Consider the following 113226-nt stretch of genomic DNA (forward strand, 5'->3'; position numbering starts at 1 on the left):
CGTCCGCGAACCGGTCCGGCAACGGCCGCGGATCATCCAACCGCCGCGTCGCCCCACCCGACACAAACGGCTCCGAGTCATCGAAATAGATCAGCTCACGCCCATCCGCCAGGCGCGTGACCGTCTTACGGATGGTGGGGAGGACGGTGTCGGTGGTTGTCATCTCTTCGGCTCTCTCGTGTACGCGTTCGTCGGTGCGGGTTGGGACCGCGGCGCCGCTGTCGGGGTGCGTCGGGCTGGCTCCGTGGGAGCGCCGCCCGCCCGTCGGCTCCAGCGCCGGTATCGGACAGTGTGCCAATTCGATCAGAATCGAACAAGCGCCGACGCGCAGGGACGCGCCCCCGCACATCAGCCGGCGAACCCGAGATTGCGCCACCACACCAATTGGCTTGTACCCGAGGACCAAAGTCCTTCACCTCCGGGCGCGCGGTCAGCATGATTGGTTCTGGTTGATCCATCCGAAGCGTTTGTGCTTTTTTGATCGACCTTTGAGGACTGCTGCAGAGCAGCGAGACATCGCCGCCACGAGGACCGGGCGGTGCACAGAGCCGTGCACACGGAGATAGGCAGGAGAGATGGCCAAGATGTGGGAGGACTTCACCGTCCTGGAGGAGAACCGGCTGGCGGCTCGCGCCTACTTCATCGGCTACCAGGACGCGGCCGCCGCGCAGACGATGCAGCGCGGGCTGAGCCACCAGTTCGTCCCGCTCAGCGGCCGGTGGCGCTTCCGGTTCTTCGACCACCCCGATGACGTCCCAACCGCGTTCGCGCGTGAGGAGCAGACGGACTGGGACCTCATCGACGTGCCCTCCCTCTGGCAGACGCGCGGGTACGGCAGGTTGCAGTACACCGACGAGGGCTACCCGTTCCCGATCGACCCGCCGTTCACCGTCTCGGCCAACCCCACCGGCGCCTACCAGCGGATGCTCACGCTCTCGGAGGCGGATCTCGTGGGGCAGGTCATCCTGCGGTTCGACGGCGTGGAGTCCTATGCGGAGGTCTACCTCAACGGGGCTCGCGTCGGCATGACGAAGGGCAGCCGCCTGGCCGCGGAGTTCGACGTGACCGCGCACGCCCGCCCCGGCGCGAACCTCCTCGCCGTGAAGGTGCTGCAGTTCAGCGACGCCAGCTACATCGAGGACCAGGACATGTGGTGGGCGTCGGGCATCTTCCGCGACGTCTACCTGCTCGTCCGTCCGCGGGCCCGGATCCGCGACCTCACCGTCCGCACGGCCTTCGCGGACGACGACCTGTCCGCCGCCACGGTGAGCGTCGACCTGGACCGCACCGCCGGGCAGGTCACGTACGTCCTGCTCGACGCGGCCGGCGCCGAGGTGGCGGCCGGCGAGCTCGAGTCGGTGCCCGGCGCCCTGGCCGGTCACGCGCAGATCGTCCTCGAGCGCCCGCGCCCCTGGACCCCGGAGGAGCCCTACCTCTACACCCTGCTCCTCACCGTGCACGACGGCGAGGAGGTCACCGAGGTCGTCCCCCAGCGCGTGGGCGTGCGCGAGGTCACCATCCGGGACGGCCGCCTCCTGGTCAACGGCCGCTACGTCGTCCTCCACGGCGTCAACCGTCACGACCATGACGACCACGACGGCCGCGCCGTCGGGATGGACCGTGCTGAGCGCGACATCGTCCTGATGAAGCAGCACAACATCAACGCCGTACGCACCTCGCACTACCCCAACGACCCGCGCTTCTACGAGCTGTGCGACCGCTACGGCCTGTTCGTCCTCGCCGAGACCGACCTGGAGTCGCACGGCTTCGCCAACGTCGGCGACCTCTCCCGGATCACCGACGACCCGGCCTGGGAACGCGCCTACGTCGACCGCATCGAGCGCCACGTCCTCGCCCAGCGCAACCACCCCTCGATCATCATGTGGTCGCTGGGCAACGAGTCCGGCTACGGCCGCAACATCGCCGCGATGTACCACCGGTGCAAGGAGCTCGACCCGACCCGGCCGGTCCACTACGAGGAGGACCGCGACGCCACGGTCGTCGACGTCGTCTCGACCATGTACTCGCGGGTCTCGCAGATGAACGACTTCGGCGAGCACCCGCACCCCAAGCCGCGGATCCTGTGCGAGTACGGGCACTCGATGGGCAACGGCCCCGGCGGGCTCGCGGAGTACCAGCAGGTCATCGACCGGTGGGAGTCCATCCAGGGCCACTTCATCTGGGAGTGGTGCGACCACGGCCTGCTCACCACCGACGCGCAGGGCCGCGAGGTTCACGCCTACGGCGGCGACTTCGGCGACTACCCCAACAACGCGAACTTCTGCATCGACGGGATGATCCTGCCCGAGCAGCGGCCGAGCCCCGGCCTGGCCGAGTACAAGCAGGTCATCGCCCCGGTCAAGGTGACCATGCCGCGCCCCGGCGCGCTGACGGTCACCAACGCCTACTACTTCACCGGCCTGGGCGGCCTGGCCGTGACCGTCGAGACCGCCGTCGAGGGTGAGCTCATCACCGCGTGCACCCTCCCGCTGCCGCCCGTCGGCCCCGGCGAGTCCGCGGAGGTCCCCTTCGAGGTGCCGACGCTGCCCGGCGAGGCGTTCTGCACGGTCCGCGTGGTCCGGCCCGAGCCGACCGCCTGGTCCGCCGCCGGGCACGAGCTCGCCGTCTACCAGTTCCCCCTCGCAGCCCGCGGGCCCCGCCCCGCCTGGCAGCCCCGCCGTCGGCCCCTCGCCCTGGACGAGGACACCCGGTCCGTCCGGGTCACCACCGACGACGGCGCGGTGACCGTGGACAAGCGCACCGGTCGGCTCGCCAGCTGGGTCAGCGGCGGCCGTGAGCTCGTCGCCCGGCCGCTGCGGGTGCACCTGCACAAGCCGCTCATCGACAACCACCAGCAGGAGCACGACGAGCTCTGGGCGCCGCGGCACCTCGACATCATGCAGGAGCACCTGCGCGACCTGAGGGTGACGACGACGGACGGCGCCGTCGTCGTGGAGGCCGACACCACCCTCGCCCCGCCGGTCCTGGACCTGGGCATGCGGTGCCGGTACCGGTACGTCATCACCCCCGCCGGGACGGTCCAGGTGACGATCTCCGGCGAGCCCTACGGCGACTACCGCGACATCGTCCCGGTGCTCGGCGCCGAGCTCGGTGTCGACCCCGAGCTGCGCCACGTCACCTACTACGGCCGTGGTCCCGGCGAGAACTACCCGGACTCCCGCGCGTCGACGACGATCGGCCGGTACGCCGCCACGGTCGACGACATGGCCTTCCCCTACGTCGTCCCGCAGGACACCGGCAACCACGAGGACGTCCGCTGGTTCGTCCTGACTGACCGGCAGGGCCGCGGGCTGTTCGTCCAGGCAGCGGCACCGCTGAGCTTCAGCGCCTGGCCGTACTCCGCGGAGGCCATCACCGCCGCGACGCACCGCACCGACCTCGCGGCGGACCCGGACGCGGTGACCGTCAACATCGACCACCGCGTGCTCGGGCTCGGCTCGAACTCGTGGGGCTCCGAGGTCCTGGACTCCTACCGGGTGCGCTTCGAGGGCTTCTCGTACTCCTTCGCCATGGCGCCCATCGCCACCGGGGACTGCGACCCCGCCCAGCTTGACCGCTTCGACCTCTCCCGGAAGGTGGCCCCGTGCTGACCTACGACTCACTCGCCCAGTTCCGCGCCGCGCACGGCGGCACGAAGAAGTGGGACCGCACCCTCGAGGCGATCGCCAACGCGGACGCCGTCGCGACAGACGTGACCTACTCGGTCGGCGACTCCCTCACCTACCGGGTCGTCACCGGCCCCGACGCCGCCGCGCTCACCGGCCACCGCCGCTACCTGGCGGTGCGCCACGTGCTCGACGGCGAGGCTCGGGTGGCCGTGGCGCCGGTGGCCGAGCTCACCGCCACCGACGCCTACAGCGACCTGACCGACCGGCAGCACTTCACCGGCCCGGCCGAGGAGGTCACCCTGCCCGCCGGCGCGGTGCTCGTCGCCGAGATCGACGAGGCGCTGCGCGACGTCCGCGTCGACGGCCGCGTGGTCACCCTCCGCGTCTCCGTCGAGGGCGCGTTCTTCGCCAACAAGTAGTCCCCACCATCAACGCACCGGCACCGTTGCCGGTGCGCTCCACCAAAGGAACCCGTCATGAGCAACCGCCGGACGATCGGGACGTTCATCCTCTTCACGATGATCGTCTCCGCCGTCTTCAACTTCCGAAACGTCATCAACAACTACGTCTCGATCGGGACGCTGGCCGCGCCGTCGTTCTTCGTCGCGACCCTCGTCTACTTCATCCCGTTCACGCTGGTCATCGCCGAGTTCGTCAGCCTCAACCGGAACTCGGAGTCCGGCGTGTACCAGTGGGTGAAGTCGTCCCTGGGTGGCCGGTGGGCGTTCTTCTCGGCCTTCTGCTACTGGTTCGTCAACCTCTTCTACTTCATCTCGCTGCTGCCGCTGATCCTCGTCTACGCCGGTTACATGATCACGGGCGAGGGCGTGGAGATCCAGCCCTGGGTCATCGCAGTGCTGTCCGTGACGATCTTCCTCATCGCCACCTGGGTCTCCACCCACGGCGCCCGGTGGATCGGCTCGGTGACGTCCTTCGGGTCCACGCTGATGATCAGCATGGCGGTGCTGTTCATCGTCGCCGCCGTCGCGGCTCTCCTCGGGGGCATCCAGCCGGCCAACGACCTGTCCGTGGGCGGCATGCGCCTCGACCCGAGCTCCGGCGTGACCACCTGGGCATTCCTCGGCACCCTGGCCTGGATCATCCAGGGCGTGGGCGGCGCGGAGTCCATCGGCGTCTACCTCAACGACCTCAAGGGCGGCACCCGCGCCTTCGTGCGCACCATCGTCATTGCCGGCATCGCCATCGGGCTCGTCTACTCCGTCGGCACCTGGCTCATGGCTGTCTTCGTCGAGAAGGAGTCCGTTTCCTACGGCAACGGGGTCTTCGTCACCATGGCCGCCGCCGCCGAGCACTTCGGCTTCTCGGGCGAGGTGATGATCCGCCTCGTCGGCGTCATCATGCTCGCCGCCACCCTGGGCGGCCTCCTCATCTGGACCTCCGCCCCCGTGAAGGTGTTCTTCTCCGAGATTCCCTCCGGCATCTTCGGCCCGAAGATCGTGGCCCTGAACTCGGCCGGCGTCCCGGCCCGCGCGGCCTGGGTGCAGTTCGCCATCGTCGTGCCGCTGCTCGTCATCCCGACGATCGGCGCGGGCAGCTCGATCGACAACCTCCTCAAGATCGTCATCAATATGACCGCGGCGACGGCGCTGCTGCCCCCGGCCCTCATCCTCATCGCCTACCTCATGCTGCGGCTGCGCCACGACGACGCCGTCCGTGCGTTCCGCATGGGCAGCCGGCGCTTCGGGCTCGGCATCTCGGTGTTCCTGGTGGCGCTGTTCGCCGTGTGCTTCGTGGCGGCGACCTTCCCCGAGGGCCAGGCCCTGTGGCTCACGCTCGTCTACAACGTCGGCGGCGTGGTCATCTTCCTCGGCGCCGCACTGCTCTGGTACGAGCGCTACATCCGCCGCCTGCGCGTCACCGACCCGGCGGCCGCCGCCGCCGAGCTGCTCCCCAGCGCCCCGGAGCGGTCCGCCGAGAACATCGCGGTCGGCGGCGAGGCCGCCGGGGTGGGCGCTCGGGCCTGACACCGCTCGCCGCGCACCCAACCGACAGGCCCGCCCACCCCGTTCGGGGCGGGCGGGCCTCGTTCTTGTCACCCATCCCGAGGGCATCCAAGACTCCGACGGTCACCGCCGACACCCGACGACGCTGCGCCCGTCGGGTGATCCGACAGCCGTCAGGCGAGCTCGACCTCGAGCACCGGGAGCCTGCCCAGGGCCATCATCATGTTGTTCTGGTGCCGCTCCCCCTGCCCGACGGTGATCCGGCGCACCCGGCGGGCGAGCGCGGCGATGACGCCGTACGCCTCGAGGCGGGCCAGCCCCTGGCCGGCGCAGCCGTGCACGCCGTACCCGAAGGAGAGGTGGTCGATCGGGTTGCGCCGGACCTGGAACGCGTCGGGGTCCTCGTAGTGGCGGTGGTCGCGGTTGCCGGATCCGTACAGGATCGCGATCCGGTCCCCGGCGGGGATCAGCGTCCCGTCGACGACGACGTCCTCCTTGACCAGCCGGGCGAAGGTGTGGACCGGGGACTCGTAGCGCAGCACCTCGTTGAAGGCGGAGGGGATCAGCGACGGGTCCTCGCGGACGAGGTCGAACTGGTCCGGGTGGGCGGCGAACTGGGCGATGGCGTTACCGATCGCCGCGATGGTCGAGTCCATTCCTGCCGCGACGTACTGGTGGATGATGTGCCCGCAGCTGTCGCGCGGGATATCGCCGCGCTCCCCCGCCTCGAAGATGGCGCGACCCATGCTGCCCTCGGTGAGGTCCGATGCCTTGACCTGCAGCGACCACTCGAAGAGCTCGCCCGCGATGGGGAAGCTCTCGATGGTGCGCTGGTTCATGGGGCCGAGCACGTTGAACGCCGCCTCGCCCCACCCCAGGATCTTGGCCCGGATCTCGTCCTGCACGCCGATGAGGTCCGCGACGACTCGCAGCGGCAGCGCCCGGGCGAGGTCGTCGATCGCGTCGAAGGACCCCTGCTCGACGAGCCGCGCGACCATGGCGTCGGCCTTCGCGTCGATGTCGGCCTTCATGCCGCGCAGCGCCCGCGGGGTGAGGTTCTCGGTGAGGGCCGCGCGCAGCGCCGTGTGCTCCGGCGGGTCGGTCGTCAGCGACGTCCCCTGGAGCGCCTGGTTCATGTCGTCGTTGAAGGCGACCACGTTCGAGGAGAACACGGACCAGTTGGCCAGCGCGTCCCGGATCTGGTCGTAGCGGGTCAGCGCCCAGACCCCGTTCTTCTCGAGCCGGACCACGGAGGCCTGCTCGCGGAGCTGGGCGAAGTAGGGGTACGGGTCGGCCAGGACCTCGTCGGAGAAGAGGTCAATGTCGGACGTAGCGATGGTTTCCACGGTCATCAGGCACCTCGGGGGTTGGCTAGGGGGGTGAAGGTGGGACGACGGCGCGCCGTCGGTGGTGCGTCGTCGGGGATCGTCGGGCCGTGCGGGCGCGTCGTCGAGGATCGGGGGGTCAGGCCGCGGACGCGGCGACGGCGGGCGCGGCGGCGCTCAGGCGGCGCAGCTTGGGGACGGGGATCCGGTAGTTGATGGCGACGGCGGTGCCCGACCCGTCCTCCTGGGCCCAGCGCAGGAGCGCCGCGCCGTCGTACGGGTCGCCGTCGACGAGCTCGGGGGTTCCGGCCAGCGGCAGGAAGCCGCACGCCTTGAGGTTGAGGCCGAACTGCTCGGTCCAGAAGTACTGCTGGAAGTTCAGCTCCGGGGCGTCGTCCCCGTGGACCAGGGCGAGCGCGGCGATCTTGCTCTGCTCGATGGCGCTGGTCCACAGCGGGACCCGGCGGGGGCCCCGCGCGGTGGCGAAGGTCGCCACGTCGCCCGCGGCCACGACGTCGGGCCGGACCCGCCCGCGGGTGTCGACCTCGAGCCGACCGTCGGTGAGGAGCCCGCTCGTCGCGAGCCACTCGAGGTTCGGCACGTCGCCGATCGCGGTGACCACGAGCTCGGCCTCGAGGAGCGAGCCGTCGGCGAGCACCACCGCGGGATGCCCGCCCGCGTCGCGGACGTCGACCGCCTGGAACGGCGCGATCGTGAGCCCGCGCCCGACGGCGGCGGCGGCGAAGACCTCCGACAGGTAGGGCCCCAGCTGGTGGACGAGGGGGCGGTCCGGCGTCGCCAGGGTGACCTCGCACCCCGCGGCCAGGCACCCGGAGGCGATCTCCATCCCGAGCGCCCCGCCGCCGACGACGACGACCGACGGCCTGGTCGCGATCCGGCGCCGCAGCTCGAGGGCGTCGTCGAGGCTGCGCAGCGTCAGCTCGTGGGCGCCGGCACCGTCGCTGCCGAGGCGGCGTGCCCGCGAGCCCGTGGCGATGACGACGGAGTCGTACGGCAGGTCGGTTCCGTCGTCGAGCACCACGGCCTTCCGGGCGGCCTCGAGGCGGGACGCGCCCACCCCGAGGATCTCGGTGGCCCCGTGGGTCGGCTCGGGCAGGTGGTGGGAGGACATCTCTTCGCCGAGGTCGAGCAGCGCGGCCTTCGACAGGGCCGGGCGGCTGTACGGGGTGTGGCGCTCGTCGCCGACGACGGTGAGCTCGCCGTCGAACCCGGCGGCCCGCAGGGAGTCGCTCGCGGTAAGACCGGCGATACCGTTGCCGACGACGACGACGCGCCGGGGGGCCGTCATGCCGTCCTCAGCGCCGCGACCGGGCAGACCCGCACGGCGGCCTTCGCGGCGTCGACGTCCGAGGCCTCCTCGACGTCCTCGACATCCAGGACGAGCTCGCCGTCGTCGTCCAGGTGCATCAGCCGCGGGGCGGCCTCTTCACACAGGCCGTGGCCCTCGCAGCGCGGGCGGTCAAGGATGATCTTCATGGTGTCTCTCCGCTGAGGTAGGCGTGGTGGCGGCATTGCCGACCTTGCTTTACACAGAAGTGTGTGGCTTGACACAGTGTCAGGCAAATAACTCCTCGACATGGAGTTCATGCAGATGGTGAATACCCCCCGGTTTGGCGGCACGAGACAGCCGTTGAGCATGCACCCCCCGAATGTGGGTGACCCGGCGAGATTCGCTTGACGCACGTCGTCGCCGATAGGAGAGTGCTCGCGGGTCCGGGGCCCCGGAACCGTGGACAACCAGCTTGGGAGCGCACGTGGCGACGACGCCGGGACTGACCTGGGCGGTCAAGGACAGCCTGCTGTCCTACATCGAGGCGCTCGACGACGGGACGGTCGAGGCCCTCGCGCCCGCGTCACGATCCGGGGCCGGCTTCCTCTTCCCGTGGGACGAGGGGGGCAGCGGCGACCTCGGGAGCGGCCACCACCTCGGCGCCCCCGACGGCGACCTCGCGTTTCTCGGCGCCGTCCGGCTCACGGGGCACTGGGGCATGCTCGACGTCGAGCTGCGCGAGCCACGGGTCACCCTCAGCGACGGGACGGGGGCGCTGCTCGTCCGGGAGCGCGGGTCCCGGGACCCGGGGAAGTGGCTGCCGTTCGCGGATCTCGCCGTCGAGGAGCCGCAGGTGGACGCCGGCGGGGCCACGTTTCTCGCCGCCGCGGCGTCGCTGACCGGCCACGGGCGCCTGCTCCTCGGCGGGCAGTACGACGCGGGGACGCCCCTCAGCCGGCTGCACATCACGTTCCCCCCGCGCCATGGGTAGCACCCTGGACGATGCCGCGCCGGACGCCGAGCTCGCCAGGCTGGCCTCGGTCAACCTCAACCTGCTGGTGCCGCTCCTGGCCCTGCTCGAGGAACGCTCGGTGACGCGGGCGGCGGCCACGGTCGGCCTCTCGCAGCCCGCCATGAGCCACGCGCTGCGCCGCATGCGGCGCCTGCTCGGCGACGAGCTCATCGTCCGGAACGGGGCCGGGATGACCCTCACGCCGCGCGCCGTCGAGCTCGTTCCGCCGCTGCGGCGCGTCCTCAACCAGGCCGCGCAGATCGTGAGCCCCTCCCCCTTCGATCCCACCGTGGACCGCCGGGACATCACCGTGGCGATGACGACCAGCAAGGCGCTTGTCATCGGCAGCGCCATCGCGCGGCTGATCGCGCACCGCGCACCGCACGCCACGCTGCGGCTGCGCACCACGACCATGGGGTCGAGCGCGCAGTTCACCGACGACCGGGCCGACGTGCTGCTGCTCTCCGAGGAGGCCGCGTCGCCGTACCCGCGTGAGCACCTGTACGACGACCGGTGGGTCGTGATCACCAACTCGGGCGCCCCCCGGGACGCGAGCGCCCTCGAGCTGCTCGCGACGCTGCCCCACGTCGTCTTCGACGAGCCCGGCCGCTCACGTCCGTACGAGGCGCTGGACGAGCAGAACGTGTCGTACACGGTGCGCGACCGCGTCTCGGACAACCTCCTGATCCCCCATCTGGTCTCGGACGCGGGCGGGGTCGCGGTGCACCGATACCGGATCACCACCGTCATGAGCAGCTACCTCGACCTGCGGATCGAGGAGTTCCCGTTCCCCGTCCCCAGCCTGGGCATCGACATGGTGTGGAACCCGTGGCTCGCCGACGAGGTGTTAAAGGCCTGGCTGCGCGGGATCCTCATCGAGGCGGCGGCGTCGCTGCAGGGCCGCCGTCAGGCAGGGGGCTCGAAGTGGCGCCGGCACCGGGCCTGGTAGGCCTCGATCCCGCCGACGTGCTCGGCGGCCGGGGCGCGGGCGTCGCCGCCGTCGCCGCGGCGGGTCCGCTGGTGGAACGCGGCGTCCTCCCCGCAGACGGCGCACACCGCCGTCAGCTTGGTCACGTCCTCCGCGAGCGCCATCAGCGAGGGCAGCGGCTCGAACGGGCGGCCGTCGAACGTCACGCACAGCCCGGCGACGACGACGGTCGTGCCCGCGAGCACGAGCTCGCCGACCGCCGGGATGAGCTCCGCGCCGAAGAACTGCGCCTCGTCGATCGCCAGCAGGTCCAGCCCGCGGCCCCGAGCCAGCTCCACCAGCGACCGGACGTCCGGCGCCGTCCGGGACGGCACGCTCAGCCCCGAGTGCGAGGCCACCTGGCCCGCGCCGTGCCGCTCGTCGAGCGCGTGGTTGACCACCTCGACGGCGAGCCCGGCGAGCTGCGCGCGGCGCACCCGCCGCACCAGCTCCTCGGACTTACCGGCGAACATGGGGCCGCACACCACCTGCAGCCGACCCCGCCCGTTCCTGCGCATAGGTCGCAGCCTAGGGCGACGGCGCAGCCTCCTCGCGGCCGGGTGACCACGGCGCGGCCTCCTCGCGGCCGGGTGACCACGGCGCGGCCTCCTCGCGGCCGGGTGACCACGGCGCGGCCTCCTCGCGGCCGGGTGACCACGGCGCGGCCTCCTCGCGGGGGGTGGCGCGGCGCACCTCCGCCACGGGTGCGCCACGTCGGTGGTCGGTGGTTCAGTGGGGGCATGAGCTGGGAGACGCATCCCGTGACCCCCGAGCGCTTCGAGGACTTCGCCGACGTCATCAACCCCAACCGGCGCGCCACCCACTGCTGGTGCCTCTCCCACCGCCTCCGCCCCAAGGACATCGAGGAGCTCGGCGGGGGCGACCGCGAGCGGGCCATGCGCACCCTGTGCGCGCGGGAGAACCCGCCCGGCGTCGTGACGTACCTCGACGGCGTGCCCGTCGGCTGGTGCAACATCGGCCCGCGCGCCGAGATCCCGCGGCTCGCCGGGTCAAAGCTCATCCGCCCGGTCGACGACGTCCCGGTGTGGGCCGTCGTGTGCGTCGTCGTCCGGGGCGGCCACCGCAGGAGGGGCGTCACGGGCCCGCTCATCGAGGGCGCGGTCGCCTATGCCGTGTCACGGGGAGCGCCGGCCGTCGAGGCGCACCCCGTGGACCCGGCCGGTCGCATGGACACGACGATGGCGTTCGTCGGTACGCGCGCGATGTTCGAGAGGGCCGGGTTCCGGGTAGTCGGGACGACCGACGCGGTGGCGAGCAAGATGCCCCGGCTGGTCATGCGCCGGGACCTCGCCTGATTGCCGGGGACCGGCGGAGCCGCCGCGCGCTCCGGGACACGGCGCCTCAGTCGGTCGAGCCGGTGCACCGGAACGCGCAGATGACGCCGGGTTCGCGAGCTTGCTGGTGAGCGGCTGGCAAGATCGACCGGACCACCGCACCGAGCAGGGGAGCACCATGGGGACGTCGGACGACCTCCACCTCGACAAGGCCGACCCGGCCATCTGGAAGGCGCTCAACGCCGTCGCGCTCAAGGTGCGCGCGGCCACGGACGCCGCGGGCCTCCCCCGCACCCTCGTCGAGCTCGTGAACGTCCGGGCCTCCCAGATCAACGGGTGCGCCTACTGCCTCGACCAGCACGTGCGGCAGGCGCTGGAGGCCGGCGAGACACCTCAGCGACTCGCCGTCCTGGCGGCCTGGCGCGACACCTCGCTCTTCTCCGAGCAGGAGAAGGCCGCGCTCACGGTGGCGGAGACCGTCACGACCCTGCCCGGCGAGGAGGCCCGGACCGCCGAGCTCGCCCGCGCGCGCCGGGTGCTGACCGACGAGCAGTACTCGGCGCTCACCTGGGCGGCCATCGCGATCAACGCCTACAACCGGGTGTCCATCCTGAGCCGGCACACGGTGCGACCGCGCCGCTGACCTGGACCGGTTCCATCCGGCGGCCACGACGTCCCCCGATCCCAGCCGCCCCAGGAGCGCGCGCCCCGCGCGCCCGTGCAATCTCGATGAGGAGAACCATGGACACCAGCACCACGATCACGATTCGCCACAACTCCGCCGCCCATCGCTTCGAGCTCCTCGACGAGGGTCGCGTCATCGGGGAGGCCGACTACCTGCCCTTCGACGGCGCCGCCGGCGGGCAGCGAATCTTCTTCCACACCGTGGTCGACGAGGAGTACGGGGGTCAGGGCTGGGGCTCGCGGCTCGCCACCGTCGCCCTGGAGGACACCGTGGCAGCCGGAATGACCATCGTGCCCGTGTGCCCGTACATCCACGCCTTCCTCGGCCGGCACCCCGAGTTCGCTCGCCACGCCGTCGCGGTCCGGACGGAGCACCTCGTCGCCCTGCGTCAGGGCTGAACGGGAGCCCAGGGCTGCCGTTCCCCGGTACGGCCGTCGGGGTGGTGCCAAGATCCGTCGACCTGGCCTCGGCCTGTGACCTCACCCGTGGGGGCTTCCATCCTCAGATGGCGCGGCCGAGCTCGTCGCCCGCGACGGCGGCTCGGTCCAGGGTGTGCGGCTCGAAGCTCGCAAGCAGCTCGCGCATCTTCTCGAGGCCGTCCTGGAAGGTCACCGAGGCACGCCACGCCTCGACCTGGCCCGTGGACTCCCAAGGGCCCGAGCTGAGAGGTCTCGCCCAGGCGGCGCCCCGCCCACGGCAGGACGGGCCGCCGTCATGGGACCAGCGGGAGCGGCTCGCCGGCCGTGGGAGCGACCGTTGCGGTCACGGTGGTGCGACGGCCCTGGATCAGCAGCCAGAGCATGAGCGCGACCTCACCCACGAACGTCACGTTGGCGACGGTGATCGAGTAGCCCGGCACGAGCGCCGTACCTAGGAGGTCAGTCAGGTAGCCGAGCCCGTTGATCGCCACCAGCACGGCGACGACCCTGGGCACGAAGCCCGATCGGTACGCCAGATAGCCGATCAGCAGCAGGTGGGCACCGAAGAAGAGGAAGCTGACGCCCCAGATGCTTCGGAAGGCCTCGACCTGCGCCAGGGTCCGGTCGGCGTCGCCGGAGAGGGGCGGGACGGCGCTGAGGTGGCTGATCGCCACCAGAAGCACCACTGCGTAGGCCCCGCGGAACCCGGCGGCGAGCACGGAGACCCGCGGGCTGACCGCCGCGAAGACCTCGCCCAGCGCGACCGCGACGACGACGTCGAGCACGGCCACCACGTACAGGCTGGCGACGCCCGCACGGAACAGGCCCTCGGAGCTCGTGATCGCCTCGGCGGTGGCGGTGGCGTCTCCCGGCGTGACGAGCCCCTCGAGGACGACGAAGTTGGCGAACGCGGCCAGGACGGCGAGCGCCAGGAGCCCGGCCCCGGCGACGAGGCTGGCCGAGCGGATGGACCGGTCCGGATGGATGGTGATCATCATCGGTTCCTCCATCGTGCGGTGGGAGTGTGTGCGAGCGCGCGGCGGCTCAGACGGTGACGGCGACCTTGCCCCGCACCTTGCCGGCGACGAGGTGCCGCATGGCCTCCGGTGCCCGGTCCAGCGGGTAGGTCGCCTCGAGCGCCGGCGTGACCGAGCCGGCCTCGATGAGGGCGGTGAGCCGCTCGAGGTCGGCGGATTTCACGTTGGCGATGAACATCGTCAGGTGCTGGCGCACGAACACCGACAGCGCCAGGGCCCGCAGCTGCCTGTTCATGCCGCCGGTGAGGTTGCCGCCGTCCTCCCCGCCGGTGATGACCACGGTCCCGGTGGGTGTGAGGGCGCGGCGGAGCCGCGACAGTGTCGGGTTGCCCGCGATGTCGAGGATGAGGTCGTAGCGGCGGGCGCCGTCGGCGAAGTCCTCGCGGGTGTAGTCGATGACGTGGTCGGCGCCGAGGGAGCGCACCAGGTCCAGCTTCGCGGTGCTGGCGACGCCGGTGACCTCCGCGCCGAGCGCCTTCGCGAGCTGGACGGCGTAGCTGCCCACGCCGCCGGAGGCGCCGATGACCAGCACCTTCTGGCCGCTGGCGGCGCGGCCGGCGTCCAGGGCGTGGAGGGCGGTGCACGCGGACACGGGCACCACCGCGGCCTGCTCGAAGGACAGGTTCGCGGGCTTGGCCGCCAGCTGGTCCTCGCGGGCGACGGCGTACTCGGCGAAGGTCCCCCTGCCGGCGCCGTAGACCTCGTCCCCCACGGCGAACCGCGTCACCGCGGAACCGACGGCGACGACGGTGCCCGCCGCGTCGAGGCCGAGCACGGGGTTCTTGGGCCGGCGGATCCCGAAGGCGAGGCGGCCCAGGTAGGGCAGCCCGGTCATCAGGTGCCACGCGCCGCGATCGAGTCCCGCGGCGTGCACACGCAGGAGCACCTCGTTCTCGGCGACCTCCGGTCGCGGGAGGAGGGCGAGGTGCAGGACGTCGGCGGAGCCGTACTCCTCCCGCACGACCGCCCGCATCGTGTTGTCCGCCGGAACGCCGGCGCCTGTTGACTCTTCCTGCCGCTGCGGGGTCATGAGCTGCTCCGTCTGGGAAAGGTGGTGCGCTGTCGCCCCACCGTACTTAGTACGGGAAGGTATCGTACTAAGTACGGATTGCCTAGAGGGGGTTGTTGTGAGCGCCGATGTCCAGGGGGAACGGGGGCCCCTCAGCCGCGAGCGGGTGCTGCGCTGCGCCGTCGGGATCGCCGACTCGTCGGGACTCGCGGCGCTGACGATGCGCTCGCTCGCCCGCGAGGTCGGCGTCAAGCCGATGTCGCTCTACCACTACGTGGCGAACAAGAACGAGATCCTGGACGGGATCGTCGACATGGTCTTCGCCGAGATGGCGCTCCCGAGGGTCGGCGGCGACTGGCGTGCGGAGATCACCCGGCGTTCGGAATCGGCCCGGCTGGTGCTGCGGCGCCACCCGTGGGCGATCGTGCTCCTCGAGTCACGTTCCTCCCCCGGCCCCGCGACGCTGCGCCACCACGACGCGATGGTCGGGACGCTGCGGCGCGGGGGTTTCTCGGTCCCGCTCGCGGCCCACGCCTACGCCCTGGTCGACAGCTATGTCTACGGGTTCGCGGTGCAGGAGGCCGCCCTCCCCTTCGACAGGGACACCTCCCCGGAGGTCACGAACGCGATCGTGCAGCAGTTCTCCCCGGAGGAGTACCCCCACCTCGTCGAGCTGGCGGTCGAGCACGCCCTCCAGCCCGGGTACGACTTCGGCGACGAGTTCGAGTTCGGGCTCGGCGTCATCCTCGACGCGCTCGAGAAGGCGCTCGCCCGCGAGCGTCAGCCGGCACGGGGCTGAGCGGCAGCAGCCCGGCTGGGAGCCGGGAGGCCGGGAACCCCGAGCCCGGGCGACCGGCAGGGAGCCCGGCGGCCCGTGCTTAGATGGTTTCAGCTCGACCGGTGCCCGAAAGACGAGGGGAAGAACGCATGTGCGACGACGCAGATGCGCCGTGCCGGCCGGCCGACCCCAGGCCCGGCAGCCGATCGAGGCGCCTCGTCCGCACCGAAGGTAGGAACGCATGAGCAGGACGAGGGGCGAGTCCGTCACCGCGCGGTCCGTCGCTCGCGAGGCCGGCGTGTCCGTCGCCACGGTCAGCCGCGCGATGACCGGCAGCGACAAGGTCACCCCCGAGCGCCGGGCGCAGGTGCTCGCTGTCGCCGAACGGCTCGGGTACCGGCCGGACCTCATGGCCAGGAGCCTGGCGACCGGCAGCTCCCGCTCGGTGGGCGTGGTCGTGCCGAACCTGTCGAACCCGTACTTCTACGACATCATCCGCGGGATCGGCCGGGCGAGCACCGAGGCCGGCTACCGCATGGTCGTCTCGGACTCCATGGAGGACGCGGCCGCCGAGCGGGACCTCGTCGAGGACCTCCTCCGGTTCGTCGACGCCCTGGTGCTTGTGGCTCCCCGCGAGGACCACCAGCACCTCGACGACCTGGCGGCGAACGCCAAGCCGGTCATCATGCTCATCGGCCCCCGCCCGGTCACCGCCCTGGCGGACGCCACCGTGGACAACCGCGGCGGGATGTTCGCGCTCTACCGGCACCTGGCCGAGCTCGGGCACCGCCGCGTCGTCTACCTCTCTGGGCCACCGGCCGCGTGGCAGAACTCCGTGCGCCTCGAGGCCGCCCGGGACGCCGCGGAGCTGGGCATGGAGATCATCGTGGTGCCGGCCGGGGGCACGATCGAGGCCGGGCGGGACGCGACGGACGCGGCGCTCGAGCACGCGCCCACGGCCATCGCCGGCTTCAACGACCTCGTGGCCCTCGGCGCGCTGCACCGGCTCGAGCAGCGGGGCATCCGGGTGCCGGAGGACGTCTCGCTCACCGGCTTCGACGACATCATCTTCAGCGCCTACTCCTCGCCCGGGCTGACGACCGTGCGGACGCCGCGCGAGGAGCTGGGGCGGGCCGGCTGGGAGCTGCTGCACCGGAAGATGACCGGCGAGCCGATCGCCTCCCCGCCGCCGCTGGCCGCCGAGCTCGTCGTCCGGGACTCGACGGCGCCCCCGCGCCCGTAGGCGGGGGGACGCCCATGGCCGCGGGGACATCCGGAGGCGCGGGGGCGTCCGGACGCGGCCCCCGCTAAGGGGCCACCGGGGCCAGCGTCGACCAGCGCTCGACCACGACGTCGACGACGTCCCGGGGGTCCTCGGCCCACCACCGGTCGGAGAGCACCTCGATCTCGAACAGGCCCGCGTAGCCGTGGCGCCGGGCGAGGTCGATGGTGCCGACCAGGTCGATGCACCCGTCGCCGATCATGCCGCGGCTGGACAGCTGCCCGGTGATGGGCAGCACCCAGTCGGAGAGGTGCACCCCCAGCACCCGCTTGCCGGCGCGGGCGAACTCGCGCTCGAGGGCGTGGTCGTGCCAGCAGTGGTAGACGTCGACGATGAGCCCGAGGGCGTCGTCGTCGAGCTCCTCGATGAGGTCGTTGGCCTCGCCGAGGGAGCACAGGACGCTGCGGTCGGCGGCCATCATGGGGTGCAGCGGCTCGAGGCCGAGGCGCACGCCCGCCTCGCGGGCGTGGTCCAGGCAGGCGGCGAGCCCGTCGGCCACCTGGCGGCGCGCCTCGCCGAGCTCGACGAAGTCGCCGGCCGAGCGCACGGGGGACGGCAGCCCACCGGGCAGGACGACGAGGGTTGGGGCGCCGACGGCGGCGGCGACGTCGATCGCGCGGCGGGTCTCGTCCACCGCCCGGCGGCGGCCATCTGCGGTGGCGGCGGGGAAGAACCCGCCGCGGCAGACGCTGCTGACGGCGAGCCCGGACTCCGCGATCATCCGTCCGGCGGTCTCGGCGCCGACGGGCGCGATGGTCTCGAGCCACGGGGCGATGCCGCCGAAGCCGCGGACGCGCGCCTCGTCGACCAGCGCCGCGAGCGGCAGGTCCTTGACGGTCCACGCGTTGAGGCTCGCCTGCGCCAGCTCCATCAGGCCACCCCGATCCCGGCCAGCCAGCGGCGCACGGTGTGGGCGGTGCGCTCCGGGTCGATGAGGATGCGCGCCTGCCCGGCGAGCTCGACCAGGCGGCTCAGGTGCAGCACCGACCGGCCGGACTCCAGCCCCCCGAGCATCCTCGGGTGGCTCTGGTAGCCCTGCAGGTAGGAGACGAACGCGACCCCGGTCTTGTAGTAGCTCGTCGGGGCGGCGAACACGTGCCTGGACAGCTCGACGGTCGGGCCGAGAAGCTCGCGGTAGCCGGCGGTGTCGCCCGCGTCGAGGCGGCGCAGGGCCGCGGCGGCGGTGGGGGCGCACAGGGCGAACGCGCCGAGCAGGGCGTCGCTGTGGCCGGCGTCGTCGCCCTGGATGAGGTCGAGGTAGTTGTAGTCGTCGCCGGTGAGCAGGCGCACGCCGTCGGGCAGGGCGCGGCGCATCTCGATCTCGCGGCCGGCGTCGAGCAGGGACATCTTGATCCCCGCCACGTGGGCGGCGTTGTCCGTGATGATGTCGCGGACCACCGCCGTCGCGGCGTCGAGGGAACCGCCGCCCCAGTACCCCGCGAGCTGCGGGTCGAAGGCCTCGCCGAGCCAGTGCAGGACGACGGGCCGGCTCGCCGCGCGGAGCACGGTGGAGTACACCTCGGCGTAGTCCTCGGGGGTGCGGGCGGCCCGGGCGAGCTCGCGGCTGCACATGAGCACCGCCGTCCCGCCGCGAGACTCCACGAACTCGAGCTGCTCGAGGTAGGCGTCGGTCACCGCGGCGAGGTCTGCGGGCCCGGTGAGCTGGTCGGTGGCCACGCCGACGACGACGCGCCCGTCCGGGCTGCCGTAGAGCTCGGCGCACCGGGCGAGGGAGGCCTCGACAAGGGTCTGCACGTCGGGCCAGGTGAGGCCCATGCCGCGCTGCGCGGTGTCCATCGCCTCGGCGACGCCGAGCCCGGTGGCCCACACGCGCTCGCGCACCGCGAGGGTTGCGGCCCAGTCGACCTGGCCGGGCGCGGACGGGGTGGCGCTGGTGAGCGGGTCGGCGACGACGTGCGCGGCCGCGTAGGCAACGCGGGAGGTAGGCCGCTCGCCCCGGTCGGCTCCCTGCGGGGCGGGGAGGAGCTCGACGTCGGCGAGGGTGCCGTCCGGTCGGGGCAGGGCCACGGTCGTGGCGCTGCGGAGGCTGGTGGTGGTCACGGCGTCTCCCTAGACGAGGGCGTAGCCGCCGTCGACGGGCAGCGTGTGCCCGGTGACGAAGCCGGCGGCGTCGGACAGGAGGAACAGGGCGGGGCCGGTGACGTCGACCGGCTGGCCGAGGCGGCCCATGGGTGTGCGCGCCACGATCCGGTCGTGGTTCTCCGGCCGGGCGAGCATCTCGGCGGTCATCTCCGTGACGATGTACCCGGGGGCGATCGCGTTGATGCGCGGCCCGGTCGCGCCCAGCTCGGCGGCGAGCCCGCGGACCAGGTGCGAGAGGGCGGCCTTGACCGAGCCGTAGGGGACGATGCCGGGGACGGCCCGGTCGGCGGACATCGAGGAGATGGCGAGCACGCTGCCCGGAGCGCCGCCGGTGCCGCGCCGCAGGGCGCCGACCAGCGCGCGGACCGTGCGGTAGAAGGAGGAGAGGTTGACGTCGAGGAGCCGCGCCCAGTCGGCCTCGGCGATGTCCACGGCCGCGGTGCGGACCTGGATCCCGGCGGCCGTGACGAGGTGGTCCAGGCCGCGGCCGTCGAGCCAGGCCAGGAGCTGGGCGGGGAAGTCGGGGGCGGCGACGTCGGCCTGGAGGGCCGTGCCGGGCGCCGCGGCGGCGACGTCGGCCACCGCGGGGCTGCGGTCGACGAAGAGGACGTCGGCGCCCGCGGCGGCGAGCGCGGTGGCGATGTCCCGGCCGATGCCGCTCGCGGCCCCGGTGACGATGGCCGTGCGGCCGGCGAACCCGCTCATCGCACGCCCGCCTTCATGGCGGCGCGGGCGGCCTTCGCGGCGAGGAAGTCGGCCATGCGGCCGGCGAACTCCGCACCGGGCAGGGTGCGCTCGCTGAGCTCGGTGAGCGCGGCGGCGGAGGCGTCGACGCCGTCGGCGAGCAGCTCGCGGTTGAGCCAGCGCTTGGAGCGGGCGACGGCGTCCGGCGCGCCCGCCGCGATCCCGGCGAGGACGCGGGCGAGCGTGGGCTCGACGTCGTCGGCCGCGACGGCGTAGGTGGCCAGGCCGAGCTCCTTGGCCTCGGTGTGGCCGATGACGTCGCCGGCGAGCGCGAGGCGGGCGCCGAGCCGCCGGCTCGACGCCGCGGGCATCGCGCCGAAGTAGACGGTGGCCCACACGCCGATCTTGGCCTCGGGCAGCCCGAACGTGGCGCCGGGTCCGGCGATGACGATGTCGCTCCAGGTGACGAGCTCGACGCCGCCGCCCAGGGCGGAGCCCTCGACCACGGTGACGACCGGCAGGGGCGAGGCGGCGATGGCCCGGAAGGTCGGGAGCATGCCGGTGACGAAGTAGTCCTTGGCGGCCTGGGGTCCGTCGAGGGCGCGCATGGCGTCGATGTCGTTGCCGGCGCAGAAGGACCGCTGGTCCCCGCGCACGACGATCGCCCGGTTGGCGGGGTCCTCGGCGGCCGCCTCCACGGCCTCGCGCAGCTCGGTCCAGGCGGCGAGGTCCATGGAGTTGCGCTTGGCGGCGCGGTCGAAGGTGACGACCACGTGGTTGCTGTGCTGGGTGGTGATCATGGGGTCCTCCTCCTCACGCTACGGGCGCGAGCTGGTCGGTGGTGAGCGGGGCGAAGCAGGCGGCGGGCATCTCGGCGACGTCCCGGATGATGGGCCGGAAGTCGAGGTGGGCGAGGATGTCCCGCTCGATGTCGATGCCGGGGGCGACCTCGATGAGCTCCAAGCCCTCCGCGGTGAGCTGGAAGACGCACCGCTCGGTGACGTACAGCGCCCGGCGGCCCTGGGCGGCGGCGTAGGGGCCGGCGTAGGTGACCTCCTCCACCTCGTTGACGAACTTGGGCACCTGGCCCTCCTGGTCGATGACGAGCCGCCCGTCCTCGAGGTGGACCCGCAGGCCCTTGGCGGTGAAGGCGCCGCAGAAGATGGCCGTCCGGGCGTTCTGGCTGATGTCGACGAAGCCGCCCGGGCCCATGACCTTCCCGCCGAACGCGGAGACGTTGACGTTGCCCCGCCGGTCGGTCTGGGCCATGCCCAGGCAGGTGACGTCGATGAGCCCGCCAGCGAAGATGTCGAACTGGACGGCGGAGCTGATCCGGGCGCTGGGCCCGGTGGCCATGCCGAACAGGTCGCCGAGCTCGGGCTCGCCGTTGTAGAGGCCCTGCTCGACGGCGAGCTGGACGCTGGCGAGGCGGCCCTCCTCGCGGAGGATCTTGCCGACGTCGGCGCTCATGCCGAAGCCGAGGTTGAGCACGTCGCCCGCCTTGATCTCCTGCGCGGCGCGGCGGCAGACGACGGCGCGGATCGGGTCGGTCAGGCCGGACGGGCCCGTAAGGCTCGTCGGGTCGATCGGGTCGAAGAGCGCGGGGTCCTCCTCGGCGAGGTAGGTCTGGGTCTGCTCGGGCACGACGACGACGTAGTCGACGAGGGCGGCGGGCAGGAACACCTTCCGCGGGTCGAGCTGGCCCTCCACCTGCCGCTTGACCTGCACGATGACGATCCCGCCGTTGCCGCGGGCGGCCTGGGCGCACTCGAGGGCGTCGAGGATCGCGGGCTCGGCGTCGGCGCCGATGTTGCCCCGGGAGTCCACCTCGGTGCCGCGCACGAGGGCGACGTCGACCTGGAACGGCCGGTAGCGCAGGTACTCCTCGCCGTCGAGCTCGAGCACCTCCACCAGCTCCTCGGTGGCGGAGGCGTTGGCGCGGCCGCCCTTGTGGCGCGGGTCGGCGAATGTGTGCAGGCCGGTGCGGGTGACGTAGCCGGGCCGACGGGCGCCGGACTCCCGGTACAGGTGGGTGATGACGCCGGCGGGCATGACGTAGGCGGCGATCTTCTCCTCGGCCGCCAGTCGCATCATCGCGGGCGACCAGGTCCAGTGCCCGCCCACGACCTTGCGGACCATGCCCTCGTGGGCGAAGCCGTTGACGCCCCGCGAGCCGCGGTCGCCGACGCCCAGGGCGTGGATGAGCGTGAGGTCCCGCGGCGAGGCCGTCTGCCGGAACCGCCGCTCGACCGCGGCGATGAGCGCCGTGGGCTCGAGCATGCCGCCGCCGTTGGCCGCGAGCCCGATCGTGGCGCCGTCGCGCACGTGCGCCGCTGCCTCGTCAGCGCTCAGGATCTGCACCGTCATCATTGACCTCCGTGTAGGTGATGCTGCGAATGTAACCGCATACATTTGGCGCGGTCAACCACGTCAGGGCCGTCACGGTCGCGTCGGCCGGCCCCCTCCCAGGCTTGCTATCGGCGCAAACGGTGACGTTCGTGCCCGCGTTCGCGGGCTCGCGAGACCGGTGTGGTTGTCATCCGTTGCCGCGTCTAGTACCGCAATCCGGTGGCGGCCGCCCGCGAAGTCCGAGCACCGCACGAGGCATGGCGAAACGCTGTGCAGGGCGCACGTGCGTTCCCGCCACGGCGCTCACCGCCGCAACCCACCCAGCGCGGTCGGCGCGACCACAAAAAGCGCCCAGTCCGCTCGGCCGATGGCCACCCGGCCGCCAGGTGGTCCACCGCTTGAGCGTGAGCCCGCACCACCCCAGCACCTGCGCAGCAGACGGGCGCCACTACGGCGGCGCGGGGCGGTCGGAAGATGTGCGGGATCCGCTCGCGGACGATTTGCCGAGGAACACCAGGCCGGCCGCGCACCCGAAGCCCTACCGGAGCCAGGCTCGGCAGGCCGGTGCCGGGGAGATCGCGGCTAAGGTCGGGGCAGGCGCTGGAGACCGCCTCTATAGACCGTCGGCCAATTCCAGCACTCGCCTAGCAGACGCATTCATTCCAACCGTTGGATTGATGTCGCCTCGAACCTGCTCTGGCAGATTGAGCCGATAGCGCACCGAGTCGGTGTCGACGTTCGGCTTTGCCCGGACATCGTCGCCTCTGAGCACGTGGATTTGGTCATCCGCCATGTCGTAGCACCGAACGAATGCGCTCCTGAACGGCCGCTGGAAAACGGCACTGTCGGCCATCGTCGTGTGGTCGTAGCCGATCTCTGCCGATGAGCCGTACTCGGCGATGCGTCGCAACAGCTCGGCGATGACCGGCTCGGCGCTGACCTCCAGGGCCTGTCTTGTTCGGTCGACTATCGCAGCGACGAGTCGCGGAAGACTCGTCGTGTTCGAGGGGTCTGCTCCTACCCCGGCCCACTGGATGCCGACGCTCAGTAGGAGAAGCGTTGACTCGGGGGCGCCGTCGACACCGTGACCGACCTCAACTTGATGCACACCCTGAATCAAGTGTGACGACGCACTGCGAGTGGTCGTCTTAACCTCGACCCCCACACCGCCAAACTGGAGATCACGCGCAGTCTCGCGGTACCCCTTCCACGCATCAATAATCGCTGCGACCTTGTTCGGCGGCGCCGCACGCACGAGGGCTTCGAGCAGGAGCAGCTCGCCAATCAGGCCGAGGATGGCGCGGTCAGCGATCCGAAGCCGCTGGATCGCGAGCTCAATGACCGGCTCGGCCTTCCAGAACGCCCGGCCAGGGTTTTCCGAGGCGCCGTTCCGAAGCAGTTCAGTGCACAGGAACGCTGCGACCTGATCGAAGTGCCCTGCAGCGGGTAGCAGCAACCGGCTCGCGGAGAGTGCGTCCTCCTTACCCTCTCGCCACCACAACTGATGCTCGAGGTTCTCGCGAACGATCTTGGACCTCGGCTCGATGGGTGGCCCCGCGAGGAAGATTTCGATCCGTCCCTCCGGACTCCTCGCAATCCCGAGCGCCCCATCCCCGTCGCACCAGGTGATAATTCGGTCGTTCGCTGACCGCGGCCGCTCGAGGCGGGCTATGAGCTCTAGGTGCGCTTCATACGAGCCTAGATCGGGCGTCATGGTCGGGCTGGCCTTCATCGCGGTCCTCGTGCAGCAAACTGGTCAGGGCCTCCGAGTGGGACGGCGAGGCCAAGGGCAGTGGTGGGATGGAGGCCCTCACCTCGCTCGATGACGTGGAAGAGGATGAGTCCAGGGGCGCCGGCAGGGCGCCAGGGAGCCTCTCCGGCGGTGAATTTCGGGGGCACCTGCTCGTGGGCGTGGTAATCGAAGAATGAATCTCCGAGGTAGGGGTCACTACCTGAGCCGGGGTTACGGCTGCCCCAGGTAGCAGCGAGCTGTCCGTCTACCACATCGCGCATCATCGGTCGCACGTCGAACGGCAGCTCACCGAGGAGCCCCTCCGTGATCGTCGAGCCAGAGCCGTAGCGAATACCGATGTAGAACTTCGGCTGCTCGCTTTGCTTCTTGGATAGATCCACCATCGACCACGGGGTCCGAGGGTCGTCCGTCGCCACAAGGCCCCGGGCGTGCCGGGACAGGCTTGCGTGCCACAGGCGGAGATAAGCACCGAGACCGTATGGGCAGTCACTCCGTACTTCGGACGCGGGCTCACCTTCGTCAGGCTCCGGCGGCCGATAGAGCGGCAGCAGTCTCTCGCCGTCTGACGCAGCGTCGAGGCCGATGTGAGCTTCGAGGGCGGCCCATCGCGAAGCCTGCCAACCCTCGCGACCCGGCCGGTAATTGTCATACCGCAGGCCATCGAGGAGCTCAGCAGCCTCGGAGAGGGAGAGCGGCTCGTCGAGGATGCGCCCACGAGGGCGGTCGTTGACCACCACGTCGTGGGACGCGCGGTTGGCAAACGCGACGGCGAGAAGCCGCGTATTCGGGTCTTCGTTCTTGCCGTCGTTCATGAGCCGCACGAACGGCGCCGCCCCGGGAGAGAGGGGCACGTTGCTGACGTTCGTCAACTTGCCGGTAGCAATGAAATCGCGGCCTTGAAGCACCCTCGGATCAGGCGCCTCTCCGAGTTGCTCGTTCATGAGCTTTACAACGTCGCGCCGCAGGGCTTCGTCGGACTCGTGGTACGCACGGAACAGGTCGAGCTGCTCACTTGGTAAGAAAACTCGACAGAGCTCAAGGTGTGGTCCGCGGTACCCGAACCAGCGCTGCATCTGCATCTGGGTGTCGGCGTACGGGTCGTCGCTGTGGCGGAGGAACAGCGTGGTCGTGAGTCCTTCGAGCGTCAGGCCGCGGGACATCACGTTTCCCGAGATGAAGATTGTCGACAGGTCGCACGGAGCAAGCCAAGTACCGTCGTCCTCCTGCGGCTCAAACGCAGGGCGGTCGTCCGCCCGAGGATCGCTGTTCACGATCGAGAGGCGCGTCGCGGGGATCACCTCGTGGAGGAGCAGGTCCCTTACGGCCGGCCACATGGACCGATCGGGGACAACAGGTTCGTGCGGCAGGTCGAACGCTCCGCGCACGGCCTGCGCCGACCGGCGGTAGTGATCAAGCCACGCCGCCCACGGCTCCTCGTCCTGGAGCACCATCGCGCTCAGCGCGTCGACTGGCAAAGACCGATCGCCCGCGTCCAGGCGGGCGACCGCTTGGTCTCGATCGAGACCTCCCGCCCACGCAAGAATTCCCGCAGCCGCATCGAAGTGGTCTTGGATAGCGGCTGAGGGGTGGAAGAGCATGGAATGAGGTAGCGGTGAACGCGCGGCCGCTTCTTGCCTTGAGGCGAAGTAGGTTGACCGCGCTACGGAGGGTAAGAGCCGGCCGTCATCCCTCCAGAGGCGGATGGCCCCGGCCACCAGGAATGCGCGCACCGACTCCGCGATGCCCACGTCAGGCTGACCGTCCGTTGCGAGGCACAATGGCGCCTCCTTGACTCGCCGGTAGAACACCTCACCTCCCGTGTAGAAGGACCGAAGTCCTCCTGGCTCACGGAACGTCGTCGAGCGAGGCTCCACACCCCCTTGGTCGAAAGGCGTGCGCAGCGAAACCACGAAATCCTTCGGTGCGAGTGGGTTGTAGTCCGCCTGGAGGAAGTTGGCCTGCGGTGTCGCGGTGTACGCGATGTAGGTGACGTAAAGATTGGGTGAGGCCGATGTGCCGTCGTGCGGGCGCGTCTCCCAAAGGTCGACGATCGACCGAGGAACTTGCTTGAGGTCCGCGAACGCCGGGTCGAGACCACTCTCTGCCCGCGCATCGAGGATCGATCCGTCGTCGGCCTCGTCATCGAGCACAACAAGGTGGAACGGCCGTGCTGCGCTGTTGATGGCAGGGATGAGCTGCCGGTGCAGCGTTTCGGCCAGGGCCTGGAGGTGGTGGACGTTCTTCATTACGACGGCGATTAGCGGCCGCCGTTGCCTGAGAGCGCGCCGTGCCTGTTGACCGTTGAACGCATAGAGGCGAGAGAGCGGCACGTCGTCGCCGCCGTCGTCGAGCACGGCTGACGGGCTCGGCAGCAACAGCCGCCGCCGCTCTCGATCGAGGTCGGCACCGTGGCTGTCGAGCTGGGTGCGCAGCCGCTCAAATGTCTGCTTCCACAGAGAAACCCGCGTACCGGCGAGGACCACGACGGCATCGACGCCCTCGTCGAGGCTAAGCGCGGACACGCCCAGCATCGAGGCCGTCTTCCCGGACTGGATCGACCCCATAACGAGGCCGCGCCGAACCCGCGAGGCTGGCCAGGACGCGTCGCCCGCAGGCCCCGTCCCGAGCACCCCCATGCGCAAGATGTACTTGCTATCCGTCTGGATAACGGTCTTGGAAGTCTCAGACATCGACGAGGCGTCGAGGGCTTCCCGGTAGCCGTCCCACCATGAGCCCACATTGGCACCGACGCCATCGACCGGAGCGAGGTGCACCCTCTCTGTGCGAGGCGCGCTCACGAAGTGGCCTTCACTCAGCTCGGACATTTCCATTTACCGCCCTGAGCGTCTCTACGCCGGAGTAGCCGAAACGCTCCGTCATCGCGGCGGACGCCGCATCACGGTCTACTCCGAGCTCATCGGCGATGAGCAGGGCGATCTTGGCGATGTACTCCCACTGTGTCGCTGTCTGCGTCTTTGCCGGGCGCCGCCACTCCTTGGTGGCGGTCTTCTTTCGCAGGGCTGGCGCCGCGGCCTCTAGGCGGTCCTCGGTCTCCTCGCCAAGCACGCTAGCGCCGATCACAACGCCGAGAAGGCTGCCGACCAGCTGCAGCTCCTGCCACTTCGCACCCTGTTTGGTGTCCTTGAACTTCGGGTCCCACGCCTCGTCGACGGCCGCATGTGCGCGCATGCCTTGGAGCATCAGGAGGAAGGCGTCCCTGATTGTCGCTTCATCACGCAAGGGGTCCTTGGGATCGTTCTCGATGCGTTGAAGGAGCGAGTCGATCTGCCGGGCCGTCGACTGGTGCTTCGGTTGGCCCTTGTTGTCGAGCGAGTCGAGCAGGAGGAGCGAGGAGAGCCACGAGAGCACCTTCGTCCTCCTGTATCGGCTCGTGCCGAAGCCGTACTCGGTCAGGATCTCACTGATCTCCCCGAGGTCGGGCCATGCGCGGACGAGGAAGGGTGCGACGTCGTTCAGCGCGGCACTGTCGCCTGCGGTTACAAGAAGGCCCCGCATGAAGTCGATGTTGTGGTACAGGGCGTTGCGGATCTCCTCCGCGTTCAGGTGCTTGCCCTGCTTGTTGTAGAGGTTGAAGACTTCGTGGATCTGGCGTCGCGACGCCTTGGAGTACTCGATGACGGGAATCTTGTACTCGGAAACGCGCTCGAAAACCTGGCGGATTTCTACGCGATCGTCCGCGATCTCGATCGGACGCCGCCGAATCTCGGTGTAGTACCTGCCCTGGAGATCCGCCAGGTCACCCTCGAGCGGCTTAGCGTTCGTCCGAAGCTTGAACGGGAAGTAGTACTCCCGCTCCTTCGACGCCGTGAGTTGCTCACCACGGAGGTTCCTCCACGCCTTGCGGAAGGCTGGATAGTCCGACCTGAAGAGGGAGACAAGGTCCGTCCCCTCGTGCTCAGCATTCGCTTCCTTGACGACCTCGAGAGCGCGCGGGTGCCGGCCGATGAACCGCAGGATCGCCGTGAGCCGCTGCTTACCGTCAACCACCTCGAAAGGCGCCTCGAACTGATCTTGGGGCTTCAAGACGATGACGGACGGCAAGGGGATCCCGCGAAGGATCGACTCGATCAGCATCTGCGAGTCCTTGGTGGGCCAGACGTCGCCGCGCTGGTAGGACGGGCTGAGGTTTAGCTTTCCCTCTTCCGCCTTGTCACTGAATTCTTGGATTGGCCAGATCTGCGCCTTAGCGGTGACAGGACCACTGCTTTCCTCCTCCTCCTCGGGCGCCTCCTCCCATGCCTCGACCCATCGACCTGTGGCTGCCCCGATAGCGCCCCCCTCAGCCTCGAGGTCCTCGACGAACACCTTCTGCAGCTCCACCGCGCGCTCAGCACGCTCCCGCAGCCGCTCGAGGCCGGCGTCCGACAGGTGCACGTGCCCATCGACCGAATCGACCGCCTCATCCGGCTGCTCAAAGCCCAGTCCTCGGGCCAGCGCCCTCAGGAAATCTTCGGATTTGGTCAACTCAAGGGGCTCGCGGAGCCGGAGCCATCCCTGCACGGTGGCGACCGAGCTCATCCAAGCCGGCGAGGCGAAGTCGACGTCCTCGGGGCGGAAGCCGCTGCCCAGAGGCTCGAACTCGGATGGCACCTCAACCGGTTCTGAGAGCAGCGCAAGCTGCTCGGCGACCGCCATCTCGAGATCCGCCCGCTCGCTGTCTTGTGCTTCATCCACCGTGGACTCAATCAAGTCGTCGCTCCTCATCAGCCCGGATGGTCACTGGGTGCAGCCATCTTCGTGCAAGCGCGGGCCAGTCTATGCGTTCGGACGACATGTGACGTTAAGTGGCTGGTGCACTCCTCGCTGGAAGTTCAGTGTTGGTGTCCACGGAGCGCGCTTGCAGCTTACTAAGCGGCGCAAGTCCCGCCGCCGGGTCCTCGGCACCCCCAGTGGAGCTTCTTGGGCGCGGAGCACGTCAGCCATGTCGCAATGTATGACCACTCGCTCCATGCGCCCAGTTGCCGGCGAGCTCGGGTGCGCAGGCGGCGCCCTAGTCAAGCCACATCCGAGCGGGAACTTGTCACGGAGGGCAACATTCCGCGCCCGGTCGGTCCCGCCAATGCGCGGCCTTGCGCAAGTTCCGGCTAGAGCGTTTGTGCATCACAGACGGAACCGGATAAATCGCACAGCGTTCTGCAGCCCCTTACGCCTCATTCGCCGCCAGACCGGATCGACACAGTGGCGTAGCCTGGTCACGTGACTCAGGACACTCTTTTCAGCAATGGTTGTGTTGGATCTGTTCCGACCAGCAGCCCCGCAGGCCTCGCGGACGTCCCACCGGGCCACTTACAACCCGCCCGAACATTCGCGCGCGAGTTCTTCGCTGCCCTAAAAAGCAACTCGTCCATCCAAGCCGAACTTACCGCAGCCATCCAAGAGTGTTTCCGCCGCTACGACACCGGCCCCTTTGAGAACCGATTTATTGTCGGCGCCGTAGTGGAACAAATTCTCGGAGCTACAGCACGTTCGTTGGGATTTGATGTCGAGAATTCTGGCGCACGCCGCCAAGCGTACGATCTCGAACTTTCGCCAGGGTACGGAATTAGCATTAAGTACACGTCATCAGTCGGTCGGAGCGCACGGGTACGTTTAACCAACAGCCAAGGTGCCGTAGGAGAATGGAACACCGGCACCATCTTCGTACTTGCTGGCATAGGCATCGGGTACGCGGACGTCTATCTGACGCCCGGAGCAACCATTCCTGCGGGCGATGAGAAAAGTCTTGACGTCGCCCTTCGGCCCTTGCTTCATTTTTGGGGCGTCGAGCCCATAAAATCAAAAGCGCCGGAGCCGGAATGGCTTGCAGTCGTCCCCAACACCGAGCCCCGCATGGGTTACTTCCTGCCAATCGCGGTCCCTGCACGGGCAACTGTCCGTTCGCCACGTCTTGCCGGTGATCCCATCGCTCTGGATATTCTCCAGAGCGGGAGGTCTCAGACTCTTCTCGCGCACTTCAAGTGGTCGATCTAGTAGGAGGGACGGTCGGCTTCAGTCACGAACGGCACTTCGACTAATCGGCGGGGCTCCGCACTGCATGGGGGTCGCCGCCGAACAAGCGGCCAATCGTGGCCCTCCAGACGGGGAAGACGAGACCTCACTGACGTTGCACGACGGCGCCTACAATCTTTCCAACGAGCCGCCAGGCACCGCCGGACCGCCCCTTGGCCACACTGACGTGGCGGTGGCCGCGGCTTGCTCGCCGTGAAGCCAGGGATGTGCACCGGTCCACGCCGGTGTGGTGTGGTGAGTGAACCCACCCACGTCCACACCCGGCGCGTGGCGGTCCTTCCCGCGATCTGCTGACTACGTGGTTGGCCAGACTCTGTAGCTGGCTACGGCACGCCTACCTTCGGTGATCTGGGCGCGGGTGATGATGTTGACAACGTAGTCCTTGGGGGAGAGCACGCTCGTCACTGCGATGACGATGAACGTCTCGTCCGTCTGCGCACGCCACCACTCTTTGGGAGTGATGTTAAATACCGTCTGCCCACCCTGGATGCCCTTGACCTCGACATGCAGGACGCGGCCGTCCTTCTCGTACTCGAGGTCATAGCCCACGCCGTCCCGTTGCCTGTCGGCCCGGAAGTCCCATCCACCCTTCTTCATGAAGGCCTGCGCGATCTCGACGGCGCGCTTCTCTGCGAGACTGTCGGCGCGCGGGTCTCGCGTTGGGCGAGGTTCATCGGCCACGTTGCGGGCGTTCTCCAGCCGCCCGTCTTCGTCCTCGGCGTACTCCGGCAGCTCAAGCTCCGTGCCTCCAAGGCGGCCGAGCGGAAGGGCGTCTGGGAGGGCAGCGTCAAAGTCAACGTCCACGACGCCGGTTTCGGTGACAGGGTTCTCGGAGATGACGCGCTGAACCGCGACCAGCGCGCCTGGGTCGGCCGCAGCGAGCGGATGGTCTGGTGGCGTGCTCCCGGTCCCGGCGGTGACGATGGCCGCGTAAGTCTCCCAGGCGATCTCGGTGATGGTGTGCTGGGGGTTTTGCCCGTCGATGTGGACGTCTTCCCGGGGGACGGGGACTTCGAAGGGCACGTAGTCGGCGAGCTGGGCGTCCCATGGGCCCTCCCAGCCAGGTGCGATGTACTCGACCGTGGCATGCGCAACGAGCGCGTCGGGGTTCTCTGTCTTGGAGGTGCTGCAGATGATGACTCGCGAGCCTGGCCCTGCGTCGTTTAGTGCCTGCCGGCCGGTGCCTTCGTTGTCATAGCGATAGTGCCTCTCGTCGGCCTCGTGCCCAGTTCCCACAGGGCCATCTGTGCGGTTGAGGATGAAGCATCGGGGGACGCCTGTCAGGGCGCACCAGATCCGTGAGTAGGCCCGCGCGGTGACGGTTCCTCCGCCCTTGGGGGCGGCTTCGCTCGTGTCCCAGAAGGGGTCGTAGGTCAGCCCGAGTGTCTCGAGCACTTGCTCTGCCTTTCGGTACGTGTCGCGGCCGCCTGTCGGCGCACCGGTGCGAGCCTGTTGGATGGCGTCGAGGAACGCGCCTTCGACAGACCCGCCCGTAGACACCTTCGGCATGTCTATGTCGAGGGTGTCGGTGATGCGCTTTGGAAGGTCCGTCTTCTTCGTGGGACGGTTCACCTTGTGCCCACGGATCATCGGCGTGTGCTGCACGGACATGCGTTCCTGCCTACTTGCTCGTATGGACGAGGCTGCTGGCTGCCTGTCGGTGATGGGGTATGACGTGCCGCATGCTCAGCATGTCGGTGCCAGGTGCGAGAGTTGCGGACTGAAGCAACCGCACGTGCGCGTCTGCGCTGGACCTTGGGCTGGGAGCCATGGCTAGAACTACCGGTACGGAATCGAAGACGTCAACACGCTTGGAGATAGCTGAGAGCTCAGCTAAGCTCGTGAGCATGACCACCGCCTCGGCGCCCTTCACATTTGTTGACCTGTTCGCAGGTATCGGCGGCTTCCACTCGGTGCTGAGCCATGCGGGGGGCCGGTGCGTCTACGTCTCGGAAATTGACGACGCGGCCCGCAGCACCTACGTCCATAACTGGGTGACGCCGCTACCGGAGAAGATGCGTCCGACTATCAACACAGACATCAACCTGGCTACCCCGGATGAGGGTCTTGACCCCGACTTTCCTGAAAATTTTGGCGTCCTTGCGGCAGGTTTTCCCTGTCAGCCGTTCTCGAAGTCAGGCCACCAGCACGGGATGGAGGAGGCTCGCGGAACCCTGTTCTGGAACATCGCCCGGATCCTCGAGGAGCGCCACCCACCGGTAATCCTGCTTGAGAACGTGCGCAACCTGGTAGGGCCGCGGCACAGGCACGAGTGGGACGTGATCATCGATACGCTGCGCGAGCTCGGGTACCGCGTGTCCTCTAAGCCGACGGTCTTCTCCCCACACTTCCTGCCGCCATCGATGGGCGGGACACCACAGGTCCGCGAGCGTGTCTTCATCCTGGGCACCTACATCGGACCAGAGCGCGTCAAGGAGGAGATCAAGACACGGGGCGACGTCCCCCCGACCCTCACCCGCGGGCCGGTCAACGGCTGGGACCCCCGGAACTGGGACGTTGAGTGGGTCCTCGACGACGACGCGGACATCGAGAACATCGACCGATACAGGCTCACCACCGCCGAGACCAAGCCCGAGACCGAGTGGATCAACGTCTGGGACGACCTCGTCCAAAGGATGTGGGCGTACCGAGGTGAGCGGCTGCCTGGGTTCCCGCTGTGGGCCGACGCCTGGGTCCCGGAGAGCTCGCTCAACCCGAACGAACTCGACCTCCTTCCCCCGTGGAAGGCCGACTTCCTGATCAAGAACGCCCGGTTCTACGACCAGCACCGCGACATCATCACGGCCTGGCGTACCGCCAACCCCAACTTCAACCAGTTCCCTCCCTCACGACGCAAGCTCGAGTGGCAGGCGCAGGACGCCACGTCGTTATGGGAGACCGTGATGCACTTCCGGCCTTCAGGTATCCGCGCCAAGGCGCCCACGTACGTGCCCGCCCTCGTGGCCATCACCCAGACATCAATCGTCGGAAAGCGGCGGCGGAAGATCACCCCACACGAGGCGGCCAGGCTCCAGGGCCTCCCGCGGTGGTTCGACTTCGCGAACGCCCGCGAGGCGCTGTCCTACAAACAGGTAGGCAATGGTGTCGCCGCCGGCGCCGCCTGGTACGTCTTCCGCGCCCACGTGGAGCGCGACCAAGACGACCTCCCCAGAGCCCTCGTCCGGGCGGTCCTGGACGCCCCGCTGAACCCAACGGGTGATGCTTTGTCGCCTGAGGCGTTCGCCTTCGAGGCCGAGTTGGACCGGGAGAGCCAGGAGCTGCTGGTGGGATGATTTCGTTGTGGCCGGCGAGAGGTGGGTCAGCACCACGGAGGGGCACCACCTCGCCGGCCGCCGGAAGGCCGGCACTGCGCCGGAGCTCAAGCTCAGGCGGGCGATCCATGCGGCCGGGGGTAGATTCCGCGTCCAGCGGCGCCTCGCACCCGGCTGCACCCCTGACATCGTCCTGCCCAGGCGCCGGCTAGCAGTTTTCGTCGACGGGTGCTTCTGGCACGGCTGTCCTGAGCATGGGCGCAAGAAGGCCTGGACCGGTCCCAACGCGGATCTGTGGGCCCAGAAGATGCGACGGAACCAGGAGCGCGATGCCCACTCGACAGCCATCGCCGAGGCGCTGGGCTGGACCGTGATGCGGTTCTGGGAATGCCAGATCAATTCCGACCCAGCTATAGTCGCGGGCCAAATTCTGGCCGCCGAACCCTTTAGACACTAAGGGGCGGCCGCCTTCGACCCATTTGACTCGACATCAGGGTACCCGCCGAAGTGGCAGCTCGTGTTAGCTGGTGGTGTCAGCGCACCCGGCACTTGCTGCGGGGCCGCCTCGAGGTCATCTTGGTGCCCGGCGTATGCACTGCCTGCCAGCCAGACCCGGATCCCCTGCCTGCTTCAGCGGCAGATCGACGCCGCCGCCGAGGTCATCAACATGGCCCCGGCCATCCTCGGAGTCTCGGGCAGGCGGCACCAATCGGTATGGAAGCAAATGACGCGCTACTTTCCGGGACCTGCGCCGCCGCCCTTGCCCGGACCCTTGTTGGTCTTGTGCTGTCCCTTCCCGGTCGCGCTCTTGCCGGCTTCCTTGTTTGCTCCTGGTGCGTCCTTCGAAGCGCCGGAACCGCGATTGGAGGGGTCGTTGGGGAGCGGCTGCTCGGCGGTGGGAACCGGGTCCATCTCCGCCGGTGTCGTCGCGGGTGCGGCCGGAGCCGGGGCCACTTCCGCCGGTGTCAGCGCGGGCGCGGCCGGGGCCGGTGTCTCGCTCGGCGCGGGGGGCGGGGCGACAGAAATCGGTGTGGCTCCGGGTGAGGACTCGGTCGGAGCCGGTTCCTGGGTCACCGCCTGCTTCGGGACCACGCTCGTGACGGCCCTCTCCGCAGGCCCGTGATCGCTCATGGCATTGACGGAGACCAGGGTCACTGCGACGGCGGCGAGCCCGGCCACCACGACCGGCACTCGCCTCTTCGAGCGCCGGGCGTCCGTGGGCGGCACCCACGCGGGCACCCCGGGATCATCCGGCTCCTCGGCCGGCAAAATGCTTGGGGTGGCCGCCGTCGTGGTCGTGGCGGTCGGCGGGAGCACGAAGGTGGCAGCCGTCGGGGCAGGTCCGAGCCCCGACCCGGGGGCGTCGGTCGTCGCTGTGCCCGCCGTCGGCAGGCCCGGATAGGCGGTCGCGGCCGTCATCGGTGAGACGGCATGCGGGGCCGCTGTGATGGGCGAGAGGGCGTGGGACGCGGCCGTCATCGGCGAGACGGGGTGCCGGGCCGCAGTCGGCGCCCCCGAAACCGCGTCAGGAATCACGGTCACCGAGCCGACGAACCCGGTTGCCGCGCCGGTCCCGGCCGTCGCGGCGGCCATGGCACCGACCGCGGCCGGCAGCCCGGCCCCGAAGCGCTCCGTTAGCTCACCGAGCACCTCCTGGACCTCGGTCGCGGACGGCCGCGCGTCCGGGTCCTTGGCGAGCAGCCCGGCCACGAGCCGGTCGAGCTCGTCGGGCGCGTCCGGGCAAAACTTCTTCAGCCGCGGCGCCTCGATGTACGCGTGCTGATGGAGGATCGCGACGGGCACCTCGCCGGTGAACGGCGGCTGGCCGGCGACCAGCGTGGTAAGCAGGCAGCCGAAGGCGTACATGTCCGTGCTGCGCGTAACGCTCTCGGCGCGCGCCTGCTCCGGCGCCATGTACTCCGCGGTGCCGAGCGTGGTCCCGGGGGCGGTCAGCGACGACGCGGACTGGTACTCGAAGGCGGCGATCCCGAAGTCGACGACGGTGACCTTGTCGCCGTCGACCAGGATGTTCGCCGGCTTGACGTCCCGGTGCACGATGCCCGCGGCGTGGGCGGCCGTGAGCGCGCCGGCGACCCGGCCCGCGATCCGGAGCGCCTCGTCCACCCGCAGCGGGCCGTCCTGCAGCACCGCGGCGAGATCCCGGCCGCGGAGCCGCTCCATGACGATGTAGGCGATATCCCCGTCGACTCCGGCGTCGTGCACGGTGACGATGTCGGGATGCTCGAGGGCCGCGGTCGCCACGGCCTCGCGGCGCAGCCGGTCCCCGAGCGTCGGGTCGCTGACTGCGCCGACGTCGACGACCTTGACGGCCACCCGCCGCCCCAGGACCAGGTCGATCCCCCGCCACACCTCGGCCATCCCGCCGCGGCCGAGCCGGCGGTCCAGCTCGTAGCGGTCGGCGAGAATGGTGGGGGGCACGCTGGCGAGTATGTCCGAGGCCAGACATAACGGCACGCCGGGGCGGGAATAGTCCCCCTACACCGCCAGCAGCTCCCGGATGTCCCCGGCGCTCAGCGGCGCGGCCAGCGCTCCGCCCTCGTCGATGACCTTGTCGAAGAGGTCACGCTTGCGGGCCTGCATGGCGAGCACCTTCTCCTCGATGGTGTTCTCGGCGACGAGCCGGTAGACCATGACGTTCTTGTCCTGCCCGATGCGGTGCGCGCGGTCCACGGCCTGCGCCTCCGCGGCGGGGTTCCACCAGGGGTCGAGGACGAAGCAGTAGTCGGCCTCGGTGAGGTTGAGGCCGGTGCCGCCGGCCTTGAGGCTGATGAGGAACACCGGGGCGTCGCCGGTTTTGAACCCGGCGACCCGGCTCGCGCGGTCGCGGGTGCGGCCGTCGAGGTAGCAGTACTCGATGCCCGCGGCGTCGAGCCGGCCCCGCACGGTGGCAAGGAAGCGGGTGAACTGGCTGAACACCAACGCCCGGTGCCCGCCGGCGACGACCTCCTCGAGCTGCTCGAGGAACACGTCCGCCTTGCTCGAGCGCACCTCGGCGTACTCCTCGTCCACGAGCGACGGGTCGAGGCTCAGCTGCCGCAGCAGGGTGAGCGACCTCAGGATGGTGAACCGGTTCTTCTCGACGTCGTCCAGGAGGCTGAGGATCTTGCGCCGCTCGCGCTGGAGGTGGGTGTCGTAGATCTTACGGTGCCGGGGGTTGAGCTGGACGCGCAGGACCTGCTCCTGCTTGGGCGGCAGGTCGGTGGCCACCTGCTCCTTGGTGCGGCGGCGGATGAACGGCCTGATCCGCCGGCGCAGCGTGGCGAGCTTTTCTGCGTTCCCGCGCTCGATTGGCTTGCGGTAGAGCTCGGCGAACGTCCCGGGGTCGGGGAACATCCCGGGCGCCACGATGGAGAGCAGCGCCCACAGGTCCATGAGGCTGTTCTCCAGCGGGGTCCCGGTGATCGCGAGCTTGAACGGCGCCCTGAGCCGGCGGGCGCACTGGTACGTCTTGGCCTGGTGGTTCTTGACGAACTGGGCCTCGTCGAGGATGAGGCCACCCCACGCCAGGGCCCGGTAGGCGGCCTCGTCGATGCGGAAGAGCGCGTAGGAGGTGACGACCAGGTCGGCGCCCGCGACGTCGTCAGCGAGGGCCCGTCCGGCCTTCTTCTGCGTCTGGGTGACGACCACGACGCGCAGGTCGGGCGCGAACCGCCGCGCCTCGTCCGCCCAGCCGGCCACCACCGAGGTGGGCGCGACGACGAGCGCGGGCGCGGTGAGGCTGCCGCTCTCCTTGGCCCGCAGCAGGGCGGCGAGGGTCTGCACGGTCTTGCCCAGGCCCATGTCGTCGGCGAGGATCCCGCCGAGGCCGGCGTCCCACAGGTGGCTCAGCCACGCGAACCCCTCGGCCTGGTACGGGCGCAGCGTGGCGCGGAGCCCGGCGGGCACGACAGCCGGGTCCGCGCCGCCCTCGTCGGCCAGGAGCCGGGCGACCGCGCCGCTCCACCGGGCGCTCTGCTCCTCGACCACGCCGAGCGCGGCGAGCTCCGACCACAGGGCCGCCTGGTACGCGGTCACCCGCAGCTTCTCGGAGTGCTTGTCCGTGAGGAAGCCGGCCTCCTCGATGAGCCGGCGTAGCTCGTCGAGCTCGGGACGGTCGATGCGGAAGTAGGTGCCCGAGAGGAGGACCAGGTGGTTATCCCGGCGGGCGAGCGCGGTGAAGAGCTTCTCGAACGGGATCCGCTCGCCCTCGATCTCCACGGTGACGCCGAGGTCGAACCAGTCGTCGTCGGCGGAGTCGGTGGCGGAGACGCGGATGACCGGCGCCGCGTCCGAGCGGCGGTACTCCGCGGGCGTGCCGACGACGTCGACGGCGACGCCCTGCTCGCGCAGGCCGGGCAGCACCTCCTCGGTGAAGATGGCGGCGTCGACACCCTGCAGCCGGTGCGTCGGCGCCGGCCCGGTGCGTCCGGGGCCCGCGCCGAGGTCCGCCGGGATCGTGAGCGCGCGCAGCAGGCGCTGCTCGGCGCCGCGGTCGCGTCCCGGCCCGCCCGCCGCGTCGAGCGGCACGCGGCGGACCATGTCGCCGACGTCGTAGCGGAACTCCCACGCGAGCGTGAGCTCATGGTCGTCGGCGTAGGTCAGCGTCAGGCCGAGGACCGGCGCGGCAACCGTGGGCAGGTCCACGGAGCCGTCGGTGGAGCGGACGGGCAGGAGCCGGCGCACGGTGGGGTAGTACTCGGCGAGGAACCGCTCGACGTCGGCCGCCGGGACGTCCAGCTCGCCGGCCACCACCAGGCCCGCGGCCTTCGGGGTCAGCGGTCGCGCGAGCGGCGCCAGGACGAGCCCGACGGCCGGGTCGCCCGAGTCGAGGACGACGCCGTGGGCGGGCCGGCCCACGAGCGACGCGCCACCGCCCCCGACGTGGACGGGGGCCAGCCCGGGCAGGTCCGCCACGGGTACGACGGTCAGGTCTCCGTCGTCGTCCCGGGTGAGCTCCAGGGCGACGGTGGCCGGGGCGTCCGCGACCACCACGGGGCCCGCCGCCCCCCGCGCCGGGACCAGCGGGACGCCGGCGTCGGCCACGGCGCGCAGCAGCGGCCACAGGGCCGTCCCGAACTCGTCGAGGAACACGGGGTTGTCGGAGTACGCCGACGCGGAGGGCCGGTGCGCCTGGTGGAGGGCGTGCAGCGCCTCGCGGTGCCGCTCGACCCGGTTGTGCAGCGCCCAGCGGAACGCGAGGTCGCGCCAGCTGACACCGCTGCGCACCCAGGCGCTCTTCCTCCCCGGGACCACCGGGCGCAGGCGGATGCGCACGCGGTCGGGCGCACCGCGCCAGCCGGGCTCGACGACGGTCTCGAGCTGCAGCCCGATGGGCACCTCGCCGCCGTCGACCTGGTCGTCCTCGACGACGTCGGCGAGCATGCGCTCCCAGGCGGGCGCCGTCCGGCGCAGCGACGAGAGGTCGTCGCGGGCGGCGGCGAGGACCGCCGCGACATGCTTGCAGTCCACCGCCATCGGGCAGGTGCACCGCCCGGTGCTGAGCCGGGTCCCCGCGGCGTCGCCGACCTGGACGATGGTCTGGTACGGCACGGTGGCCGTGCCGTCGACGGCGGCGAACAGCACCCGGCGTCCCGGGTCGGACGTGAGCCAGCTAACCCGGCCAGCGCGGGCGTACGCGAGGCCCCGCGCGTACACGGGGTCCCCGACGGCGGCGCGGATCTGGTCCTCGCCGGGCAGGTCCGGCCAGGTGCGCAGGTCCGCGAGCGCGGGGCGGGTGGTCATGCCTCTCAGGGTAGGTGCCGCCACCGACACGTCCTCCCGGGTACTCACCGGGCCGCCGTCGGGCCGGCGCGCGGCCCACGGGCGGGCGCCCCGCCGGCGAGGTCGCGGCAATCCCGGGGGCGGCGAGCCGGCGCGGCAATCTGGCGGCCGGTGAGCCGGCGCGGCCTAGTGTGGCCGCATGAGCGACGCACGCCCGGAACCCACGACGGCGACGACCCTGCGCATCGGCGCGCACGTGCGCCACGACGACCCCGTGGCCGCGGCCCAGGCGCGCGGCGCCACGCTGAGCCAGTTCTTCATCGGTGACCCGCAGGGCTGGAAGAAGCCCGTGGTGGAGTACGACGGCGGCGCCCCCGCCCTCCGGGCCGCCGCGCAGGAGGCGGGCGTCGACCTCTACGTCCACGCGCCCTACGTCCTCAACGTCGCGACGCTGAACAACCGAATCCGGATCCCCAGCCGCAAGCTGCTGCAGCAGCAGATGGACGCCGCCGCGGAGGTCGGCGCGGCCGGGCTGATCATCCACGGCGGCCACGTCTCGTCGGACGCCGAGCTCGAGAACGGCTTCGACAACTGGCACAAGGCGGTGGACCGGACCGACCTCAAGGTCCCGCTCCTCATCGAGAACACCGCGGGCGGCAACCACGCGATGGCGCGCCAGCTCGACCGCATCGCCCGGCTCTGGGACGCGATCTCCTCGGCGGACGGCTTCGACCGGGTCGGGTTCTGCCTCGACACCTGCCACGCGCACGCCGGCGGCAACGACCTGACCACGGTCGTGGACCAGGTCCGCGCGATCACCGGGCGCATCGACCTCGTGCACCTCAACGACAGCCGCGACGCCTTCAACTCCGGCGCCGACCGCCACACGAGCCTCGGCGAGGGCAGCATCGACCCGGACGAGCTGGCCGGGGTGGTTCGCGACGCCGGCGCCCCGGTCGTGTGCGAGACCCCGGGCGGCCCCGAGGAGCACCAGGCCGACTTCGCCTGGCTGCGCGCCCGGCTCTGAGCCGAGAGGTCGCACCCCGCCGCTACGGTGGTGAGCGGCCCGCCGCACGGCGCGACCGCCGTCGACCCGCAGGAGGCACCATGTCGCAGGACCCGCAGCCCACGGACCCGGCCGCCCCGCGGCCGACCGGCACGCTCACCCAGGCGCCGGCGGGCCGGGTCCTCTCGCTCCGCCGCACGCTCGCCGACCCGCCCGAGACCGTGTGGGCCACGCTCACCGAGTCCGACCGGACGGCTCGATGGTTCGGCAGCTGGACGGGCACGCCCGGTGCGGGGAACACGATCCAGGTCGCGATGTCGTTCGAGGAGGGATCGGACCCGGTCGACGTCCGGATCGTGGCGTGCGAGGCGCCGCGCCACCTGGAGATGACCGTGGACAACCCGGCCGGAGGGTGGCACCTGGAGGTCTGGCTCACCGGGTCGGACGGCGGCACCAGCGTCGAGCTCGTCCACCACCTCCCGGAGGACGCGCCCGTCGCCGAGATCGGGCCCGGCTGGGAGTACTACCTCGACAACTTCGTCGCCGCGCACACCGGCGGCCCGGCCGTCAGCTTCGACGACTACTACCCCGCGCAGCGCGACTACTACGCCGGGCTCTGACGACGTCGACCCGGGGTCGGTGCCTACGCCCGCTCCAGCAGCACCACCACCTCGTAGTGGGCGGTGTGCGGGAACATGTCGAGGACCCGCGCGCGCCGCGGCCTGAGCGAGGGCATGGCGTCGAGGTCGCGCGCCAGCGAGACGGCGTTGCAGCTGGAGTAGATGACCTGTCGGGCGGCGGAGGACTCCAGCCAGCCGGCCAGCTCCGCGCCGATGCCGCGCCGCGGCGGGTTGACGATGACCAGGTCGGGGGCGTCGTCGGCGGCGAGCGCGAACGCGGTGGCGTCGTCGGCCTCGAAGCGCACGCGGCGCAGGCCGGCGTCCCGGCGCGTCAGCTCCGCGGAGGCGATGGCCTCCGGGCTGACCTCGATGCCGGTGACGTCGCGCGCCGGGTCGGCGACGTGCAGGGCGAAGCCGCCGACGCCGCAGTACAGGTCCCACACCGACGCCGGCGCCGCCTCGTCCACCCAGTCCCGCGCCTGGCGGTACAGCGCCGCGGCGACGTCGGTGTTGGTCTGGAAGAAGCTCTGCGGGCGCAGGTGCAGGTCGATGCCGTTGAGGCCCATGCGCAGCGTCTCCTGCTCGGTGAGCACGATCTCCCGCTCGCCCTCCAGGACCGCCTTGTGCTCGGGGTGGAGGTTGACGGAGACCACCCGCAGCTGGGGCAGCGCCGCCAGCAGCGCGGGCAGGTGCTTGCGGATCCGGCCGACCGGCTCCTCGGAGCGCAGCACGAACCGGAGCATGAGCTCGCCGTCGGGCGACTCGGTGACGAGCAGGTACTTCAGCTCGCCGCGGCGGCGGGGCACGTCGTAGGGCGTGAGCCCGGCCCTCGTGATGAAGTCGGCGAGCGCGGGGAAGCACCCCTGCAGGCGGGCCGAATACAGCCCGCACTCGCTCAGGTCCACGCCGCGGCCCTCGGCGTCGAGGATGCCCAGCGTGGGCCGCTGAACCGTGCCGCCCACGACCATCTTGGCCTTGTTGCGGTAGGCCGACTCGCGGCTGGCCACGGGCGGCAGCCACTGCACGCCCGGGTGGGCGGCCAGCAGGTGCCGGCAGTGGCGCTCCTTGCCGCCCAGCTGGGCGGCGTACGGCTGCTCGAGGAGGGCGCAGGACCGGCACCGGCCGGCGTCGAAGTAGGAGCACTGCATAGACCAGCCAGCGTAGGCGCCGCGCGGGCGCCGGTCCGCGATCGTGAGCCGTTCCACAGGCGGACGACGGCGGGCGACAGCGCCCGCCGTCGTCCTCGCCGGGCCGCGCCGCCCGCCCGCCGGCCCGGACCTACCGGGCGGCTCAGCCGGGCAGGACCACCACGCCGTCGTCGTCGCTGACCAGGTGCGCGCCCGGGGTGAACGTCGCCCCGCCGAACGTCACGACGACGTCGCGCTCCCCCGCGCCAATCTTGCTGCTCTTGCGGGGGTTCGAGCCGAGGGCCTTGATGCCCAGGTCGAGGCCGCCGAGGAGGGCGACGTCGCGCACGGCGCCGTTGATGACCACGCCGGCCCAGCCGTTGCGCACCGCGCTGGCGCCGATCATGTCGCCCATGAGCGCGGTGTGCACGGAGCCGCCGCCGTCGACGACGAGCACCCGGCCCTCCCCCGGTTCGGCGAGCACGGCCTTGACCATGGCGTTGTCCTCGTGGCACCGGATGGTGACGACGGTGCCGGCGAAGCTCGCCCGGGCCCCGTACTGGCGCAGCTGCGTGTCGCAGGACTGCAGGGACTCCTCGTGCTCGTCGTACAGGTCGGCGGTGCCGGGCCCGGTCACGACGGCTCCCCCTGCTTGACCGCCAGGACGGGGCAGCTGGCCTCGAGGAGGATGCGCTGGGAGTTGCTGCCCAGCAGCAGCTTGCCGACGGGGCTGCGGTGGCGCAGGCCGATGACGATGAGGTCGGCGCGGTGCTCCTGGGCGGCGCCCAGGACCTCGTCCGCGGCGGAGCGCCCGCGCACCGGCTGCAGCAGCAGGTGCTCGACGCCCGCCTCCCGCAGGTGTCGGTCCGCCGAGTCGAGGTCCGCGTCGGAGACGATCCGCGGGTCGGCCGCCGCCTCGCCGCGCGAGGAGTTCACGACGATGAGCAGCGCCTCCTCCTTGCGGGCGAGGTCGGTGGCGTGCCGGAAGGCGGCCTGGCCTTCGGGGGTGGGGATGTAGCCGACGACGATCTTCATCTCTGCTCCGTGGGGGTGGTCGGGGTGGACTCGAGGGACTCGTCCGTGAGTTCCACGCGGGCGGCCGTGCCGCCGTCCGCCTGGGCGCCGATACCGGCCGTGCCGCCGTCCGCCCGGGCGCCGATACCGGCCGGGGCGACGCCCGTCTCCCGGTCAGTGGCGGGGGGCACGCCCGGGGACGTCGTGCCGCGGGCGCGGCGGACGCCGGCGGCGAGGAACGGCCAGGCCAGGATGATCGCGATGATCCCGTAGACGACGAGGGCGAGCGGCTCGTCGAACAGCCCGGACGGGCTCCCGGCGGACAGCTGCAGCGCCTGCCGCAGCTTGCCCTCGGCGAGCGGGCCGATGATCACGCCGATGATGAGCGGCAGCACCGGCAGCCCGTACCGGCGCATCAGCAGCCCCAGCAGCCCGAAGACCAGCAGCAGCAACAGGTCGAACCACTGCATGTTCACCGAGTACGCGCCCAGGGTGGCGAAGAAGAGGATGCCCGCGTACAGGTACGGCCGCGGGATCTGCAGCAGCTTGGCCCACGCGGGCGCGAGCGGCAGGTTGATCAGCATCAGCAGCGCGTTGCCGATGAACAGCGAGGCGATCAGGCCCCACACCAGCTCGGGCTCACGCTCGAACAGCAGGGGCCCGGGCTGGATATTGAACTGGATGAACGCGGCAAGCATGACGGCGGCGGTGGCGTTCGTCGGCAGGCCGAGGGCGAGCATCGGCACGAGGGTGCCCGCGGCGGAGGCATTGTTCGCCGCCTCCGGCCCGGCGACGCCCTCAATGGCGCCGTGCCCGAACTCCTCCGGGTGCTTGGACAGCCGCTTCTCGGTGACGTAGGACAGGAATGTCGGGATCTCCGCACCGCCGGCGGGCAGCGCCCCGAACGGGAACCCGAGGGCGGTGCCGCGCAGCCACGGCTTCCACGAGCGCCCCCAGTCCTTCTTCGACATCCACGGCCGCCCCACGGGGATGACCGCGGCGGAGGACCGGCGCAGGTGCGCGGCCACCCACAGGGCCTCGCCGACGGCGAAGATCGCCACGACCATGACCACGATGTCGATGCCGTCGGCCAGCTGCGGCTCGCCGAAGGTCAGGCGCGCCTGCCCGGTGACCGGGTCGAGCCCGACGAGCCCGATGCCCAGGCCGAGCGCGAGGGAGGAGAACCCGCGCACCCGGGAGGAACCGAGCACCGCGGTGACGGCCACGAGGGCGAGCAGCATGATCGCCAGGTAGCTGGGCGCCCCGAGGGCGATGGCGAAGCGCACCACCACGGGCGCGAAGAACGCCAGCAGCGCGGTGCCGATGGTGCCGGCCACGAAGGAGCCGATGGCCGCCGTCGCCAGCGCCTGGGCGGCCCGGCCGGCCTTGGCCATCTTGTGGCCCTCGATGGCCGTGACCACCGTGGCGGACTCCCCGGGGGTGTTGAGCAGGATCGAGGTGGTCGACCCGCCGTACATGCCGCCGTAGTAGATGCCGGCGAACATGATGAAGGCGCTGGTCGGCTCGAGCGCGAAGGTGACCGGCAGCAGCAGCGCGATGGTCATGGCCGGGCCGAGGCCCGGGAGCACGCCGACGGCGGTGCCGAGCAGCACGCCGATGACGGCGTACAGCAGGTTGATCGGGGTCGCGGCGGTCACGAAGCCGTCCGCGAGCGCGTTGAGGACGTCCATCTAGAGCACCCCCTCGAGGATCCCGGCGGGCAGGTGGATGCCCAGGCCGAGGTAGAAGCCGTAGAAGGTGACCAGGGCCATCGCCAGGGAGATGAGCAGGTCGCGGACGTAGTGTCGGCCGCCCAGGGCGACAACGGACCCGAAGAACAGCAGGGTGCCGGAGAGCACCCAGCCGAGGGTGTCCACGAGCAGGATGTTCGCGGCGAACACCGCGATCAGGGGCACGACCGTGCGCCAGTCGGTGGGGTGGGTCAGGTCCACGTCCTCACCACCCTCGGCCTCGCCGCGGCCGCCGCGCAGGACGTCGATCGTCAGCACGACCGCGCAGACGAACAGCAGCCCAGCGACGACGTAGGGCACGACCTTCGGCCCGATGGGGTCGGACTGGGAGTACGGGGCGTGCAGCCCCAGCGCGTCCACGAGGACGACGGCGCCGACCACCCCGAGCAGGGCGGCGACACCCAGCTCGGAGCGGCCGGTCGCACGCCGCGTCGCCGTAGTCGGGGCGGTCATGCCAGCCCGAGCTCCGTGAGGACGTCGGCGACGCGCTTGTCCTGCTCGGTCAGGAAGGCGCCGAACTCGTCGCCGGTGATGAACGCGTCGGTCCAGCCGTTCTTCTCCAGCGCCTGCTCCCACTCCGGCGTGTCGTGCATGGTCTCCAGCGCCGCGATCCAGGCGTCGCGGTCGGCGTCCTCGATCTCCGGCGGGGCGACGATGCCGCGCCAGTTGGTGAAGACCAGGTCGATGCCCGAGTCGGTGAGGGTGGGGGCGTCGATCCCCTCGACCGCCTCCTCGCTGGAGACGGCGAGGACACGGATCTCCCCGGTCTCGATCTGGTCCTTGAACTCGCCCGCGCCGGAGGTGGCGAAGTCGAGCTTGCTCCCCAGGATGGCGGGCAGGAGGTCACCACCGCCGTCGTAGGAGACGAAGTTGACCTGGGTCGCGTCGATCCCGACCGCCTGGGCCAGCTGCATGGGCAGGAGGTGGTCGGGCCCACCCGGGGAGGAGCCGCCGCCGACGCTGAGTCCGGCCGGGTCCGCCTTCCAGGCGGTGACCAGGTCGTCGATGGTCTGGAACGGGGAGCCGGCCGGCACCATGATCGCGCCGGGCTCCTCGATGAGCTTGGCCAGCGGGGTGGTCTCGGTCAGGGTGGCCTCGGACTTGTTGGTGTAGCTCGCGCCGACCACGCCCAGGCCCATGAGCATGGCCAGGTCGCCGTTGCCGGCCTCGGAGACGGTCCGGGCGAGGCCGACGGTGCCACCGGCGCCCTCGAGGTTGAAGACCTCCAGGCCGGAGGAGATCTTGGCCGCCTCCATGACCTGCGCGGCGGTGCGGGCGGTCTGGTCGTAGCCGCCGCCGGGCGAGTTGGGGACCATGATCCGCTTGTCGGTGAGGACCTCCGTGGCCGTGGCGGAGGCGGTGCCGGGCTCGGCTCCCGCGTCGTCCTGGCCGCCGGTGACGCCGCAGGCCGTCAGGGCGAGGGCGGCTCCGGCGAGGAGGGCGGGGATCTGGAGCACGCTGCGTCGTCGCATCGTCGAGCCTCTTCTCTGAGGTGGTGAAGGGAACGCCGCAATCCTGACCCGGCGCCCCGGCCGGGTCACCATTGCGGTCGCAAAGGACGTTGAGTTCTTTGTGGTCGCGGGCCGGGCCGTCCCGGGAGACCGGAACCCGCCCACGGAGGTGGCACCATAACGGGGTCGGTCCCCCGTCCGGCGCGGGACGGGTGCGCACGAGGAGGTGGCATGGGCAGGCGGATGACGCTCGCCGGGCAGCTCCTCGCCCTCCAGCTCCTCGTCGTGCTGCTGGTGGTGGCGGTGGTCGGCGGCCTGTCCTTCTCCCAGACCGGTCGGCAGGTGGAGCGGACGGAGAGCCGCCGCGCCCTGTCCGCGGCGGAGAACCTCGCCGGCAACGCCACCGTCCGCGGCCTGCTGCCCTCCGCGCTGCCCGGCGGCAGCGCCGCGCTCGCGGCGGTCGGCGAGACGGTCCGCACCGTCTCGGGCTCGACGTCGGTGACGCTGCTCGGTCCGGACCGGACGGTCCTCGAGTCCTCGCGCCCCGACGACGTCGGCACGGTGCTCCCCCACGACGCCCCCGGCCGGGTCGAGGGCCGGTCCTGGTCCGGGCCCGTGGCGGGCCGTTCCGCCGTCGCCGCCGAGGTCCCCGTGCTGGCCGACGACGGGCGCCTCATCGGCACCGCCCGGGTGGGCCGCGACCTTCCCTCGGTCGGCGAGCGGCTCGCCCTCGCAGGCCCCGACCTGCTGGCCTACGTGGGGCTCGCGACGACCATCGGCGTCATCGGCTCCACGATGCTCTCGCGGCGGATCAAGCGCCAGACGCTCGGGCTGGAGCCCACGGAGATCGCGGGGCTCGTCGAGCACCGCGAGGCGCTGCTGCACGGCATCAAGGAGGGCGTGCTCGCCCTGGACCAGGCCGGGCGGGTGACCCTCCTCAACGACTCGGCGCGTCAGCTGCTGGCCCTCCCGGCGGACGCCGTCGGCCGTCCGCTGGACGAGCTGACGGGGGACCCCGAGCTGCGCGAGGCCCTGACCCAGGACGTGGCGGCCCCGGACCGGCTCATCCTGGTGGGGCCGCGCCTGCTCGTGCTCAACCGGATGCCCGTGCGCTCGCACGGCGCGTTGCTGGGTTCGGTCACGACGATGCGGGACCGCACGGAGGTGCAGGCCATGGAGCGGGCGCTGGACACCTCACGCCGCGCGACCGGCACGCTCCGGGCCCAGACGCACGAGTTCTCCAACCAGCTGCACACCATCTGGGGTCTGCTCCAGCTCGGCGAGTACGGCGAGGCCGTGCGGTTCGTCGAGGGCGTGAGCCACCACCGGGAGAGCCTGTACGCGCAGGTCACCGAGCGGGTGTCGGACCCGCCCATCGCGGCGCTGCTCATCGCCAAGGACTCCCTGGCGGCCGAGCGGGGGGCGAAGCTGCAGCTCGCGGCCGGTTCGCGCGTGGACAGGGTCGACGAACCCCTCTCCCGCGACCTGGTCACCGTGGTCGGGAACCTCGTCGACAACGCCCTCGACGCCGTCGCGGGGACGGCGGAGCCGCGCGTGGAGGTCTCCCTGGTCGAGGACGAGGAGGCCGTCACCGTCCGTGTCCACGACTCGGGGCCCGGTGTGGACGACGCCGCCTCGGACCAGCTCTTCCGCAGCGGCTACTCCACCAAGGAGTCCCAGGACGCCGGCGGGCGCGGCTACGGCCTGGCGCTCGTGCGGCTCGTGTGCCGACGGCGCGGGGGCGACGTCACGGCGCACAACGACGACGGGGCGGTCTTCACCGCCCGGCTGCTGAAGACACAGGTGGAGGCGCAGGCGTGATCGGGGTACTCATCGTCGACGACGACTACATGGTCGCGAAGATCCACGAGGGCTTCGTCAGCCGGTGCGAGGGGTTCGAGGTGGTCGGCGTCGCGCACGACCCGGCGGCCGCGGTGGCGGCCGCCGGGCGGCTCCGGCCGGACCTGGTGCTGCTCGACGTCTACCTGCCGGGCGCGACGGGCCTCGACATCCTCGGGCCGCTGCGCGAGGCGGCGCCGGACATGGACGTCATCGTCGTCACCGCGGCGCGGGAGGCGGAGACCGTCAAGCGGGCGGTGCGCGGCGGGGCGGTGCAGTACCTCATGAAGCCCTTCGCCTTCACCGACCTCCAGCAGCGGCTCCAGCACTACCGCGACACCCACCGCGCGCTCGCGCCCGGCGCCGAGCCGGCGCAGACCGACGTCGACCGCCTCTTCGCGACCCCGGTCGGCGCCACCCCGAGTGGCTCGGCCCCGCTGCCGAAGGGCCTGAGCCCGGAGACGCTGCAGCTCGTCGAGCAGGTGCTCGCCGCGTCGGAGGGCGATCTCTCGGCGGCCGAGGCCGCCGAGCTCGCGGGCATCTCCCGGGTGAGCGCGCGGCGCTACCTCGAGCACCTGGCGGCGGCCGGCAGCGCGGAGGTGCGGCTGCGCTACGGCGAGGTGGGCCGGCCGGAGCGGCGGTACGCCGCGCGCTGACGCGGCGGCGGGCGGCGCCGCGTGGGCGAGGAGCACCTCGCCGACCGCGGAGACGTGCAGGGGCAGCCGGCCACCGACGCGCGCCGCGCGGGGGACCCGCTTGGAGCTGTAGATGCGGTCCACGAACAGCACGTCCGGGCCGGACCGGATCGCCAGGTGCGTGGTCTCCTGGGTGAAGCCGAAGAGGTCCTGGAGGATCGGGCGGGCGCGGTCACGCATCTGCCGGCTTCGTTCGGCGCCTTCACGCGGGAAGGCCGACCGCGGCCAACGACATCGTCGTCGTGCCGGTCCCAGGCCGTTCACGGCTGAGGGCCCGGTCCAGGCGGGTCGTGCAGGCCCGATGTCAGTGGGGTGGTCCATCGTGGACGTGACAGCAGGAGTCAGGCAGAAGGGGGAACGACATGACCGCCATCACGCTCGAGGCCGAGGCCAGGCTCGAGACCGAGGCCCTGTGGGCGGTGGCAGAGAGCGCGCGCACGGGCTCCATCGATGCGCTGGCCGACTGCGCCCGCGTCTGGTGCACGTCCTCGCCCGGGCCCGCTCGCGTCGTCGGCGGCTTCTGCGAGCACTGCGGCGCGCGGGACCACGACGACCTCTGAGCGCCGGCGCCGCCACCGTTCCGGGTCTCCGGCGCGCCCGGTGACGACCGTCGCGGCAGACCGCTGCGACGACGGACGTGGCGGGCCCCAGCGCGCCGGGGCCCGCCACACTCAGCGGTCCGCGTACATGAGGGAGCCCGGCGTGGTCAGGGTCTCGCCGGTCTCCAGCCAGGTCTTCAGGCCGGAGAGGATCATCGGCCAGCCGCCGTAGAGCTGGTCGTTGGCGCCCTCGCGCAGCTGGTCGTGGGTGACGGTGAGCCGGCAGGAGTCGGCCACCTTCTCGATCTCCCAGGTCACGCGCGAGAAGCCCTCCTCCTTCACGTCGTCGCCCCACAGGGCACGCAGGGTGTGCACGAGCCGGCGGGGCGGGTCGATCTCGAGGACCTCGCCGTCGCCGAGGAGGCCGCGCTCGGATGCGGGGTGAACCATCTCCACCCGCGAGCCCACCGTCCAGTCGGAGCGCACCCGGGCGCCGAAGTTGTACTTCGCCCGGATCTCGCCGTCGGTGATCGCCTCCCACAGCCGCTCGGGCGTGGTGCGGATGTAGATCTCGAAGACCTTCTCCATCGGAGTCTCCAGCGTGCTCTTGAGCCCGCTCAGCGTCGCCGCCCAGGGCTCGGCGTACTTGCTCACCCACCGGTCGTGGATGAGACGGATGGGAACAGGGTTGAGGAAGTGCAGCTTCTCGCGGCCCCGGCGCCGGACGACGACCAGGCCGGCCTCCTCCAACAGCTTCAGGTGCTTCGCCACACCGAAGCGGCTCATCTCGAAGTGCTGCTCGAGGGCGGTCATGGACTGACCGTCCTCACGGAAGAGCTCGTCGAGGAGCTGCCGACGCGTCGGGTCGGCGAGCGCCTTGAACACCTCGTCCACAGGCACCATTATGTGACCGTTTGGTCACATGTCAAGGCTCGTCGTGCCCGCGAGCGCGTCAGTGGCGCGGGGGCGTGCGGCTCGGCGCGGCCCGTCCCGGCGCGGTCGCCGTGGCCACCTCGATCGGCCCAACGTCCCGCACAGGCAGCCCCTGTGCTGCAATCCTTCAGACATCCAGAACGTTCGTACTCGAGATGACGATGAAGTGGTGAGCGGCCATGACCAACCTGCCCTCCGACCCTCCGCAGGACCCGAACTCGGAAGACACGCCCCGGACGCCCGGCCCGACACCCCCGTCAGGCGACGCCAACCTGGGCGCCGACAGCCCGCAACCGCCGTATGGTCCGCCGTCCGGATCCGGGCCGCAGCACGAACCCGGCCAGCCGTACGGGCCCGGCCAGCCGTACGCGCCGGGCCAGGCGTACGGGCCCGGCCAGGCGTACGGGCCGGGCCAGCCGTACGGGCCGGGCCAGCCGTACGGGCCCGGCCAGCCGTACGGGCCCGGCCAGCCGTACGGGGCGGGCCAACCCGGATACCCGCCCGGTTATCCCGGTCAGCCCGGCTACCCCCAGGGCTACCAGCCGACGCTCATGAGTCCCGCTGACGAGCGGCTCTGGGCCAGCCTCACGCACCTGAGCGGGCTGGTCTTCTCGTTGTTCGGCCCCCTCGTCGTCTGGCTGGTCGTGAAGGACCGGGGCGTGTTCGTCGAGGACCAGACCAAGGAGGCGCTCAACTTCCAGATCACGGTCGCGATCTTCGGCGCCGCCATCACGCTGATCGCGGTGCTCACGCTCGGGCTGGGCTCGATCCTGTACCTGCTGGCCATCCCCGCCGTCGTGTTCATGATCCTCGCGGCCGTCGCCGCCAGCCGCGGCGAGTGGTACCGCTACCCGGTCAACATCCGCCTGGTGCACTGACCACCGATCCCGAGCGGAACCCTCACCGGACCGCGCCCTGGTGAGCCGGGGCCGACGAGCGCGCCAGCCGCCGAGTCGAACACGCCGACGCGGGAACGGCGTGTCCTAGAGTCGGCCCGTGACCGCGCCGACTCCGGACCCCGCGCCCGACGCGCTGCTCCGGCCGGGGTCCCCCGCCCACCGCCGGGCCCTCGTGGCGCTCTTCGGCACGGGCATGGCCACGTTCGCCCTGCTGTGGTCCGCCCAGCCCCTCCTCGTCCTCATCGGCGAGGAGTTCGCGCTCCCCGCGACGTCCGCCAGCCTGCTGCTCTCGGTCGCCACCGCGGCGCTCGCCCTCGCCGTCCTGCCGCTGGCGCGGCTGTCGGAACGGTGGGGCCGGGCGCGGGTGATCGCCGGCGGCCTGACGGTCGCCGTCCTCGCCGGCATCGCCCTCGCCGGCGCCGGGTCCTGGCCGCTGGTGCTGGGGCTGCGCACGCTGCAGGGCGCGGCGCTGGCGGCGGTGCCCGCCGCCGCCCTGGCGTGGGTCGCCGAGGAGGTCGCCCCCGCGGCCGTGACGCAGATGGGCGGGCTGTACATCGCCGGCACGTCGCTCGGCGGCATGGGCGGTCGGCTGCTCGCCGGGGGCGCGGCCGAGCTGTGGGGCTGGCGCGGCGCGCTCCTGGCGGTCGCCTGCCTCTCCGCCGTCGTCGCGGTCGCGGCCCTGGCGCTCCTGCCGCCCTCCCGGCACGCCGGCGGGCGGCGGCCCGCGCCGCCGCCGTCTCGCGCGGCGCCCCGGCGCGACGGCGAGCCGGCCGCCACCCCCGCACGCGCCGATCCCTACCGGGCGGCGCGGGTGCGCCTGTACGCCGTCGGGGGGCTCGGGATGGCGATGTTCGTCGGCATGTACAACGTGGTCGTCTACCGCACGAGCGCGGAGCCCTACCAGCTCGGCGTCGGGCTCGGGTCGATGTTCTTCCTCACCTACGCCGCCGGCACGCTCACGTCGGCGCAGGCCGGCCGGCTGACCGCCCGGGTCGGCGTCCGCGTCGCCGTGCTGGTCGGCCTGGCCACCTGCGCCGCCGGCGTCCTGGTCACCCTGGCGGCGCCGCTGTGGGCGATCTGGCTGGGCCTGCTGCTCCTCGCCGCGGGCTTCTTCGTCACCCACGCGACCGCGAACTCCACCGTGGCACGCATCGCCCCGCGCCCCTCCGCGGCTGCCGGGCGCTACACGTTCGCCTACTACCTCGGCTCGTCCGTCGGCGGCGTGCTGCTCGGCCAGGCGTGGGACGTGGGCGCCTGGGGTGGCACGGCGCTGGCGGCCCTGGCCGTCCTCGCCATCGCCGCCCTGGTGGCCGCGGGTCTCCCCCACCGACCGGGAGCACGGGCCCCCGCCCCCCAGCGGTGAGAGGTCAAGTTCTCGCATGCGAGGACTTGACCTCTCACGGGCGGGGGGAGGGCGGTCCAGCGTGCACGGCCTGCTCGGCCTGTCCGGCGGCCCCGAGCTCCTCGGCCGCCACCGGCTCGTCGGCCGCCTGCTCCGCCGCCGCGCGCTCGGCCTCGGCCTGCTCGCCGGTCACGGCCTCCCCGCGCGCCACCATGCCGGCGACATCGGACAGCGCGATCTCGCGGATGAAGAAGGCGAGCACGAAGCCGATGGCGAGCAGCGGCACGAGGTACCAGAACGCCGGGGCGAGCGCGCCGGCGTAGGCGTCCACGACCCCCGACTTGATGGGCTCGGGCAGCGTCTGGACGATCTGCGGGGTCAGCGACGTCGGAGCCGCGTCGGCGCCCGTCCCGCCCTGCGGGGCCCCGGCGAAGACGCCCTCGAGCCCGTCGACGAGCCGCGTGGTGAAGATCGAGCTGAACAGCGCGGTGCCGACGGCGGCGCCGATCTCACGGAAGAAGTTGTTGGCGCTGGTGGCCGTGCCGAGCTCGTGGGGGTCGACGGCGTTCTGGACGGCCAGGACGACGGTCTGCATGACCAGGCCCAGTCCGGCGCCGAGCACGAAGATCATCGCGGAGTACTGGACCATGGTGATGTCGGCGGTGATGGTGGTCATCCAGATCAGCGCCGCGGTGGCGATGCCCATGCCGACGATCGTGTAGATCTTGTACCGGCCGGTCCTGGTGATGGCGATGCCGGAGCCGATCGCGGTGGCCATCATCCCGACCATCATCGGGATCATGAGGAACCCGGACTGCGTGACGCCGGAGCCGGTGGCCATCTGCAGGAACGTGGGCAGGAAGCCCAGCGCCGCGAACATGCCCATGCCGATGACCAGGCCGATGAGCGTGGACAGCGTGAACACGGAGTTCCGGAACAGCCGCATGGGCAGGATCGGGTCCGCCGCGCGCAGCTCGACGGCGACGAAGGCGCCCCAGGCGAGCACGGTGCCGACGACGAGCGCGACGAGGCGGCCGTCGTCGAGGCTGTAGCTCCCGCCCAGGCTCTCCCAGGTCGCGAGGACGATGACGGCGGAGGTGGCGACCGCCATCAGCGCGGCGCCGAGGACGTCGACGCGCCGGTCCGACCGGTGGCTCGGCAGCTTGAGCGTGACCCAGGCGATGGCGAAGGCGAGGACGCCGAACGGCAGGTTGATCCAGAAGGCCCAGCGCCAGTCGTGGGAGTCGGTGAAGTAGCCGCCGAGCAGCGGTCCGGCCACGGCGGCGACGCCGAACAGGGCGCCCATGGGGCCCATGTACTTCCCGCGCTCCTTGGCCGGCACGATGTCCGCGATGATGGCCTGGGACAGGATCATCAGGCCGCCGCCGCCCAGTCCCTGCACCCCGCGCCAGATCACGAGCTCGTTGAAGCTCCCCGCGAAGCCGGCCCCCGCCGACGCCACGGTGAACAGGCTGATGGCCAGGAGGAACGGGTACCGGCGCCCCCAGGAGTCGCCGGCCTTGCCGTACAGCGGCATAACGACGGCGACGGCGAGGATGTAGATGGTGATGAGCCAGCCCTGGTGCTCCACGCCGTTGAGCTCGCCGACGATCGTGGGCATCGCGGTGCTGATGATCGACTGGTCCAGCGAGGAGAGGAACATGCTCGCCATCAGGGCGGCGAAGATGAGCCACACCGTCCGGCGGTCCAGGACCACGAGTGGTCGGTCGGTCGCGGCGGTGGGTGTGGCGGTCACAGCGGTCTCCTGGGCGGGGCGCGTTCGTCGGATGGGGGCGGTGCAGCGGTCACGCCGTCGGGGCGGCGGCGCAGCCCCCTGCGGACCGACGGGGACCTCTGACCTCACGACCAGCATGAAAGGTAGCCGACGGGGGATGGCCGGATCGTCCCTATTGTTCGATGAGGCCCGTCACATCGTGAGAACACCGCCACGCGGCGCCGTCGGCGGCCGCCCGTCGACGCCGGCCGACCGTGCCTGCCCCACCTGCCAGACCGCTCAGAGGGACCGGTCCAGGATGTACTTCTGCACCGAGATGGAATCATGGTCGCCGAGGCCGCCCTCGACCATGGCGTCGAAGACCTCGTGCAGCACCGGCAGGACCTGGGCGGCCACGCCGGAGCGCTCCGCCTCGGCCGCGGCGAAGCCGAGGTCCTTGCGCAGGAACCGCGCCCGGCCGGCGGGCGGGTACTCGTGGGCGATGAGCTTGGCCTTCTTGACCTCGAGGATGCGGGAGCCGGCGTACCCCCCGCCCAGGAGGTCGAGCAGCTTGGCCAGGTCGAGCCCGGCGCGCTCGGCGATGACGCTGGCCTCGCCCAGCGCCACCGTCGTGGCCGCCACGATGAGCTGGTTGCAGGCCTTGGCGACCTCTCCCGCGCCGACCGGCCCGAGGTGGACGGCAGTGCCCATGGCGCCCAGCCACGGCATGACCCGGTCCACGTCGGCCCGGCCGCCGCCGACCATGATCGACAGTGTGCCCGCGGCTGCCCCCTCGACCCCGCCGGAGACGGGTGCGTCGACCACGGTGAGGAGCCCGTCCGTGCGCCGGGTGAGATCGTCCGCGAGCTCGCGCACGCCGGTCGGTGCGCTGGTGGAGGAGATGACGAGCACCGTCGGCCCGGCGAGGCCCGCGAGCAGGCCGTCGTCGCCGTCGAGGAGCTCGGCCACCTCGGGAAGGTCGGGGAGCATGGAGATGACGACGTCGCAGCGGCCGGCCAGCTCGCGCGGGGTGTCGGCCCAGTGCGCCCCGGAGTCGACCAGGTCGGCGGCGCTGGACTGGCGGCGGCTGTGCACCCAGAGCTCGCCGCCGTGTTTCGCCGCCGCGCGCAGCAGGTGGTGCGCCATCGGCTGGCCCATCAGGCCGAGGCCGATGAAGCCGACCCGCCCAGGCCCCCCGCCGCGCTCCGCCTCGTCCGGCATGCGAGCCTCCTCGTTACGGACACCGATGGATCTCGGGCGCACTCTGCCACGTCATCAGCGAAGTGCCCCATAGGTGGGGCGGGAGTGAACCGCGCGGGGTCGAGGAGGCACCTCATCTCCCCCTCCAGCACCGTTCATGGGGCATCGAGGTCCCGCTGGCGCCGCCCGCGTGCCGGCGAAGCCACCTTCCGACGGCCGGCCCCGCACATTTACTATTCCAGCAGGCGAACGTCCGTTTTACTCCGTAAACTCGTACCACCAGGAGCGTGGCCGGTCTGGCCGGCAGGAGACTGCGATCGCCGTCTCCTCGACGCCCCGGCGGAGAGGACTATTGGATGGGACACGACACCCCGGCACCGATCAGGACTGCGCACGAGGTGGGATGGGTCTCGGTCCTCGGGTCGGAGGCACGCACCCGCCTCGTGCTCAGCGGCGAGCTGGACGAGAGCGTGTTCCCAGACCTCGCCGCGGCCGTCGACCTTGCCGTCACCCGTGGCGTGCCGGTCGACATCGACGCGCGGAGCACGACGTTCATGGACTCCTCGACCGTGGTGACGCTGGCCCGGCTGGCGGCGCGCCTGACGCACCCGCCGCGCCTCATCCAGCCGCCCGAGATCCTCCGGTTCCTCCTGGACGTGACGAACCTGCACGAGACCATGGAGATCCTCGAGGAGGACCCCGACTTCGACGGGACACCGCTGACGCCCGGCCGGCGCGCCATGGAGGCCGCCGCACCCCAGGGCTGAGGCGCTACCGCTGAGGCCCCCGGACCTGAGGCGCCGGGGTCGAGGGGCCGCTAGGCGGACGCCGACTCGATCACCTCGCACGCCGTCCGCGCCGCCGCGTCGAAGTCGACCCGCGCGGCGAGGCCCGCGCACCGGCCTCGGACCCGCGCGTCGCCAAGGAGCCCGTCGAGCGCCGCCGCGACCCGCGTCCCGGTGACCTTCGCCGGGTCCAGGCGCGCGGCCACGCCCAGCCTGACGAGCCGGTCCGCGTTGTCGGGCTGGTCATGGGCGTAGGGGACCACGAGCTGGGGCACCCCCGCCGCCAGCGCCTGCGCCGCCGTCCCGATCCCGCCGTGGTGGACCAGCGCGGCGGCACGGGAGAGCAGCAGTCCCAGCGGCGCCCAGTCTGCATGCAGCATGCCCGCCGGCAGGCGCGTCGGGAGCTGGTCGTGGAAGCGTGTGAGCAGGATGGCGCGCCGGCCGAGCGCCTGGGCGGCGTCGATGGCGGCCGAGTAGAGCCGCTCGCCGTGCCGCATCGCCGAGCCGGCGGTTACGACCACCGGCGCGTCGCCACGGACGAGGAAGTCCTCGACCTCGGGCTCCAGCACCGCGCCGGCGGGCCGGTGGCTCACGAACCCGGCCAGGACGAGGTTCTGCGGCCAGTCCGGCCGGGGCGCGGCGAACCAGCTGGGGAAGAGGCCCAGCACCCGCACGGGCGAGTGGAGCCACCGGCCGAGGGCCCGTGACACGGGCGGCAGGCCGAGCTCGGCGCGGTACGCGTTGAGCGGGGGCGTGACGACGGGGTCGACGAACCGGCGCTCGACGACCCGCAGCCGCCACGCCTGGACCGCCACGGGCAGCCAGTCCGGCGCCTTCACACCGCCCAGGTCGGCGTTGTCATAGGCGCTGAGGAACAGGGTGGGCTGCAGGTCGACGGTCACCAGCGGGAACCCGAGCCGCTCCTGCGCCAGCCGCGCCCCGAACGTCAGGCTCGACGCAGCCACCACGGTGTCCCGCGGGTCGAGACCGGCGAGGTACTCGTACGTCGGGCGCATCGCCGGGGCGATGCCCTCACGGGTGACGGTCCGCAGCGCCCGCTGCGGGTGCCACAGGTCGGGGTTCTCCATGGTGCGCTCGAAGTGCGCCGCCGTGCCCAGGGGCACCATCTCGAGGCCGGCCTCCTCGACGGTCGACCGGAAGTAGTCGCTGACCATCACCGTGACCTGGTGCCCGCGGGCCAGCAGCGCCGTGCCGACCTCCACCATCGGGAGCACGTCCCCGGCGCTGCCCACGGTCGGCAGGACGACGTGCACGGCGCCCCCAGGTGTCCCGCCGCGCCCGGGCCGGCGCGCGTCCAGGCACGAGTATGGGCGGGGCGGGACCGGTCCACACCTGGGCGCGCTTCACACCTGGGCGGGGCTCCACACCCGAGTGCGGTTCCACACCTGGGCGCGGCGCGACCACCCATGCGCGCCGCGCGTCCACGCATGACCGGCCACGTGCGCCGCGCGTCCACGCATGACCGAGCGTGGTCGCCATGCCGGCCGCCGGCCCGGCGAGCCTGGTCGCCAGGCCGGCCGTCGGGCGCGGGTGACGCGCGGTTCCGTTGGCCCGGCGCCGGGCCGCTGCGCACAATGGAGGCACCCACGACCCAGGAGCCCTCCTTGCGCACCTTCCGGACCACCACAGCCACCGCCCTCGCCGCGGCGCTCGCCCTCTCGGTCGCCGGCTGCTCCAGCGACGGCCAGACGCCCGACCTCGGCGAGGTCAAGGCGTCGGTCTCCTCCGCCGTCGAGGGCGCCCGGGCGAGCGTGGAGGAGGCCCGGTCCGCGATCGACGACGTCAAGGCCCGGCTCGACGACATCGCGCCCGAGGCGCGGCCCAAGGTGGAGGAGGCGATCAGCTCCTCCAGCACCGCGATCGAGGACGCCAAGGCGGCCCTGGACGAGGCCAAGGCCTCCGCCGGGCCGTCCGCGAGCGCCGCCAGGGCCGAGGCCGAGGCGGCGCTGGAGGCGGCGCGGGCCAAGCTCGACGAGGCGAAGGCGTCGGTGGACGAGGACTCGCGGTCGGCGCTGGACTCGCTCTCGGCCAAGGTCGACGAGCTCCGGGCAGACCTGGAGTCGCAGGGCTGAGGCCTCCCGGGTCGCCGCCCGCGCCGGCGTGACGTTCACTGTGCGCATGGCCAGCTACAGCACCACCCTCGGCACGCGCACGCTCGGCGGCGCGGCGCCGCTGACGGTCTCCACGATCGGCCTGGGCTGCATGGGGATGTCGGAGTTCTACGGCACCGCCGACGAGGCGGAGGCGAGGGCCACCATCCACCGCGCGCTCGATCTGGGGGTCACGCTCCTGGACACCGCGGACATGTACGGGCCCTTCACCAACGAGCGGCTCGTCGGCGGCGCGATCGCCGGCCGGCGCGACGAGGTGCAGCTGGCCACGAAGTTCGGCAACGAGCGCCGCGCCGACGGCACCCGGCTGGGCGTCAACGGCACGCCGGAGTACGTCCATCGGGCGTGTGACGCGAGCCTGGAGCGCCTCGGCGTCGACCACATCGACCTGTACTACAAGCACCGGGTCGACAAGACCGTGCCGATCGAGGACACCGTGGGCGCCATGGGCGAGCTCGTCGCGGCCGGCAAGGTGCGCCACCTCGGCCTCTCGGAGGCCTCCGCGGAGACGATCCGCCGCGCGCACGCGACCCATCCCATCACCGCGCTGCAGACCGAGTACTCCCTGTTCACCCGGGACATCGAGGACGAGATCCTGCCGACCCTGCGCGAGCTCGGCATCGGCCTGGTGCCGTACTCGCCGCTCGGGCGCGGCATCCTCACCGGGGCGATCTCCTCCACGGAGCACCTCGCCCAGGACGACTTCCGCGCCCGCCTCCCGCGCTACCAGGGCGCCGCGATGGAGAGCAACCTCGCGCTCGTCGCGGGGGTCCGCGCGCTCGCCGAGGGCAAGGGCGTCACCCCGGCGCAGCTGGCGCTGGCGTGGGTGCTCGCGCAGGGCGACGACGTCGTGCCGATCCCGGGCACGAAGCGGGTGACCTACCTGGAGGAGAACGTCGGCGCCGTCGCCGTCCGCCTGGGTGACGCGGACCTCGCGGCGATCGCCGACGCCGTCCCGCGCGGAGCGGTCGTCGGGGAGCGCTATGCCGACATGTCCACCATCGACGACTGAGACGGCGCCGCCATGCCGGCCGGGTCAGCAGGGATCGGGGTACGCCGGACGGGCCAGCTGGGTCAGCGCGGACCGGGTCGGCGCGGGTCGATGCCCTTGCGGGCCTTGAGCCGGGCGAGCTCGTCCTCGACGGCGGGGCCCGTCTCCAGCTCCTCGAACGCCGCCCGCACGCGCGCGGAGTCGGGATCCGTCCAGGCCAGCTCCTCGCGGGCGGCGGCGTGCGCCTGCAGCTGCCGCACCTGCCGCTCGGCCTCCAGCGCCGCGGCGCGCGCGACGGCCGCCCCCCGGGCGGAGGCGTCCAGGCCCTGCTCCAGCTGCAGCGACGCGCGGGCGACGGCGTGGTCGGCCCGCAGCGCCCGGTAGCGCGCCTCGGACTCCCGCGCCCGGTCCTCGAGGTGCGCCGCGGCGCGCTCGAGCCGGTGGACCGTGGCGTCGAGCGCGCGCCACTGCGCGTCCAGCGCCTGGAGCCGGTCGCGGACGGTGAGGCCGCGCCGCAGGTGCTCGCGGGCGCCGTCGTCGTCCCCGGCGGCCACCGCGGCCTCCGCCTGGCGGCCCAGGTGCGCGACCTCCGCCGTCGCCCGTTCGCCGAGCAGCTCCACCCGCCGCCGCTCGACGACGAGGTCCGCCACGGCACGGCGCGCCTCATCGAGGCGCGCCAGCTGCTGGAGGCGGGCGGCCTCGAACGTCGCGATCGGGTCCGTCGGCGTCTGCCTGGCCGCCTTGTTGGCGCGCAGGATGCGGGGGAGGCGTCGTCCGATCGGCATGGGCGGTCCTTCGTCCTGGTCGGCGACGTCAGGCGGTCTTGCGGCTGCCGTACCAGCCGTGCCACGCCTGCAGCGCGTCGACCTCGAGGGACAGGTGCGATCCCGCGTCCCCCAGCTGGGCACCGCCGACGGTGAACCCGCTCTGCAGCACGGACTCGCGCAGCTGCGCCGTCAGGCGCCCGTGCTGCTCGACCTGCGCGTCGAGGCCGGCGGCGAGGGAGCGCTTGAGGGCGAGGTCCGGCTCGCGCTCCGCGAGCCGGAGCTGCTCGTCGAGCAGGCTCGCCGTCCGGGCCAGGCGCTCGGCGACGAACGGCATGTCGCCGACGGGCCGGCCCTGCTCCCGGGCCGCCGCGAGGGACCTGCCGGTGGCCTCCACCGAGCGTCGCAGCTCGAGCCTCATCCGGGCCAGCCGGCGCCCGGGCGCGTCGCCCGCCACCGCGCGGACCGCGAGCCCTCCCCGGTCCACGTTGCGGCGCACGACGCCGGAGCGGCGGATCCGCCGGACCACGAGCCACGTGGTCAGCGCGACCGCCGTCATGCCCAGCACCAGGATCGTCCCGCCCACCAGGGCGACCTGTGCGAGGACGTCGACCAGCCCGGCGGTGGGATCCGCCCCAGGTGCAGCACTCACGCGTCTCACTCCCCGCCGTCGTCGCGTGTGGGCAACGGGCCCACGTCCTCACCATACGGGCCGTCGGCTCGCCGGTAGAAGCATCGGGCCACCTCGGTTTGCCTCAGCGCCCGGCGAGGTACTCCCGGTACGCCGGCAGCGTCCCGTCCAGGACCGGGACCTGGACGTCCTGCGCACCGGCGGCCGGGCTGGAGACCGTGGCCGGCACGGTCGCGCCCGGCTCCGCGTCCACCGGGGGCGTGGTGACGCGGGCGTCGGAGAAGTTCGTCCCGGTGGCGGCCGGGGCCGGGAAACGCTTGGTGAACCCCATCCCGGGGATGTCGATGGTGACGGAGGTGTCCTGGCTGGTGTTGTTCGCGACCGCGCCCAGCAGGTACCCGTCCTGGCCCTTGCCGGGCGTGAGGATCAGGAGGTTCTCGACGGACACGCCGTCCGTGAGGCGCACCAGGATCCCGTCGCTGGGGGCGTAGTCCAGCTGGGTGGTGATGGGGTTGGCGGACGAGCAGCCGCCGAGCGTCAGGGCGCCGCCCAGCGCCGCGATCACGGCGCGCCGGGCCAGGCGGAGGGCCACGGTGAGCTCCTTCCACGGGGTGCGCACCACGCTAGGTGCCCCGGTGGCGCCGTGCACGCCGGCCGCCGTGGCGGCTCAGCGCCGCAGCCGGCGCGCCGCCAGGGCGGCGCCCGCGAGCACGCCCGCGCCGACGATCCGGCGCCGCGCGGTCCGCCGCCGGCCGCCGTAGCCGCCGGAGACCTCGGCGTCGCGGGGCGCGGCGGACGGCTCGTAGAGGTTGCCCGGCGTGCGGGGCGCCGTCCGCGTCCGGGAAAGGTGGGTCCGGCGGACCAGGACGGCCATGAGGGTCTCCGTCGTCCGCGGCATGACCTTGTGCTGGAGCGCGAACGCCTTCCCCAGGGGGCCGACCGCGACCTCGCGCCGCGGGAACCGGGCCACGTCGACGATCGTGCGAGCCACCCGCTCGGCGGCGTACACGGGCGGCACCGGCGCGAGCTCCCGGCCGGTGTAGTTGGCGGCCTGGCGGTAGTACGGGGTGTCGATGCTCGCCGGCAGCACCGTGCTCACCTTGATGGTGGAGAGCCCGTCCAGGAAGAGCTCGGAGCGCAGGCTGACGCCCAGCGCCTTCACCGCGGCCTTCGACATCGAGTATGCCGCCGTGTACGGCTGGGGCACCTCCCCCACGATGGACGAGACGTTGACGAGCACCCCGGAGCCCTGGCGGCGCATCTGCCGCAGCGCGGCCCGCGACCCGTGGAAGTACCCCATCACGTTGACGTCGATCACCCGCCGGAAGTCCTCGATTGGGACGTCGAGGAAGGGCGCGACGAACCCGACGGCGGCGTTGTTGACCCACACGTCGATGCGGCCGAACTCCGCCACCGTGCGGGCGGCCAGGCGCTTGACGGCCTCGGCGTCGCTCATGTCGGTGGGCACCGCAAGGGCCCGGGCGCCGCGCCGCTGGCACCGTTCCACGAGGGAGCGCAGCGCCTCCTCCCGGCGTGCCGCCACCACCACGACGGCGCCCTTGCGCGCGAACCGCAGGGCGGTCGCGCGCCCGATGCCGCTCGAGGCGCCCGTAACGACGACGACGGAGTCCCTGATGCGCATGGCGCCCCCTTGCTCGTCGTCCGACCATACGGTCGACCCGGATCGGACGCATGGGGGCCGGAAACAGCCGTGCGGGGTGCCCGGCCGCGTGTCCTCAGCCCATCGCCGGCTGCCGGCTCGCGAGGTACCCGTGGACCACGCTGACCGCGAGCGCGCCCTCGCCGACGGCGGAGGCGACCCGCTTGACGGACCCGTGCCGCACATCCCCGACGGCGAAGACTCCCGGCATGGAGGTCTCCAGCAGGAGCGGGGCGCGGCCCTGGGGCCAGGCGTGCCCGTCGCCGGCGGGTCCGCCGTCGCCCGGGCCGGCGACGCCTGAGCCGGCAACGCCCGGACCGCCACGGCGCGCTCCGCCGTCGCCCGCTCTGCCATCGCCCGGGCCCGCAGCATCGGGCGCCCCGAGCACGTCCGCCCCCGTCAGGACGAAGCCCGCCCCGTCCCGGGCGACCGCGCCGAGCCAGTCCGAGCGCGGCGTCGCGCCGATGAGGACGAACAGGACGCCGGAGACGGTCTCCTCGACCGCGGTGTCGAGGTCGCGCAGGACGAGCGCGGTGAGGAAGTCCTCCCCGGCCCCGCCCACGATCTCGCAGCGGTAGCGCACGTCGATGTTCGGCGCGGACTCGATCTCGCGGATGAGGTACTCCGACATCGTGTCGGTGAGTGTGGCCCGGCGCACGAGCACCGTGACCTGCGCCGCGTAGCGGGCCAGGTGCACGGCCGCCTGGCCCGCGGAGTTGCCCCCGCCGGCGACGAAGACCTGCCGGCCCGTCATGGCGGAGGCCTCGCTGACGGTGGAGCCGTAGAAGACGCCACGGCCCTGCAGCGCCTCGAGCGCCGGCACGCCGAGCCGCCGGTAGGCCGCCCCGGTGGCGGCGATCACCGCGCGCGTGCGCACCACGGCGGAGTCGCTGAGCCTGACCAGGCACAGGTCGCCGTCGCGGCGCACGGCCGTCGCGGCGCGCATGAAGTGGAACCGGGCCCCGAAGGTCCACGCCTGCTCGTAGGCGCTGTAGGCGAGCCGGCCGCCGGACACCCCGTCGGGGAACCCCAGGTAGTTCCGGATGAGGGAGGAGGTCCCGGCCTGGCCGCCCACCGCGTCCACCTCGAGCACCAGCGTGCGCAGCCCCTCCGACGCGGCGTACACCGCGGCGCCCAGCCCGGCGGGCCCCGCCCCGACGATGACCACGTCGAACAGCTCGTCGGCGCCCACCGGCTCGAAGATCCCGAACGCGTCGGCGATCTCGATGTCCGTGGGGTTCTGCAGCACAGGGGTCCCGGGCCGGAAGCGCAGCATGACGACGGGCAGCGCCGGCGAGGCGAGGCCGACGCTCTCGAGCACGGCCCGCCCGGCGTCGGAGCCGGCGTCGTAGAAGCCGGTGGGGATGCGGTTGCGGGCGAACAGGTCGCGGAGCTGTTGCGCGCGCGGCGACCACCGCTCCCCCACCAGGCGCACCGCCTCGAAGCGGGGCGTGCCGCGGCGGCTGGCCGCCTCCTCGAGGAACTCGGTGACCGAGCGGTGGAACTCCTCGTCCGCGGGCACCTCGGGGCGCGCGATCCACCGGTCCACGGTTCCCAGGCCGATCGCCTCGAAGATCGGCCGGGTGGTGGACCAGTCGCCCCAGCGCACGAGCGCGACGCGCAGCGCCGAGCGGTCCAGGGGCGCGAGCGAGACCAGCTCGGCGAGCCCGTCTGGGTCCCGGCCGCCGTAGCCCACCAGCACGAGGGCCACCGGGACGTCGTCGGCGGCGAAGGTGGCGAGCGCCTCGCTGGCCGTCTCGGGGGTGGCGAGGTCGACGACGGCGTAGTCGGCGCCGTAGCGGCGGCGCAGCTCCGCGCCGACCGACCCGCGCACGCCGTCGTCCCGACTGACCAGGACGATCGCCGGGCGGGCCGGCGGCCCCTCGTCCCCGGCGCCTGGTGCCGGCTGGTCCGGGCTTGCGGGATCGACCACGGCGGGGTCCTCCTCCAGGGTGGCCGGCGTCAGGCGCCGGCGTCGGGTACGGACGGTGTCAGGGGTGCGCGGGCCGTCCCCGGCGCAGGCGGCGGGTGGTGGCGAGGGCGGCCAGGCCGGTCAGGGCGACGGCGACCGCGAGGACCACGTACGCCGTCGCCGCCGGCTCGGCCCAGGCCACGTCGTCGGGGAACCGCACCGGCACGCTGAGGGTCAGCAGCCCGAAGACCGCGTAGGCGATCGCGGGGACGCGCAGCCGGCCCAGGTCGTTGTCGCGCACCACCAGGGCGGCGGCGAAGCCGTAGGCCAGGAGCCACGCGGCGACCGTCCGCGCGGTCAGCGGCGTGAGCGGCCACGGCCACAGCGCCGCCGCCGACGCCGGCGCGAGGAACAGCGCGGCGCCGACGACGAGCATGACCGCCCCCTCGGCTGCGATCAGCAGACGCAGCCACAGCGGCATCGCACGGCGGCGCCGGCCCACGGCGTCGCCCAGACGTTCCTGCAGCGCCGTGACGACCACCATCCCGACCGGCACGACGAGATAGACGATGAGCCACAGGTACCCCGCGAACCGGGCCACCGGATCGGGGGCCGCGAGGTGGAGGCGCGAGAGGTGGACCAGCGTCGCGACCAGGCTGAGCGTGGCGAACACGAGGATCGTGACCATCGGCGCCCGGGTGGTCACCCAGCTGCCTGACCTGAGCGCGAGGAGCACCAGGACCGTGCCGGAGGCGTACCCGGCGCCCATGAAGGCGGCGGTGGCGGGCACGTCGATCGTCCAGGCGAACGTGCGCTCGGTCTGGCCCGAGAGCACGAACAGGGCGACGAACGCGAGGACCGTGAGCGCGGCGAAGGCGAGGAGCAGCACCCGGGTCGAGCGCAGCAGCGGGCGTGGATACCGTGCATCGGGCTCGTTCATCCAGGGCTCCGCCATCGTTGCCGTGCCTGCCGTCGGCGCGCCGTGGCCTGCGCCATGGGCGCGCGTGGCGCCCGCTCCGCCCCGACGGCCTCGACACCGCCGGCGTTGCGTCGAGGGTACGCCGGGCGCCGCGAGACTCGCCCGCGCCACCCGGCGCTCCGGCGCGTCGGCTCAGCCGGGCTGCCGGGTCGCCGCCGCGGTCACCGCCGCGGCCGGCGCGGCGGTCACCGCGGTCACCGCCGCGGTCACCGCCGGGGCCACCGCCGCGGTCACAGGCCTGCCGAGCCGACAGCGAGGCCGAGGACGTACGTCACGGCGGCGGCCCCGTAGCCGATGCCGAGCTGGCGCAGCGCGCGCCGGAGCGGCGGTGCCCCGGAGATGACGCCGACGATGGCGCCGGTGCCCAGCAGCGCGACCCCGACCAGGACGGCGGCGAGGATGACCGCGGACAGTCCGGACAGGCCCAGGAGGTAGGGCAGGATCGGGACGAGGGCGCCGGAGGCGAAGAAGCAGAAGCTCGAGAGCGCGGCGGACCAGCCGTTGCCGATCTCCTCGTACTCCTGGACGGCGCGGGCGGGCATCTCGTGCCCGGCGGCGACCCGGGTGATGACGTCCGCGGCGTGCGTGCGCGCCTCGCCGATCTCCATGCCCCGCGCCCGGTAGACCAGCGCGAGCTCGTTCGCGTCGACGTCGAGGTCCGGGATGACCACGTGGGCGTCCGGGTCCGGCCGCGAGGCCTCGAGCAGCTCGCGCTGCGAGCGCACGGAGACGTACTCGCCGGCCCCCATGGACAGGGCGCCGGAGAGCAGGCCGGCGATGCCGGTGAACAGCACCGTGCCGGCGGAGACCCCCGTGGCGCCGATGCCGAGGACCAGCGCGAGGTTGGACACCAGCCCGTCGTTGGCGCCGAAGACGGCGGCGCGGAAGGTCCCGGACATGCGCTCGCGCCCGCGGGTGGCCAGAGCGCGGACGACCTCGCCGTGCACGCGTTCGTCGGCGGCCATGGCGCTCGTGGCGTCGGCGTCCGCGCCGTAGGCGGAGCGCTGCTCGGCCTGCTGGGCGAGCGCCAGGACGAAGACGGAGCCGAAGGCGCGGGCGAGGAAGCCGAGCAGGCGGGTGCGTAGCGCCCCCTTGCCGACCCGGCCGACGTGGTCGCCGAGCAGGTCGCGCCAGTGCTGCTCGTGGCGGCCCTCGGCGTCGGCCAGCGCCAGGAGGATGTCCCGCTCCTCCCCGGAGCGACGCGCCGCGAGGTGGCGGTACACGGCGCCCTCGGCGCGCTCGTCCGCGAGGTACCGGCGCCAGCGCCGCTCCTGGGCCGGGGTGGGCCGCGGGCGCGTCTGGTCGGGGAGGGAAGTAGACATAAGGACCATCGTGACAGCGCCCATAGCGGCGGCCCAAGTCCCTGCGGGGTGGCATCGCGCACTGTTCGCCGGACCGAAAAAATGGCGGCAGGGCGCCGGAAACCGGCTGGGCCCGGGGCGTGGGGCGCGCGCGTGGGCGGCTCGCTGGGGTGCCTCGCTGGGTGGCTCGCTGGCCGCCTCTTTCAACTGTCCGAAGAAAACGTACGGACTATCCGTACGAAGTTTTCGGGCTCGCGCCGTGCGCTCAGACCGCGCGGTCCCCGACGGCGTCGAGGGTCACGGCGCCACGGCCGAGGCGCCCCTCGAGGCGGCTCCTCACGGCCGGCCACTCGTCGCGGAGGATCGAGTACATGACGGAGTCGCGCCAGGTCCCGTCCGCGCGGCGCCGGTGCCGGCGCGCCACGCCCTCCCGCGCGGCCCCGAGCCTGGCGACGGCGGCCTGGGAGCGGGCGTTGAGGATGTCGACCTGGAGCCTGACCCGGCCGAGGCCACAGTCCTCGAAGGCGTGCGCAAGCACGGCGAGCTTGGCGGCGGGGTTCACGCTGGTTCCCCACACGGCCGGGCTGTACGCCGTCCAGCCGAGGTGCGCCGTCTCGTTGGGCAGGTCGATGTCGCCGAGCGTGGTGGTCCCGACCAGGTCGCCGGTGCGGGCGTGCCGCACCGCATACGCGACGCCGCCGCCGGTGCCGCCGGTGAGGTAGGTGCCCATCAGCCGCCGCATGGCCCCGACGTCGGCCGGTCTCCCCGCCGGACCGCCGCCGTAGCCGGTGGCCCAGACCTCGGGGGCGTCGAGCGCCGCGAAGAGGGCGGGGGCGTCGTCGGGCGTCAGGGGCCGCAGGGTGACGACCGCGTTGGTCAGAGTCCGGCCGTCCGGGCCGCTGAGGGTGGGCACGTCGTCAGGGTAGCCGCGGCCCGGTGCGCCCTTGCCCAGGCGCACCAACGGCGGCGTACCCACGGTGGGGTGCGCCGCCGCCGCGTGCCGGGTCTGGACGTGACCGGTAGCCGGGCCTGGGTCGTCAGGACTTGACCGGTCACCGGACTGGGTCGTCAGGACCGCGATGGGGTGGTCAGGAGTGCGGGAGGTTCGGGTCCTGCGGCGTCGGGGAGCCGGTGTCGCCCGTGCCGTAGGCGGTCCCGGCGCCGCCCGACTGGTACGTCCCTCCGCCGGACTGGAAGCCCGCGCCCCCGGACTGGGAGCCGTTGCTGCCGGGCTTGCCGCCGCGGCTGGTGATCCTGTCCTTGACCGTGGCGGCCACCTTGTCGGTGACGGCGGCGGTGCGCTCGCGCGCCATGTCGCTCACCTTGGTCTCGACTTTCTGGACGCTCTCCTTGACCCGCGGGTTCTCCCACACGGTGTTGCCGACCTTCTTGATCTTCTCGTACTGACCGCGCCCGGACCGGGTGCCGAGCAGGTAGCCGAGCCCGGCGCCGACGACGAAAGAGAACTTGCCCATGGGGAACCTCCAGATAGCGCACGTGTGTGGTCTAGGACACGAGCCTAGGGGGCTTCACCTCGTGGTGCGCGTCCGGCGGGACTACCCTGCCGCCATGGCCTCCGCGAAGAAGCGTGCCGGCGCCTCCGGCGACGGCGCCGTCACTGACGAGAACGGGCGCTCGCCCGACGGCACGACGGCGCCGAGCGGCAACGGGATGTCAGAGGTGTCCGGGTTCCGGACCACCAAGATCCCCAACAAGGTCTACGAGGCCGAGCTCTACCGCCTCCAAGGGGAGCTGGGAAAGCTCCAGGTGTGGCTCAAGACGACCGGCGCGCGCGTCGTCGTCGTCTTCGAGGGCCGCGACGCCGCCGGCAAGGGCGGCACGATCAAGCGCGTCAGCGAGTACCTCTCCCCCCGGGTCGCCCGGATCGCGGCGCTGCCGGCGCCGACCGAGCGCGAGAAGACGCAGTGGTACTTCCAGCGCTACGTCGAGCACCTGCCCGCCGCCGGGGAGATGGTCCTGTTCGACCGGTCCTGGTACAACCGTGCCGGGGTGGAGAAGGTCATGGGCTTCTGCACCCCCGAGGAGCACAAGCGGTTCATGCGCCAGTGCCCGATCTTCGAGCAGATGCTCGTCGAGGACGGCATCTTCCTGCGCAAGTACTGGTTCTCGGTCTCCGACGACGTCCAGCTCGAGCGGTTCCGCAAGCGGCTGCACGACCCGCTGCGCCAGTGGAAGCTCTCCCCGATCGACCTGGAGTCGATCACCCGGTGGGAGGACTTCTCCCGCGCCAAGGACGAGATGATGGTGCACACCGACACCCAGACAGCGCCGTGGCACCACGTGGCGTCGGACTCGAAGAAGCAGGCGCGCCTGAACATGATCCACCACCTGCTCGACTCGCTCCCGTACCAAGAGGTGCCGGAGCGGGAGAAGGTGACCCTGCCGGAGCGGCCGCCCGGCACCGGGTACCAGCGCCCCCCGATCGAAATCTCCAAGTACGTGCCGGACTGGGCGTCGTCGCTGGTGGAAGACCCCTCCCGTAAGTAGGCCGCGCAATCGGCGCGGGCCTCGCACGTGGCGGGGCGCGCTGCGAGGACTTGACCGCTCACCGGGCGCGCGCGCTGCGAGAACTTGACTGGTCACCGGGCGCGCGCGCTGCGAGGACTTGACCGGTCACCGGGTGGGGGTGTGGGAGGCTCCTCGCATGCAGGTCCACCTGGTCGACGGCACCTACGAGCTGTTCCGGCAGCACTTCTCACCGGCGAACAAGGACCCCGACCTCGGGGCCACCCGCGGCGTCGTCGCCTCGTGCCTCGCGCTGCTCGAGCAGGGCGCTACCCATGTCGCGGTCGCCACCGACCACGTCATCGAGTCCTTCCGCAACGACCTGTGGCCCACCTACAAGGACGGCGCCGCGGTCGACCCCCACCTCAAGGCCCAGTTCACCGTCGTGGAGGACGCGCTGCGCGCCTTCGGCTTCACGGTCTGGCCGATGGTCGAGCAGGAGGCCGACGACGCCCTCGCCGCGGGTGCCCTCGTCGCGGCGGCCGACGACCGCGTCGAGCGCGCGGTCATCTGCACGCCGGACAAGGACCTCGCGCAGTGCGTCGGGGGCAAGGTCTGGCAGTGGGACCGCCGCCAGGACAAGTGGTTCGACGCCGACGGGGTGCACGGGCGGCTTGGCGTCCCCCCGGCTTCGGTCCCCGACCTCCTCGCCCTCGTCGGCGACGCCGCCGACGGCTTCCCCGGGCTGCCCGGCTGGGGCGCGAAGTCCGCGGCCGCCGTCCTCGACCGCTGGGGCCACCTGGAGGACATCCCGGAGGACCCGCTCGCCTGGGACGCCGGCGTCCGGTCGACGGCGAAGCTCAACGCCACCCTGCGCGAGCAGTTCGACCTCGCCCTGCTGTTCCGCCGCATCGCCACCGCCCGGACCGACGCCGACGTCGGCGTGGTCGACGACTGGCGCTGGGCCGGCCCCGGCACCGCCGCACCGGACGTCGCCCGGGCCCTCAAGGCGCCGCGGCTGCTGGAGCGGGCGGAGCGGCTGGCGGTGCGGCCAGCGGTCTGAGTCCTGTCAGGCGCCTAACCCGGGCCGCCCCCTGCTGCGGCCCGGGTTGGGATGGCGGTGTCAGCCGACCGAGACGGAGGTGACCCCCACCTTCTCGCTGCCGTTGTAGAGCTCGACCTGGCCGAAGTACGGCGTCACGCCGTCGGTGGCCAGGGCGCCCGCGAACGTGACCTGGTCCCCCGGCGCGACCCGCCGCGTCGGCCGGTCGAGCACGAGGGTGCCGGCGTCGGCGTCGGGCACCTGGAACAGGCGCACGTCCAGCGTCGTCGACGGCGCCGCGTCCGCGACCGCCCAGGCCTGCACGTGGATCGTGTACTCGCCCGGGGGCAGGTCCCCGACCTGCAGCACCTCGTCGGCCGAGCCGGTCGCCGCCGAGGCGATCGGTGTCGTACTGCCCTTCGCGGTGACGTACAGGTCGAGGTCGTCGCCCGGGTGGGCGGACCTCAGCTCGATGCGCACCAGCGGGGCGCCGTCGCCGACCGTGAAGTCCTGGGTGTAGTTGCGCGGGTCGGCGGCGTCGAAGCCGGTACCACCGGCGTTCCGCGCGGTCGCCGCGGTGACCAGGCCGGGCACGAGCCCGAACACCCGCGCGGACAGGGTGCCCGCGAAGCCCACCTCGACGGGGATCTCGACCCCGGCGGCGTCCACCGGCGCGCTGACCTGCGCCGGCGCGGCGAGCGCGACGGGCTTGACCACGATCGGGCTGCGCGCCGCGGTGCCGTTGGAGCCGGTCCAGGTCAGGTGGCCCGTGGCGTACTCGCCGAGGGTGGCCGTCGTCGTGGTGAACGTGATCGTCACGTCCGCGGACCGGCCGTTCTTCAGCGTCACCTTGCTGGGCGAGACCTTGACGCCGACGCCCGCCAGGCCGTCGACCCTGGCGGTGAAGGTCGCCTGCTTGTTGGTGGCGTTCGTCAGCGTGCGGGTGACGGTCTGCTCACCGACCAGGGCGCCGACCGCGATGGAGGGGGTGTTGAGGTTCGAGGCGTCGATGGGGTTCCTGGAGACGGGGGTGCCGTCGGCGTAGGTCACGCCCTGGCCGGCGAGGAAGTCCCACCAGTCGGCCTGGTCGGAGTCGTAGACCACGCCGGGGTTGAGGAACTCGTCCGGGTCCACGAAGCCGGCGCCGCTGGCGAAGGGGTCGCTGCTGGCCGCGGAGGCGTGGTCGTCGGCGGTGGTCATCATGGCCGACTTGATCGCCATGGGCGACCACCTCGGGTGCGCCTGCTTCAGGAGCGCCGCCAGGCCCGCGATGTGCGGGGAGGACATCGACGTGCCGGAGAGGTAGTCGAAGTCCCGGCCGCCCTGGGTGGGGCTGTAGGCGGCGAGCACGCCGACGCCGGGGGCCGAGACGTCGGGCTTGAGGAGGTCGCCGTCCCCGGCGAGCGAGGGCCCGCGGGAGGAGAAGCCGGCGACCTCGGGGACCAGCGTCGTCGAGCCCTCGTTGGTCTCGAGGATCCGGCCCGTGGGCGCCGGGTGCGTCGAGACGTAGGCGCGCAGCGCGGGGCGGGACGTCTCGGCCAGGTGCACGGTGGGCACGGCGTGCACGTCGGTATCGAGCGAGTTCGGCGTCGTGTTGACCAACACCATCCCGACGCCGCCGGCGGCCGCCACGACCTGGCTCTTCTCCCCGCGGGGGTTCTCGCCGCGGTCGCAGACCACGATCTTGCCGGCCGCGCGGGCCGGGTCGATGGAGCCGGGCAGGCACAGGGCCGCGGCGGCCGTCGCGCCGGTGGCGATCGAGTCGGCGAGCACCAGCGGGGTGTCCGTGGCGATCCCGCCGGTGACGGAGGAGCCGATGTAGCGGGCGCCGTCGCCGGTGACGAGGGTGTGCTCGAGGATGGCGTGCGTCGAGGCCGCGACCGTGGTCAGCCACGGGGAGGGGTGCGCGGTGGTCGAGACACCAGGCCCGGAGTTGCCCGAGGACGCCGCGACGAACACGCCCCCGTCGGCCGCGAACATGAACGCCAGCTCGACGGCGTCGAGGTAGTTCGTCGAGGTCCCGGAGATCGAGTAGTTGATGACGTCGACGCCGTCGGCGACGGCCTGGTCGATCGCGGCGATCGAGTCGCTGTTGGCACAGCCCCCCTCCCCGGCGCCCGCCTTGTCCTCCCAGCAGACCTTGTACGCGGCCACGTGCGCGGCCGGGGCCATGCCGGAGATCCGGCCGGCCGGGGCGCCGTCGATCGTGGCGGCCACGCCGTGGTTGCCGGCGGCGGTGCTCGCCGTGTGCGTGCCGTGGCCGTCGACGTCCAGCGGGGAGAGGCTCTCGAAGTCGGCAATGTTGTCCGCGCCGAAGCCGTCGACGTAGTACCGGGCCCCGACAAGCTTGTTCGTGCAGTCGTCGGCCGAGAAGTCCGCGGGCTCGCCGGTCTCGCAGGCGCCCGAGAACCCCTTGACCTTCGGCATGCCGTTGTCCGCGAAGGAGGGGCTCTCCGGGCGGATGCCCGTGTCGATGACGCCGACGACGACGCCGCTGCCGGCGCCCTTGCGCAGGTTCTTCGTCCCGCCGAGCTCGTCCCACACCCCGCGCTTGCCGGTCAGGCCGAGGACGTCGGGCGAGGTCGCGGTGTCCGGCTGCCGCAGCTCGTCCGGCGCGACCGCCAGCACGCCCGGCTGCTTCGCCAGCGCCGTCGCCTGCCTGGCGGTGAGCTCGGCGGCGAACCCGCTGACGGCGTCGGTGTAGCTGTAGGTCGGCGTTGCCCCGACGGAACGGGCGGCCTTCTTCTGCTTGTCCTTGAGGTGCCCGCGGTAGCGGCCGGCCTCCGGGGTGCCCGGGGCGAATTTCTCCCCCTTGGCGGGCTTCGTCTTCGCGTACCCGGGCGTGCCGCCCTCGTAGCCGATGACCGGCTGGTCCTTCATGACGACGACGTACCTGCCGTCCTCGAACGCGGGCGGGGCGCCGCCGGGGGCCGGCTCGGTCGTGGTGACGGGGGCCGGCGGCGCGGCCGGGTCGGCGGGTGCGGCCGCCGCCGGGAGGGCTCCGGCGACGACGACACCGACGGCGGCCGTCGCGGCAAGGCCGCGTCGGCGCAGCCTCGACCAGGGGGAAGACGACATGGCGTAGCGCTCCTCGGATGACATGAATATCCGTACACGGCGTGTGGAAACACGTCGTGTGGGCATCCGAGCGGTATTTGGCCCCGCCGTCAACTATGTGTCGCGGCGCGTTGGCGGGGCGAATGCGGTCGTGACCTCATCTCCGCGGCGCGGCGGCCGGGCGGCACGGCCCTCGCGGCGGGCGGCGGTCCCGCGACGGCCGGGCGGCGGTACGCCTCAGCGGCGGGCGCCCGCGAGCTCGCCGCCGGCGGGCCGGGCGGGCACGGGCCGGGCGCCCCGGGCCGCGGCGACGCTGGCCTCGGGGCTGAGGTCGAGGCGGCGCAGGAGCTGGGCGTTGAGGGCGACGACGACGGTGGAGAGCGACATGAGCAGGGCGCCGACCTCCATGGGTAGGACGAACCCGACCGGCGCGAGCACGCCCGCGGCCAGCGGGACGGACACGAGGTTGTACCCGGCCGCCCACCACAGGTTCTGCTTCATCTTCCGGTAGCCCGCCCGGGAGAGCTCGATGACGGAGAGGACCGAGCGCGGGTCGTCGCTGGCGAGGATGACGCCGGCCGAGGCGATGGCGACGTCGGTGCCCGCGCCGATCGCGATGCCGACGTCGGCATGCGCCAGGGCGGGGGCGTCGTTGACGCCGTCGCCGACCATGGCCACCGTGCGGCCCTCGTGCTGCAGCGCGGCCACCTTCTCGCTCTTGTTCTCGGGCCGGACACCGGCGAAGACCTGGTCGATGCCCAGCTCGGCGGCCACGGAGCGGGCCACGGGCTCGGCGTCGCCGGTGATCATGACGACGCGGACCCCGAGGGCGTGGAGGGTGCCCGTCGCCTCGCGCGACTCGGGCCGGACCTCGTCGACCAGGCCGACGGCGCCCGCGACGCGGCCGTCGACGAGGACGTGGAGCACGATCGCGCCGGCGTCGGACCACGGCCCGGTCGCCGGCAGCGCCTCCAGGCGGTGCTCGGCGAGCAGGGCCGGGCCGCCGACGCTGACGGCGTGGCCGTCCACGGTGGCGGTGACGCCGACGGCGGTGGTGGACCGGAAGTCGCTCGCGCGGGGGACGTCCAGGCCACGGTCGTGCGCGGCGGCGACGATGGCGCGGGCGAGTGGGTGCTCGCTGTCGGCCTCGACGGCGGCGGCCAGGGCCAGCAGCGCGTCGGACGAGCCGGCGCCCGCGGCGATGTGGTTCAGGACGGGCTGGCCCCTGGTCAGGGTGCCGGTCTTGTCGAAGAGCACGGTGTCGACGCCGCGCATCCGCTCCAGGGCCGCCCGGTCCTTGACCAGCACGCCGCCCTTGGCGGCGCGCTCGGTCGAGATCGAGACCACCAGCGGGATCGCCAGCCCGAGTGCGTGGGGGCAGGCGATGACGAGGACGGTGATCGCTCGGACCAGGGCGCTCTCCGGCGTCCCGAGGGCCGACCACACGACGACGGTGATCGCCCCGGCCACCAGCGCGTACCAGAACAACCACCCGGCGGCCTTGTCGGCCAGGAGCTGCGCGCGGGTGGAGGAGGACTGCGCCTCGGCGACCAGGCGCTGGATCCCCGCCAGGGCGGTGTCCTCACCGATGGCGGTGACGCGCACCCGGAGGGCGTCGTCGGTGGCCACCGTGCCGGCGACGACGCGGTCGCCGACGCCGCGCGGCACCGGCCGGGACTCGCCGGTGATCATGGACTCGTCCACGTCCGCGGCGCCCTCGACCACCTCGCCGTCGGCGGGGACCCGCCCGCCGGGCCGGACGATGACGACGTCACCGAGCGTCAGGTCGGCCGGGGCCACCCGGACGACCTGGTCGCCGTCGATCTTCTCGGCCTCGTCGGGCAGCAGCGCGGCCAGGGAGTCCAGCGCGGAGGAGGTCTGCGCGAGGGAGCGCATCTCGAGCCAGTGGCCCAGCAGCATGATCACGACGAGGAGCGCGAGCTCCCACCAGAAGTCCATCTCGTGGGAGAACAGGCCCAGGCTCGCGCCCCAGGACGCCACGAACGCGACGCTGATCGCCATGCCGATCAGCAGCATCATCCCGGGCTTGCGCGACCTGATCTCGCTCACCGCACCGGTGAGGAACGGCCGCCCGCCCCAGACGTAGATCACGGTGCCCAGCACGGGCGAGACCGCGCCGAGCCCGGGCACGTCGGGCAGGGCGTAGCCGACGATCGAGGCGAACATGCCGCTGAGCAGCACGGTCGGGACCGACAGCGCCAGCGTGATCCAGAAGAGGCGGCGGAACATCGCGACGTGGTCGCCGTGACCGCCGTGACCGCCGTGACCGCCGTGGCCCGTGTGGGCCATGTCGTGGCCGCCGCCGGGCATCGTCGCCATGTCGTGACCGGCGTGCGCCTCAGGCGTGGTGCGCCCCACGCCGTCGCCGTCGTGGCTGTGCTGCGGAGCGGTCATGACAACCTCTCGAGCTTGGTGACATCGGTTCTTCACCATACCCCCAGGGGGTATTCGCTGGCGTGAACGCCACGGCGGCGACGGGATATTCCACCCCGCCGTCCCCTCAGCACGCCATCCCCCCGGCCGATGGGATGTCCGGGACCAGGAGGGGGGAACATGGACGGCATCGTCGCGATCTCACAGCGCATCGCCAGCATTCAGGCGACCCTGAGCTCGCTCTCGCCCGCGCAGCCGAGCGCCCCCGCCGGCTCGGCCGACGCGTTCGGCCACGTCCTCGATCGGGCCCTCACCGACTTCACCCCCGCTGTCGGCGGCTCCGCCCTGACGGCCGACGGCGTGCCCGCCGACCTCGCGGCCTACGGCAACGGGCGCGTGCCCGCCACGGCGCTGACCCCCGTGGGGAGCACGGGCCACAAGCTGTGGGCCCCCGCCGCGGCGGCGTTCGAGCAGGTGCTGTCGGCCGCGGCCGCCGACGGGGTCACGATCGGCATCACGGACTCCTACCGGACCTACGACGTCCAGGTCGACGTCGTGCGCCGCAAGGGCCTGTACTCCGAGGGCGGCCTCGGCGCGAAGCCGGGGACGAGCCCGCACGGGTGGGGCAAGGCCGTGGACCTGGACCTCGACGCCACGGCCCAGGCGTGGATGCGCGTCAACGCCGGCCGGTTCGGCTTCGTCGAGGACACCCCGCGCGAGCCCTGGCACTGGGCCTACAAGCCCGCGTAGCGCGGGCCCCGACCGGGCGCCGACCCCGGGCGCGCCAGCCCCGAACGGCGCCGGGGCCGCGCGGGCCGCCCTACCGTGCGGCGTCGACCAGGTCCACCGCGCGGGCGGCACGCGGCGCGGGCTCGACCGAGACGGCGCGGAACCCGCGCAGGCGCAGGCTGTTGGTCACCACGAAGACCGAGGAGAAGGCCATGGCCGCCCCCGCGATGAGCGGGTTGAGCAGGCCGGCAACGGCCAGGGGGATGGCGGCGACGTTATAGGCGAAGGCCCAGAACAGGTTGCCCTTGATCGTCGCCAGGGTGCGGCGGGAGAGCCGGACGGCGTCGACGGCGGCGCGCAGGTCCCCGCGCACCAGGGTCAGGTCGGAGGCCTCGATGGCCACGTCGGTGCCGGTGCCCATGGCGATGCCGAGGTCGGACTGGGCCAGGGCGGCGGCGTCGTTGACGCCGTCGCCGACCATCGCGACCACGCGGCCGGAGTCCTGGAGCTCGCGCACGACCCGGACCTTGTCGGCGGGCATCACCTCGGCGACGACCTCCTCGATCCCGACCTCGGCCGCGATCGTGCGGGCCGCCCGGGCGTTGTCCCCGGTGAGCAGGACGGGGCGCAGGCCGAGGGCCCTCAGCTCGGCGACGGCCTGGGCGGAGGTGGGCTTGAGGGTGTCGGCGACGACGACGATGCCGCGGGCGCGCCCGTCCCAGCCCACCGCGACGGCGGTGCGCCCGGCGGACTCGGCCACGTCCAGCGCGTCGCGCAGGTCCGCGCCGAGCTCCTGCGCCCACTGCTCGCGCATCCAGGCCACGCGCCCGGCGGCGACGGCATGGCCGGCCACCACGCCGGAGACGCCGAGGCCCTGGCTGCTGGTGAAGGACTCGACCGGGGGCAGGGCGCCGAGCCGGTCGCGGGCGCCGGCGGCGATGGCCCGGGCGATGGGGTGCTCGGAGGCGCGCTCCAGCGCCCCGGCCAGGCGCAGCACCTCCGCGGCGTCGGTGCCGGCGGCGGGGACGACGTCGACCAGGCGCATCGCGCCGGTGGTGACGGTGCCGGTCTTGTCGAGCACGATCGTGTCGACCCGGCGGGTGGACTCCAGGACCTGCGGGCCCTTGATGAGGATGCCGAGCTGCGCCCCGCGGCCGGTGCCCACCATGAGAGCGGTGGGTGTGGCCAGACCGAGCGCGCACGGGCAGGCGATGATGAGCACCGCGACGGCGGCCGTGAACGCCGACTCGCCGCCCGCTCCCGTGCCGAGCCAGAAGCCCAGCGTCGCCACCGACAGCGTGATGACGACGGGCACGAACACCGCGGAGATGCGGTCCGCGAGGCGCTGGACGGGGGCCTTGCCGGTCTGGGCCTCCTCGACCAGGCGCGCCATCTGCGCGAGCTGGGTGTCACCGCCGACGCGGGTGGCCCGGACCAGCAGTCGCCCGCCGGCGTTGACCGTGGCGCCGGCGACGGCGTCGCCGGGGCCGACCTCGACGGGCACGGGCTCGCCGGTGAGCATGGAGGCGTCCACCGCCGAGGCGCCGTCGACGACGACGCCGTCGGTCGCGATCTTCTCGCCGGGGCGGACGACGAACTGGTCCCCCACGCCGAGCTGGTCCACGGGGATGCGCACCTCGGCGCCGGCGCGCAGCACGGCGACGTCCTTGGCGCCCATCTCCATCAGGGCGCGCAAGGCGGCGCCGGACGCCTTCTTGGCGCGGGCCTCGAGGTAGCGGCCGAGGAGGATGAAGACGGTGACGGCCGCGGCGACCTCGAGGTAGATCTCGTGCGAGCCGCCGCGCTCGGGGACGAGGTCGAAGGACATGCGCATGCCCGGGCTGCCGGCGTCGCCCAGGAACAGCGCGTACAGCGACCACCCGAAGGCGGCCAGGACGCCGACGCTGACGAGGGTGTCCATGGTGGCCGCGGCGTGCCGGGCGTTGACCCACGCGGCCCGGTGGAACGGCCAGGCCCCCCAGACCACCACGGGCGCGGCGAGGGTCAGGGCCAGCCACTGCCAGTTGTCGAACTGCAGCGGCCGGATCATCGACAGCGCCACCACCGGGACCGCGAGGACGGCGGAGACGACCAGCCGGTGGCGCAGCGCCGCGGCCTCGTCCGGCGCGGCCGGCCCCTCGGCGGGCGCCGCCGCCGGGACGCGCTCACGCAGCCGGGCGGTGTACCCGGTGGCCTCGATCGTGGCGACCGCGTCCTCGACCGTGGTGCCCTCGGGCAGCGCCACCTTCGCCTTCTCGGTGGCGTAGTTCACGCTCGCCTCGACGCCGGGCATCCGGTTGAGCTTCTTCTCGATCCGCGCGGCGCACGACGAGCACGTCATGCCGCCGATCTCGAGCTCGATGGCCTGCTGGCTCACCGGATCATCTCCGTCTCACAACTCACTCGTGGTCGGCGGGCATGTCGACGAGGCGCCGCTCACGCAGGGGCGCCGGCGAGCTCGTAGCCCGCCTCGTCCACGGCCGCGCGCACGTCGTCCACGGCCAGGTCGGCGTCGCTGGTGACCCGCACCTGGGACGCCCCGCCCGTGACGAGGGTGATCTCGACGTCCTTGACCCCGGAGATCTTCTTGACCTCCTCGGTCACGGCGTGGACGCAGTGGCTGCAGGTCATGCCGGTCACATCGTAGGTGGTGGTGCTCATCCTGGCTCCTCGAGATGGTGGTGAGGCGTCCTCGCGAATCGGGCGTCCCCCATTTATACCCCCGTGGGGTATGTCGAGCCAGTCCGAAAGTCCTAGGGCGCCGAGGACTGGGCGTGCCCCGCCGGCCGCGGTGACCTCATAGCTGAGCGGGGCGCTGGGCGCCGTAGAGGCGAGGCCTGACATATCGCTGGTTGAACCACCGGTCCACGAGCAGCATTCCCCAGGTCACCAGCACGAACGGCCAGGTGTAGACGGGGATGCCGGTGCGGGCCAGCAGCACCCGGACGGGCACCGTCAGGGCGATGCCGACGATCGCGACGGGGAACCGCCGCCGCCCGGTCAGGAACACCGTTCCGAGGGCCAGGGCCACGAGCACCCCGGAGTATCCGTCCAGGCCGTTGACGACGACGCCGGCGTCGTGGCCCAGCGCCCACCCCGTGGCCGACGCGACCACCGCCCCGGCGAGCGCCCAGACTCCGGTGTTCCACCCGGCCAGGAACAGCCCGAGCAGGATCAGGGCCCCGCTCCACACGTTGTCCAGCAGCACGACCTGGGAGAAGCTGGTCAGCACCGAGAGCACGGGATCCATGAGGGAGCCGGTGGGGGCGTACACCGGCGGGGCCGGGGTGGTCTGCAGGGACCGGGTCGCCAGCATCCCGATCCCGCTGACGACGCAGAAGGGTGCGGTCATCGCCGGCAGCCCCCAGCGGGCGACGGGACGACTGCCCGCCAGCAGCACGAGGGCCACGCACCCAGCGGAGCCGATGACCGCCCACGCCAGGGCGGGGAGCGAGGGGCCCAGGGCCGCGCAGGCGGCGGCCCCGGTGAGCGCGCCGCAGAACCCGTGCAGGCCCGCCACGACGTCTCGGCGGTCAATGCGCGGGACCGCCCACGACAGCAGTGACTGGACCGCGGCACCGAGCACCGCGAAGGCCGCCATGCTCGGGTCGGCCACCGCGAAGGCCAGGAGGACCAGGAGGCCGGTGATCCACCGGCCCTGGAAGAACACCTGGGACTGGCTGCGCAGCACCGCCAGCGCCGGACGGGTGAACATCAGGAACGCCTCCCTGACAGGCGGTGACCCGACTTCCACACCACGGCGGCCAGACCCCACACCCCGAACATGGTGGCGATCAGCAGCAGGCCGGCCTGGCCGAGGTCGATGGCCGCCAGCCGGGTGGTCAGGGGGTCGCGCAGCCCGAGCCCGTGGTGGAGCACGCCTCCGATCGTGATGGCGGAGATGAACAGCGCGGAGAAGGCGGAGATGCCGGTGATCACGGCATTGAACCCCAGCTTGCGGACCGGTTCCTGCCAGGCGGAGCGGTACATCCGCAGGACGGCGAACCCGTTGAGGGAGTCACACAGGCACATGCCGGCGGCGAAGAAGAACGGCAGGGACAGCAGCGTCCACGCGGACACCCCGGCGACGGCCGCCGAGGCGGTGACGATGAGCAGGGAGACCGTGCTGGCGGTGTCGAAGCCGAGCCCGAACAGGAAGCCGACGGCGTACATGTCGCGGGGTCTGCTCACCCGGGACAGCGGCCTGGCCAGCAGCCGCGAGATGAGGCCCTGGGACTCCAGGTCCCCGGCGGAGGCCCCTTCCCCGCGACGCGCCCGTCGCCGCAGCGACCAGGAGCGGCGGGACGCGGCGGCGTTGTAGCAGCCCATGACGAGCAGGAAGAGCCCGGAGACCGTTCCCCCGACGAGTCCCAGGAGGGTGTTGGCCCGGGTCCCCTCCTGGACGAGGGCCGAGAGGAAGGTCGCGCCGGCCACGGCCAGGGCCCCGGCGGCGATCACCACGCTGCTGTGGCCCAGGCTGAAGGCCAGGCCCACGCTGGCCGGCTCCCGGCCCTGGGCGACGAAGCGCCGGGTGGAGTTGTCGATGGTGGCGATGTGGTCCCAGTCGTAGCTGTGCCGCACACCGGTCAGGTAGGCCGTGGCCACCAGCCCGGCCGCCAGCGGGACGGTGCTCGCCACGGCCCCGAGGCCCAGCAGGCCCACGGCGGTCGCGTGCAGCACCACGACGACCCCCATGGTGGCCGCGGCACGGGCGCAGAAGGACCGCTCGGCGCCTGAGCCGAGGGCCGGCATCCTGCCCGCTGATGGGGAGCTCATGCGCGACGATCCCTTCAGTACTTGCGCAGATCTGCCGGCGGCTGCCCGAACCAGCGGACGCGCAGCTCGTTGACGACCGCCATGATCAGCCCGTTCACCTCCTGGGTGGCGGTGCCCAGCACCCGCAGCGCCAGCCCGGGCACGGACGGGGCGCTGACGCCGGCAACGAGGTGTCCCGCGCGGGTGGCCACGCGCTCACGGACCATCTGCAGGGCCGCCTCGTCCGCCCTCGGGTCGACGACCAGCAGGGACCCCACGTGCGTGTGGCCCTCGAGGAGTCCCATCCCGCTCATGCCGGCCGCCCCACCCCGGGGGGCCAGCACGAGGTTGTCGACGGCCACGGGGCGGCCACCCATGGTGACGACGCTGCGCAGGCGCAGCTCGGTGTAGAGGAAGGGCGTGCCGCTGGGGGACCATCCGGGGGTGACGACCTCGGACATCATCAAGGAAGCCGTGGGGGCCATCTCGATGCGGGTGTCCTGGCGGTAGCGCGCGCCGCGGTAGGCGATCAGCTGGTCGGGCAGGTACTCCAGCCGGCTGCCGGGCCCCAGGCAGATCGTGACCTGCTGGACGGCACGGTCCTCCGGGGTGCGGTAGACCTTCGTGGCCGACTGGGTGGTCAGCATGAGGTCGCCGCCGTCGCCCACCGCCACGTCGATCCGGTACCTGTCCCGGTCCAGGTAGGCGCCGCCGGGGTTGACGACCACGTAGGTCACCTGCCCGGTGGTGTCCAGGTACATGGGGCGCAGCACCCGGAGCGCGCCCCGGTGGAACTGGTGGACCGCGACCGATCGCCCGCCTCGCGGGCGGACCGTCAGCGCCAGCTCACCGCGCCAGGACTCCTGGCCGGCGGCCGGCACCGGGGCCGGGGGCGTTGGGGCCGCGGGCTCGGGCGCCGGGACCGCGGCGTCCGCCGCCGCGACCGCCGCGCCGGCCGCGCCGGCCGCCGGCACCAGGGTGGTCACACCAGGTCCTGCATGAGCACGTCGTGGCGCAGCCACCGGATCACGCCGTCCAGGCCCTCGTCCGTCTTGAGGTTGGTGAAGCAGAAGGCCTTGTCCCCGCGGAAGCTCTTCGAGTCCGCCTCCATCACCGTCAGGTCCGCTCCCACGTAGGGGGCGAGGTCGGTCTTGTTGATGATGAACAGGTCGGACTTGATCATGCCCTGCCCCGCCTTGCGCGGGATCTTCTCGCCCTGGGCGACGTCGATGATGTAGATGGAGAAGTCGACGAGCTCGGGACTGAACGTGGCGGAGAGGTTGTCCCCGCCGGACTCGACGAAGATCACCTCCAGGTCCGGGTGGGTGGCCTCGAGCCTGTCGATCGCGGCCTGGTTCATCGAGGTGTCCTCGCGGATGGCGGTGTGCGGGCAGCCGCCGGTCTCGAGGCCCACGATGCGGTCCAGGGGCAGCACGCTGTTCCGGGCGAGGATCTTGGCGTCCTCGATGGTGTAGATGTCGTTGGTGATCGCCGCCATGGAGATCTCGTCGCTCAGGGCCCGGGTCAGGCGTTCGATCAGCTGGGTCTTGCCCGCCCCGACCGGTCCGCCGATGCCGATCTTTACCGGCTTCATGCTCCTCGCCTCTCGTCGTCCGTCTCGCTCAGCTCATGAACATGCGGGCCCGCTGGGTCTCGTGCTGCATCTGCGCGATCTCCAGCCCGGGGGGCACCGCCCCGAGGTCCTCGATCCCCAGGCCCCTGATGCGGAGCTCGGCGGTGGCGACCCGGGCCCGCATCGCCGCGAGCACCCGTTGCCCTGCGTTCTGGCCGATGGGGATGCCCCGCACCGCGTTCTGGGTCAGCGACGTGATCGTGGAGAAGAGATAGGCGCGGACCAGCACCGGGGACGGCGCCGCGTGGTCGACGCCGATCAGGGCGAAGGCGATGGACTGGTGGGCGTGGCACCGTCCCCGGTCCACCAGCTCCCCGTACCGCTCCAGGCGCGGGCCCGGCAGGGACTGGCGGCCGATGTCGATCAGCCGCCGGCCCATGGTGACCCCGGCCTGACGGACCTGGGCCGGGAGCGCCTGGGCATGCATGAGCGCGTCCAGATCCTCCAGCTGCCGGGCGTCCACCGGGTCCGGACCGGTGCACGCCTCGGCGGCCAGCCGCACGGCGAGCCCGTCGGCGTGGACGAGCTGGTGGTCCAGGAACTGCTCGAGCCACTGCTGGAAGGTCGCCTCGTCGTGGACCGTGTCCCGGTGGAGGTAGGTCTCCATGCCGAAGGTGTGGGCGAAGGCCCCGGTGGGCAGCGCCGAGTCGCAGAGCTGCAGCAGGGGCAGCAGGGAGTCCCACGGCAGCCGGGTGTCGTCGTCGGCCGCCACTAGTGGTGGTGCTCCGCGTGCCGGAACGGCACGGGCATGACCCGGTCCTGCCGTTCGTAGGGCACCTGGTGGTGGTCGAGGTAGTCCTGGACCGTGTGGTCGTACTGGACCACCATGACCTCGGCCCCGTACTCGGAGTCGGCGTCGAAGAACTGGGCCTGCAGGTGCCGGTTGCCGAGGCTGTGGGCGGTGACGCCCATCTGGGTGATCGTGCGCGGCGCGATGACCAGCACGTCGCTGGGCAGCACGGTCACGGCCACGACGCCGGCGGCGTCCCGGAGCAGGATGTCGCCGTCCTTCAGGTCGCCGTCGCGCCCGGGCGCGGCCGCCAGCCGCAGCCCGATCTCCCGGCCGTGGTCCGTCGTCACCCGCTGGATGCGCTTGACCAGGTCGGCGCTGGGCAGCACCACCTTCTCCATGTGCAGGCGGTCCCGCTCCTCCCGCGGGAGGTCGGCCAGGTTGCCCACGGTCTTCTCGACGATCACGGGCCCCTCCCCTCCTGGGTGCTCGATCCGGGTGTGCTCGCGCCAGTCAGAACAGGAAGTACCGCTGGGCCATGGGCAGCACGTCCACGGGCTCGCAGGTGACCCTCTCGCCGTCGACGCGGACCTCGTACGTCTCCGGGTCGACCTCCAGCTCCGGCGTCTCCCCGTTAAACTTCAGGTCCGACTTCTTCAGGGAGCGGATCCCGTGCACGGCGCGCACGTGCTTGCGCAGCCCCAGCTGTTCGGGGACGCCCGCCTCAATGGCGGCCTGGGACATGAAGGTGATGGAGGAGGTGTGCACCGCCGCGCCCATGGCCCCGAAGGACTCGCGCATCGTCAGGGGCTGCGGCGTGGGGATGGAGCCGTTGGAGTCACCGACCAGGGAGCTGACGGGCTGTCCCCCCTTGAGGACCAGGTACGGCTTGACGCCGAAGAACGCCGGGACCCACAGCACCAGGTCGGCGACCTTGCCGGTCTCCACGCTGCCGACGTAGTCCGCCACGCCGTGGGCCAGGGCCGGGTTGATCGTGTACTTGGAGATGTAGCGCTTGATCCGGAAGTTGTCCCCGCGCTCGGTGTCTCCCTCGAGCTTGCCGCGCTGCTTCTTCATCTTGTCGGCCAGCTGCCAGGTGCGCAGCACGACCTCACCCACCCGGCCCATCGCCTGGGAGTCGGAGGACATGATCGAGAAGATGCCCATGTCCTGGAGGACGTCCTCGGCGGCGATCGTCTCCGGGCGGATCCGCGAGTCGGCGAACGCGACGTCCTCGGGGATGTCGGGGTGGAGGTGATGACACACCATGAGCATGTCCAAGTGCTCTTCCTCGGTGTTGCGGGTGTACGGGATGGTCGGGTTGGTCGACGCCGGCAGGACGTTGGGCAGTCCGGCGATCTTGATGATGTCCGGGGCGTGCCCCCCGCCGGCGCCCTCGGTGTGGAACGTGTGGATCACCCGCCCGCCGATGGCGCGGATTGTGTCCTCCACGAACCCGCCCTCGTTGAGGGTGTCGGTGTGGATCGCCACCTGGACGTCGTAGTGGTCGGCCACGCGCAGGGAGTTGTCGATCGCCGCGTACGTGGCGCCCCAGTCCTCGTGCACCTTGAGCCCGATGGCGCCGGCCTTGATCTGCTCCGCCAGCGGTTCCACCGAGCTGGCGTGGCCCTTCCCGAGGAACCCGACGTTCATGGGCACGTTCTCCACGGCCCTGAGCATGTTGGCGAGGTTCCAGGGGCCCGGCGTGACGGTGGTCGCCTTGGTGCCGTCGGCGGGCCCCGTGCCACCGCCGATCATGGTGGTGAGCCCGGAGTTCAGCGCGGTACCGAACTGGTCGGGGCTGATGAAGTGGATGTGGGTGTCGACCCCGCCGGCGGTGAGGATCCGGCCCTGGCCGGAGATGACCTCGGTGCTGGGGCCGATGGGGATGTCGACGCCGTCCATGATGTTCGGGTTGCCGGCCTTGCCGATCGCCATGATCCGGCCGTCCCGCAGCCCGACGTCGGCCTTGTAGATGCCCGTGTAGTCGACCACGACGGCGTTGGTGATCACCGTGTCGGCCACGGCCAGCTCCCCGGGGGCGCCGTCGCGGACGGTGTTGCCGTCCTGGCCCATGCCGTCGCGGATGACCTTGCCGCCGCCGAAGGTCACCTCGTCGCCGTAGCTGGTGTAGTCCTTCTCGATCTCGAGGAAGAGATCGGTGTCCGCGAGGCGCACCGCGTCGCCCACGGTGGGTCCGTACAGGTCGGCGTACTGACGCCGGGACATCTCGAAGCTCATGGTGGTCCTCTCTCCTCGGGCAGCCGCATCCGCCGGGATAAGACGAGGGTTAGCAGGGGTGCTGTGGGCGTGACGGGCGGTGGGGCACGGTCAGTCGAGGGGGCCGTTGACGGCGTTGGTGAAGCCGTAGACCGCGCGGGCCCCGGCCATCGCGACCAGCCGGACGGTCTTGCGGTCACCCGGCTCGAACCGGACCGCGGTACCGGCGGGGATGTCGAGGTGGAACCCGCGGGTGGCGGGCCGGTCGAACTCCAGGGCCCGGTTGACCTCGAAGAAGTGGAAGTGGGAGCCGACCTGCACCGGCCGGTCGCCGGTGTTGGTGACCTCCCTCTCGAGGACCTCCCGGCCCGCGTTGCACGATATGGGCTCCTCCGACAGCACGTACTCACCGGGGATCATTGCTGCTCCCCTACCGGATCGGGTGGTGGACGGTCACCAGCTTCGTGCCGTCCGGGAAGGTGGCCTCGACCTGGACGTCCGGGATCATCTCGGGGATCCCGTCCATCACGTCCTCCCGGGTCAGGATCGTGGTGCCGTAGCTCATGAGGTCCGCGACGGTGCGCCCGTCCCGAGCCCCCTCGATCAGCTCGTAGGTGATGATGGCCACCGCCTCGGGATAGTTGAGCCTCAGGCCGCGCCCCTGCCGCCGGCGCGCCAGATCGGCGGCCACGACGATCTGGAGCTTCTCCTGCTCGCGAGGTACCAGGTACATGGGAGTCCTTCTGTCCTGTGGAGAGAGTGTTTCACACAGCTCCGCCATCCGTTCGGATGACATGGAGCGACTCCGGTCGCCCGGGAAAGGGCACATCCCTCAGGGAGGGGTGTGGCCCACAAAGAACCCGCGATCTTTTGCTTGAGAAGAAGGGCCGCCGATTGGTCAGGTCACCACGCTCCAGCCAAGAGACACGCTTGAGGCGAGAATGGCGTTGGTGACGCCTGATCGGTTCCGACACCGCCCGGCGGCTCCGCCGGAGCGCGTCGGCGGATCGCGGAGCACCCGGGTCTTCGTCATCGAGATCCACCACCCGTTCCCGGGGGCGAGACGTCCCCGCAGGGATATACGAGCCGGCCCTGGTCCGGGGGCCGTTGCGTGTCAGACGCTACCACCACGCCTCGGGCTGGGAACCTGTCGGCGCCAAGGAGAGCGAGGCCCTTCCCTGCCCTCCCCGGCGCGCGAACCTCTAGGCGTCCCTGACTCAGTACCCGGTCCGGCATTCCACTGATGGCAGGGTCCTGCGCGCTCCCTAGCGTGCTGTCCATGACCCCCCCACGTCCCGCCCAGCGCGTCGAGGTCCGAGTGGTCGGCGCGCCCCCCGCACAACAGGTCGAGCAGGCGTCCGGCGTCAGCCCTGTGATGGATCCCGTTGCCGGCGCCGCGCCGACCCGGCTGAAGGACGCCGACCGAGACCGCTCGGAGCATGCCGCCCCGGCGGACCAGGTGCCGCTGTGGCGCCTGGCCGCGTTGCGCGCCGGGTACCTGTTCGTCGCCGTCGGTCTTGCCGTAACGCGGTGGCCGTTGCTCGTCAACCACGACCAGCCGTGGCCCCTCATGGACAGCGTCGTCGTCTGCATGCTCGTGGCGATGTCGATCCTCTACTTCCTCGGGATCCGCTACCCGCTGCAGATGCTCCCCATGATGCTTTTCGAGTCGATCTGGAAGCTGGCCTGGCTCGGCGTCGTCGCGGTGCCGCTGTGGGCGGCGGGCCGGATGGACGCGGCCACCTGGGAGACGGCGTTCGCCTGCCTCTTGGTCGTCGTCGTTCTCCTCGCCGTCCCGTGGCGCTACGTGTTCACGCACTACGTGACGAGGCCCGGCGAGCGGTGGCGCAGGGTCCGAACTCACTCAGGTCGGCAGGGCAGCCGATGACGACGAGCCCCCTGCCGAGGCGCGAACCCGCACCGTGGCGTGTCCCCGCCGGGTTGATCCTGCTCAGCCTGTTTCCCATCGTGGGCGGGGCGATGCGCCTCACCGAGCTGGCGGGCGGTGCGGAGCTCACCTCGCAGAACGAGCGGTTCTTCGACTCGCCCGTCCCGGTGTCGATCCACATCGTCAGTGTGACCGTGTACTCGCTGCTCGGCGCGTTCCAGTTCGTCCCCTCGCTGCGTGGGCGCAGCTGGCACCGGGTCGCCGGACGCGTGCTCGTGCCCGCGGGTCTGCTCGCCGCGCTTTCCGGCCTCTGGATGGCCGTCTTCTACACCCTCCCGGGGGGTGACGGCGCCTTCCTGCTCATCGTGCGGGTGATCATCGGCTCGGCCATGGTGGTCAGCATCGCCCTCGGGGTGTTCTCCGTGAGCTGGCGACGGGACCTCGTCCGGCACGGCGCGTGGATGACTCGTGCCTACGCGATCGGCGCAGCCGCCGGCACCGAGGCCCTCCTCATCATCGGACCCGAGCTTCTTTCCACCCCACTGAACCTCGAGGCCCAGGGTGTGATCACCGGGACGGCGTGCGTCATCAACCTCGCCCTGGCCGAGCACGTCATCCGCCGTCGTGCCCGCGTGCCCTCGGGCACGGATGAGCGCCTTCGGGACACCAGGGCGGGCGTGGACACCGGTCAGCTTGCCGGCCGACTCAGCCGCCGAACGGCGGCGCCGCGGGGTACTCCTCGTCGGTGACCGGGGTGAGCCAGTGGACGGCGGCGTGCTCCGCGTCCCCCTCGTTGATGGCCAGGTGCACCATGAGCCGGTGCGGCGCGGCGCCGTGCCAGTGCTCCTCGTCGGGCTCGAACAGCACCCGGTCCCCGGGGCGGATGACCTCGACCGGGCCGCCGCGTCGCTGGCACAGGCCGATGCCCTCGGTCACGAACACCGTCTGACCGAGCGGGTGGCGGTGCCAGTGGGTGCGGGCGCCCGGCGTGAAGTGGACGAGGCTGGCCTGCACGCGTGAGGGCGGCGGGGCCGCGGCGACGGGGTCGATGTAGACGTCACCGGTGAACCAGTCGGCGGGGCCCTTGAGGGTGTTGATCGAGCTTCGGGTGATCTGCATGAAGGCGTTCCTCCTTGGTCGGGCCGGCCGGGCGCGGCGGCGCCGAGCTCGACGTCGGCCGCCTCGCCTCAGCGGGTGGGGTCGGTGGCCGCCTGCGCCGGCACGTGGGTCGCGGCCCAGCTGGCGAGGAGCCTCAGCCGGTCCTCCGAGGCCGTCCCGGGCTCGGCGGTGTAGATGCTCACCCCCGCCAGGACCGCGACCTCCTCGCGCCGCAGCCCCGGGACCCGCCGGCGGCCGCCGCCGGCGGGAAGCCCGACCTGCTCGGGCGTGAGCTTGGCGCGCCGGGTGGCGAGGAAGTCACGGATGTCGGAGCGGTTGTTCACGCCGTCCACGGTACGGCTCGCGGCGCGTCGAGGGAGGTGGTGGTTCTACCCCCCATAGACGCGACCTCCTAAGCCCTCGTGTATGCCTGTTCCATGGAGTGTGTCCGGGGCAAGCGCCGGACAGCCCGCACCAACGACCAGAAGGAGCACCTCATGCGAGGAGCAGTCCTCCACGCCCCCGGTGACGTCCGCGTCGAGGAGCGCGACCGCCCCGCCATCGTCGAGCCCACGGACGCGGTCATCCGTGTGACGGCCGCCTGCATCTGCGGCTCCGACCTGTGGCCGTACCGCGGCATCGACACCTATGACGGCCCGCAGCCCATGGGCCACGAGTACGTCGGAGTCGTCGAGGAGATCGGCGACGAGGTCAAGGACATCAAGGTCGGCGACTTCGTCGTCGGCTCGTTCTTCGCCTCCGACAACACCTGCGAGATCTGCCGGGCCGGCTACCAGTCCCGCTGCGTGCACAAGGTGCCCATGGGCAGGTTCGGCACCCAGGCCGAGCTGCTGCGCGTGCCGCTGGCCGACGGCACGCTCGTCGCCACCCCCGGCATGCCCGACGCCGACCTGGTCCCGTCGCTGCTGGCCGCCTCCGACGTCCTGGGCACCGGCTGGTTCGGGGCCGTCGCCGCGGAGGCCGGGCCGGGCAAGACCGTCGCCGTCGTCGGCGACGGGGCCGTCGGCCTGCTCGCGGTGCTCGCCGCCAAGCAGCTGGGTGCCGAGCGCATCATCGCGATGAGCCGTCACGAGCCGCGCCAGCGGCTCGCGCGCGAGTTCGGCGCCACCGACATCGTCACCGAGCGCGGCGCGGAGGGCGTGGCCCGCATCAAGGAGCTCACCGGCGGGCTCGGCGCGCATTCCGTCATCGAGGCCGTCGGCACCGAGGAGTCGATGATGCAGGCGATCCGGTCCACGCGCCCCGGCGGGCACGTCGGCTACGTCGGCGTCACCCACGGCGTGGACCTGCCGGGCGGGGAGCTCTTCTTCTCCAGCGTGCACCTGCACGGCGGCCCGGCCCCGGTGCGCCGGTTCCTGCCCGAGCTCGTCCAGCTCATCTGGGCCCGGAAGATCGAGCCGGGCAAGGTCTTCGACCTCGAGCTCCCGCTCGAGGAGGCCGCCGAGGGCTACAGGGCGATGGATGAGCGGCGTGCCATCAAGACGCTCCTGCGTCCCTGATGCCGGGGCCGCCGCGGCCTGCACGACCCTCCCGAGGGCCGGCGCCCGCTACCGCTCGAAGAGTCCACCGCCGCCGAGGAACTCCTCGCCAGCACCCGGGAAGCCGTCGAACAGGCCGCCTGCCTGTTCGACGGCCCCCTCGCCGGCGCCCAGGCCGGGCGCGGGAACGGCGGGAGGGATACGCGTCAAACCGCCGTCGGATGGCGACCGCCTCCCTCCCCGGTGTGGCGAAGCTCGACGTTCAGCAGCCGCAGTCGCAGCCGCATTCCTCGAGCTCACATGCCAGGTCCTCGCAGCAGTCCATGGGTCACCTCCCCTCCGCCGGCGGGCACCATGTGCCCGGGGTGGGAGGCGGGCAGTCGGCGCCCGGCAGTGCCTCGAGCATCTCGACCATGCCCGCGCGCAGCGCCGCCAACCGCGCCATCTCGGCGTCGAGCTCGGCGAGACGCCGGGCAAGGAGCTGCTCCGCGGGCTCGCACGGGCACTGGCCGGTGTCACGGATCGAGAGCAGGTCCTTGATGTCGCTGAGCCGCAGGCCGAGGCGCTGCGCACCCTGGACGAAGCGCAACCGGTCGACCGCGCGCTCGTCATACTCGCGGTACCCGGCGGGTGTCCGCGGCGGCGCCGGGAGCAGCCCCGCCTTCTCGTAGTACCGGATCGTGTCCCCGCTCAGCCCGACGACGTGGGCCAGCTCGGCCACCCGCATCCCGCGCCGAGGAACCGCCGTGGTGCTCATGGCGACGACGCTAGACCTTGGAGCCGGATCGAAGGTCAAGCCCCCGCGCGGGACCGCTCAGGGCTCGATGTGCCGCGCGACGCGCGCCGGGTTGCCGACCGCGACGACGTTCGCGGGCAGGTCACGCGTGACGACGGCGCCCGCGCCCACCACCGTGTTCTCCCCGACCGTGACGCCCGGGCAGATGATCGCGCCCCCGCCCAGCCACACGTTGTCCCCGATGACGATCGGTTTCGCCGCCTCCCACTTGTCGCGCCGCGGGCCCGGCTCGACGGGGTGCGTCGGCGTGAGGAGCTGGACGTTCGGGCCGATCTGGACGTCGTCGCCGATGGTGATCGCCGCGACGTCCAAAGCGACGAGCCCGAAGTTGGCGAAGCACCGCGCGCCGATGGTGATCTGGGTGCCGTAGTCCACGTAGAAGGGGGGCCGGATCTCGGTGCCCTCGCCCACGGAGCCGAGCAGCTCCTCGAGGAGCCGACGGCGCAGCGGACCCTGGCGGACCGTGGTGGCGTTGAACGCCGCCATCAGGTCCAGCGCTGCGGCGTTCGCCTCGGCCAGCTCCGGGTCGTCGGCGATGTAGAGGTCGCCGCTGAGCATGCGCTCGCGCATGGAGCGGGTGTCGTTCGCGTTGACGGTCACCCGTGCAAGCCTAGGCCGACGGCGGAGCGTGACGCCGCGCGGCACTGGCCGTCACGATGATCTCGACGCACGCGTCGAGATCGAGGGAGGTGCTGTCGATCACGAGGTGATACAGCCCCGCGGTCGTCGGGTCGACGCCGTACAGGCCGCGCACGTAGTCCTCCCGCGCGCGGTCGTTGGCCTCGAGGCGACGGCGTGAGGCCTCGGCGTCCAGCCCGTCGAAGACCATCGCCTGCCGGAGCCGCGCCTCCACCGGGCCGTCGAGCCGCACGTGCAGCGCCCCGGGGACGGTCCGCAGCACCACGGCACCCGCCCGCCCCAGGATGACCGCGCCCGAGGCGGCGGCCCTGCCGAGGGCCTCCTCGGTCGCCGCGACGTACCGGCGACGCTCTACCTCCGCGGACCCCTCCTGGCGCCGCACGTCTGCCGGCACGCCCTCCCCCGTGATCAGCGCCGCATCGGAGAGGAACGCGAACCACCGGCCGAGCCCGCGCGCGGCCTGCTCGTCGTACGCGGCGGCGACCTCCTGCGGTGTGTGCAGGTGCTCCGCCACCTCGACGGGGATGGCGCGGTCCACGAACGTCACGCCGAGCCGCTCGGCCACCTTCGAGCCCACGACGTTGCCCCCGGCGCCGTACGAGGCGGAGAGGGTGACGACTCGCGGTGGTGGGGGCGCTCCGTCCGCCGGCTGCAGCGAGCTGGTCATCGGTCGCCTCCTTGCCGCACCGGACCTCGAGGCCTCACCCTAACCACGCTCGCACCGATCCAGGCGGGCCGTGCGACCGGGGGACGCCGCCGCGGGGGTTTGCCCGGCCCGATGCTCGCCGGCCGGGGGTTGCCCGGGGTGCGGCATGTTGTCAGTCTGAACGCACGACGGAAGCCGCTGGTCCGTCGTCGTGCACCTCGGACCCGGAGGACCGCCATGAGCACCACCGCCGAGCCGCAACCGATGCGCGAGCTGCGGACCTCCCAGTACCTCGGTTACGCGGGCGGCGACGCGGCCAACAACCTCACGTTCTCCATGGCGTCGATGTTCCTGCTGCTCTACTACACCGACGTCGTCGGGATCGCGGCGGGCGCCGCCGGGGCGATCCTGCTCGTGGTGCGGGTCTTCCAGGCCTTCACCGACCTGTTCGCCGGCCAGGTGGTCGACCGGACCAACACCCGCTGGGGCAGGTTCCGGCCGTTCTTCGTCTTCGGCGGGCTGCCGCTGATGGTGCTGGGGGTGGCGATCTTCAGCGTGCCGCGAGGGTTCTCCGGCGGCGCCGCGCTCGCCTACGCCGCCATCACCTACGCCGTGTTCGGGCTGACCTACAGCCTCGTCAACATCCCGTTCGGCTCGCTGGCCTCGGCGATGACGCAGCTGCCGTCCGAGCGGGCGAAGCTCTCCGCCGCCCGGTCGATCGGCAGCGCCGTCGCGATCATCGCGCTGTCCTTCGTCGTCTCTCCGCTGATCGAGTCGTCGCCGGACCTCCAGCGGTCCCTGACGACCGTGATGGTGGTCCTCGCCGTCGTCGGCTTCGCGTTGTACTTCTTCCTGTTCGCCACGGCTCGGGAGACCGTCCAGCGCGACACCACGCCCGTGACGCTGAAGGACACCATCGGCCAGATCCGGCGCAACCGGCCCCTCGTCCTGCTCTGCGCGAGCGCCCTGTGCGTCCTGACCGGCATGTTCGTCGTCCAGACCCTGCAGGTCTACTACGCGCGCGACGTCCTGAGGAGCGCCAACTACGTCATCGTCCTCACGGTGGTCAACACCGGCGGGATGTTCGTGACCGCACCGCTCGTCCCCCGGATCGTGCGGGCGTGGGGCAAACGGCGGGGGTACGTCGTGGCCGGGTCCGTCGCGGTGGTGGGCGGGGTGGGGATCGCGCTCAGCCCGCCGTCGGTCCCGGCGCTCGCCGTCGTCTCCTTCTTCGTCTACGGCTTCGGGCTCGCCGTCCTCCAGTCGCTGATGTGGGCGCTGCAGGCCGACACCGTCGAGTACGGCGAGTGGAAGTCCCGGACACGGACCGAGGGCAGCAACTACGCCGCGCTGTCCTTCACCCGCAAGGTCGGGCAGGGGTTCGGCGGCGGTCTCGCCGCGTTCGGCATCGGCGCGGGCGGCTACATCGCCGGCAGCCTCACCCAGACCCCCGTCGCCCTCGACACCATCCGCGTCCTCACGGGCGCCGCGCCCGCCCTCTTCGTCGGCATCGGGGTCCTCATCATGCTGGCCTACCCGCTGACGGAGCAGCGGTTCCAGACGATCGTCGGTGACCTCGCCGCGCGGCGGGCCGGGCACGCCGTCCCCGCCGGGGAGCCCTCCGAGGCGTGACGGCCCCGGCCCCAGGGGGCAGGTCAGTCCCTCGCGGGCGGTGGGGTCCTCTCCCGGGCCGTCCTGACCAGGGCGTCCACGGCCGGCTCCGTCGCCGGCGCGCCGTAGTCGACGCCGTAGCCCTCGACGTCGTCCTCCGGGGAGGCGATCCGCACGGTGACCGGCGCGCGGTAGCCCAGCTCGCGGGCGGCCTTCTCGATCTCCGCCGTGAGCCGCTCGCCGTAGGCGCGGTACTCCCGGTCCCGCCGCTCCAGCACGGCGTCCGCCGCCGCCCAGGCACGGTCATCGAGGTCGTGCTCCGTCTCGCCGTCGACGGGCCCCGCGTCGATGACGCGCCGCCGCGCCCGCTCGACCGCCTCGTCGTAGGCCGCCTCCAGGCCGGTGTCGGCCATGATCCGCTCGACGTTGACCTCGACGACGAGGGGCGCGGCGCGGGGCGCGGGCAGCGCGGCGCCGTGCCAGGGCGGCGCGGCGCAGGGCTCGGGCAACCCGGCGCGGTCCGGTCCCACAGCCGCCTCGCCACGTCCGTCCCCTCCCACGGACGGCTTCATCTCCTCGTGCGGGGCGGCGGAACCGAGCCCGGCGCAGGGTGGGGAACCTGCCCGTCGGGCGCCCTTCCCGCATCAGCGACCGCCGCGCCGGCGGCTGACCGTGTGTCGCCGCCGCCGTCGCTGCGGGACGGTTCGGTGGTGCCGACGCCGACGCCAGTGGGTCCTGTCGCCGCCCCGGCCGGACCGTCATCGTGATCCTCGGACAGGACGTCGTGTGTCTGTGCAGCCGGTTGCCACGTGCCTCGGAGCTCGCTGCCCTTCATGAACAGCACCGCGACGAGGCCGACGACGGCGAAGCCGGCCGCCACCGCGAAGACCAGACCGATGCCGTCGCCATACGCGCCCCGGATGACCGCGGCGACGGCGGGAGGCATCTGCGTGAGATCAAGGGTGCCGGTGGAGGTGTCGAGGCCGCCCGTGTCGATGCCCTGCCGCGCCAGCCGGGACGCCGTCAGGGAGGTCACTCGGTGGGTGTAGAGCGCACCGAGGAGCTGGATGCCCATCGCACCCCCGAGGGTGCGGAAGAACGTCACGGACGACGTCGCCGCCCCCACGTTCCCGATGGCGACGGTGTTCTGGACGGCCAGCACGAGGTTCTGCATCGCAGCGCCCAGGCCGATGCCGGCGACGAAGAGGTACACGCCGATCAGGCCCAGGCTCGTGTCGCCGCGGACCGTGGTCATGAGGCCCATCCCCAGGGCGAGGAGGCCGACCCCGCCGACGACGTAGGGCTTCCACCGCCCGCTCGCCGTCACGAGCTTGCCGGCGACCGTGGAGGAGATCAGCAGCCCGAGCATGAGGGGCAGGCCGAGCCAGCCGGCGATCGTCGGCGAGTACCCGCGCCCGATCTGGAAGTACTGGCCGAGGAACACGTTGGCGCCGAACAGGACGGTGCCGACGGCGAGGCTGGCGACGATAGCCAGCGCCGTGGTGCGCTCCGAAAGGATGTATAGGGGCACCACGGGCTCGTCTACACGCCGCTCGACCAGCACGAAGGCGACGGCGGCGAGCACGGCGCACCCGACCATCACGGCGGTCTGCCACGAGACCCAGGGGAACTCATGATCAGCGAAGGAGACCCACACCAGCAGCAGCGTCGCCGCTAGCGAGATCAGTGCCGCACCCAGCCAGTCGACCTTGGCGTCGGCACGCCCCTTGCCAGGCACGTGGAGGTACCTGGTCACGACGCCCATGGCGATGAGCATGAACGGGACGGCGCTCCAGTAGCACCAGCGCCAGCCGAGCCACGAGACGTCGACGATGACACCACCGAGCAGCGGCCCGGACACCGTCGCGACCGCGATCACGGCCCCGACGTACCCGTTGTACCGGCCGCGCTGCCGCGGCGGGATGATCGTGGCGATGATGATCTGGACCAGCACCTGAAGCGCGCCCATGCCGAGGCCCTGGACCACGCGCACGGCGATGAGCATGCCGGCGGACGCGGCCGCTCCCGAGAGCAGCGAGCCGAGGGTGAACACCCCCATGGCGCCGAGCAGCAGCTTCTTCTTGTCCATGAGGTCGGCGAGCTTGCCGGCGATCGGCGTCACCGCCGTCGAGGCGAGGATCGCCGCGGTGATGATCCACGTGTACTGCTGCTGCGTGCCGCCGATCTCCCCGATGATCACGGGCAGGGCGTTGGCGACGACGGTGTTGGCCAGCATCGCGACGAACAGGGCCATGAGCAGGCCGGCGAGCACCCGGAGGATCTGCTGGTGCTCATGGTGCGCCAGGGCCGCCTGATCGGCGCTCATCCCTGCGTAGGCGCGTCGGGCGGTCAGCGACTTCCTGCTCACACGAGCTCCTTCGACGCTTGAGGCGCGGGCGCAGAGCCGGTCAGCTGCGTGTCGACGCGCTCGGTGGCGTCGGCGAGCAGCTCCAGGTCGTCCGCGAGGCGGCTCACCCGGTCGAGGGGCCAGTCCTGCATCGCCTCGGCGATGCGCTCGGCGTGCAGGGCCCGGACCTGCCCGAGCCGCGCGCGGCCCTCGTCCGTCAGGGAGATCAGCGCCGCACGCGCGTCCTGCGGGTCGGGCCGGCGTGCGAGCAGCCCGTCCCTCTCGAGCGTGCCGATCTGGCGGCTGATCACCGAGGGGTCGACGAGCTGCTGCTCCGCGAGGCTCGCGAGACGGCACTCGCCCGCGCGGTAGATGCTGACCAGCAGCTGCACCTGGGTGGGCTGCAGGCCGAAGGTCTGGGCGACCACCGTCACAAAGGTGCGGCTGCGCCTGTTGATGAGTGAGAGCTGGTCCAGGACCTGCATGCACGCGTCGTGGCGGGAGCTGTGATCGTCGTTCACCGTGCCGAAAGTACACCTACGTGCACCATGCATGTATCGGAACGAGGGCGCCGTGATCTCCTGGGGGCCTGGCGGCGTGGGTCCTGGCGGCCTCGCCTCGCCGGTCTCAATCGAATCGCGCCACAAAGGCCCAAGCCACGTGGCCGACACGCCGGGGACACGCCGCCCGGCGACAGGACGGCCGAGGCGTTTGTGGCGCGATCCACACGCCGGCCGCATCCGCACGAGCTGCGGCACGGCACGCCACAGCACGCCACGCCACAGCACGGCACGGCACGGCACGGCACGGCACGGCACGGCAGCAGTGAGCGTGCAACGCAGAGCCGGGCGCCGGTGCCGCGCGAGTACTTGACCTGTCAGCGCCTGGGGGACAGGTTCAACGGGACAGCGACGTCCGGGCGCCCTGCTCCTGGAGCGTCGCGCGCACCGCCCGGGCGGCGGCGACCAGGTGCTCCAGCGCCGCCGTCGTCTCCTCGTAGCGGCGGGTCTTCAGACCGCAGTCGGGGTTGACCCACAGCTGGTGGGCCGGCACCGCCGCCACCGCCGCGGCGAGCAGGTCGGTGATCTCCTCGGTCGAGGGCACGTGCGGGGAGTGGATGTCGTACACGCCCGGCCCGATCCCCCGCGCGAAGCCGGAGTCCCGGATCGCCGGCAGGACGTCCATGCCCGAGCGCGCGGCCTCGATGCTCGTCACGTCCGCGTCCAGGCGGTCGATGGCGCCGAGGATCGCACCGAACTCGGAGTAGCACAGGTGCGTGTGCACCTGGGTCCGGGGGGACGCGCCGCCGGTGGCCAGGCGGAACGCCCGCACCGACCAGTCCAGGTACGCGGCGTGCTCCGCCCGGCGCAGCGGGAGGAGCTCGCGCAGGGCGGGCTCATCGACCTGGATGACGCCGATGCCTGCGGCCTCGAGGTCGGCGACCTCGTCGCGCAGCGCGAGGGCCACCTGCGTGGCGGTGTCCCCGAGCGGCTGGTCGTCGCGCACGAAGCTCCACGCCAGGATCGTCACCGGCCCGGTGAGCATGCCCTTGACCGGCCGGTCCGTCAGCGACGCCGCGAAGGTGCTCCATTCCACCGTCATGTGCCGCGGGCGCACGACGTCGCCCCAAAGGATCGACGGCCGGGTGCACCGCGAGCCGTAGGACTGCACCCAGCCGTGCTCGGTGACGGCGAAGCCCTCCAGCAGCTCGGCGAAGTACTGCACCATGTCGTTGCGCTCGGGCTCGCCGTGCACGAGCACGTCCAGGCCGAGACGCTCCTGGAGCCGCACGACCTCCTCGATCTCGGCGCGCATCGCGGAGCGGTACTCCGCGTCGCTGATCGCGCCCCGGCGCAGCGCCACCCGGGCCTTGCGGATCCGTGAGGTCTGGGGGAACGAGCCGATCGTCGTCGTCGGCAGCGGGGGCAGGTCGAGCACGGCGCGCTGGGCGGCCACCCGCTCGGTGTACGGGGCGCGGGCGAGCTCCGCGTCGGTCAGGGCGGCGACCCGCTCGCGCACCTCCCGGCGCCGCACGCCCGGGTGCGCCAGGCGGCGCTCGCGCACCTCGGCGGACTCGGCGAGCGCCCCGCCGGCCGTGTCCCGCCCCTCGGTCAGGCAGCGCGCGAGCACGAGCACCTCCTCGACCTTCTGGTCGGCGAAGGCCAGCCAGCCCCGCAGGTCCTTGCCGAGGTGCTTCTTCTCGCGGCCGACGTCGAGCGGGACGTGCAGCAGGGACGACGAGGTGGACACGGCCACCCGCGCGCCGGGCCCGATCCGCGCCGTGACCTCCTCGAGGAGGCCCAGGGCCTGGTCCAGGTCGGTGCGCCAGACGTTCCGTCCGTCGACGACGCCGGCCACGACGACCTTGTGCCGCAGCGAGCGCAGCACCTCGGCGTCGGGGAGGTCGCCGCGCACCAGGTCGAGCCCCACCGCCTCGACGGGGCCCGCGGCCAGCACGGGCAGCGCGTCACCCAGCGACCCGTACGGCGCCGCCACGAAGATCGCGGGGCGCTCGGGCCGGCCGAGCTCCCCGGCCAGGCGGGCGTAGGCCCGCTCGGTGGCGGCGAGCACCCGCTCCCGGGGCACGTCCCAGGTGTCCGCCACGAGCGCCGGCTCGTCGAGCTGGACCCAGGGCGCCCCGGCCGCGCCGAGCGCGCGCAGGAGCCCGGCGTACGCGGTGAGGACGTCGTCGAGTCGGTCGAGCGGGTGGAAGCCGGCCGGCGCGCCGTCCGCCTGCCGCACGGCCTTGCTGAGCAGCAGGAACGTGATGGGACCGACGATGACCGGCCGGGTGGTCACGCCGTCTGCGGCGGCCTCGAGGAACTCGCGGACCACCCGGTCGTCGGCGTAGCGCACGGGTGTGCCCGGCCAGATCTCAGGCACGAGGTAGTGGTAGTTCGAGTCGAACCACTTCGTCATCTCCAGCGGCGCCCGGTCCTCCTCGCCGCGCGCCATCGCGAAGTAGCCGGGCAGGTCGACGGCGGCCGCGCCGGCCGGGTCGGGGGCGTCGGCAGACCCGGCGAAGCGTTCCGGGACCGCGCCGAGGGTCGTGGCCGCGTCGAGCACGTGGTCGTAGAACGAGAAGTCCGACGGGATCGCGGCGTCGTCGGGGCTCAGGCCGAGCCGGGTCAGGCGCTGGCGGGTGGCGCGGCGCAGGTTCTCGGCGTCGGCCTGCAGGTCGTCGAGCTCACGGCGCCCGGCCCAGAACGCCTCCACGGCCTTCTTCAGCTCGCGGTTCGGCCCGATCCGGGGAAAGCCGAGGACGGTGCCCCCGGGGAACCACGGGACCGTGCGGTCCGGGGCGACGGGCGGCTCGCTCATGGCTGCTCCTCAGTTCGTCGGGACGGGTCGGCCGGCGCGGTCGGCCTGCGCCCGGCCGGCTCGCGCCCGGCCGGTCAGCGCCGGGTTGCGGATGCCGCGGGCCCGCAGGTGCTCGAGCACGTCGAGGGCGGGACGGTCCTGGTTGAAGGTGTACAGGTGCAGGCCCGGCGCCCCGGCGGCCAGAACGCCGTCGATGAGCCGCAGCGTCGCGGCGATGCCCCGGCGGAGCCGCTCGGCGTCGTCCGTGTCGAGCATCGCGTCGACCTCCGGCGGCACGGGCACCCCCGTGAGGGTGGAGAGGCGGTGGAGGCGGGCGGGGTCGGTCAGCGGGATGACGCCGGGCAGGATCGGGATGTGCACGCCGCCGGCGCGGGCGTCGGCCACGAGCGAGGCATACGCGTCGGCGTCGAAGAAGACCTGCGTGATGGCGAAGTCCGCGCCGGCGTCCTGCTTCTCCCGCAGTGCCCGCAGCTCGGCGTCGCGGGTGTGGCTGCCGCCCGAGGGGTAGGCGGCCACGGACACCGAGACGACGTCCGCCGGCTCGACCCCGAGGTCCAGGGCCACCACGCTGGGTGGCTCGGTGGTCGCCTCGCGGCCGCCGCCGGGTCGCGGCGCGCCCAGCCGCTCGTTCTCGACCTCGCGGATGAGGGCGACGAGCTCGCTGGAGCGCGTCAGGCCGCCCGGCGGCGCGGACCACGTGCCCTGGCCGGCCGGCGGGTCCCCGCGCAGCGCAAGGAAGTCGCGCACGCCGGCGTCCATCAGCCGGTTCACGCGGGTGACGAGATCCTGCCGGGTCGCGGCCACGCACGTCAGGTGGGCGATGGGCGGCACGGCGGTCTGCGTCAGGAGCCGCCGGACCAGCTCCGCGGAGGCCTCCCGGGAGGAGCCCGACGCCCCGTACGTCACGGAGAAGAAGTCCGGGCCGGCGTCGGCCATGCGCAGGACGCGCTGCCAGACGGCCTCGTCGAACTCGGGCCGCCGGGGCGGGAAGAGCTCGAAGGACACGGTCGGGTGCGCGGTCGCCACACCCAGCAGGCTAGAGGGCCGCGTGACGCCGGTCACACCACATCGGCGCGCGCCCCGCCGTCGTCCCGACGGGTGGGACGGTCCGTCACCGAGGCGCGGGACACCTCGACGACGACCTTGCCGGCCGTGTGCCCGCCCTCCACGGCCGCGAGCGCCTCCGCCGTCCGGTCGAGGGGGTACACGGCCGTCACCCGCGGGGCGACGGCCCCGGACGCGACGAGCGCCACGAGCGCGCCGAGGGACTCGCGCGTCGGGCGGCGCGCGACGCCGGCGCCGCCGAGCTCCGTGGCCGTGGCCGGGTCGACCGTCGTGACGACGGCGGCGGGGTCCTTGGCGAGCGGGGCGACGTCCCGCAGCGCCTGCCCGCCGACGAGGTCGAGGACGGCGTCCGCGCCGTCGGGCAGGACGGCGCGCAGCCGGCCCGTCACGCCCGGCCCCGAGACGACGAGCGTGGCCCCGAGCTCCTCGACGAGTGCCCGCTTCGCCTCGCTGGCCGTGCCCACCACGCGGATGCCCTCTGCGCGGGCGATCTGCGCGGCCATGGTGCCCACGCCCCCGCCCACGCCGTTGATGAGCAGGGTCTGCCCGGGGGCGAGCGGGACCTGGTGGGCGCCGTCCCAGGCGGTGGCGCCGGCGACGGGCAGGGCCGCGGCGTCCGTGAAGGGCAGGGACGCCGGCTTGGCGACCACCTTCGTCGCCGCGGCGACGGTGTGCTCGGCGAACCCGCCGCCGCCGCGCGCCGGGAGCCCGAGGACGGCGTCCCCGACGGCGAAGCCTTCCGTCCCCTCCCCCAGCGCCTCGACGACGCCGGCGAACTCCAGGCCCATCGGGGCCGGCAGGGCGATCGTGCGGCCGAACGCGCCCGCGCGGCGCTTGACGTCCGCCGGGTTCACACCGGCCGCGCGCACGGCCACCAACAGCTCCCCCGGCCCCGGTGCGGGGACGTCACGCTCGATGAGCGCCTGGGACTCGGGGCCGCCGAACTCCTCGAACACGAAGACCTTGGACATGGCACTCCCTCTCGACGTCACCCAGCCAACCACGACCCCTCCGAGCTCGTGCGCCCACCCCCGCCGCGCCCACCCTCGCCGTGGGCGGCGCCCGCCGCGGGCGCCGCCCCGGGCCGCGTCGAGATGCGCAACTGCGCGGTTGTCGATTTGCTGAGCCTGTGACCAGGTATTTCATGCTGACGGTGCTCATGGTGCTGGGGCTGGTGGCCGGGTGCTCGGTGACGATCCCCACCGACCCGGACGGCACGCTCGACCGGGCGCGCGGCGGCGTCCTGCGGGTGGGCGTCTCGCCGAACCCGCCGTGGACCGAGCTCCCCGGCGCCGACGCCGAGCCGCGCGGGCTTGAGGCGGACCTCGTGCGGGACTTCGCCGCCTCGCTCGACGCCGAGGTCGAGTGGACCCCGGGCGGCGAGGAGGCCCTCATGGGGGCGCTCGACCGGGACGAGCTGGACCTCGTGATCGGCGGGCTCACCGCGAAGTCCCCGTGGTCCTCGCACGCGGCGCTGACCTACCGCTACACCGCCACCACCGGACCGGAGGGGGAGGAGGAGCTCCACGTCATGGCCGCCCCGATGGGCGAGAACGCCTTCCTCGTCGAGCTCGAGCGCTTCCTGCTCGGGAAGGAGCTGCCGCGATGAGCGAGAAGTTCGGCAACACGGAGCTCCCGCCGGAGCAGGCGGCCGCCCTGCGCCGGGCCATCCGCCTGGAGCGGGCGATGATCGCCTACCTGGTCACGGCAGTCGTGCTCGTCTACCTCGTCATGGGCAGCTCCCAGGCGATGAAGGCCGCGTGGGTCGAGGACCTGCTGTCCCTCGTCCCGCCGATCTCGTTCCTCGTCGCCGCCCGGATGGCCCGTCGCCCGCCGACGCCGGAGCACCCGTACGGCTACCACCGGGCGGTCGGGGTGGGGCACCTCGTCGCGGCCACGGCCCTGACGACCATGGGCCTCTTCCTCATCTGGGACTCCGGCTCCGGCCTCCTCAAGGGCGAGCACCCGCCCGTCGGGCTGATGGAGATCGGCGGGTTCTCGGTGTGGTCGGGCTGGCTGATGATCGCCGTCCTCGCCTACACCGGCATCCCGCCCGTGCTGTTCGGGCGCGCCAAGATGCCGCTGGCCCGCGGCCTCCACGACCGCGTGCTCCACGCAGACGCGGACATGAACAAGGCGGACTGGATGACCGCCGCCGGCGCCGTCGTGGGCGTGCTCGGCATCGGCGTCGGGCTGTGGTGGGCGGACGCCGTCGCCGCGCTGTTCATCTCCGGCAGCGTCGTGCACGACGGCGTCCGCAACCTCCGCGTGGCGGTCACCGCGCTCATGGACGCCCGGGCCCCCGACGTCGAGGGCCGCCGCACGCACCCCCTGGTCGGCGAGCTCGACGAGCACCTGGCCGCGGTGCCGTGGGTGGCGCGGGCCGCGTCGCGGGTGCGCGACGAGGGCCACGTGTTCCACGTGGAGTCCTTCGTGGTCCCCGCCGACGGGGTCTCGCCGTCGCTGGAGGATCTCCGGCGTGCCCGCGAGTCCGTCATCGCGCTCGACTGGAAGATCCAAGACATGGTGCTCGCGCCCGTCGAGGAGCTGCCCGAGGAGCTGGTGCCCGGCGTCGTCGGGGACGGGCGACGCGACGGCCACAGCGAGAGCGACGTCCGCCGGCAGGGCGACGTCCGCCGGCAGGGCGACGTCCGCCGGGGCGACGCCGGCCGCTAGGGCGACGTAGGCCGCCGGGCCGTCACCGCATAGAGCGGCTCGCCCGGCGTGAGCCGCCTGGTGCGGACGGGGTCCAGCCCGGCCACCGCCACGGCGGCCTGAACCTCCGCCGTCGTGGGCAGCGCCATCTGCCCTTCCTGGGCGCGCAGCAGCAGGTCGAAGTGGCGGCTGAAGGCGGAGCCGTCGGCCATCGTCGAGACGACCAGGAGGGTCCCGCCAGGCGCGAGGAGCGCTCCGACATCTCGCAGCAGCGCGGCGCGTTCCGCCTCGGGCAGGTAGTAGATGGCGTTGGCGAGGAGCGCGAGGTCGACGGGCCCGCCGAGGAGCGCCGGCTCGGCGACGACGTCGCGGACGTCGGCCCGGAGGACGCGGGCGCGTCCCGAGAGCCCGTGCCGCGACAACGTCCGGGCCGCCAGCGCCGCGGCCGCGTCGTCGACGTCGATGCCGATGCCCGCCGCCGCCGCCGGGGCGAGCGTGAGCATGTGCGCCAGGTGGGCGCCGTCCCCGCAGCCGACGTCGAGGATGCGGCCGGGCGCCGCCGCCCGGACCTCGCCGGCCAGGGCGGCGTGGACGAGCGGCTCCATGGCCCGGGAGAGCCGCGCGATGACCTCGCCGCGGGTGGCCACGTCCCGGCGCCCGGGGCCGCCACGCAGCTGCTTTGGCAGGTCGCGGTACAACCCCGTGTGGAAGCCGCCGAAGGCCTCGTACGCGGCGCGGACGACGTCGTCGCCGAGCAGCGCCCGGCCGCGGCGGGCCAGCCGGTGACCGCCGGAGGGGCTGCGCACGAGCCTGGCGGCGCGGAGCCCACCCAGGAAGGCCTCGAGCAGGGGCTCGTCGACCGCCCCGAGCTCCTTGGCCAGCTGCGCCGTGGTGCGGGGACGGCGCAGGGCGTCGAGGACGCCCGTCTCGAGTGCCGCGGCGACCATGGCGACCCGGATGGCGGCCTCGCCGTCTCGCACGGCGCGGACACGTTCCCACAGGCTCCCCGCGCGGGCGACCTGGACGAGCGAACGGATCCTCATCGGCCTCCCTCGGTCGGGTCAGGAGCCGGACGGGACAAGGGTGGCGGACCCGGCCCACGCCGTCCAGGGCCGCCCGGCGCCACGCACGCGCACGCGTGGGCCGGGAGCACCCCGGACCGGGCGCCGACGTGCCACGATGCCTGGCACAGAGAAGTTGACCAGGCCGGCGGGCGGTACCCGAGCGCCGGCCACGCACGAGGGAGAGCGAGATGGCACGGAAGAAGTCGTGGAAGGACCTGAGCTCCGGGCAGCGTGCTGCGGCCCTGGCGCTGGGCTCCGCCGAGGTCGCGCTGGCGGCCGCGGCGTGGACGGACCTGGCGCGCCGGCCCGCCGAGAGCGTCAACGGCGGCAAGCTCAAGTGGGCGCTGATCATCGCGCTCAACATCGTGGGCCCGCTCAGCTACTTCAAGTGGGGGCGCCGCCCGGCATAGGTGGTCACCGGTGGCGCGGCCACCATCGGTGACGACGTCGAGGTGCTCGACGTCGCCCACCTCCTCCTCGCCGGGGTCCGCAAGGCCGGGGTCCGTCACGGCCCGGGGTGACTGAGCAGCTCCCTACCCCGCCGAGCGACACGTCGCGGTCGCCACTCACCGACCCGCTGCGCCCACCGACACGTTACGGCTGCCTTCCGGACACCGAACCCCCATCTCCACCGTCGGTGGCGTCTGGGGCTCGGTCACGTCGATGACGACGAGGGTCAGATCACCCCCGGAATCTGTGAGCGATGTACTCCGGAGTGCCCTGGCCGCGGTCGCGACCGCGCGCAGGGCACCCCTGAGGCCCATCCCACGGCCATGTCTGGGGCGCCGCATAGGGTGGACGACGTCATCGCCACCGTCCCGGAGGAGTCCCCGTGCCCCAGCAGGTCCAGGCCGTCATCGCCCGCACCAAGAACGCCCCGGTCGAGCTGACCACCATCGTCATCCCCGACCCCGGCCCCGGCGAGGCCGTGGTGAAGGTCCAGGCCTGCGGCGTCTGCCACACCGACCACAACTACGTCGAGGGCGGCGTGGGCGACAACTTCCCGTTCCTGCTCGGCCACGAGGCCGCCGGCGTCGTCGAGGCCGTCGGCGACGGCGTCACCGAGGTCGCCCCGGGCGACTACGTGGTCCTTAACTGGCGCGCGGTGTGCGGGCAGTGCCGCGCGTGCCGCAAGGGGCAGCCGCAGTACTGCTTCGCCACGCACAACGCCACGCAGAAGATGACGCTGACCGACGGCACCGAGCTCACCGCCGCGCTGGGGATCGGCGCGTTCGCCGAGAAGACGCTCGTCGCCGCGGGCCAGTGCACCAAGGTGGACCCGGCCGCGCCGCCGGAGGTCGCCGGCCTGGTCGGCTGCGGCGTCATGGCCGGGATCGGCGCAGCCGTCAACACCGGCGCCGTCGCGCGCGGCGAGTCCGTCGCCGTCATCGGCTGCGGCGGAGTCGGCGACGCGGCGATCGCGGGCGCCGCGCTGGCGGGTGCCACCACGGTCATCGCCGTGGACATCGAGGACCGCAAGCTCGAGTGGGCCCGGCAGTTCGGCGCCACCCACACGGTCAACTCCCGCACCACCGACCCTGTCGAGGCCATCCGGGAGATCACGGGCGGCTTCGGGGCCGACGTCGTCATCGAGGCCGCCGGCCGCGCCGACACGTACGAGCAGGCCTTCTACGCCCGCGACCTCGCCGGGCGCGTGGTGCTCGTCGGCGTGCCCGCCCCCGGCACGGAGATCACCCTGCCGCTGGACGAGGTCTTCGGCCGGGGCGGCGCCCTGAAGTCCGCCTGGTACGGCGACTGCCTGCCCAGCCGCGACTTCCCCGCGCTCATCGACCTCTACCTCCAGGGCCGCCTCAACCTCGGCGGCTTCGTCAGCGAGACGATCGGGCTCGGGGACGTGAACGAGGCCTTCGGCAAGATGCTGCGCGGCGACGTGCTGCGCTCCGTCGTCGTGCTCGACGGCGATGCCGCCCGGCACGAGCAGGGGACGCCGACCGGCGCGGCGGCGGCGACAGGCGAGGCGACGGCAGCCGGCGCGACGGCCGAGGCGGGCGCATGAGCGCGCGCATCGACCGGGCCGTCACCTCCGGGACCTTCTCCCTCGACGGCGGAACGTGGGACGTCGACAACAACGTCTGGGTCGTCGGTGACGATGCCGAGTGCGTGATCATCGACGCCGCTCACGACGCCGCGGCCATCAGGGAGATCGTGGGCGGCCGGCGGGTGCGGGCCATCCTGCTCACCCACGCGCACGACGACCACATCGACGCCGTAGCGGACCTGCGGGACGCCGTCGACGCCCCCGTCCACCTGCACCCGGGCGACCGGATGCTGTGGGACGCGCTCTACCCCGAGGCCGCGCCGGACGTCGAGCTCGCCGACGGCGACGTCGTCGCCGTCGGCGGGCTGGAGCTGCACGCGCTCCACACGCCCGGGCACAGCCCGGGCTCGGCCTGCTTCCACGTCCCCGCGCTGGGCGCGCTCTTCTCCGGGGACACGCTCTTCGCCGGCGGGCCGGGGGCGACGGGTCGGTCCTACTCGGACTTCCCCACGATCATCGGCTCGATCCGGGACAAGCTCCTCACCCTGCCCGCCGAGACCGTGGTGCACACCGGCCACGGCGAGGACACGAGCATCGGCGCCGAGGCACCGCACCTGCAGGAGTGGGTCGACCGGGGGCACTGATCGGGCGCCGCCGAGAGGCACGCGGGCGTCGGAGAGCGGCACGAGCCGCAGCCGGCGGGAGCGGCCCGGGAGACGCGGTCGCGCGGCTCACGCCGCGGTGGCCTCCCGGGCCCCGCGCAGGCGCGCGAGCAGCGCCGTGGCCAACGCGGCGCTGCCGGCCGCGGCGCCGCCGACCGCGAAGGTCGCGGGGATCCCGGCGGCGTCGGCCACGAGGCCGAGGAGCAGCGGTCCCCCGCCGAGGCCCAGGTCGACGAACATGCTGAACGTCCCGGCGGCCCCGCCGCGCAGGCGGGGCTCGACGCTGGACATGATCGCCCGCACGAACGCCGGGGTCAGGAACGCGACACCGACCGCGAGGACGGCGGTCCCGGCCACCAGCCCCGCCGGGCTGCGGACGGCCGCCATCACCGCGAGGCCGGCCGCCGTGCAGGCCAGCGCCGCAGCGCCCGACCACAGCGCGGGGTACCGATCCGCCAGTGGGGCAAAGGCGACGCGGCACCCGACCACCACGAGGCCGTACACCGCCAGGACGGCCCCGGAGCTCGACAGGCCGACCTCACGGGCGTGGAGCGCCGCGAAGGTGAGGAAGCCGGCCGCCGCGGCGAGGCCGGCGCAGAAGGCGAACCCCGGGGCGAGGACGGCGCGGTGGATGAGCGGAAGGTCCGTGGTGTCGCGCTGCGGGCTGGCCGTCTCGGGCAGGCGGAGCACCACCATCACGGCCACGACGGCCAGGAAGGCGCCGCCGAGCCACGCCAGGCGGAAGCCGCCGACGGCGAGCAGCAGCTCGCCCAGCGCGGGCCCCGCGGAGATGCCCAGGTACAGGGCGAGGGAGTTGTAGCTCAGGGCCTCGCCCAGCCGTTTCGGCGGCGCGAGATCGGTCAGCGCCGCCGTGGCGGCGACAAAGAACAGCGCCTCGGCGACGCCCAGCAGCACCCTCAGCCCCACCAGGACCCACAGCTCGCCGGCGAGCAGGTGCGCGGCGGTCACCACGGCGTACAGCGCGCCGCCGCCAACGAGCAGGGGGCGTCGCCCCCGGCGGTCCGAGAGGCGACCGGCGAGGGGACGCAGCACCAGCGCCGTCGCGCTGAAGACGCCGACGGCCAGACCGACCCCGGCCGGCCCGGCCCCGAGCGGGCCACGGGCGAACAGCGGGACGATGGGCACGGTCAAGCCGAAGGCGGTGAAGTACGCGAGCTCGGCCGCCGTCAGCGTCAGGAAGTCCCGGGTGAGGAGCGTCGCGCCGTCGCTGTCTCCCCCGCCTGTGGCCCGTGGGCGCGCCATGCGCCATGGTAGGTCCCGCCTGCGGGGCCTAGGGAGGGTCCGGCCTACCGGCCACGCGAGGGTCCGGTCTGCGAGGCCCCCGGCGGGTCCCGTCCGCGGCCCCCGACGGCCTCGGCGCCGCGCCGATCGTTGAGCGCCGCGCCGCCGCGGCCGCCACGGGGCACGATGCCGTCATGGACATCGGCTTCGCGCTCCCCGTCTCTGGCTCCTGGGCGACCCCGCGCAACGTCGCCGAGGTGGCGCGCCGCGCGGAGGCGCTCGGCTACGCCTCGGTGTGGACGTTCCAGCGGCTGCTCGTCCCGGAGGAGGCGTCGCTCCCGCCGGTCTACGCCAGCGTGCTCGACCCGGTCGTCGCGCTGGGGTACGCCGCCGCGGTCACCGAGCGCGTCCGGCTCGGCACGGCGATCGTGAACCTGCCCTTCCAGTCCCCGGCCGTGCTCGGCAAGCAGCTCGCCACCCTGGACGTGCTCTCGGACGGGCGGCTCGACGTCGGCCTCGGCCTGGGCTGGTCGCGCGAGGAGTTCGTCGCGGCCGGGGCGTCCTTCCGGCGGCGCGGGGCGCGCGCGGAGGAGTACCTCGCCTGCCTGCGGGCGCTGTGGGGGCAGGACCGGGTCGAGTTCGACGGCGAGTTCTACCGCGTGCCGGTCTCGAACGTGCTGCCCAAGCCGGTGCAGCGCCCGCACCCGCCGATCCTGCTCGGCGGGCAGGCGCCCGCCGCGCTGGCCCGCGCCGGACGGCTCGCCGACGGCTGGATCAGCAACAGCCGGGCCGACCTGACCCGGCTGTCCGACCCGGTCGAGCAGGTCCGGCGAGCCGCCCGGGACAGCGGCCGCGACCCGGACACGCTGCGGTTTGTCTGCCGCGGCGTCGTGCGCGACGCGCCCCGCACCGGCCCGCTCACCGGCTCGCTGGACGAGGTGCGCGCGGACCTGCCCGCCCTCGCCGCGCAAGGCGTCACCGAGGTGTTCGTCGACCTCAACTTCGACCCCACGATCGGCCACCCGGACGCGGACCCGGCCGCGTCCATGCGCCGCGCCCACGCGGTGCTCGACGCGCTCGCGCCCGCCTGACGGCCGCGGCGGGCGGCCGGGCCGCGATGCGTCAGGACCCTTGCCGGGCCCGCGCGGCAGGCGTCATGCTTGACGGGGACTTCCGCCCCCGTAGTGGCGCCCGCCCTCCAACTAAGGTCTTCCCATGGTGACGCGCACGCACGAGCAGCAGGTCAGCGAGGAGCGCCTCGAGGCCGCGACGGGCCGCACCCGTGCGCAGTGGTACGCCCTCCTGGACGCCGCCGGCGCCCGGGAGTGGGACCACACCCACATCGCCCGCTGGCTCGGCGGCGAGCACGACGTCGACGGCTGGTGGGCGCAGGGCGTCACCGTGGGGTACGAGCAGTCCCGGGGGCTGCGCGAGCCCGGCCAGCGCCCCGACGGGTACTTCGAGGTCAGTGCCACCAAGACGCTGTACGGCGTCCGCGAGGAGCTCTGGCCGCACCTGGCCGACGACGACCTGCGCAGCGACTGGCTCGACGTCGACTGGCCCGTCATGGGGGTCACGGAACCGAGGTCCGTGCGCTTCCAGGCGGACGACGGCTCCCGCGTGACGATGCTTCTCGAGCCGGTCCCGCCCGGCAAGGACGGCCGCGCCAAGGTGCGCCTGGCGGTGCAGCACAGCAAGCTGCGCGACGCCGGCGCCGTCGCCGAGACCAAGAAGTTCTGGAAGGACAGCCTCGCGACGCTCGCGGCGGCCGTCAACGAGGCCTGAACGTCGTTACGGGGCCGCCGGGGCCGCCGGCCAGGCCGACTTAGCGACGCTCCCCGGACCGAATCGCAAGACTTCACCCCCGAGTTGCCAACGCACCGATACCAAACCTTTACCGTTAGGGCATGGCAGAGGTCTCGATCACCACGCCCCGTGGCGTCCACCTGGCAGGCACCTTCGAGCCGGGACCGGGGTCGACGGCGGTCCTCTTCGCCCACGGGTTCCTCTCGGACCGCCACTCCTCCCAGCGCTTCGACATCCTGGCCGACGCCTACCGCGCCGCCGGCTACGCCACGCTCCAGATCGACTTCTCCGGGTGCGGCGCCAGCGACGACGACGTCGTCACGACGGCCGGCCAGGTGGAGGACCTCCGCTCGGCGTCGGCCTGGCTCGCCGAGGAGGGCTACCCGGTCCAGGCCATCCACGCCCACTCCTTCGGCACGCTGGCGGCCCTGCGCGCGCACCCGCAGAACGTCGTGACGCTCGTGCTCACGGGCGCGCTCACCGGGCCCATGTCCTACCCGTGGGAGGCGATCTTCTCCACCCACCAGCTCGACGAGCTCGAGCAGCACGGCCTGACCCGCGTGCCGGACGACAACGCCGCGAAGGTCCGCGAGTACTCGGTGATCTCCCGCGAGACCCTGGCCAACTACTCCCTCAACGACCAGGCCGACCTCCTCGGCCGGGCCCGCGTCCCCACGCTGCTGATCTACGCCGACTCGGACGAGCAGCAGACCGAGCTCGTCGCGCTGGCCCGGGAGGGCCTGCACCTGCTGCCCGAGGGGTCGCGGCTGGAGGTGCTCGAGGGGGCGCAGCACGGGCTCTACGACCGCATCGACGCCGTCGCCGAGCTGGCGCTGAAGTGGTTCGCGGTCCACATGCCCGCCTGAAGCGCCCGGCAGCCCGGCGGTCAGCCGAGGCGCCGCTGCCAGGCGCCCTCGATGCTGGCGCGGGCAAACCCGATCTGCTCGTTGATGGCGAGCATGTACCGGTTCTCCCCGGCGTTCCACGTGTGCACCCGCCGGGCCTCCGGCCGGACCTGCGCGAGCAGCTGGAGGTTCGCCGCCTTGACGAGCAGGCCCAGGCGGCGCCCACGGTGGTCGGCGCGCACGAGGGTGTTGTACTGGAAGACCATCTCCTTGCGGTGCGCCGGCAGCATCAGCTGCGTGAACGCGGCCAGCTCGCCGGTGGGCACGTGCAGGGCGGCGGTCAGGACGTACCGGTCGCCGGTGCGGGTGATCGCCTCGTCGGTGTCCCGCACCCGCTGGGCGTCCCACACCTCCTCACGCAGGTCGACGCCCGCCGAGGGGGCGTCGGTGCTCATCCGCCGCTGCAGCACCGCGACGCCGTCGAGCAACTCCTCGGGCGTGCGGTCGGCCCACTGCACCACCCGGTAGTCCTCCCCCGCGGCCTGCGCGGCCTGCGCCCGCCAGCCGGCGAGCGCGGCCGGGTCGACGGGCAGCGCGAGCATGGAGTGCCGATCCGTCTGCTCGAGCGCGAAGCCGTGGGCGAGCGCGAAGCGGGCTGACGGATCGTCGGCGGAGATGGCGCCCACCCCGGTGGCGGCGACGACGGCCGCGGCGTGTCCGGCCGGGGGCTCGTGCACGTGCGAGGACCAGGTGGTGACCACCTCCCGGCCCGCCGCACGCACGCGCTCCTCGGCCGCGCGCCACAACGCCTCGCCGACGCCCCTGCGCCGCGCCCCGGGGCGGACCATGAGGTCGACCATGGCCAGGTGGGTGTTGTCGGTCCGCGGCATGGTGATGCCGGCGAACCCGACGACGTCGGCGACGGCGCCGCGCGTGGTCTCCGCACCCGCGCCCTCGTGTGCAGCCTCCGCACCCGCGCCCTGGCCGTCCACGGTGGCGGGCAGGACGTCCGCCCCGTCGTGGCCCCGCACGGCCAGGAGCACCACCTTGGCGGAGTGCTTCTGGTCGGCATAGTCGGCGACGCGCGTGCGCGGCGGGTCGATGAAGTCGTCGTGGCCGAGAACCGCGATCAGATGCTCGGCACCCACCTCGGCCCACCCCTCGGCGGCCCACGAGGGGCTCGCCCCGGGGTCGGTCGGGACGGCGAGCTCGGCGATGCGGAAGGTGGTCACGCGACGGGAGTCTGACAGCGCCTGGCCCGCCGAGGCCACCGAATTTCGCGCCACCCCGCGGCTCCTGTCGCGCCACCCCGTGGCGCCCGGGGTAGATCCAGCAGGCATATCTTCCGGAGTTACCCCGGAAATCGTTGCTCCCTGCGGCGGTCACGGGCAGCGTCGCCGAGCCTCCGCATCGACGGCCCCGCCGCAGGGTCAGACCGATCAGCCACAGGGCCAGAGCGGGACAACGCGCCGGGTCAGCGGGGCATCAGCCGAACGAGCAGCGCGCGGTGGTCGCTGTCGCCGCGCTCCACGACGGCGGCCTGGGTGGCCCGGTAGCGGCGGGGGTCGACGAGCACATGGTCGATGGTCGTGCCAAGCCACTCCGGCGCCCGGACCGGCCAGGTGCTCACACCGCCCGCCCCGGCCGCCACCGCGGCGTCGGCGCAGCGCCCGAGGTCCGCCATGGCGGCGTGGTCCAGGGTGGCGTTGAAGTCTCCCGCGAGGATCAGGCCGTCCGTCCCGCGGCCACGGCACAGGGCGGTGACCTCACCGAGGTCCCGCCGCCAGTCCCGGGTGAGGCTCTCGACGGGGGCGCGCGGGTGCACGGCCACGAGCACGGGCCCGACGCCGGAGGCGGGTTCCGCCCGGACGCTGCCCTCGGTGGTGCGCGGCGCCGACGTCTGGACGTACTCGCCCAGCGTCGTCGCCACGAGCAGGGCGGTGGAGCCGATCCCCGGCCTCCCGGCCTCGGCGTCGAAGACCTGGAACGTCTCGCCGTCGGCGGCCCGGAGCTCCGCCACCCGGTCCGCCGTCGCCCGCGACGTCTCGGCCAGCATCATCACGTCGACACCGTTCTCGTCCGCGAGCGCCGCGATGTCCTCGGCGCCGGTCCGCCCGCCGAGAGTGTTGTAGGCGAGCACGGTGATCGCCCCCGTGCCCGAGCCGGCGGCGCGCACGCCGTCGTCCGCCGAGAGCCGGCCGGGATTGTCGAGGCCGCGGTCCCAGGGGATCCATGCGTGCCCGCCGGCGACGAGCAGGAAGATCGTCCCGAGCGCCAGCGCGGGGCCGCCCCGGCCGAGGCGGACCGCGCCCAGCAGGCCGACCCCGAGCAGGACGAGGGCAACGACGGCGAAGATGCCCACCAGCAGCGGCCGCACCGCGATCGCCTGCGACACGGGGTACGTCATCGTCAGGCCCGCCCAGTCCGGGCGGAGCCGGCCGAGCCACTCGGGATTCACGGTGAGGGCGGCGGCCGCACCGAGGACCACGACGAAGAACCAGCTGATCACGCGCACGCGGTCAGTGTGACACCGCCTCGGTGTGCACAAACGCACCTCCTGCCACACACTGGGGGTAATTCGGATGGTTGGCTCCGCAACGCAGGGGGCTGCGGAGCCGGCCTCATCCCCGCCTGGCGTGCAGGATCTTGAACGTCTCGAGCACGACGGGCATGTCGGGGGCGAAGGCCCTGCCGGTCCGCGCCAGGGACTCCCGGAAGTACGTCTCGTGGGCCCGCCGCCACCACTCGAGACTCAGGTCACCCTCGCCCTCGGCGGCGGCGTGCCCGGCCGGGACCTGGTCGAAGGCGACGACGTCGACGGTCACGGTGCGCACGAGCGCCCGGGGCGCGCCCGAGCCGTCGCAGATGATCGAGAGGTCCCCGGGCCGGGGCAGCTCCTCACCGTCCGCCTCCCACTCCCACAGCGCGCTGGCCGTGGCCGTCTTCGCGCCCGCGAGCACCAGCGCGACGAGCCCGTCCGCGACCTCGGCGTTGCTCCCGAAGGCCCACGCGGGCGGGGTCAGGGAGGCGAGCTCGTTCTCGCCCACGACGACGTCGAGCCGGGTGAGCCCGGCGATCTTGCGCGCCTCCGCCCAGAACCGCTCGATGACCTGGTCCTCGGGGGCCG

Annotated in this window: 103 protein-coding genes and 1 pseudogene (1 of these 104 only partly in view); 38 read left to right on the top strand and 66 right to left on the bottom strand. The window is 72.6% G+C overall.

The window, feature by feature from the left end; translation table 11 throughout:
* The first annotated feature begins 575 nt into the window (after positions 1-575).
* Genes ebgA through EJK16_RS00020 form a run of 3 tightly spaced genes read left to right on the top strand, consistent with a single transcriptional unit; the run spans position 576 to position 5614 of the window.
* On the top strand, positions 576-3611 hold the full coding sequence (ebgA, locus tag EJK16_RS00010) for a beta-galactosidase subunit alpha (RefSeq protein WP_240645683.1): 3036 nt from the start codon (positions 576-578) through the stop codon (positions 3609-3611).
* A complete protein-coding gene (locus EJK16_RS00015; RefSeq protein WP_127125088.1) occupies positions 3605-4048 on the top strand; it encodes a YhcH/YjgK/YiaL family protein in 444 nt (147 codons plus the stop codon). Before ebgA ends, EJK16_RS00015 begins: the two co-directional genes overlap by 7 nt.
* 57 nt (positions 4049-4105) lie before the next feature.
* On the top strand, positions 4106-5614 hold the full coding sequence (locus EJK16_RS00020; protein WP_127125090.1) for an amino acid permease: 1509 nt from the start codon (positions 4106-4108) through the stop codon (positions 5612-5614).
* A 152-nt stretch (positions 5615-5766) separates the two neighbouring features.
* On the opposite strand, the gene EJK16_RS00025 is transcribed toward EJK16_RS00020, so the two are convergent.
* From EJK16_RS00025 to EJK16_RS00035, 3 genes are all read right to left on the bottom strand, one after another.
* A complete protein-coding gene (locus EJK16_RS00025; RefSeq protein WP_127125092.1) occupies positions 5767-6945 on the bottom strand; it encodes a cytochrome P450 in 1179 nt (392 codons plus the stop codon).
* Between the two features lie 112 nt (positions 6946-7057).
* Entirely contained in the window at positions 7058-8227 is a 1170-nt protein-coding gene (locus EJK16_RS00030; protein ID WP_127125094.1) for an NAD(P)/FAD-dependent oxidoreductase, read from the bottom strand.
* Positions 8224-8415 (bottom strand): ferredoxin, encoded by a 192-nt coding sequence (locus EJK16_RS00035; protein WP_127125096.1) that lies wholly within the window; start codon positions 8413-8415, stop codon positions 8224-8226. The genes EJK16_RS00030 and EJK16_RS00035 overlap by 4 nt, the downstream gene beginning before the upstream one ends.
* Positions 8416-8693: 278 nt before the next feature.
* Here EJK16_RS00035 and EJK16_RS00040 point away from each other — a divergent pair, with 278 nt between their 5' ends.
* Positions 8694-9200 carry an HtaA domain-containing protein gene (locus tag EJK16_RS00040; RefSeq protein ID WP_164737150.1) on the top strand — a complete coding sequence of 169 codons (507 nt, stop codon included), beginning with the start codon at positions 8694-8696 and terminating at the stop codon, positions 9198-9200.
* The gene (locus EJK16_RS00045; protein ID WP_127125100.1) at positions 9193-10170 is read left to right on the top strand and encodes a LysR family transcriptional regulator; all 978 of its coding nucleotides are present in this window, start codon (positions 9193-9195) and stop codon (positions 10168-10170) included. The genes EJK16_RS00040 and EJK16_RS00045 overlap by 8 nt, the downstream gene beginning before the upstream one ends.
* Here the strand turns inward: EJK16_RS00045 and EJK16_RS00050 are convergent.
* Positions 10128-10706: a thymidine kinase gene (locus tag EJK16_RS00050; RefSeq protein ID WP_127125102.1), complete on the bottom strand. Its 579-nt coding sequence runs from the start codon at positions 10704-10706 to the stop codon at positions 10128-10130. The two genes, EJK16_RS00045 and EJK16_RS00050, sit on opposite strands and share 43 nt — an antisense overlap.
* Positions 10707-10928: 222 nt before the next feature.
* Between EJK16_RS00050 and EJK16_RS00055 the strand changes: the two genes are divergently transcribed.
* The 3 genes from EJK16_RS00055 to EJK16_RS00065 all read left to right on the top strand — a co-directional run bounded on the left by EJK16_RS00055 (position 10929) and on the right by EJK16_RS00065 (position 12566).
* Complete coding sequence (locus tag EJK16_RS00055) at positions 10929-11504, top strand: GNAT family N-acetyltransferase (protein WP_127125104.1); 576 nt, start codon at positions 10929-10931, stop codon at positions 11502-11504.
* Between the two features lie 157 nt (positions 11505-11661).
* Positions 11662-12126: a carboxymuconolactone decarboxylase family protein gene (locus tag EJK16_RS00060; protein ID WP_127125106.1), complete on the top strand. Its 465-nt coding sequence runs from the start codon at positions 11662-11664 to the stop codon at positions 12124-12126.
* 98 nt (positions 12127-12224) lie between these two features.
* Positions 12225-12566: a GNAT family N-acetyltransferase gene (locus tag EJK16_RS00065; RefSeq protein ID WP_127125108.1), complete on the top strand. Its 342-nt coding sequence runs from the start codon at positions 12225-12227 to the stop codon at positions 12564-12566.
* Between the two features lie 314 nt (positions 12567-12880).
* Here EJK16_RS00065 and EJK16_RS00070 read toward each other — a convergent pair whose 3' ends face one another.
* Together EJK16_RS00070 and EJK16_RS00075 are read right to left on the bottom strand one after the other, a co-directional pair.
* Entirely contained in the window at positions 12881-13582 is a 702-nt protein-coding gene (locus EJK16_RS00070) for a DUF4386 domain-containing protein (RefSeq protein WP_205739530.1), read from the bottom strand.
* Between the two features lie 49 nt (positions 13583-13631).
* On the bottom strand, positions 13632-14654 hold the full coding sequence (locus EJK16_RS00075; protein WP_240645684.1) for an NAD(P)-dependent alcohol dehydrogenase: 1023 nt from the start codon (positions 14652-14654) through the stop codon (positions 13632-13634).
* A gap of 97 nt (positions 14655-14751) precedes the next feature.
* On the opposite strand from EJK16_RS00075, the gene EJK16_RS00080 reads away from it, so the two are divergent.
* Together EJK16_RS00080 and EJK16_RS00085 are read left to right on the top strand one after the other, a co-directional pair.
* A complete protein-coding gene (locus EJK16_RS00080; protein WP_240645685.1) occupies positions 14752-15432 on the top strand; it encodes a TetR/AcrR family transcriptional regulator in 681 nt (226 codons plus the stop codon).
* Positions 15433-15652: 220 nt separating this feature from the next.
* On the top strand, positions 15653-16654 hold the full coding sequence (locus tag EJK16_RS00085; protein WP_127125114.1) for a LacI family DNA-binding transcriptional regulator: 1002 nt from the start codon (positions 15653-15655) through the stop codon (positions 16652-16654).
* 64 nt (positions 16655-16718) lie between these two features.
* Here the strand turns inward: EJK16_RS00085 and EJK16_RS00090 are convergent, their stop codons facing one another.
* The 8 genes from EJK16_RS00090 to EJK16_RS00125 form a co-directional block, all read right to left on the bottom strand.
* The gene (locus tag EJK16_RS00090; RefSeq protein ID WP_127125116.1) at positions 16719-17564 is read right to left on the bottom strand and encodes a sugar phosphate isomerase/epimerase; all 846 of its coding nucleotides are present in this window, start codon (positions 17562-17564) and stop codon (positions 16719-16721) included.
* Complete coding sequence (locus EJK16_RS00095; RefSeq protein ID WP_205739531.1) at positions 17564-18754, bottom strand: DUF993 family protein; 1191 nt, start codon at positions 18752-18754, stop codon at positions 17564-17566. The genes EJK16_RS00090 and EJK16_RS00095 overlap by 1 nt, the downstream gene beginning before the upstream one ends.
* 9 nt (positions 18755-18763) lie before the next feature.
* Entirely contained in the window at positions 18764-19501 is a 738-nt protein-coding gene (locus EJK16_RS00100) for an SDR family NAD(P)-dependent oxidoreductase (RefSeq protein ID WP_127125118.1), read from the bottom strand.
* Positions 19498-20280 carry an enoyl-CoA hydratase/isomerase family protein gene (locus tag EJK16_RS00105; protein ID WP_127125120.1) on the bottom strand — a complete coding sequence of 261 codons (783 nt, stop codon included), beginning with the start codon at positions 20278-20280 and terminating at the stop codon, positions 19498-19500. The genes EJK16_RS00100 and EJK16_RS00105 overlap by 4 nt, the downstream gene beginning before the upstream one ends.
* Before the next feature lie 13 nt (positions 20281-20293).
* Entirely contained in the window at positions 20294-21847 is a 1554-nt protein-coding gene (locus EJK16_RS00110) for an acyl CoA:acetate/3-ketoacid CoA transferase (RefSeq protein WP_205739532.1), read from the bottom strand.
* A 595-nt stretch (positions 21848-22442) separates the two neighbouring features.
* Positions 22443-23561 (bottom strand): PD-(D/E)XK motif protein, encoded by a 1119-nt coding sequence (locus EJK16_RS00115; protein ID WP_127125122.1) that lies wholly within the window; start codon positions 23559-23561, stop codon positions 22443-22445.
* Positions 23558-26413 carry a Z1 domain-containing protein gene (locus EJK16_RS00120; protein WP_127125124.1) on the bottom strand — a complete coding sequence of 952 codons (2856 nt, stop codon included), beginning with the start codon at positions 26411-26413 and terminating at the stop codon, positions 23558-23560. Before EJK16_RS00120 ends, EJK16_RS00115 begins: the two co-directional genes overlap by 4 nt.
* Positions 26391-28307 carry a DUF262 domain-containing protein gene (locus EJK16_RS00125; protein ID WP_127125126.1) on the bottom strand — a complete coding sequence of 639 codons (1917 nt, stop codon included), beginning with the start codon at positions 28305-28307 and terminating at the stop codon, positions 26391-26393. The genes EJK16_RS00120 and EJK16_RS00125 overlap by 23 nt, the downstream gene beginning before the upstream one ends.
* Before the next feature lie 492 nt (positions 28308-28799).
* Between EJK16_RS00125 and EJK16_RS00130 the strand changes: the two genes are divergently transcribed.
* Positions 28800-29573, top strand: a complete 774-nt coding sequence (locus tag EJK16_RS00130) for a hypothetical protein (RefSeq protein WP_127125128.1) — start codon at positions 28800-28802, stop codon at positions 29571-29573.
* Positions 29574-29906: 333 nt separating this feature from the next.
* On the opposite strand, the gene EJK16_RS00135 is transcribed toward EJK16_RS00130, so the two are convergent.
* Positions 29907-31223, bottom strand: coding sequence for a DUF3883 domain-containing protein (locus tag EJK16_RS00135; RefSeq protein WP_127125130.1), 1317 nt, complete (start codon positions 31221-31223; stop codon positions 29907-29909).
* Between the two features lie 236 nt (positions 31224-31459).
* Here EJK16_RS00135 and dcm point away from each other — a divergent pair, with 236 nt between their 5' ends.
* Both dcm and EJK16_RS00145 read left to right on the top strand, forming a co-directional pair.
* The gene (gene dcm / locus EJK16_RS00140; RefSeq protein ID WP_127125132.1) at positions 31460-32905 is read left to right on the top strand and encodes a DNA (cytosine-5-)-methyltransferase; all 1446 of its coding nucleotides are present in this window, start codon (positions 31460-31462) and stop codon (positions 32903-32905) included.
* Positions 32832-33341 (top strand): very short patch repair endonuclease, encoded by a 510-nt coding sequence (locus EJK16_RS00145; RefSeq protein ID WP_127125134.1) that lies wholly within the window; start codon positions 32832-32834, stop codon positions 33339-33341. The genes dcm and EJK16_RS00145 overlap by 74 nt, the downstream gene beginning before the upstream one ends.
* A 275-nt stretch (positions 33342-33616) precedes the next feature.
* Here EJK16_RS00145 and EJK16_RS00150 read toward each other — a convergent pair whose 3' ends face one another.
* Together EJK16_RS00150 and EJK16_RS00155 are read right to left on the bottom strand one after the other, a co-directional pair.
* Positions 33617-35323, bottom strand: a complete 1707-nt coding sequence (locus EJK16_RS00150; protein ID WP_127125136.1) for a serine/threonine-protein kinase — start codon at positions 35321-35323, stop codon at positions 33617-33619.
* Between the two features lie 57 nt (positions 35324-35380).
* Complete coding sequence (locus EJK16_RS00155) at positions 35381-38626, bottom strand: DEAD/DEAH box helicase (protein WP_127125138.1); 3246 nt, start codon at positions 38624-38626, stop codon at positions 35381-35383.
* 178 nt (positions 38627-38804) lie between these two features.
* On the opposite strand from EJK16_RS00155, the gene EJK16_RS00165 reads away from it, so the two are divergent.
* Together EJK16_RS00165 and EJK16_RS00170 are read left to right on the top strand one after the other, a co-directional pair.
* Positions 38805-39632 (top strand): deoxyribonuclease IV, encoded by an 828-nt coding sequence (locus EJK16_RS00165; RefSeq protein ID WP_127125140.1) that lies wholly within the window; start codon positions 38805-38807, stop codon positions 39630-39632.
* 80 nt (positions 39633-39712) lie between these two features.
* Complete coding sequence (locus tag EJK16_RS00170; protein WP_127125142.1) at positions 39713-40231, top strand: SRPBCC family protein; 519 nt, start codon at positions 39713-39715, stop codon at positions 40229-40231.
* A 23-nt stretch (positions 40232-40254) separates the two neighbouring features.
* Here the strand turns inward: EJK16_RS00170 and rlmC are convergent, their stop codons facing one another.
* The 6 genes from rlmC to EJK16_RS00200 form a co-directional block, all read right to left on the bottom strand.
* Entirely contained in the window at positions 40255-41379 is a 1125-nt protein-coding gene (gene rlmC / locus EJK16_RS00175; protein ID WP_127125144.1) for a 23S rRNA (uracil(747)-C(5))-methyltransferase RlmC, read from the bottom strand.
* Positions 41380-41521: 142 nt separating this feature from the next.
* Complete coding sequence (rraA, locus tag EJK16_RS00180; RefSeq protein WP_127125146.1) at positions 41522-41995, bottom strand: ribonuclease E activity regulator RraA; 474 nt, start codon at positions 41993-41995, stop codon at positions 41522-41524.
* Positions 41992-42393, bottom strand: coding sequence for a universal stress protein (locus EJK16_RS00185; protein ID WP_127125148.1), 402 nt, complete (start codon positions 42391-42393; stop codon positions 41992-41994). Before EJK16_RS00185 ends, rraA begins: the two co-directional genes overlap by 4 nt.
* On the bottom strand, positions 42390-44063 hold the full coding sequence (locus tag EJK16_RS00190) for a tripartite tricarboxylate transporter permease (protein ID WP_127125150.1): 1674 nt from the start codon (positions 44061-44063) through the stop codon (positions 42390-42392). Before EJK16_RS00190 ends, EJK16_RS00185 begins: the two co-directional genes overlap by 4 nt.
* The gene (locus EJK16_RS00195; protein ID WP_127125152.1) at positions 44064-44576 is read right to left on the bottom strand and encodes a tripartite tricarboxylate transporter TctB family protein; all 513 of its coding nucleotides are present in this window, start codon (positions 44574-44576) and stop codon (positions 44064-44066) included. It abuts the gene before it with no gap.
* Entirely contained in the window at positions 44573-45595 is a 1023-nt protein-coding gene (locus tag EJK16_RS00200) for a tripartite tricarboxylate transporter substrate binding protein (protein WP_127125154.1), read from the bottom strand. The genes EJK16_RS00195 and EJK16_RS00200 overlap by 4 nt, the downstream gene beginning before the upstream one ends.
* Before the next feature lie 210 nt (positions 45596-45805).
* Here EJK16_RS00200 and EJK16_RS00205 point away from each other — a divergent pair, with 210 nt between their 5' ends.
* The 3 genes from EJK16_RS00205 (at position 45806) to EJK16_RS00220 (ending at position 48668) form a co-directional block, all read left to right on the top strand.
* Positions 45806-47395 carry an ATP-binding protein gene (locus EJK16_RS00205; protein WP_370275851.1) on the top strand — a complete coding sequence of 530 codons (1590 nt, stop codon included), beginning with the start codon at positions 45806-45808 and terminating at the stop codon, positions 47393-47395.
* Entirely contained in the window at positions 47392-48069 is a 678-nt protein-coding gene (locus EJK16_RS00210; RefSeq protein WP_127125156.1) for a response regulator, read from the top strand. The genes EJK16_RS00205 and EJK16_RS00210 overlap by 4 nt, the downstream gene beginning before the upstream one ends.
* A gap of 401 nt (positions 48070-48470) precedes the next feature.
* Positions 48471-48668, top strand: coding sequence for a hypothetical protein (locus tag EJK16_RS00220; protein WP_127125158.1), 198 nt, complete (start codon positions 48471-48473; stop codon positions 48666-48668).
* 111 nt (positions 48669-48779) lie between these two features.
* Here EJK16_RS00220 and EJK16_RS00225 read toward each other — a convergent pair whose 3' ends face one another.
* Positions 48780-49541, bottom strand: a complete 762-nt coding sequence (locus EJK16_RS00225; RefSeq protein ID WP_127125160.1) for a metalloregulator ArsR/SmtB family transcription factor — start codon at positions 49539-49541, stop codon at positions 48780-48782.
* 218 nt (positions 49542-49759) lie between these two features.
* Here EJK16_RS00225 and EJK16_RS00230 point away from each other — a divergent pair, with 218 nt between their 5' ends.
* Together EJK16_RS00230 and EJK16_RS00235 are read left to right on the top strand one after the other, a co-directional pair.
* Entirely contained in the window at positions 49760-50458 is a 699-nt protein-coding gene (locus EJK16_RS00230) for a DUF4870 domain-containing protein (protein WP_127125162.1), read from the top strand.
* Between the two features lie 118 nt (positions 50459-50576).
* Positions 50577-51842, top strand: a complete 1266-nt coding sequence (locus tag EJK16_RS00235; protein WP_127125164.1) for an MFS transporter — start codon at positions 50577-50579, stop codon at positions 51840-51842.
* A 34-nt stretch (positions 51843-51876) separates the two neighbouring features.
* Here the strand turns inward: EJK16_RS00235 and EJK16_RS00240 are convergent, their stop codons facing one another.
* Together EJK16_RS00240 and EJK16_RS00245 are read right to left on the bottom strand one after the other, a co-directional pair.
* Entirely contained in the window at positions 51877-53577 is a 1701-nt protein-coding gene (locus EJK16_RS00240; RefSeq protein ID WP_240645686.1) for an MDR family MFS transporter, read from the bottom strand.
* Positions 53578-53835: 258 nt separating this feature from the next.
* Positions 53836-54756 carry an NAD(P)-dependent oxidoreductase gene (locus tag EJK16_RS00245; protein ID WP_127125168.1) on the bottom strand — a complete coding sequence of 307 codons (921 nt, stop codon included), beginning with the start codon at positions 54754-54756 and terminating at the stop codon, positions 53836-53838.
* 335 nt (positions 54757-55091) lie between these two features.
* Here EJK16_RS00245 and EJK16_RS00250 point away from each other — a divergent pair, with 335 nt between their 5' ends.
* Positions 55092-55502: an STAS domain-containing protein gene (locus EJK16_RS00250; protein WP_127125170.1), complete on the top strand. Its 411-nt coding sequence runs from the start codon at positions 55092-55094 to the stop codon at positions 55500-55502.
* Between the two features lie 50 nt (positions 55503-55552).
* Here EJK16_RS00250 and EJK16_RS00255 read toward each other — a convergent pair whose 3' ends face one another.
* Positions 55553-56794: a glycosyltransferase gene (locus EJK16_RS00255; RefSeq protein WP_127125172.1), complete on the bottom strand. Its 1242-nt coding sequence runs from the start codon at positions 56792-56794 to the stop codon at positions 55553-55555.
* Between the two features lie 351 nt (positions 56795-57145).
* Here EJK16_RS00255 and EJK16_RS00260 point away from each other — a divergent pair, with 351 nt between their 5' ends.
* Together EJK16_RS00260 and EJK16_RS00265 are read left to right on the top strand one after the other, a co-directional pair.
* Positions 57146-57613 carry a hypothetical protein gene (locus tag EJK16_RS00260; protein ID WP_127125174.1) on the top strand — a complete coding sequence of 156 codons (468 nt, stop codon included), beginning with the start codon at positions 57146-57148 and terminating at the stop codon, positions 57611-57613.
* A 46-nt stretch (positions 57614-57659) separates the two neighbouring features.
* On the top strand, positions 57660-58664 hold the full coding sequence (locus tag EJK16_RS00265) for an aldo/keto reductase (RefSeq protein ID WP_127125176.1): 1005 nt from the start codon (positions 57660-57662) through the stop codon (positions 58662-58664).
* A 62-nt stretch (positions 58665-58726) separates the two neighbouring features.
* Here the strand turns inward: EJK16_RS00265 and EJK16_RS00270 are convergent, their stop codons facing one another.
* From EJK16_RS00270 to EJK16_RS00310, 9 genes are all read right to left on the bottom strand, one after another.
* Positions 58727-59428: a PspA/IM30 family protein gene (locus EJK16_RS00270; RefSeq protein WP_127125178.1), complete on the bottom strand. Its 702-nt coding sequence runs from the start codon at positions 59426-59428 to the stop codon at positions 58727-58729.
* 28 nt (positions 59429-59456) lie between these two features.
* The gene (locus EJK16_RS00275; protein ID WP_127125180.1) at positions 59457-60059 is read right to left on the bottom strand and encodes a hypothetical protein; all 603 of its coding nucleotides are present in this window, start codon (positions 60057-60059) and stop codon (positions 59457-59459) included.
* Between the two features lie 103 nt (positions 60060-60162).
* The gene (locus EJK16_RS00280) at positions 60163-60630 is read right to left on the bottom strand and encodes a hypothetical protein (protein WP_127125182.1); all 468 of its coding nucleotides are present in this window, start codon (positions 60628-60630) and stop codon (positions 60163-60165) included.
* A gap of 75 nt (positions 60631-60705) precedes the next feature.
* A complete protein-coding gene (locus EJK16_RS00285; RefSeq protein WP_127125184.1) occupies positions 60706-61680 on the bottom strand; it encodes an SDR family oxidoreductase in 975 nt (324 codons plus the stop codon).
* Between the two features lie 94 nt (positions 61681-61774).
* Entirely contained in the window at positions 61775-63631 is a 1857-nt protein-coding gene (locus EJK16_RS00290) for an FAD-dependent oxidoreductase (protein WP_127125186.1), read from the bottom strand.
* Positions 63632-63689: 58 nt separating this feature from the next.
* A complete protein-coding gene (locus tag EJK16_RS00295) occupies positions 63690-64550 on the bottom strand; it encodes a hypothetical protein (RefSeq protein ID WP_127125188.1) in 861 nt (286 codons plus the stop codon).
* A gap of 269 nt (positions 64551-64819) precedes the next feature.
* Positions 64820-65911 (bottom strand): VIT1/CCC1 transporter family protein, encoded by a 1092-nt coding sequence (locus EJK16_RS00300; RefSeq protein ID WP_127125190.1) that lies wholly within the window; start codon positions 65909-65911, stop codon positions 64820-64822.
* A 244-nt stretch (positions 65912-66155) separates the two neighbouring features.
* Positions 66156-66803 carry a GNAT family N-acetyltransferase gene (locus tag EJK16_RS00305; RefSeq protein ID WP_127125192.1) on the bottom strand — a complete coding sequence of 216 codons (648 nt, stop codon included), beginning with the start codon at positions 66801-66803 and terminating at the stop codon, positions 66156-66158.
* 175 nt (positions 66804-66978) lie between these two features.
* Positions 66979-67365, bottom strand: coding sequence for a YtxH domain-containing protein (locus EJK16_RS00310; protein WP_127125194.1), 387 nt, complete (start codon positions 67363-67365; stop codon positions 66979-66981).
* 196 nt (positions 67366-67561) lie between these two features.
* Here EJK16_RS00310 and ppk2 point away from each other — a divergent pair, with 196 nt between their 5' ends.
* On the top strand, positions 67562-68398 hold the full coding sequence (gene ppk2, locus EJK16_RS00315) for a polyphosphate kinase 2 (protein ID WP_127125399.1): 837 nt from the start codon (positions 67562-67564) through the stop codon (positions 68396-68398).
* 157 nt (positions 68399-68555) lie between these two features.
* On the top strand, positions 68556-69419 hold the full coding sequence (locus tag EJK16_RS00320; protein WP_127125196.1) for a 5'-3' exonuclease H3TH domain-containing protein: 864 nt from the start codon (positions 68556-68558) through the stop codon (positions 69417-69419).
* A 60-nt stretch (positions 69420-69479) separates the two neighbouring features.
* On the opposite strand, the gene EJK16_RS00325 is transcribed toward EJK16_RS00320, so the two are convergent.
* Together EJK16_RS00325 and EJK16_RS00330 are read right to left on the bottom strand one after the other, a co-directional pair.
* Complete coding sequence (locus EJK16_RS00325) at positions 69480-72476, bottom strand: S8 family peptidase (RefSeq protein WP_127125198.1); 2997 nt, start codon at positions 72474-72476, stop codon at positions 69480-69482.
* Positions 72477-72692: 216 nt separating this feature from the next.
* On the bottom strand, positions 72693-74870 hold the full coding sequence (locus tag EJK16_RS00330) for a copper-translocating P-type ATPase (RefSeq protein WP_127125200.1): 2178 nt from the start codon (positions 74868-74870) through the stop codon (positions 72693-72695).
* Positions 74871-75029: 159 nt separating this feature from the next.
* Here EJK16_RS00330 and EJK16_RS00335 point away from each other — a divergent pair, with 159 nt between their 5' ends.
* Positions 75030-75599, top strand: a complete 570-nt coding sequence (locus EJK16_RS00335; protein WP_127125202.1) for a D-alanyl-D-alanine carboxypeptidase family protein — start codon at positions 75030-75032, stop codon at positions 75597-75599.
* A 70-nt stretch (positions 75600-75669) separates the two neighbouring features.
* Here the strand turns inward: EJK16_RS00335 and EJK16_RS00340 are convergent, their stop codons facing one another.
* The 11 genes from EJK16_RS00340 to EJK16_RS00390 form a co-directional block, all read right to left on the bottom strand.
* Positions 75670-77919, bottom strand: coding sequence for a cation-translocating P-type ATPase (locus EJK16_RS00340; RefSeq protein ID WP_127125401.1), 2250 nt, complete (start codon positions 77917-77919; stop codon positions 75670-75672).
* A gap of 95 nt (positions 77920-78014) precedes the next feature.
* Entirely contained in the window at positions 78015-78239 is a 225-nt protein-coding gene (locus tag EJK16_RS00345) for a heavy-metal-associated domain-containing protein (RefSeq protein WP_127125204.1), read from the bottom strand.
* A 136-nt stretch (positions 78240-78375) separates the two neighbouring features.
* Positions 78376-79293 (bottom strand): urea transporter, encoded by a 918-nt coding sequence (locus EJK16_RS00350; protein WP_127125206.1) that lies wholly within the window; start codon positions 79291-79293, stop codon positions 78376-78378.
* Entirely contained in the window at positions 79293-80354 is a 1062-nt protein-coding gene (locus tag EJK16_RS00355) for a HoxN/HupN/NixA family nickel/cobalt transporter (protein WP_240645687.1), read from the bottom strand. The genes EJK16_RS00350 and EJK16_RS00355 overlap by 1 nt, the downstream gene beginning before the upstream one ends.
* Positions 80355-80368: 14 nt before the next feature.
* Entirely contained in the window at positions 80369-81214 is an 846-nt protein-coding gene (locus EJK16_RS00360) for an urease accessory protein UreD (RefSeq protein WP_370275860.1), read from the bottom strand.
* A gap of 101 nt (positions 81215-81315) precedes the next feature.
* The gene (gene ureG, locus EJK16_RS00365; protein ID WP_127125208.1) at positions 81316-81927 is read right to left on the bottom strand and encodes an urease accessory protein UreG; all 612 of its coding nucleotides are present in this window, start codon (positions 81925-81927) and stop codon (positions 81316-81318) included.
* 28 nt (positions 81928-81955) lie between these two features.
* On the bottom strand, positions 81956-82678 hold the full coding sequence (locus tag EJK16_RS00370; RefSeq protein WP_240645689.1) for an urease accessory protein UreF: 723 nt from the start codon (positions 82676-82678) through the stop codon (positions 81956-81958).
* On the bottom strand, positions 82678-83163 hold the full coding sequence (gene ureE / locus EJK16_RS00375) for an urease accessory protein UreE (protein WP_127125210.1): 486 nt from the start codon (positions 83161-83163) through the stop codon (positions 82678-82680). Before ureE ends, EJK16_RS00370 begins: the two co-directional genes overlap by 1 nt.
* 46 nt (positions 83164-83209) lie before the next feature.
* On the bottom strand, positions 83210-84937 hold the full coding sequence (ureC, locus tag EJK16_RS00380) for an urease subunit alpha (RefSeq protein ID WP_127125212.1): 1728 nt from the start codon (positions 84935-84937) through the stop codon (positions 83210-83212).
* A 90-nt stretch (positions 84938-85027) separates the two neighbouring features.
* Positions 85028-85336, bottom strand: a complete 309-nt coding sequence (locus EJK16_RS00385; RefSeq protein ID WP_127125214.1) for an urease subunit beta — start codon at positions 85334-85336, stop codon at positions 85028-85030.
* Between the two features lie 10 nt (positions 85337-85346).
* Positions 85347-85649 (bottom strand): urease subunit gamma, encoded by a 303-nt coding sequence (locus EJK16_RS00390; RefSeq protein WP_127125216.1) that lies wholly within the window; start codon positions 85647-85649, stop codon positions 85347-85349.
* Between the two features lie 546 nt (positions 85650-86195).
* Between EJK16_RS00390 and EJK16_RS00395 the strand changes: the two genes are divergently transcribed.
* A complete protein-coding gene (locus tag EJK16_RS00395; protein WP_127125218.1) occupies positions 86196-86804 on the top strand; it encodes a hypothetical protein in 609 nt (202 codons plus the stop codon).
* Positions 86801-87553 (top strand): DUF2306 domain-containing protein, encoded by a 753-nt coding sequence (locus EJK16_RS00400; protein WP_127125220.1) that lies wholly within the window; start codon positions 86801-86803, stop codon positions 87551-87553. The genes EJK16_RS00395 and EJK16_RS00400 overlap by 4 nt, the downstream gene beginning before the upstream one ends.
* On the opposite strand, the gene EJK16_RS00405 is transcribed toward EJK16_RS00400, so the two are convergent.
* Both EJK16_RS00405 and EJK16_RS00410 read right to left on the bottom strand, forming a co-directional pair.
* Entirely contained in the window at positions 87510-87923 is a 414-nt protein-coding gene (locus EJK16_RS00405; RefSeq protein ID WP_127125222.1) for a cupin domain-containing protein, read from the bottom strand. The genes EJK16_RS00400 and EJK16_RS00405 overlap by 44 nt on opposite strands.
* A gap of 173 nt (positions 87924-88096) precedes the next feature.
* Positions 88097-88246 (bottom strand): annotated as a pseudogene (locus tag EJK16_RS00410) (transcriptional regulator); the annotation flags it as partial.
* A gap of 153 nt (positions 88247-88399) precedes the next feature.
* On the opposite strand from EJK16_RS00410, the gene EJK16_RS00415 reads away from it, so the two are divergent.
* Positions 88400-89422, top strand: a complete 1023-nt coding sequence (locus EJK16_RS00415) for a zinc-dependent alcohol dehydrogenase family protein (RefSeq protein WP_127125224.1) — start codon at positions 88400-88402, stop codon at positions 89420-89422.
* A 48-nt stretch (positions 89423-89470) separates the two neighbouring features.
* On the opposite strand, the gene EJK16_RS19425 is transcribed toward EJK16_RS00415, so the two are convergent.
* The 4 genes from EJK16_RS19425 to EJK16_RS00430 all read right to left on the bottom strand — a co-directional run bounded on the left by EJK16_RS19425 (position 89471) and on the right by EJK16_RS00430 (position 91503).
* Positions 89471-89611, bottom strand: coding sequence for a hypothetical protein (locus tag EJK16_RS19425; protein ID WP_164737151.1), 141 nt, complete (start codon positions 89609-89611; stop codon positions 89471-89473).
* A 118-nt stretch (positions 89612-89729) separates the two neighbouring features.
* Positions 89730-90158 (bottom strand): heavy metal-responsive transcriptional regulator, encoded by a 429-nt coding sequence (locus tag EJK16_RS00420; RefSeq protein ID WP_127125226.1) that lies wholly within the window; start codon positions 90156-90158, stop codon positions 89730-89732.
* Between the two features lie 57 nt (positions 90159-90215).
* Positions 90216-90755 carry a sugar O-acetyltransferase gene (locus tag EJK16_RS00425; protein ID WP_240645697.1) on the bottom strand — a complete coding sequence of 180 codons (540 nt, stop codon included), beginning with the start codon at positions 90753-90755 and terminating at the stop codon, positions 90216-90218.
* Between the two features lie 52 nt (positions 90756-90807).
* Entirely contained in the window at positions 90808-91503 is a 696-nt protein-coding gene (locus EJK16_RS00430) for an AAA family ATPase (protein WP_127125228.1), read from the bottom strand.
* 216 nt (positions 91504-91719) lie between these two features.
* Between EJK16_RS00430 and EJK16_RS00435 the strand changes: the two genes are divergently transcribed.
* Entirely contained in the window at positions 91720-93114 is a 1395-nt protein-coding gene (locus tag EJK16_RS00435; RefSeq protein WP_164737152.1) for a glycoside-pentoside-hexuronide (GPH):cation symporter, read from the top strand.
* A 23-nt stretch (positions 93115-93137) separates the two neighbouring features.
* Here the strand turns inward: EJK16_RS00435 and EJK16_RS00440 are convergent, their stop codons facing one another.
* The 6 genes from EJK16_RS00440 to EJK16_RS00465 all read right to left on the bottom strand — a co-directional run bounded on the left by EJK16_RS00440 (position 93138) and on the right by EJK16_RS00465 (position 100797).
* Positions 93138-93653 (bottom strand): hypothetical protein, encoded by a 516-nt coding sequence (locus EJK16_RS00440; protein WP_164737153.1) that lies wholly within the window; start codon positions 93651-93653, stop codon positions 93138-93140.
* A gap of 8 nt (positions 93654-93661) precedes the next feature.
* Positions 93662-95461 (bottom strand): MFS transporter, encoded by a 1800-nt coding sequence (locus tag EJK16_RS00445; protein WP_240645690.1) that lies wholly within the window; start codon positions 95459-95461, stop codon positions 93662-93664.
* Positions 95458-95961, bottom strand: a complete 504-nt coding sequence (locus tag EJK16_RS00450; RefSeq protein ID WP_164737154.1) for a MarR family winged helix-turn-helix transcriptional regulator — start codon at positions 95959-95961, stop codon at positions 95458-95460. The genes EJK16_RS00445 and EJK16_RS00450 overlap by 4 nt, the downstream gene beginning before the upstream one ends.
* Before the next feature lie 376 nt (positions 95962-96337).
* The gene (metE, locus tag EJK16_RS00455; RefSeq protein ID WP_127125236.1) at positions 96338-98761 is read right to left on the bottom strand and encodes a 5-methyltetrahydropteroyltriglutamate--homocysteine S-methyltransferase; all 2424 of its coding nucleotides are present in this window, start codon (positions 98759-98761) and stop codon (positions 96338-96340) included.
* A 9-nt stretch (positions 98762-98770) separates the two neighbouring features.
* On the bottom strand, positions 98771-99787 hold the full coding sequence (locus EJK16_RS00460) for a methylenetetrahydrofolate reductase (RefSeq protein ID WP_164737155.1): 1017 nt from the start codon (positions 99785-99787) through the stop codon (positions 98771-98773).
* Positions 99788-99819: 32 nt separating this feature from the next.
* Positions 99820-100797: an NADP-dependent oxidoreductase gene (locus EJK16_RS00465; protein WP_127125240.1), complete on the bottom strand. Its 978-nt coding sequence runs from the start codon at positions 100795-100797 to the stop codon at positions 99820-99822.
* 158 nt (positions 100798-100955) lie between these two features.
* Here EJK16_RS00465 and EJK16_RS00470 point away from each other — a divergent pair, with 158 nt between their 5' ends.
* A complete protein-coding gene (locus tag EJK16_RS00470) occupies positions 100956-101435 on the top strand; it encodes a transporter substrate-binding domain-containing protein (RefSeq protein ID WP_240645691.1) in 480 nt (159 codons plus the stop codon).
* Positions 101432-102502, top strand: a complete 1071-nt coding sequence (locus tag EJK16_RS00475) for a cation transporter (protein ID WP_127125242.1) — start codon at positions 101432-101434, stop codon at positions 102500-102502. Before EJK16_RS00470 ends, EJK16_RS00475 begins: the two co-directional genes overlap by 4 nt.
* Here EJK16_RS00475 and EJK16_RS00480 read toward each other — a convergent pair.
* Entirely contained in the window at positions 102499-103524 is a 1026-nt protein-coding gene (locus EJK16_RS00480; RefSeq protein ID WP_127125244.1) for a class I SAM-dependent methyltransferase, read from the bottom strand. The two genes, EJK16_RS00475 and EJK16_RS00480, sit on opposite strands and share 4 nt — an antisense overlap.
* A 209-nt stretch (positions 103525-103733) precedes the next feature.
* Here EJK16_RS00480 and EJK16_RS00485 point away from each other — a divergent pair, with 209 nt between their 5' ends.
* The 3 genes from EJK16_RS00485 (at position 103734) to EJK16_RS00495 (ending at position 106188) form a co-directional block, all read left to right on the top strand.
* Positions 103734-103955 (top strand): PLDc N-terminal domain-containing protein, encoded by a 222-nt coding sequence (locus tag EJK16_RS00485; RefSeq protein ID WP_127125246.1) that lies wholly within the window; start codon positions 103734-103736, stop codon positions 103953-103955.
* Positions 103956-104377: 422 nt separating this feature from the next.
* A complete protein-coding gene (locus EJK16_RS00490; protein ID WP_127125248.1) occupies positions 104378-105562 on the top strand; it encodes an S-(hydroxymethyl)mycothiol dehydrogenase in 1185 nt (394 codons plus the stop codon).
* Positions 105559-106188 carry an MBL fold metallo-hydrolase gene (locus EJK16_RS00495; RefSeq protein WP_127125250.1) on the top strand — a complete coding sequence of 210 codons (630 nt, stop codon included), beginning with the start codon at positions 105559-105561 and terminating at the stop codon, positions 106186-106188. Before EJK16_RS00490 ends, EJK16_RS00495 begins: the two co-directional genes overlap by 4 nt.
* Before the next feature lie 87 nt (positions 106189-106275).
* On the opposite strand, the gene EJK16_RS00500 is transcribed toward EJK16_RS00495, so the two are convergent.
* Entirely contained in the window at positions 106276-107469 is a 1194-nt protein-coding gene (locus tag EJK16_RS00500) for an MFS transporter (protein ID WP_127125252.1), read from the bottom strand.
* Between the two features lie 173 nt (positions 107470-107642).
* On the opposite strand from EJK16_RS00500, the gene EJK16_RS00505 reads away from it, so the two are divergent.
* From EJK16_RS00505 to EJK16_RS00515, 3 genes are all read left to right on the top strand, one after another.
* On the top strand, positions 107643-108539 hold the full coding sequence (locus tag EJK16_RS00505) for a TIGR03619 family F420-dependent LLM class oxidoreductase (protein WP_127125254.1): 897 nt from the start codon (positions 107643-107645) through the stop codon (positions 108537-108539).
* 124 nt (positions 108540-108663) lie between these two features.
* Positions 108664-109233: a hypothetical protein gene (locus tag EJK16_RS00510; protein WP_127125256.1), complete on the top strand. Its 570-nt coding sequence runs from the start codon at positions 108664-108666 to the stop codon at positions 109231-109233.
* 122 nt (positions 109234-109355) lie between these two features.
* The gene (locus EJK16_RS00515; protein WP_127125258.1) at positions 109356-110120 is read left to right on the top strand and encodes a S9 family peptidase; all 765 of its coding nucleotides are present in this window, start codon (positions 109356-109358) and stop codon (positions 110118-110120) included.
* Positions 110121-110140: 20 nt separating this feature from the next.
* Here EJK16_RS00515 and EJK16_RS00520 read toward each other — a convergent pair whose 3' ends face one another.
* From EJK16_RS00520 to EJK16_RS00530, 3 genes are all read right to left on the bottom strand, one after another.
* Positions 110141-111331 carry a GNAT family N-acetyltransferase gene (locus tag EJK16_RS00520; protein WP_164737156.1) on the bottom strand — a complete coding sequence of 397 codons (1191 nt, stop codon included), beginning with the start codon at positions 111329-111331 and terminating at the stop codon, positions 110141-110143.
* 242 nt (positions 111332-111573) lie between these two features.
* Positions 111574-112614 (bottom strand): endonuclease/exonuclease/phosphatase family protein, encoded by a 1041-nt coding sequence (locus EJK16_RS00525; RefSeq protein WP_127125261.1) that lies wholly within the window; start codon positions 112612-112614, stop codon positions 111574-111576.
* 106 nt (positions 112615-112720) lie between these two features.
* Positions 112721-113226, bottom strand: partial view of an ASCH domain-containing protein gene (locus EJK16_RS00530; RefSeq protein WP_127125263.1) — the 3' portion only. The gene runs 10 nt beyond the window's last position; 506 of the gene's 516 nt are visible here — the last part of the coding sequence; its start codon lies beyond the right edge, outside the window; the stop codon is at positions 112721-112723.

It is taken from the genome of Georgenia sp. SYP-B2076 (assembly GCF_003991205.1).
Lineage (GTDB): Bacteria > Actinomycetota > Actinomycetes > Actinomycetales > Actinomycetaceae > Georgenia.

Bases quoted from the DNA above. Each gene is read 5' to 3' on its own strand.
- ebgA (WP_240645683.1), top strand. From the start codon at position 576: ATGGCCAAGATGTGGGAGGACTTCACCGTCCTGGAGGAGAACCGGCTG.
- EJK16_RS00020 (WP_127125090.1), top strand. From the start codon at position 4,106: ATGAGCAACCGCCGGACGATCGGGACGTTCATCCTCTTCACGATGATC.
- EJK16_RS00025 (WP_127125092.1), bottom strand. From the start codon at position 6,945: ATGACCGTGGAAACCATCGCTACGTCCGACATTGACCTCTTCTCCGAC.
- EJK16_RS00030 (WP_127125094.1), bottom strand. From the start codon at position 8,227: ATGACGGCCCCCCGGCGCGTCGTCGTCGTCGGCAACGGTATCGCCGGT.
- EJK16_RS00035 (WP_127125096.1), bottom strand. From the start codon at position 8,415: ATGAAGATCATCCTTGACCGCCCGCGCTGCGAGGGCCACGGCCTGTGT.
- EJK16_RS00045 (WP_127125100.1), top strand. From the start codon at position 9,193: ATGGGTAGCACCCTGGACGATGCCGCGCCGGACGCCGAGCTCGCCAGG.
- EJK16_RS00050 (WP_127125102.1), bottom strand. From the start codon at position 10,706: ATGCGCAGGAACGGGCGGGGTCGGCTGCAGGTGGTGTGCGGCCCCATG.
- EJK16_RS00055 (WP_127125104.1), top strand. From the start codon at position 10,929: ATGAGCTGGGAGACGCATCCCGTGACCCCCGAGCGCTTCGAGGACTTC.
- EJK16_RS00060 (WP_127125106.1), top strand. From the start codon at position 11,662: ATGGGGACGTCGGACGACCTCCACCTCGACAAGGCCGACCCGGCCATC.
- EJK16_RS00065 (WP_127125108.1), top strand. From the start codon at position 12,225: ATGGACACCAGCACCACGATCACGATTCGCCACAACTCCGCCGCCCAT.
- EJK16_RS00070 (WP_205739530.1), bottom strand. From the start codon at position 13,582: ATGATCACCATCCATCCGGACCGGTCCATCCGCTCGGCCAGCCTCGTC.
- EJK16_RS00075 (WP_240645684.1), bottom strand. From the start codon at position 14,654: ATGACCCCGCAGCGGCAGGAAGAGTCAACAGGCGCCGGCGTTCCGGCG.
- EJK16_RS00085 (WP_127125114.1), top strand. From the start codon at position 15,653: ATGAGCAGGACGAGGGGCGAGTCCGTCACCGCGCGGTCCGTCGCTCGC.
- EJK16_RS00090 (WP_127125116.1), bottom strand. From the start codon at position 17,564: ATGGAGCTGGCGCAGGCGAGCCTCAACGCGTGGACCGTCAAGGACCTG.
- EJK16_RS00100 (WP_127125118.1), bottom strand. From the start codon at position 19,501: ATGAGCGGGTTCGCCGGCCGCACGGCCATCGTCACCGGGGCCGCGAGC.
- EJK16_RS00105 (WP_127125120.1), bottom strand. From the start codon at position 20,280: ATGATCACCACCCAGCACAGCAACCACGTGGTCGTCACCTTCGACCGC.
- EJK16_RS00110 (WP_205739532.1), bottom strand. From the start codon at position 21,847: ATGACGGTGCAGATCCTGAGCGCTGACGAGGCAGCGGCGCACGTGCGC.
- EJK16_RS00115 (WP_127125122.1), bottom strand. From the start codon at position 23,561: ATGAAGGCCAGCCCGACCATGACGCCCGATCTAGGCTCGTATGAAGCG.
- EJK16_RS00120 (WP_127125124.1), bottom strand. From the start codon at position 26,413: ATGGAAATGTCCGAGCTGAGTGAAGGCCACTTCGTGAGCGCGCCTCGC.
- EJK16_RS00125 (WP_127125126.1), bottom strand. From the start codon at position 28,307: ATGAGGAGCGACGACTTGATTGAGTCCACGGTGGATGAAGCACAAGAC.
- EJK16_RS00135 (WP_127125130.1), bottom strand. From the start codon at position 31,223: ATGTCCGTGCAGCACACGCCGATGATCCGTGGGCACAAGGTGAACCGT.
- dcm (WP_127125132.1), top strand. From the start codon at position 31,460: ATGACCACCGCCTCGGCGCCCTTCACATTTGTTGACCTGTTCGCAGGT.
- EJK16_RS00145 (WP_127125134.1), top strand. From the start codon at position 32,832: ATGCTTTGTCGCCTGAGGCGTTCGCCTTCGAGGCCGAGTTGGACCGGG.
- EJK16_RS00155 (WP_127125138.1), bottom strand. From the start codon at position 38,626: ATGACCACCCGCCCCGCGCTCGCGGACCTGCGCACCTGGCCGGACCTG.
- EJK16_RS00165 (WP_127125140.1), top strand. From the start codon at position 38,805: ATGAGCGACGCACGCCCGGAACCCACGACGGCGACGACCCTGCGCATC.
- EJK16_RS00170 (WP_127125142.1), top strand. From the start codon at position 39,713: ATGTCGCAGGACCCGCAGCCCACGGACCCGGCCGCCCCGCGGCCGACC.
- rlmC (WP_127125144.1), bottom strand. From the start codon at position 41,379: ATGCAGTGCTCCTACTTCGACGCCGGCCGGTGCCGGTCCTGCGCCCTC.
- EJK16_RS00185 (WP_127125148.1), bottom strand. From the start codon at position 42,393: ATGAAGATCGTCGTCGGCTACATCCCCACCCCCGAAGGCCAGGCCGCC.
- EJK16_RS00190 (WP_127125150.1), bottom strand. From the start codon at position 44,063: ATGGACGTCCTCAACGCGCTCGCGGACGGCTTCGTGACCGCCGCGACC.
- EJK16_RS00195 (WP_127125152.1), bottom strand. From the start codon at position 44,576: ATGACCGCCCCGACTACGGCGACGCGGCGTGCGACCGGCCGCTCCGAG.
- EJK16_RS00200 (WP_127125154.1), bottom strand. From the start codon at position 45,595: ATGCGACGACGCAGCGTGCTCCAGATCCCCGCCCTCCTCGCCGGAGCC.
- EJK16_RS00205 (WP_370275851.1), top strand. From the start codon at position 45,806: ATGGGCAGGCGGATGACGCTCGCCGGGCAGCTCCTCGCCCTCCAGCTC.
- EJK16_RS00220 (WP_127125158.1), top strand. From the start codon at position 48,471: ATGACCGCCATCACGCTCGAGGCCGAGGCCAGGCTCGAGACCGAGGCC.
- EJK16_RS00230 (WP_127125162.1), top strand. From the start codon at position 49,760: ATGACCAACCTGCCCTCCGACCCTCCGCAGGACCCGAACTCGGAAGAC.
- EJK16_RS00245 (WP_127125168.1), bottom strand. From the start codon at position 54,756: ATGCCGGACGAGGCGGAGCGCGGCGGGGGGCCTGGGCGGGTCGGCTTC.
- EJK16_RS00250 (WP_127125170.1), top strand. From the start codon at position 55,092: ATGGGACACGACACCCCGGCACCGATCAGGACTGCGCACGAGGTGGGA.
- EJK16_RS00265 (WP_127125176.1), top strand. From the start codon at position 57,660: ATGGCCAGCTACAGCACCACCCTCGGCACGCGCACGCTCGGCGGCGCG.
- EJK16_RS00270 (WP_127125178.1), bottom strand. From the start codon at position 59,428: ATGCCGATCGGACGACGCCTCCCCCGCATCCTGCGCGCCAACAAGGCG.
- EJK16_RS00285 (WP_127125184.1), bottom strand. From the start codon at position 61,680: ATGCGCATCAGGGACTCCGTCGTCGTCGTTACGGGCGCCTCGAGCGGC.
- EJK16_RS00295 (WP_127125188.1), bottom strand. From the start codon at position 64,550: ATGAACGAGCCCGATGCACGGTATCCACGCCCGCTGCTGCGCTCGACC.
- EJK16_RS00300 (WP_127125190.1), bottom strand. From the start codon at position 65,911: ATGTCTACTTCCCTCCCCGACCAGACGCGCCCGCGGCCCACCCCGGCC.
- EJK16_RS00310 (WP_127125194.1), bottom strand. From the start codon at position 67,365: ATGGGCAAGTTCTCTTTCGTCGTCGGCGCCGGGCTCGGCTACCTGCTC.
- ppk2 (WP_127125399.1), top strand. From the start codon at position 67,562: ATGTCAGAGGTGTCCGGGTTCCGGACCACCAAGATCCCCAACAAGGTC.
- EJK16_RS00320 (WP_127125196.1), top strand. From the start codon at position 68,556: ATGCAGGTCCACCTGGTCGACGGCACCTACGAGCTGTTCCGGCAGCAC.
- EJK16_RS00325 (WP_127125198.1), bottom strand. From the start codon at position 72,476: ATGTCGTCTTCCCCCTGGTCGAGGCTGCGCCGACGCGGCCTTGCCGCG.
- EJK16_RS00330 (WP_127125200.1), bottom strand. From the start codon at position 74,870: ATGACCGCTCCGCAGCACAGCCACGACGGCGACGGCGTGGGGCGCACC.
- EJK16_RS00335 (WP_127125202.1), top strand. From the start codon at position 75,030: ATGGACGGCATCGTCGCGATCTCACAGCGCATCGCCAGCATTCAGGCG.
- EJK16_RS00340 (WP_127125401.1), bottom strand. From the start codon at position 77,919: ATGACGTGCTCGTCGTGCGCCGCGCGGATCGAGAAGAAGCTCAACCGG.
- EJK16_RS00345 (WP_127125204.1), bottom strand. From the start codon at position 78,239: ATGAGCACCACCACCTACGATGTGACCGGCATGACCTGCAGCCACTGC.
- EJK16_RS00350 (WP_127125206.1), bottom strand. From the start codon at position 79,293: ATGTTCACCCGTCCGGCGCTGGCGGTGCTGCGCAGCCAGTCCCAGGTG.
- EJK16_RS00355 (WP_240645687.1), bottom strand. From the start codon at position 80,354: ATGAGCTCCCCATCAGCGGGCAGGATGCCGGCCCTCGGCTCAGGCGCC.
- ureG (WP_127125208.1), bottom strand. From the start codon at position 81,927: ATGAAGCCGGTAAAGATCGGCATCGGCGGACCGGTCGGGGCGGGCAAG.
- ureC (WP_127125212.1), bottom strand. From the start codon at position 84,937: ATGAGCTTCGAGATGTCCCGGCGTCAGTACGCCGACCTGTACGGACCC.
- EJK16_RS00385 (WP_127125214.1), bottom strand. From the start codon at position 85,336: ATGATCCCCGGTGAGTACGTGCTGTCGGAGGAGCCCATATCGTGCAAC.
- EJK16_RS00390 (WP_127125216.1), bottom strand. From the start codon at position 85,649: ATGTACCTGGTACCTCGCGAGCAGGAGAAGCTCCAGATCGTCGTGGCC.
- EJK16_RS00395 (WP_127125218.1), top strand. From the start codon at position 86,196: ATGACCCCCCCACGTCCCGCCCAGCGCGTCGAGGTCCGAGTGGTCGGC.
- EJK16_RS00400 (WP_127125220.1), top strand. From the start codon at position 86,801: ATGACGACGAGCCCCCTGCCGAGGCGCGAACCCGCACCGTGGCGTGTC.
- EJK16_RS00405 (WP_127125222.1), bottom strand. From the start codon at position 87,923: ATGCAGATCACCCGAAGCTCGATCAACACCCTCAAGGGCCCCGCCGAC.
- EJK16_RS00415 (WP_127125224.1), top strand. From the start codon at position 88,400: ATGCGAGGAGCAGTCCTCCACGCCCCCGGTGACGTCCGCGTCGAGGAG.
- EJK16_RS00420 (WP_127125226.1), bottom strand. From the start codon at position 90,158: ATGAGCACCACGGCGGTTCCTCGGCGCGGGATGCGGGTGGCCGAGCTG.
- EJK16_RS00425 (WP_240645697.1), bottom strand. From the start codon at position 90,755: ATGCTCAGCGGCGACCTCTACATCGCCGACGACCCGGAGCTGGCCGAG.
- EJK16_RS00430 (WP_127125228.1), bottom strand. From the start codon at position 91,503: ATGACCAGCTCGCTGCAGCCGGCGGACGGAGCGCCCCCACCACCGCGA.
- EJK16_RS00435 (WP_164737152.1), top strand. From the start codon at position 91,720: ATGAGCACCACCGCCGAGCCGCAACCGATGCGCGAGCTGCGGACCTCC.
- metE (WP_127125236.1), bottom strand. From the start codon at position 98,761: ATGAGCGAGCCGCCCGTCGCCCCGGACCGCACGGTCCCGTGGTTCCCC.
- EJK16_RS00465 (WP_127125240.1), bottom strand. From the start codon at position 100,797: ATGTCCAAGGTCTTCGTGTTCGAGGAGTTCGGCGGCCCCGAGTCCCAG.
- EJK16_RS00475 (WP_127125242.1), top strand. From the start codon at position 101,432: ATGAGCGAGAAGTTCGGCAACACGGAGCTCCCGCCGGAGCAGGCGGCC.
- EJK16_RS00480 (WP_127125244.1), bottom strand. From the start codon at position 103,524: ATGAGGATCCGTTCGCTCGTCCAGGTCGCCCGCGCGGGGAGCCTGTGG.
- EJK16_RS00485 (WP_127125246.1), top strand. From the start codon at position 103,734: ATGGCACGGAAGAAGTCGTGGAAGGACCTGAGCTCCGGGCAGCGTGCT.
- EJK16_RS00495 (WP_127125250.1), top strand. From the start codon at position 105,559: ATGAGCGCGCGCATCGACCGGGCCGTCACCTCCGGGACCTTCTCCCTC.
- EJK16_RS00500 (WP_127125252.1), bottom strand. From the start codon at position 107,469: ATGGCGCGCCCACGGGCCACAGGCGGGGGAGACAGCGACGGCGCGACG.
- EJK16_RS00505 (WP_127125254.1), top strand. From the start codon at position 107,643: ATGGACATCGGCTTCGCGCTCCCCGTCTCTGGCTCCTGGGCGACCCCG.
- EJK16_RS00510 (WP_127125256.1), top strand. From the start codon at position 108,664: ATGGTGACGCGCACGCACGAGCAGCAGGTCAGCGAGGAGCGCCTCGAG.
- EJK16_RS00515 (WP_127125258.1), top strand. From the start codon at position 109,356: ATGGCAGAGGTCTCGATCACCACGCCCCGTGGCGTCCACCTGGCAGGC.